The organism is Bifidobacterium sp. ESL0764 (assembly GCF_029395515.1).
In the GTDB taxonomy this organism is placed as follows: domain Bacteria; phylum Actinomycetota; class Actinomycetes; order Actinomycetales; family Bifidobacteriaceae; genus Bifidobacterium.
Genome location: NZ_CP113919.1, coordinates 115,343 through 230,685, shown reverse-complemented (window position 1 = coordinate 230,685; position 115,343 = coordinate 115,343). Strand labels below are relative to the sequence as shown.

The 115,343-nt window shown below is 57.5% G+C and carries 72 protein-coding genes, 1 tRNA gene, 6 rRNA genes and 3 pseudogenes (2 of these 82 running past the window's edge); 33 read left to right on the top strand and 49 right to left on the bottom strand.

Going from position 1 to position 115,343, the window contains the following annotated elements; genetic code table 11:
* The 8 genes from xylA to OZX71_RS00730 all read right to left on the bottom strand — a co-directional run.
* On the bottom strand, nt 1-859 hold the 5' portion of the coding sequence (gene xylA / locus OZX71_RS00765) for a xylose isomerase (protein ID WP_277160144.1). The gene continues 485 nt to the left of window position 1, outside the view; 859 of the gene's 1,344 nt are visible here — the first part of the coding sequence; it begins with the start codon at nt 857-859; its stop codon lies off the left edge, out of view.
* Between the two features lie 385 nt (nt 860-1,244).
* A complete protein-coding gene (locus OZX71_RS00760) occupies nt 1,245-1,772 on the bottom strand; it encodes a hypothetical protein (protein WP_277145843.1) in 528 nt (175 codons plus the stop codon).
* A gap of 98 nt (nt 1,773-1,870) precedes the next feature.
* Nucleotides 1,871-4,237, bottom strand: coding sequence for a glycosyl hydrolase family 65 protein (locus OZX71_RS00755; protein ID WP_277160143.1), 2,367 nt, complete (start codon nt 4,235-4,237; stop codon nt 1,871-1,873).
* A 208-nt stretch (nt 4,238-4,445) separates the two neighbouring features.
* Nucleotides 4,446-5,615, bottom strand: a complete 1,170-nt coding sequence (locus OZX71_RS00750; RefSeq protein WP_277160142.1) for a glycoside hydrolase family 172 protein — start codon at nt 5,613-5,615, stop codon at nt 4,446-4,448.
* A 212-nt stretch (nt 5,616-5,827) separates the two neighbouring features.
* The gene (locus OZX71_RS00745; RefSeq protein ID WP_277160141.1) at nt 5,828-6,727 is read right to left on the bottom strand and encodes a carbohydrate ABC transporter permease; all 900 of its coding nucleotides are present in this window, start codon (nt 6,725-6,727) and stop codon (nt 5,828-5,830) included.
* A gap of 15 nt (nt 6,728-6,742) precedes the next feature.
* Nucleotides 6,743-7,681, bottom strand: coding sequence for a sugar ABC transporter permease (locus tag OZX71_RS00740; protein WP_277160139.1), 939 nt, complete (start codon nt 7,679-7,681; stop codon nt 6,743-6,745).
* Nucleotides 7,682-7,814: 133 nt separating this feature from the next.
* The gene (locus OZX71_RS00735; protein WP_277160138.1) at nt 7,815-9,113 is read right to left on the bottom strand and encodes an ABC transporter substrate-binding protein; all 1,299 of its coding nucleotides are present in this window, start codon (nt 9,111-9,113) and stop codon (nt 7,815-7,817) included.
* A 158-nt stretch (nt 9,114-9,271) separates the two neighbouring features.
* Nucleotides 9,272-10,312, bottom strand: coding sequence for a LacI family DNA-binding transcriptional regulator (locus tag OZX71_RS00730; protein ID WP_277160137.1), 1,041 nt, complete (start codon nt 10,310-10,312; stop codon nt 9,272-9,274).
* Nucleotides 10,313-10,565: 253 nt separating this feature from the next.
* On the opposite strand from OZX71_RS00730, the gene OZX71_RS00725 reads away from it, so the two are divergent.
* From OZX71_RS00725 to OZX71_RS00705, 5 genes are all read left to right on the top strand, one after another.
* On the top strand, nt 10,566-11,309 hold the full coding sequence (locus OZX71_RS00725; protein WP_277160136.1) for a histidine phosphatase family protein: 744 nt from the start codon (nt 10,566-10,568) through the stop codon (nt 11,307-11,309).
* A 175-nt stretch (nt 11,310-11,484) separates the two neighbouring features.
* A complete protein-coding gene (locus tag OZX71_RS00720) occupies nt 11,485-12,219 on the top strand; it encodes a VTT domain-containing protein (protein WP_277160135.1) in 735 nt (244 codons plus the stop codon).
* A gap of 571 nt (nt 12,220-12,790) precedes the next feature.
* A complete protein-coding gene (locus OZX71_RS00715) occupies nt 12,791-13,615 on the top strand; it encodes a (Fe-S)-binding protein (RefSeq protein ID WP_277145852.1) in 825 nt (274 codons plus the stop codon).
* The gene (locus OZX71_RS00710; protein ID WP_277160134.1) at nt 13,612-15,471 is read left to right on the top strand and encodes a LutB/LldF family L-lactate oxidation iron-sulfur protein; all 1,860 of its coding nucleotides are present in this window, start codon (nt 13,612-13,614) and stop codon (nt 15,469-15,471) included. Before OZX71_RS00715 ends, OZX71_RS00710 begins: the two co-directional genes overlap by 4 nt.
* 5 nt (nt 15,472-15,476) lie before the next feature.
* Nucleotides 15,477-16,178, top strand: coding sequence for a lactate utilization protein C (locus tag OZX71_RS00705; RefSeq protein ID WP_277145854.1), 702 nt, complete (start codon nt 15,477-15,479; stop codon nt 16,176-16,178).
* A 414-nt stretch (nt 16,179-16,592) separates the two neighbouring features.
* Here OZX71_RS00705 and OZX71_RS00700 read toward each other — a convergent pair whose 3' ends face one another.
* A complete protein-coding gene (locus tag OZX71_RS00700) occupies nt 16,593-17,285 on the bottom strand; it encodes an L-ribulose-5-phosphate 4-epimerase (protein ID WP_277145856.1) in 693 nt (230 codons plus the stop codon).
* Nucleotides 17,286-17,544: 259 nt separating this feature from the next.
* Here OZX71_RS00700 and OZX71_RS00695 point away from each other — a divergent pair.
* A tRNA-Ala gene (locus OZX71_RS00695) sits at nt 17,545-17,617 on the top strand.
* Between the two features lie 88 nt (nt 17,618-17,705).
* On the opposite strand, the gene OZX71_RS00690 is transcribed toward OZX71_RS00695, so the two are convergent.
* The 9 genes and pseudogenes from OZX71_RS00690 to OZX71_RS00650 all read right to left on the bottom strand — a co-directional run bounded on the left by OZX71_RS00690 (nt 17,706) and on the right by OZX71_RS00650 (nt 30,735).
* The gene (locus OZX71_RS00690; protein ID WP_277160133.1) at nt 17,706-18,623 is read right to left on the bottom strand and encodes an HAD family phosphatase; all 918 of its coding nucleotides are present in this window, start codon (nt 18,621-18,623) and stop codon (nt 17,706-17,708) included.
* Nucleotides 18,624-19,098: 475 nt separating this feature from the next.
* Nucleotides 19,099-19,596, bottom strand: a pseudogene (locus tag OZX71_RS00685) (MerR family transcriptional regulator); the annotation flags it as partial.
* A 414-nt stretch (nt 19,597-20,010) separates the two neighbouring features.
* Nucleotides 20,011-21,048, bottom strand: a complete 1,038-nt coding sequence (locus OZX71_RS00680; protein ID WP_277160131.1) for a DnaJ C-terminal domain-containing protein — start codon at nt 21,046-21,048, stop codon at nt 20,011-20,013.
* Nucleotides 21,049-21,174: 126 nt separating this feature from the next.
* Nucleotides 21,175-21,831 (bottom strand): annotated as a pseudogene (grpE, locus tag OZX71_RS00675) (nucleotide exchange factor GrpE); the annotation flags it as partial.
* Nucleotides 21,832-22,085: 254 nt separating this feature from the next.
* A complete protein-coding gene (dnaK, locus tag OZX71_RS00670) occupies nt 22,086-23,990 on the bottom strand; it encodes a molecular chaperone DnaK (RefSeq protein ID WP_277160130.1) in 1,905 nt (634 codons plus the stop codon).
* A 448-nt stretch (nt 23,991-24,438) separates the two neighbouring features.
* A complete protein-coding gene (locus OZX71_RS00665) occupies nt 24,439-25,131 on the bottom strand; it encodes a helix-turn-helix transcriptional regulator (protein WP_277160129.1) in 693 nt (230 codons plus the stop codon).
* A gap of 264 nt (nt 25,132-25,395) precedes the next feature.
* Complete coding sequence (locus OZX71_RS00660; RefSeq protein WP_277145863.1) at nt 25,396-26,070, bottom strand: hypothetical protein; 675 nt, start codon at nt 26,068-26,070, stop codon at nt 25,396-25,398.
* Between the two features lie 496 nt (nt 26,071-26,566).
* Nucleotides 26,567-28,234, bottom strand: coding sequence for an MDR family MFS transporter (locus tag OZX71_RS00655; RefSeq protein ID WP_277160128.1), 1,668 nt, complete (start codon nt 28,232-28,234; stop codon nt 26,567-26,569).
* 776 nt (nt 28,235-29,010) lie between these two features.
* Nucleotides 29,011-30,735 carry an MFS transporter gene (locus OZX71_RS00650; protein ID WP_277160127.1) on the bottom strand — a complete coding sequence of 575 codons (1,725 nt, stop codon included), beginning with the start codon at nt 30,733-30,735 and terminating at the stop codon, nt 29,011-29,013.
* Between the two features lie 205 nt (nt 30,736-30,940).
* Here OZX71_RS00650 and OZX71_RS00645 point away from each other — a divergent pair, with 205 nt between their 5' ends.
* From OZX71_RS00645 to nrdE, 6 genes are all read left to right on the top strand, one after another.
* Nucleotides 30,941-31,828: a TetR/AcrR family transcriptional regulator gene (locus OZX71_RS00645; RefSeq protein ID WP_277160126.1), complete on the top strand. Its 888-nt coding sequence runs from the start codon at nt 30,941-30,943 to the stop codon at nt 31,826-31,828.
* Nucleotides 31,829-32,630: 802 nt separating this feature from the next.
* Nucleotides 32,631-33,263, top strand: coding sequence for a hypothetical protein (locus OZX71_RS00640; protein ID WP_277160125.1), 633 nt, complete (start codon nt 32,631-32,633; stop codon nt 33,261-33,263).
* A gap of 46 nt (nt 33,264-33,309) precedes the next feature.
* Nucleotides 33,310-33,846: a hypothetical protein gene (locus OZX71_RS00635; protein WP_277160124.1), complete on the top strand. Its 537-nt coding sequence runs from the start codon at nt 33,310-33,312 to the stop codon at nt 33,844-33,846.
* 308 nt (nt 33,847-34,154) lie between these two features.
* Entirely contained in the window at nt 34,155-34,430 is a 276-nt protein-coding gene (gene nrdH, locus OZX71_RS00630; protein ID WP_277160123.1) for a glutaredoxin-like protein NrdH, read from the top strand.
* Nucleotides 34,431-34,488: 58 nt separating this feature from the next.
* On the top strand, nt 34,489-35,076 hold the full coding sequence (gene nrdI, locus OZX71_RS00625; protein WP_277160122.1) for a class Ib ribonucleoside-diphosphate reductase assembly flavoprotein NrdI: 588 nt from the start codon (nt 34,489-34,491) through the stop codon (nt 35,074-35,076).
* A 177-nt stretch (nt 35,077-35,253) separates the two neighbouring features.
* Complete coding sequence (gene nrdE, locus OZX71_RS00620; RefSeq protein WP_277160608.1) at nt 35,254-37,413, top strand: class 1b ribonucleoside-diphosphate reductase subunit alpha; 2,160 nt, start codon at nt 35,254-35,256, stop codon at nt 37,411-37,413.
* Between the two features lie 165 nt (nt 37,414-37,578).
* Here the strand turns inward: nrdE and OZX71_RS00615 are convergent, their stop codons facing one another.
* Complete coding sequence (locus OZX71_RS00615; RefSeq protein ID WP_277160121.1) at nt 37,579-38,649, bottom strand: LacI family DNA-binding transcriptional regulator; 1,071 nt, start codon at nt 38,647-38,649, stop codon at nt 37,579-37,581.
* Nucleotides 38,650-38,926: 277 nt separating this feature from the next.
* Between OZX71_RS00615 and OZX71_RS00610 the strand changes: the two genes are divergently transcribed.
* The 3 genes from OZX71_RS00610 to OZX71_RS00600 all read left to right on the top strand — a co-directional run bounded on the left by OZX71_RS00610 (nt 38,927) and on the right by OZX71_RS00600 (nt 44,753).
* Nucleotides 38,927-41,638 (top strand): alpha-L-rhamnosidase, encoded by a 2,712-nt coding sequence (locus tag OZX71_RS00610; RefSeq protein WP_277160120.1) that lies wholly within the window; start codon nt 38,927-38,929, stop codon nt 41,636-41,638.
* Between the two features lie 167 nt (nt 41,639-41,805).
* The gene (locus tag OZX71_RS00605; protein ID WP_277160119.1) at nt 41,806-43,152 is read left to right on the top strand and encodes an MFS transporter; all 1,347 of its coding nucleotides are present in this window, start codon (nt 41,806-41,808) and stop codon (nt 43,150-43,152) included.
* 212 nt (nt 43,153-43,364) lie between these two features.
* Nucleotides 43,365-44,753 carry a GH1 family beta-glucosidase gene (locus tag OZX71_RS00600; protein WP_277160118.1) on the top strand — a complete coding sequence of 463 codons (1,389 nt, stop codon included), beginning with the start codon at nt 43,365-43,367 and terminating at the stop codon, nt 44,751-44,753.
* Between the two features lie 221 nt (nt 44,754-44,974).
* Here OZX71_RS00600 and OZX71_RS00595 read toward each other — a convergent pair whose 3' ends face one another.
* From OZX71_RS00595 to rhmD, 3 genes are all read right to left on the bottom strand, one after another.
* Entirely contained in the window at nt 44,975-45,757 is a 783-nt protein-coding gene (locus OZX71_RS00595) for an IclR family transcriptional regulator (protein WP_277160117.1), read from the bottom strand.
* Nucleotides 45,758-45,790: 33 nt separating this feature from the next.
* On the bottom strand, nt 45,791-46,564 hold the full coding sequence (locus tag OZX71_RS00590) for an aldolase/citrate lyase family protein (protein ID WP_277160116.1): 774 nt from the start codon (nt 46,562-46,564) through the stop codon (nt 45,791-45,793).
* Nucleotides 46,565-46,662: 98 nt separating this feature from the next.
* Nucleotides 46,663-47,889, bottom strand: a complete 1,227-nt coding sequence (gene rhmD / locus OZX71_RS00585; protein WP_277160115.1) for an L-rhamnonate dehydratase — start codon at nt 47,887-47,889, stop codon at nt 46,663-46,665.
* 193 nt (nt 47,890-48,082) lie between these two features.
* Between rhmD and OZX71_RS00580 the strand changes: the two genes are divergently transcribed.
* The 4 genes from OZX71_RS00580 (at nt 48,083) to OZX71_RS00565 (ending at nt 52,650) form a co-directional block, all read left to right on the top strand.
* Nucleotides 48,083-48,880 (top strand): SDR family oxidoreductase, encoded by a 798-nt coding sequence (locus tag OZX71_RS00580; RefSeq protein WP_277145878.1) that lies wholly within the window; start codon nt 48,083-48,085, stop codon nt 48,878-48,880.
* 185 nt (nt 48,881-49,065) lie between these two features.
* The gene (locus OZX71_RS00575; RefSeq protein WP_277160114.1) at nt 49,066-50,082 is read left to right on the top strand and encodes an amidohydrolase family protein; all 1,017 of its coding nucleotides are present in this window, start codon (nt 49,066-49,068) and stop codon (nt 50,080-50,082) included.
* A gap of 254 nt (nt 50,083-50,336) precedes the next feature.
* Nucleotides 50,337-51,572, top strand: coding sequence for a ribonucleotide-diphosphate reductase subunit beta (locus tag OZX71_RS00570; protein WP_277145880.1), 1,236 nt, complete (start codon nt 50,337-50,339; stop codon nt 51,570-51,572).
* A 112-nt stretch (nt 51,573-51,684) separates the two neighbouring features.
* Nucleotides 51,685-52,650, top strand: coding sequence for a LacI family DNA-binding transcriptional regulator (locus OZX71_RS00565; RefSeq protein WP_277145882.1), 966 nt, complete (start codon nt 51,685-51,687; stop codon nt 52,648-52,650).
* A gap of 114 nt (nt 52,651-52,764) precedes the next feature.
* Here the strand turns inward: OZX71_RS00565 and OZX71_RS00560 are convergent, their stop codons facing one another.
* The 3 genes from OZX71_RS00560 to OZX71_RS00550 form a co-directional block, all read right to left on the bottom strand.
* Entirely contained in the window at nt 52,765-55,164 is a 2,400-nt protein-coding gene (locus tag OZX71_RS00560; protein WP_277160113.1) for a glycoside hydrolase family 2 TIM barrel-domain containing protein, read from the bottom strand.
* 45 nt (nt 55,165-55,209) lie between these two features.
* On the bottom strand, nt 55,210-56,493 hold the full coding sequence (locus OZX71_RS00555) for an MFS transporter (RefSeq protein WP_277160112.1): 1,284 nt from the start codon (nt 56,491-56,493) through the stop codon (nt 55,210-55,212).
* Between the two features lie 297 nt (nt 56,494-56,790).
* A complete protein-coding gene (locus OZX71_RS00550; RefSeq protein WP_277160111.1) occupies nt 56,791-58,191 on the bottom strand; it encodes a putative ABC transporter permease in 1,401 nt (466 codons plus the stop codon).
* 389 nt (nt 58,192-58,580) lie between these two features.
* Between OZX71_RS00550 and OZX71_RS00545 the strand changes: the two genes are divergently transcribed.
* The 4 genes from OZX71_RS00545 to OZX71_RS00530 all read left to right on the top strand — a co-directional run bounded on the left by OZX71_RS00545 (nt 58,581) and on the right by OZX71_RS00530 (nt 64,607).
* Nucleotides 58,581-58,892: a toxin gene (locus OZX71_RS00545; protein WP_277145887.1), complete on the top strand. Its 312-nt coding sequence runs from the start codon at nt 58,581-58,583 to the stop codon at nt 58,890-58,892.
* The gene (locus OZX71_RS00540) at nt 58,889-59,257 is read left to right on the top strand and encodes a hypothetical protein (protein WP_277160110.1); all 369 of its coding nucleotides are present in this window, start codon (nt 58,889-58,891) and stop codon (nt 59,255-59,257) included. Before OZX71_RS00545 ends, OZX71_RS00540 begins: the two co-directional genes overlap by 4 nt.
* A 176-nt stretch (nt 59,258-59,433) precedes the next feature.
* On the top strand, nt 59,434-62,037 hold the full coding sequence (locus OZX71_RS00535) for a YhgE/Pip domain-containing protein (RefSeq protein WP_277160109.1): 2,604 nt from the start codon (nt 59,434-59,436) through the stop codon (nt 62,035-62,037).
* The gene (locus tag OZX71_RS00530; RefSeq protein ID WP_277160108.1) at nt 62,034-64,607 is read left to right on the top strand and encodes a YhgE/Pip domain-containing protein; all 2,574 of its coding nucleotides are present in this window, start codon (nt 62,034-62,036) and stop codon (nt 64,605-64,607) included. The genes OZX71_RS00535 and OZX71_RS00530 overlap by 4 nt, the downstream gene beginning before the upstream one ends.
* A 257-nt stretch (nt 64,608-64,864) precedes the next feature.
* On the opposite strand, the gene OZX71_RS00525 is transcribed toward OZX71_RS00530, so the two are convergent.
* The 15 genes from OZX71_RS00525 to OZX71_RS00455 all read right to left on the bottom strand — a co-directional run bounded on the left by OZX71_RS00525 (nt 64,865) and on the right by OZX71_RS00455 (nt 87,463).
* A complete protein-coding gene (locus OZX71_RS00525) occupies nt 64,865-65,656 on the bottom strand; it encodes an ABC transporter ATP-binding protein (protein WP_277145891.1) in 792 nt (263 codons plus the stop codon).
* Between the two features lie 56 nt (nt 65,657-65,712).
* Entirely contained in the window at nt 65,713-67,386 is a 1,674-nt protein-coding gene (locus tag OZX71_RS00520) for an FtsX-like permease family protein (protein ID WP_277160107.1), read from the bottom strand.
* 7 nt (nt 67,387-67,393) lie between these two features.
* A complete protein-coding gene (locus OZX71_RS00515) occupies nt 67,394-68,779 on the bottom strand; it encodes an FtsX-like permease family protein (protein WP_277160106.1) in 1,386 nt (461 codons plus the stop codon).
* Nucleotides 68,780-68,794: 15 nt separating this feature from the next.
* Nucleotides 68,795-70,069, bottom strand: a complete 1,275-nt coding sequence (locus tag OZX71_RS00510; protein WP_277160105.1) for a Fe-S-containing protein — start codon at nt 70,067-70,069, stop codon at nt 68,795-68,797.
* Between the two features lie 343 nt (nt 70,070-70,412).
* Nucleotides 70,413-71,060: an iron transporter gene (locus OZX71_RS00505; RefSeq protein ID WP_277145895.1), complete on the bottom strand. Its 648-nt coding sequence runs from the start codon at nt 71,058-71,060 to the stop codon at nt 70,413-70,415.
* 325 nt (nt 71,061-71,385) lie between these two features.
* A complete protein-coding gene (locus OZX71_RS00500) occupies nt 71,386-73,128 on the bottom strand; it encodes an FTR1 family protein (RefSeq protein WP_277160104.1) in 1,743 nt (580 codons plus the stop codon).
* 960 nt (nt 73,129-74,088) lie between these two features.
* A 5S ribosomal RNA gene (gene rrf, locus OZX71_RS00495) occupies nt 74,089-74,205 on the bottom strand.
* A gap of 161 nt (nt 74,206-74,366) precedes the next feature.
* Nucleotides 74,367-77,434: ribosomal RNA gene (locus tag OZX71_RS00490) — 23S ribosomal RNA — on the bottom strand.
* A 428-nt stretch (nt 77,435-77,862) separates the two neighbouring features.
* Nucleotides 77,863-79,385 (bottom strand): 16S ribosomal RNA (locus OZX71_RS00485).
* The 16S, 23S and 5S rRNA genes sit together here, the layout of an rRNA operon.
* A gap of 454 nt (nt 79,386-79,839) precedes the next feature.
* Entirely contained in the window at nt 79,840-80,136 is a 297-nt protein-coding gene (locus OZX71_RS00480; protein ID WP_277160103.1) for a type II toxin-antitoxin system YafQ family toxin, read from the bottom strand.
* Nucleotides 80,137-80,147: 11 nt separating this feature from the next.
* Nucleotides 80,148-80,420: a type II toxin-antitoxin system RelB/DinJ family antitoxin gene (locus OZX71_RS00475; protein WP_277160607.1), complete on the bottom strand. Its 273-nt coding sequence runs from the start codon at nt 80,418-80,420 to the stop codon at nt 80,148-80,150.
* A 567-nt stretch (nt 80,421-80,987) separates the two neighbouring features.
* Nucleotides 80,988-81,521 carry a GNAT family N-acetyltransferase gene (locus tag OZX71_RS00470; RefSeq protein ID WP_277160102.1) on the bottom strand — a complete coding sequence of 178 codons (534 nt, stop codon included), beginning with the start codon at nt 81,519-81,521 and terminating at the stop codon, nt 80,988-80,990.
* Between the two features lie 645 nt (nt 81,522-82,166).
* Nucleotides 82,167-82,283, bottom strand: a 5S ribosomal RNA gene (gene rrf / locus OZX71_RS00465).
* Nucleotides 82,284-82,444: 161 nt separating this feature from the next.
* A 23S ribosomal RNA gene (locus tag OZX71_RS00460) occupies nt 82,445-85,511 on the bottom strand.
* 428 nt (nt 85,512-85,939) lie between these two features.
* A 16S ribosomal RNA gene (locus tag OZX71_RS00455) occupies nt 85,940-87,463 on the bottom strand.
* Between the two features lie 738 nt (nt 87,464-88,201).
* Here OZX71_RS00455 and OZX71_RS00450 point away from each other — a divergent pair.
* Nucleotides 88,202-88,963 (top strand): Sir2 family NAD-dependent protein deacetylase, encoded by a 762-nt coding sequence (locus OZX71_RS00450; RefSeq protein WP_277145897.1) that lies wholly within the window; start codon nt 88,202-88,204, stop codon nt 88,961-88,963.
* A 95-nt stretch (nt 88,964-89,058) separates the two neighbouring features.
* Here the strand turns inward: OZX71_RS00450 and ilvA are convergent, their stop codons facing one another.
* Both ilvA and OZX71_RS00440 read right to left on the bottom strand, forming a co-directional pair.
* Nucleotides 89,059-90,324: a threonine ammonia-lyase gene (ilvA, locus tag OZX71_RS00445; RefSeq protein ID WP_277145898.1), complete on the bottom strand. Its 1,266-nt coding sequence runs from the start codon at nt 90,322-90,324 to the stop codon at nt 89,059-89,061.
* Between the two features lie 57 nt (nt 90,325-90,381).
* Nucleotides 90,382-93,096 (bottom strand): bifunctional alpha,alpha-trehalose-phosphate synthase (UDP-forming)/trehalose-phosphatase, encoded by a 2,715-nt coding sequence (locus tag OZX71_RS00440; protein WP_277145899.1) that lies wholly within the window; start codon nt 93,094-93,096, stop codon nt 90,382-90,384.
* Nucleotides 93,097-93,483: 387 nt separating this feature from the next.
* Here OZX71_RS00440 and OZX71_RS00435 point away from each other — a divergent pair, with 387 nt between their 5' ends.
* Nucleotides 93,484-94,344, top strand: a complete 861-nt coding sequence (locus OZX71_RS00435) for a sulfite exporter TauE/SafE family protein (protein ID WP_277160101.1) — start codon at nt 93,484-93,486, stop codon at nt 94,342-94,344.
* A gap of 302 nt (nt 94,345-94,646) precedes the next feature.
* Here OZX71_RS00435 and OZX71_RS00430 read toward each other — a convergent pair whose 3' ends face one another.
* On the bottom strand, nt 94,647-95,198 hold the full coding sequence (locus OZX71_RS00430; RefSeq protein ID WP_277160100.1) for a nucleoside deaminase: 552 nt from the start codon (nt 95,196-95,198) through the stop codon (nt 94,647-94,649).
* Between the two features lie 382 nt (nt 95,199-95,580).
* Here OZX71_RS00430 and OZX71_RS00425 point away from each other — a divergent pair, with 382 nt between their 5' ends.
* Complete coding sequence (locus tag OZX71_RS00425) at nt 95,581-97,659, top strand: Na+/H+ antiporter (protein WP_277145901.1); 2,079 nt, start codon at nt 95,581-95,583, stop codon at nt 97,657-97,659.
* A gap of 338 nt (nt 97,660-97,997) precedes the next feature.
* Here the strand turns inward: OZX71_RS00425 and OZX71_RS00420 are convergent, their stop codons facing one another.
* Both OZX71_RS00420 and OZX71_RS00415 read right to left on the bottom strand, forming a co-directional pair.
* Nucleotides 97,998-98,816, bottom strand: a complete 819-nt coding sequence (locus OZX71_RS00420) for an alpha/beta hydrolase-fold protein (RefSeq protein ID WP_277160099.1) — start codon at nt 98,814-98,816, stop codon at nt 97,998-98,000.
* 329 nt (nt 98,817-99,145) lie between these two features.
* Nucleotides 99,146-99,799: a hypothetical protein gene (locus OZX71_RS00415; RefSeq protein WP_277160098.1), complete on the bottom strand. Its 654-nt coding sequence runs from the start codon at nt 99,797-99,799 to the stop codon at nt 99,146-99,148.
* A gap of 628 nt (nt 99,800-100,427) precedes the next feature.
* On the opposite strand from OZX71_RS00415, the gene dcd reads away from it, so the two are divergent.
* Together dcd and rlmB are read left to right on the top strand one after the other, a co-directional pair.
* Entirely contained in the window at nt 100,428-101,009 is a 582-nt protein-coding gene (gene dcd, locus OZX71_RS00410; RefSeq protein WP_277160097.1) for a dCTP deaminase, read from the top strand.
* 449 nt (nt 101,010-101,458) lie between these two features.
* On the top strand, nt 101,459-102,463 hold the full coding sequence (rlmB, locus tag OZX71_RS00405; RefSeq protein ID WP_277160096.1) for a 23S rRNA (guanosine(2251)-2'-O)-methyltransferase RlmB: 1,005 nt from the start codon (nt 101,459-101,461) through the stop codon (nt 102,461-102,463).
* 799 nt (nt 102,464-103,262) lie between these two features.
* On the opposite strand, the pseudogene OZX71_RS00400 reads toward rlmB, so the two are convergent.
* Nucleotides 103,263-104,627 (bottom strand): annotated as a pseudogene (locus OZX71_RS00400) (DUF4032 domain-containing protein); the annotation flags it as partial.
* A gap of 207 nt (nt 104,628-104,834) precedes the next feature.
* Entirely contained in the window at nt 104,835-105,962 is a 1,128-nt protein-coding gene (gene ugpC / locus OZX71_RS00395) for a sn-glycerol-3-phosphate ABC transporter ATP-binding protein UgpC (protein ID WP_277145906.1), read from the bottom strand.
* 705 nt (nt 105,963-106,667) lie between these two features.
* Here ugpC and OZX71_RS00390 point away from each other — a divergent pair.
* From OZX71_RS00390 to OZX71_RS00370, 5 genes are all read left to right on the top strand, one after another.
* On the top strand, nt 106,668-107,054 hold the full coding sequence (locus OZX71_RS00390) for a hypothetical protein (protein WP_277145907.1): 387 nt from the start codon (nt 106,668-106,670) through the stop codon (nt 107,052-107,054).
* A 428-nt stretch (nt 107,055-107,482) separates the two neighbouring features.
* Nucleotides 107,483-107,863 carry a hypothetical protein gene (locus OZX71_RS00385; protein WP_277145908.1) on the top strand — a complete coding sequence of 127 codons (381 nt, stop codon included), beginning with the start codon at nt 107,483-107,485 and terminating at the stop codon, nt 107,861-107,863.
* A gap of 843 nt (nt 107,864-108,706) precedes the next feature.
* On the top strand, nt 108,707-110,419 hold the full coding sequence (locus tag OZX71_RS00380) for a dicarboxylate/amino acid:cation symporter (RefSeq protein WP_277160095.1): 1,713 nt from the start codon (nt 108,707-108,709) through the stop codon (nt 110,417-110,419).
* A gap of 439 nt (nt 110,420-110,858) precedes the next feature.
* Complete coding sequence (locus OZX71_RS00375; RefSeq protein ID WP_277160094.1) at nt 110,859-111,578, top strand: LytTR family DNA-binding domain-containing protein; 720 nt, start codon at nt 110,859-110,861, stop codon at nt 111,576-111,578.
* 199 nt (nt 111,579-111,777) lie between these two features.
* Nucleotides 111,778-113,103, top strand: coding sequence for a GHKL domain-containing protein (locus tag OZX71_RS00370; RefSeq protein ID WP_277160093.1), 1,326 nt, complete (start codon nt 111,778-111,780; stop codon nt 113,101-113,103).
* A gap of 357 nt (nt 113,104-113,460) precedes the next feature.
* Here OZX71_RS00370 and OZX71_RS00365 read toward each other — a convergent pair whose 3' ends face one another.
* A complete protein-coding gene (locus tag OZX71_RS00365; RefSeq protein ID WP_277160092.1) occupies nt 113,461-114,687 on the bottom strand; it encodes a hypothetical protein in 1,227 nt (408 codons plus the stop codon).
* Nucleotides 114,688-114,954: 267 nt separating this feature from the next.
* Nucleotides 114,955-115,343, bottom strand: the 3' portion of a protein-coding gene (locus tag OZX71_RS00360) for a GtrA family protein (RefSeq protein WP_277160091.1). It continues 208 nt past the right edge of the window; only the last 389 of its 597 coding nucleotides appear in the window; its start codon lies off the right edge, out of view — the gene reads right to left on this strand; its stop codon occupies nt 114,955-114,957.

Genomic DNA, 115,343 nt, shown 5'->3' with positions numbered 1-115,343 from the left:
GCGCCACACGGATCTCGTGCTGATAGGTGTGGGTGGCGAGGTTGGCGTGGTTGCCCTCGAGGTTCAGGCGGAACGTACCCATCAGGTCGTACTTCTGCAGGAAGGAGATGGCGGTGGAGGCATCGAAGTCATACTGCAGCATGCAGGGTTCCTTGGCCTTCGGCTCGATCAGGAACTGCGCGTTCATGCCGATTTCCTTGGCGTAGTCCACGCACATGTGGAAGAACTTGGCCATGTGGTCCTTTTCGCGGGCCATGTCGGTGTTCCAGAGGTTTTCGTAGCCTTCACGGCCGCCCCAGAAGACGTAGTTCTCGGCGCCGAGACGCTTGCCAATCTCGAGGCTGTGCTTGAGCTGAGCGCCGGAATAGGCGAAGATGTCGGCGAACGGCGAAGTCGAAGCGCCGTCGACGAAGCGCGGGTTGGTGAAGAGCGATGAGGTGTTCCACAGCAGCTTGATGCCGGTGGCCTTCATGTTCTCTTCGATCTTGTCGACGACACGATCGAGGTTAGCGTTGGTCTCGCGCAGGGTGTCGCCTTCCGGCGCCAGGTCGCGGTCATGGAAGGCGAAGTACTCGACGCCGAGCTTTTCGAAGAGCTCGAAGGCGTAATCGACCTTGGCGAGCGACTGGTCCATCGGGTCGCTGTACTTGTAATACGGACGATGCGCGGTGCCGTCGCCGAACGGGTCGACGAGCTTCTGGTCGAAGGTGTGCCACCAAGCCACGGCGAAGCGCAGCCAGTCCTTCATCTTCTTGCCGGCGACCACGCGATCGGCGTCATAATAATGGAAACCAAGCTCTTCCTTGACTCCCTTGTCGTGTCCGACGTACGGAATTTTGTCTACATCCCACAACCCCATAGGTTGCTCCTTTGCACACGTGCCGTCGTTGCAGACGACATTGGTTAATTCGTTTCACTTACATCGTAGGTCACGGAACCGCATTATGTCAAATCATTTAATTATATTCGCGACAAAAGTTTCAACTCTTTCAAAAGCATCGTTTCATGAGGGAGAACGTGCGCCGATAACCGCCCAGGCAGGGCCGTCAAGAACAACGTGTTCGCGCATTTAGACGAGTAAGGGCAGAACAAAACCACCGATACACCAATAACATACGATTTGCCGCCTGCGGATGCAACCACAGACGGCAAATCGTTACTTCACCATCTCTTCGCGTTTATCAGGATTTCGTGAATGAAGCTATATTCGTAAGTCTCCACTCCCGACCATTTCGTCTTCAAGGTCAATCGATGTGCTCCGTTACTGTTCCTTCCATCTTAGGAAGGAATGGCACGCCGCTTCCATCCGTTCCACCTTCAAAAGTAATCGTCGTACTTCCCTCCATCTTAGGAATGGATGGAAGCACATTACTTCCATCCGTTCCGTCTTCAAGAGCAATCGACACCCGTGGCGGATCAGATTTCCCGTTATTGTCAAACATCTGTACCGCGGTCCCGCCACCACAACCAAGTAGTCCCGTCTGGAATTCCGTCGTCTGAGGCTCACTATCCGGCTTCTGATCATCGTAAAGAGTCATTTTGCCCTTCATCGGATGGCTATCAGCACACGTCGGATTGGAGAACATGGCCGTAACCGAATGATCGGCATGACGCTGTACCTCAATATGGATATTGTCCACCTGTATGGTGACCGGCGCCTCGTCTTTCGCTTCCGCAGCGTAGGCGGTGGACGGTCCGGCCAATGCCAAGCACGCCATCATGGCCACGGACGCGGACATCGCACCCAAAATCTTTTTGTTGTTACGCATCATGCCACGCTCCTCACCATTGAATCGGACCACATACCACGTGTATGACACATTATAATCCATCTTCGCCTTGCACACAACATTCATTTCAGAGAATGGGCTCAGACCGTGCGCAACTCGCCTTTGACCTTGAGGGTCACCGGGTCGCCGGAAAGGCGGCGGACCGAGACCTCGCCGTGGGTGACATTGACGACCAGACGCGAGCCGTGGATGGTGAGCCTGTAGGTGAGGCTCTCCCAAGCCTTGGGTAGGTGCGGGTCGATCGAAAGCTCTTCGCCGCCCGAATCGCGCAGGCCGCCGAAACCGGCGACCGCCGACATCCACACGCCGCCGGCCGAAGCCAGATGGATGCCGTCGGACGTGTTGCTGTGAAGGTTGGCCACGTCGGCGTAGAGGGATTCCAGGAAGTACTGCATCGCAAGGTCGCCGTAACCGACCTCGGCGGCGAGGATGCACTGAGAAGCCGCGGAAAGCGAGGAATCGCCGGTGGTCAGCGGGTCGTAGAAGTCGAAATCGCGCCGTTTGACATCGAGCCCGAATTGCGAGGAAAGCAGGTAAAGCGCCAATACCGTGTCCGTCTGTTTCAAGACGCGACGGCGATAGATCACCATCGGATGATAGTGCAGGAGCAGCGGGCGCTCGGTGTCGTGCTCGAAATCCCAGGTCTCGCGGCGCATGATGTCGTCGTCCTGAAGATGGATGCCGAGCTTTTTGTCATACGGCAATTTCATCAGTTCGGCGATCTCGCGCCAGCGCATCGATTCGCCGGGCTTGATCGAAAGGCGCTGGACCACGGCGTTGAGTTCCTCGCCTTCCAGCGATTCCAAGGCGTCCGCGGCCTTGCGCAGGTTGAATTGCGCCATGACGTTGGTGTAATAGTTGTCGTCCACCAGGGCGGTGTATTCGTCCGGCCCGGTGACGTTGTTGATATGGAAGGTGCCGTCCCAGCCCATATAGCCCAGGCTCGCCCACATCCTCGCGGTCTCGACCAGAATGTCGATGCCTTCGCTCGCCAAAAACTCATGGTCGCCGGTCACCGCGACATACTGGCAGACGGCGTAGGCGATGTCCGCGTCGATATGGTACTGGGCGGTTCCGGCCTCGAAGAAGGCCGAGGCCTCCTCGCCGTTGATGCCGCGCCACGGGAAGAGCCCGCCTTCCATGCTCATGATCCGGGCGCGCTTGCGGGCCGCCGGCAACATGCGGAAACGGTAGGACAGAATGTCGCGGGCCCGCGCCGGGTTGGTATAAATCAGGAAGGGGGCGATATAGGTTTCAGTGTCCCAGAAATAATGGCCGGAATAGCCGGTACCGCTCAGCCCCTTCGCCGACACGCCGTTGGGGACGGTGGCCGTCGCTTGCGCGAGCTCGAAAAGCTCCCAGCGCAAGGTCTGCTGAAGCCGCCCATCTCCACCGTCATCGATTTCGACGTCCGACTCCTGCCAGAAATGGCTCAGCCATGCACGCTGTTGCTCCTGCAGCGCTTCGAAGCCTTGCGCGACGGCCCAGTTCAGGGTTTGCGCGCAGAGCCTGATGAGTTCGACGGAATTCTGGATTTCGATGGTGGAGACCTGCAGGCCCTCATCGATTCCGATAGGATTTATCCGATATGTATTGTAAGCGGCGTAACGCTGCACCCGCTTCTCGCCGCCGTCCGGCACAGCGACGTCGAAGACGGCAGGGACCATCTCGCCGTCAATCTGCTGGCAGAAGCCGACGCCCATCGTCAGCTCGGAATGCAGGCAATGGAAAGCGCCGAAACTCTCGTCGGCCACGCCTCGCGAAATGGCATCGACCTCGAGCTTACGCAGGCCACCGTCGGCAATCAGGTCGGCCTTGCGCGGATCGACGTCTCGCGAAACCACCGGCTGGTCAGTGTTCATCTTGCCTTCGACGTGGACGTTCAGGGCACGTCCGCGGGCCTTGAACGTCAGCGCCGTGGCCATAAGGTCGGCACGGAACAGGCAGACCATGGTGACGATATCGACTTCGAGGCTCACCCCGTCGTCGATGTCATATATATAGGAACGAGTCGCGGTGCCGTCCTTGAAATCGAGGCTCTGCGAGACCTGCTGCGCCTTGCCTAGCTCCTTGCCGTCGACACAGAACCTGAAATCGACCGTATCGGGCACACCTTGCACGACCTGACCCACGCGGGCGAAACCGTAAGCCTCTTCGGCGTGGCGGATGGCAAAGGTCTCATGGAAACCGCTCAGGAACGTGCCGGAGCCGAGATTTCGCGGCGCATTGGCCTCGCCGCGCACACCGATGGTGCCGTTGGAAAGCGAGAACAGCGTCGCGCTTTCGGCACTCGGCTCACCGTATTCGGTGAATCTCCACGGATCGATGGGGTAACGGTCGGCATCGAGCGGGTCATCTTGCAAATCCAGTTTCCGGATCTCGTTACTGTCCAACGCTTCCTCCAACATCATCTCGCCTGCCGGATGCCGCCTGACGACATCGCCCATGGCTGGCAGGCTCTTCGCACATCCGGCCGCCTAAATCTCACCATCGCATAGACAACCAATACACCTTTACTGTTGGAAAGCATACTCCAAACGCAGTAATGAAACAGCTCGCAAAACACCGTGAGAGCATTAATAAAAACTCTTTGAAGAATGAGAAGCTTGACGCTGTTAGTGACACCTATATATAGGTCGTGTCAATCTCACAAGCTCACCGCGGCTGGCGGAAATGGCGGTCGCCGATCGACGGGAATGGGGTGTGCGGTTCGCGCTGGTACCAATAAGCGACGCTGGCCACATCGTCCGAGCGCTCGAAAAGCCCGGCCTCGTCGGTGCCGATCTGCTGAAGGGTCACGCGCAGATCACGGTCGAAATAAATCGGATCGGGGATGTGCCAGCGGTAGAGGCCGCGGGTAACGGGCGTCGCCTGATCCCAATAGTCGCTTTCGCGGCCGACCAGACTCTGCGAGCGGAACGGGAAGCCGACGAACGGGGCACAATAGGTCTGCTCGCGGAATTCACCGCAACTTCCCGTGCCGGCGTTGTCGCTGCCGTCGCCGAACGCCCCGAAGCTCCAAGCCCCGCCGAAATAATCCTCGGTGCCGGTGGAGGTCACGGTCGGGTAATCGGTGTCGCCGTCAAGGTAGAACTTGACCTCGCCTTCGCCCCACCAACGGCTTTCCAGCGCCGTCAACGCGATGTAGGTGCCGATATAGGTGCCCTGGCCGCGTACGCCGTCGAGAATCGTATAGTCATGCTGTTCCTGCGTGACCCGCTCGCGATGCCATCGGGCGTGGAAACGCATCGCGTCGTCCGGCAGTGCGTCGTATTCGGTGTAATCGATCTGATAGAAGAAGGAAGGCACGTCCTCGTTATGGTCGCTGCGCAACACGATTTTCGCGTGCTCGAAAGGCATGGCGAAGTAGCAGTTGAAACCGCGGTTGGGCGCGACTATGACGGGCATGGAATTGACAAGGCAGCCCTGGGCATGGCCGCAGCAGAAGAAGTCGCCAATCGGGCAGAGAACGGACGGGCTTTCCTCACCGTCCCAATAGAACTCGAGAACGAGGTTGCGCAGCACGTTCGGGCCGGTGGGCGAGGTCTTGTCGGTTACGGTCATCCAGATATGGCGAATCACGCCCGGGCCGTCGACGTCCATCAGCGTCACCGATTCGCCGGCCGGCACAGTGCCGAGGCAGGGAGTCCCTTTGCGCGAGGGGCCGAGTTTGCTGGCGGTCTGCGCCGCGACCCCCTTGCCGCCGGTCGGATTCTCCGCATTGATGCACCGCGAGCGCCCGCGCGACGCCACAGAGAGCCCATCCATCATGCCGAGCCCATAGCCTCCTAATCCTCGGGCCGCTTCTGCCTGTACAACGTTCATTGAACTTGCCTTTCTGCTTTATCCAATTTATCCAATAATATTCCGGCTGTTCCAGCTTGCCACAACGCCAACATGAATCTTTCAATCCCGCCATAACCAAGCCACTAAACCAACTAAAGCGGCCTAAATATGGCAAAATCCACAAGTTCCTCCATATTTAGGCCACTCAGCCGATCTCGACAGCTCGAATGTTGGGTAATTCAGTCAACCGTCTATTTCACAGATCCAGCGACAATACCCTGGTTGAGTTTGCGTTGGAAAATCACGAAGAAGACGATAGTCGGAATGATGCTCAAGAGCGACGCCGCCGCCAATGTAGTTGCATCCATCGTGTGCTGGCCCTGCAAGGTAGCGAGCGCCAACGGCACAGTCTGCACACTGTCGTCCATCAGGAAGGCCATCGGAATCATGTACTCGTTCCAGGTCCACACGAAGAAAAACACAAACAGCACACTGATAGTCGACCAGGAAATCGGCAACACCACATGAATAAGCGTCTTCCAACGGGAAGCGCCGTCCAGCGTGGCAGCCTCAAGGATCGCCTGCGGAAATGTACCGTATACAGCGGAAAGCAAGTAAGTCCCATATGCACTTTGTATAACAGTGAAAATAATCATAATGGCAAGCTGGGAGTTATACAAGCCGATGCGTTTAAACATAATGAACAGAGGATAGAGCAAAGCTTCCTGCGGCATCATATTAGCCAACATAATAACCAATACAATCCAACGATTGCCCTTCACGCGTCCAATCCCCAACGCGAACGAATTGAGCACCGAAAGCACCACGCCAAGCACAGCGACAACCAACGAAATTGCAAGGCTGTTAAAAAACTTGACTGGAAAATGGCTTGTATTCCAGAAGGAGACGATCCCGCTCATGGTCGGATGTGTCGGCAGGGTGAGCGGACCGTTGGCGTTGTAATCACTGATGGTCTTGAACGCGTTCATCGCCAGAATGATAAGCGGGCTCAACATCACAATGGCACCGAGAATCAGCAAAACAAGCACGAGCCAATCACCCCACGAACGAATGTGCTTGGCCTTGATCGGCACTTTTTCAGTCTCAACGGTGCCCTTAGTTGTCCTTACTTGAACGGTTGTTTCTGACATTTTGAGCTCCTGCCTTCAGTCCATGTTCTTTTCGACATGGCCCTGGATAATCGTGAACACAATCGAGAACACGATGATGACCACCGTCAACGCAGTCGAAATCGCTGCACCATAACCGACCTGCTGAACCTGGAAGAATTGATTGTATGAATAGTACGAAGGCACAATGGTCGTGGTGCCGGGTCCGCCCTTGGTCAGCAGATAGACCGGGCCGAACGTCTTCAAGGCTCCGATAGTCGCGGTCAGAATAACAACCAGTAACTCAGGCATGATCGACGGCAAGGTAACCACATAGAATTTCTGCCACCAGTTCGCGCCGTCGAGTCCGGCCGCTTCATAAAGCTCCGGGTCGACGCGCTGCAAGCCCGACATAAATATCACAATCGGATAGCCGAGCTGAATCCATATCAAAATGAACATCAACACGGGCAATGCGGTTTTCGGACTGCCGAGCCAATTGCCCTGGAACATCCCCATCCCGATCTTCTCAAGCAAAGCGTTGAAAGCACCATCGTCAGGGCGGAAAATCCATCCCATGATGATTGAAGCGACAGCAACTGGTAGCAACTGCGGAAGATAGTACAATGCTCTGATAAAGGAGGCCGTCTTGGAGCCGAATTTCTTCTGAATTACATCAGTCAGTAGCGACGAAATGAACAAACCAAGAATAGTAGGAATCACAACGATGGCGACGATAATCCAAAATGAGTTAATGAACGATTTCCAGAACATGTCATCGCGGAAAAGCTTAGACCAATTACGCCCACCTATAAACCGCACCGGCCCTACTCCCCGCCAACGGGTAAAACTAAGGTACACATTCCACAACGCTGGAACAACGATGATAACTGCAAGACTCAAAATTCCAGGTAAAAGATAAGGGACAAATCTTGACGGTTTGTTGCCAGGCAACCGTGACATTTGCCGTTCTCTGGATTTATGTTGCTGAGACAATGAAGCCTCCTCTAAAAAGAATCATTTACGACTTTTGACGGCATTTTTAAAATGCTTAATTGACGGATCGACTGACCCTCAGCCTTTCGAATGAAGAGAAAGCCGATCCGTTATCAATCACGACACCAAAGCGTTAATCTTTAACACCCATGTCATCGACACCCGACGTATAAGCCTTCTTCATCTCCTGAAGAATCTGATTCGGGTTCTTGGTACCGTTTACCAACTCCTGGAACTCAGAAGACATGGCATCAGTCAAACTGGCCGCCGGATAGTCCGGATAGTATGACAGCTTGCCCTTTTTGGAGAAGCTCGTATATTCCTCAATCATCTTCTTGTTCTTAGCATTGGTGATTTTGCTCATGTTGGCACTCAACGGCACACTGCCAGCGTTGCCTATGCCCGTCTGTAGTTCTTCAGAAATCGCATAGTTGAGCAATTTGGCAGACCAATCCTTATGCTTCGACTTCTGCGGAAGGGTCAATAGATTGCCGGTGCACCCTTGCAACATCTTCGCGCCAGGAATTGCGGCTCCGTCCCAATCAAAGTCTTTGATCTGGTTATTGAACCGGTTCTCCGTCCACGTACCCGTCTGATAAATAGGATACTCACCCTTGATAAATGAAACGGTAGTGTCCTCACCTTTCAGGCCCGTAGCGTTACGAGAGATGTAACCCTTGTTGACCCAATCATTAATCTTGTTGGTCGCATAGGTCAAAGGCTCGGCATTCCAATTGACATCATGCTTATACATCTGCCAATCATCAACAAACTTTGAATCCGCCTTGGTCCCAACAAGTGACCACCACAACCACAACACACCATAGTCCTGGGCGTCAGCAGCGATTGGGGTAATTCCAGCTGCCTTGAATTTCGCACACGCAGCTTCAAATTCGTCCATAGCCGTCGGAATCTTAAGGCCTTGTTTGGCGAACATATCCTTGTTGTAATAAACACGCTGATATTCCGCATACGTGGGAAGACCAACCCATTTATCCCCATTCATCACGCCTTTATCGTTATATTTGGCTATTGAGGCATCAGCTTTGGTAATCTTCTTATCCCAACCATATTTCTTGACGTACGGCCCAAGATCACTAAGCAGACCAGTCGACGACAGCATACCAGCCGAACCATTGCCTCGATTGGATTCCATAATGTCAGGAGCCTGGTCAGAATTGAGGAATTGACTGGCGTTTTGCGCTATTTGAGTGAAGGACTTCATCTCAAGCTTGACCTTTATACCAGTATCCTTGGTAAACATTTTTGCAGCTTTTTTCCAAGCAGCTGCTTCGGCGGAAGTATCATCCTCGTAATACCAGAACGATATACTATCCGGTTTAGTGCTACTTTGCGCATCACTGCTACCGCAACCAGCCAAAGCGGTGACGGACATAGCAGCAGCCGCCAATACTGCGATACCTTTCTTCATACTTATCATATTCCCTAACTCCTTTGGTAGATAAATTCTTTTCGAAACGTTTCGATGGTGGGCAAAAACAATCATCGGGAAAATTTAATCCACTTATGCTTTACTCGATAAAAGAGAAAACCGTCATTGCCCTTCTCAACAAACGCAAACGTATAAGATTACGTCGCATCACCCCCTCTCGTAGATATCGGTGCCGGCCCCAACGAGCCACGGTCGATAAATTTCGGTCTGAACAGTTTTACAATCCCACGGATATCACGATGCCGTTCGATAGATTCCACAAGAATTCCAATCGCTTGACGACAGAGCTCTTTCGGAGTCATCGGCATCTCAGAAATAGATTCTTTCATCGGCTGCGAAGCCAACAACGTTCCACAGGAAAGCACCGATACATTATCCGGAATCGCAAACTTGGCAACACGCAGAACACCGAGCATCAAATTAAGTACAGCCGGATCTGCCTGGCTAACTACTGCAGTAGCCCCGGCATCACCGAATAAGCAATCGGATACAAACTGGTTTGGATCAAAACTACCATCCTCAGTTAACGCCGACTCCATAATCGTCATGCCAAATTTGTCAGCAGCCGCAATCAAAGAATCTCTGAAAAGTAAGAAATAACCAGAAACAGGCTCATTCAGATTTTCGACACTACGCAACAATGCCACACGTTTATGACCGAGATCATGCAATTTTTGAGCAGCAAGCCGACCCATGGCTTCAAAATTAATATCGACGCAAGCGCAATCGTCATGCTGATCAGGATATCCGATAGCCACACAGGGCTTTCCGTATTCAGCCGCCATCGCGGCGCGAGCATCATCTTGTTCGACATCAAGCAGCACAATTCCATCGGCCAAATTGCTATGCGTAACACGCTTTATATCTTCAACGGCATCTTCACCGGTCAGCAACAGAACATCATATCCTGCAGCTTTCGCCTGCAACGCCGTCTGCATAAAATAGGCACTCAGGCTCGAATGCTTCACCTCACGGCGACCCGGTGCGATGGCGATTACGTGATTAATCTTTCCCCGCATCTTCTGGGCGCTGGCGTCGGGAATGTAGCCAAGTTCATCGATAGCCCGTAAGACCTTATCGGAGGTTTTGGTGGAAATCGAGCGCTTCCCCGACAATACATATGAAACCGTGGACGCCGATACCCCAGCAGCCTTTGCCACGTCTTTAATGCCCGCCATCACGCACCTCCTCTTCATTGATGTAAACGCTCCATATTGTTGTCGAAACGTTTCAACACTTATTAAAATATCCCCCTCACAATAAAATGTCAAATCGTGGCTTGTTCTTGCACTCATCACTGAAGATAGTGTTGATCAGTGAAAGCATGGAACGCCAGGAACAAGAACGGCATATCCGGCAGTATGTTTCCGCACAAACGGAAAAGATGAGATATAAACGACTAAGCGACGAGAAGCGAAAGGCAAGGAAGTCATGAGCAATCAACAAACCGACGGAACGGAAACCGTGACCATTTATCTCGCCAGGCACACGCAGACGACCTCCAATGTCATGGACATCATGCAAGGCTGGTCCGATTTCCCGATCACCGAAGAAGGCTACGAGATCATCCGCAATTTCGGACGCGGGCTGAAGGGCATCACGTTCGACGCCGCATACGCCGGCAACCTATCGCGCCATTATGCCACGGCACGGGGCGCTCTGGACGAATCCGGAAACAAGGATGTCGAGATTCATGTCGATCCCGACCTGCGCGAGGCCAATTTCGGCAGCTTCGAGGGACGAAACGCCACAGACACGTTCAAGGCCGCTGCGGTCCACATGGGTTATAAGACGCAGGAAGAGGTTTTCGCCGATCGCGGGATGAAAGCCCACCTCGACCTGCAGGACGCAATCGCGCAGCTGGATCAGCTTGACCTATGCTCGTCTCCGATCGATCAGAGCGTACGGGCCGAATTCTCCACGCAAATACAGGATCGCATGACCAGAGCGCTCACCAAAATCGCCGATACCGCCGTCGAGAAGCACCAGCACAACGTCCTCGTCGTCAGCTCCGGCCACAGCATCCGTGAATTTTTATGGGCGATCGACCACGACGCGGATCTGACGAACCAGGAAAACACAGCCACCACCAAGCTCACCTATCGCAACGGTTCCTTTAGCATCGTCGGCCCTACCGGTTCCTTGGAATATCGCGAACGCGGAGCACGTCTTTAGCGGTATCAGCGAACCTGCGCAAACCCAACAACAGCGCGCGGTTGTGCAGGTTCGCTGGACAGTTCAGCCAATCGCGGGGCAGGCGGCACCACTGCTGGTAACGTTGTGTTCCGCAGGCAGCGCCAGTAATACATAGTGCTGCGCGGACGCATATCAAGACGACAGACGGGACACCATGGGTTTCATTCACTTCCTCATTGAGCTTCTGAAAGACCCTCGAACCATCATCGCCGGCTGGATCTCGATGGGCGTGGCTCCCACCCTGGGCTTCATCTTCCTTATTGTCTTCATCGAAACCGGCGTGGTCTTCTTCCCGTTCCTTCCAGGCGACTCCCTGCTGTTCGCGGCCGGTTTCTTCGCCGCCCCGGACGCCGTGACCGGCAAATCCGCGCTTCCCTTGTTCGCGCTGCTGCCGGTGATCTGGATCGCGCCGATTGTAGGCGACCAGTGCAACTACTTCATCGGCCATTTCTTCGGACGCAAGATCATCGAAAGCGGCAAGGTCAAGGCCATGACCCCCGAACGCCTCGCCAAAACCGAAGCAATGATCGACAAGTGGGGCCCGCTCGCGGTCTTCCTCGGCCGCTTCTTCCCCTTCATCCGCACGTTTATGCCGTTCATTTCCGGGCTTTCCGGCATGCGCTGGCGCAGGTTCACCCCGTTCTCGATGCTCGGCGGCTTCACTTGGTCGACGCTGTTCACCCTGCTCGGCTACTTCTTCGGCGGCATCCCCATCGTTCAGGACAATTTCGAGCTGGTCATCATCGCCATTCTCGTCATTTCACTTCTTCCCACGATCATCGGGCTTGCGAAGGCCAAATTCGGCAAGAAAAACAATGGAAGCGACTCCAACGACGGCATCAAGGAGAGCGCTGACGCAACGCTTGAAGAAAGCGAATCCGCCGACTGAAGTCAGCCAGGCTCGCGCGCACTCGTTTCTTTGGGCTCCGGTCGTCCATCATTCCCGCGTGAAATGAATCACGAGCAAAAGCATACTAGAGTCTCTATCTAAAGTTCAATTCCGATAATTTCTATTTCATAAAATAGATGTCAAACGTTATTACCGTCTGGGCAACACTCATTGATTTGCCAACAAAGATTGAAGAAATACCTTGGACCAACCTCAATAATGTGAGGCAAAGAACAATTCTATAGATAAATACAACCAATTAATCCTAGAAAAGCATCTCAGCAAACCATCCTTTCAGAGATTGATCAATCTTCTATTTTCAAGCATTATTACCTTCTTCGTTGCAACAAAAACTCAAGAAAAACGCCAGCCCAACCATAAAATGTGAGGAATATCACATTGACAAATTCTTTTTTATGCTCTTTTTCGGCTTTTCGTGATTTCAGACATATATCGTTATATATTGAAGGCTAATTTTGATGGAGAATGAAACGTTAGATGTTCACGCAAAGAAGCCATCGACAAAAGCCTGACAGCAATAACATCTCAAGGCCAACTTGAAGGAGTAAAGATGAAGGTAGTGATTTTCTCCACCTGCCTGGTCGATCTGATATTTCCCAATGTCGGGAAAGCCATGGTCGAAGTTCTTGAAAGGTTCGGCTGCGAAACTTACATGCCGATGCAGCAAATCTGCTGCGGGCAAATTACGTTCAACAGCGGATACGTCAAAGAATCCACGAAGGTGATGCACAACGAGATCGATGCCCTAATGAGCGTCGACGCCGATTACATCGTCGGCCCCGCCGGTTCCTGCGTCAATATGTTGAAGGAGCTGCAGTTCCACCTGCCCGCCGGCGACGACGAATACAAGGCCAAGGCCCACGAAATGGCCAACAAGACCTACGAGTTCTCGCAGTTCCTCTATCGCGTGCTCGGCGTGCTCGACGCCGGCGCGGAACTCGACGCCGTGGCCACCTACCACCGTTCCTGCCATATGACCCGTCTACTCGGCGAGCGCGAGAGCCCTTATATTCTTATGGACCACGTCAAGGGCCTCAAGGTCAAGGAACTTCCGCATATCGAGAACTGCTGCGGTTTCGGCGGCATGTTCTCCATGAAAGTGCCTTCGGTTTCCCAGGAAATGGTCAACGAGAAGGTCTCAGACGTCGAAAGCACCGGAGCCGAGGTCCTGATTTCCTGCGACCCAGGTTGTCTGATGAACATCGGCGGCCGTTTCAATAGGCTCGGCAAAAAGATCACCATCATGCATCTGGCGGAAGTGCTCAACAGCAATGTCGACATGAGCCGCGTGAAGTACGTCGACGCAGCCGAACGCAAGGCCATCGACGAACAGACTTTGCAGCATTCCAACGCACATGAGGAGGCTCTGGTATGAGCACCACACAAATGGATGACACCATGTTCAAGCGCACCGGAAAATCTACCGGCACGATGCTGCAATATGGCGACAAGAACTTCGTCAACCGCGTTCACCAGAGCACGACAGACAAATTCGCCCACCGCGCCATCTCCAACGCACAGGATGCGCAGTGGGTCAAGCGCGAGACCGCTCGTGCCGAACTCGGCAACTGGGAGGGATGGCGCGACCTGAGCGAGCAGATCCGCCAGCAGGTCATTCGATATCTGCCCGACTATCTTGAGGAATTTTCCGACAACGTCGAAAAGCGCGGCGGCCATGTCTTCTTCGCACAGACCGATGTCGAGGCACGTGACTTCATCACCGATCTGGTCAAGAAAAAGAAGGCGCACAACATCGTCAAGCCGAAGTCCATGGTCACCTCCGAGATCGGACTCGACAAGGCACTGCTGAAAATCGACGGCGTCAAGGTCACCGAAACCGATCTGGCCGAGTTCATTTTGGAACTCGACGATTGGGACGAACCTTCCCACCTCGTCTTCCCGGCGCTGCACAAGAACCGCGACCAGGTGCAGAAGCTCTTCCAAAAGCTTGGTTACAAGGGCGACAACGACCCACAGCATGAGGCGCGGTTCTCCCGCAAGGTGCTACGTGAACGCTTCCTTGAATCCGACATGTCCATCACCGGCTGCAACTTCGCCGTCGCCGACCAAGGCATGGTCAACATCGTCACCAACGAAGGCAACGCCGACCTCTCCATGGCCATCGCGCCCACCCAGGTCGTCGTCATGGGTATGGAACGGCTCGTACCGACCCTGAAAGAGGCCGAGACGATGGACAACATGCTCGTGCGCTCCGCAGTAGGTACGAAGCTCACCTCGTATTGCAGCTTCGTCTCCCCCAAGCTTCCCGACGAGGCCGACGGCCCCGAGGACTTCTACGTGGTCATCGTCGACAACGGACGTTCCAACGCACTCGGCACCGAGTTCGAGCCGATTCTGCAGTGCATCCGCTGCGCCTCCTGCCTGAACGTCTGCCCGATTTACCGCAACATCGGCGGCAAGGGTTATGGCTCCATCTATCCGGGACCGATCGGTGCCGTGCTCTCCCCGCTGCTGCAGGGCGACTACGCGGAATTCCACGATCTGCCGTATGCCTGCAGCCTCTGCTCGGCCTGCACCGCGACCTGCCCCGTCAAGATTCCGCTGCACGAGCTGCTCTTAAAGCATCGCGAAGTCATGATGAACGACAAGCATATGGGCGACCTGATCGCCGACACCGTGATGAAGGTCGTCGGCATTGGTACCGGCCATTCCTCGCTCTTCCGCACCGCGCTGACCTTCGACCACGTTGCGATGAACACCATCGCCAAGAAGGGCATCAAGGACCCGGCCACGGGTTCGCGCGTGCCGGACACCGCCAAGAACCTCGACGAGAACGGCAAGCATGAGGAATGGATGCCGTTCGTCTTCGGCGGGTGGACCAAGGTCCGCGACCTGCCGGAACCGCCGGCGCACTCCAAGAACTTCCGCACTTGGTATAACAAACGCAAGAAGTCGCAGATCGCCGAAGCCGGCGGTGAGGAAGCCTTCCGCAAGGCCCAGGCTGGCATCCTCGCCAAGAACCCGAACGCACCGAAGGACTTCGGCGCTTACGATAACAGCGTTTCTGCACGCAAGGTCGGCCATGAGCAGACCACGCCATTGAGCGACGCGACCGTTCCCGTGGCGCTCGGCTCCATCGAGGAGGCCGGAGTCGGCCATTACGCCGACCAAGACAGCCACACGAGCCATGAGAACGCCGTGCGGCATGGTATCGCTCCGGCAAAAACCGAAGCCGCTGCAAATTCAGCCGACAATGGGAAGAAGGACTGAACATCATGACCGATCGTGAGACATTCCTCAACTATCTCGCCGAGAAAAGCGGACGCCCGCGCCACCAGCTCAAAGATCATCCTCTTGAGCCGGTCAACGACCTTCCCGAAAGCACACTTTCGGGCCACAGCGTCGACGAGCTGCTCGAGATCGCCCGCAAAAACGCGCCTGCCGTCCACGTCGATTTCCAGACAACCGACAAGGCCGGACTGCCCGCCGCGCTCGACAAGTTCATCGCGGCCAAGGCCGACGGCAAGCTCATGCTGCCCACCTACGACGAGAACTACAAAGCCTTCGGACTCGAGGATTGGCGCGACGGGCTTGACCCGAAACCGTCGTTCTGGGTGCCGGGTGCCGGCCGCAAGGCCAACATCGACACGGCGAACCACTCGGAGGCGGCCATCGGTTTCGCCGATTTCCTGTGCGCCGAATCCTGCACCATCACCGCGCCGACCACTCCGGGCCAGGGCCGCGCCTTCCACTTCCTGCCGGTGCATTATCTGAGCATCATCCGCAAGTCGAGGATCGTGGCGAGAACCCGCCAGGCGATGGACTATTATGAGCCACGCATCAAGTCCGGCGAGATCAAGACCTCGAACCTCAACTTCATCACCGGCACTTCGTCGACCGGCGATATCGAGATGGTCCTGGTCGTCGGCGTCCACGGTCCGCTCGACATGACCTATCTGGTCGTCGAGGACATGTGATTTTTCGGCTGCCGTCGGCCGCCTGACCAATCACGGGCGATAGATGACAGCCGAAAAGCCGATTGGGCGCTCCCTGAATACTCGGGGAGCGCCCAATTGCTATTTCTTGTTACCAATGCTTACGACGTTTCACCAACAGCAACACCCGGAAAATATGCGTGAGGCAAGCCCCCCCCCAGAAGGCGAAGGTGTACAAAAGTACATCGAGTCTTCCGAGGGCCTTAAACATTTCACTCGGAAAATACGCGTACGACATCACATTACCGTCGACGAAGGCGTACTGCTGGTACGTCGAAACCCCACACAGTTCCCCGGGCCAGCACTGACGACACGCGTGAGGCAAAAGGCCCCCGGAAGGCGAAGGTGTACAAAAGTACATCGAGTCTTCTGGGGGCCTTTTGACGCTCCGTGTCGTCAGTGCTGGCCGTAGACGTTCTGGTAGCGGTCGTTCAGCTTATCGATGTCTTCCTGCGCAATCGGGATGATGTCGCCGAGCTGCTTGGCGGCCCACATGGTGTGCGCCACCTCTTCGGTCATCGCTGCAGCCTTGACGGCGGCCTCAGCGTCCTTGCCGATGGTGAACGGACCGTGGTTCTGCATCAGAACAGCCGGCGAATGCGGGTACTTCTTGAGCGTCTCGACCACGCCCTCGCCGATGGCCTCGCTGCCGATGAGCTTGAACGGGCCGACCGGAACCGGGCCGCCGAACTCGTCGCCCATCATCGTCAGGCCGCACGGAATGTTCTGGCCGGTGGCCGCCCAGGCGGTCGCATAGGTGGAGTGGGTGTGCACGACGCCGTAGACGTCAGGCATGTTGCGGTAGATATAGGCGTGGGACTTGGTGTCGGAACTCGGCGCAGCCAGGCCGTCGACCGGGTCGCCGTTCAGATCGCAGACCACCATCGATTCCGGCGTCAGGCTCTCATAGCGCATTCCGGAGGGCTTGATCACCATCAGATCGGCAGTGCGCAGGCGCTGGGAGACGTTGCCCGCAGTCCATACCACAAGGTTCCACTTCAAGAGCTGCTCATGCAGGGTGGCGACGACCTCGCGCACCTGCTTGACTTCGGCACGAACCTCGGGTCCGAAATCGTCTAATGTAGTCATTGCTATTCCTTTCAACCGCAATCACCTCAGACGCACCTATTCGCGTCACCGGTGACCGACCGTATTATTGTTACATTTCCAATTTACAGCACCTATGTTACCGCTCACATAAAGGTTATTGCAATTCGCATCCAAGAAATTACCATCATTTATCACTTTCGCCCCATCCGAAGTTTCGCTCACAACCCGCCGAATTGTACTTGGGACCGGGTTGTACTAGAATATGTAACGTTGTCTTGAGTGACGAACTCAAAGGCATGGGGCTGTAGCTCAGTTGGTAGAGCGCTTCGTTCGCATCGAAGAGGTCGTGGTTTCGATTACCATCAGCTCCACTCTCAGGGTTTTCGGGATTTCCCCAGAAGCCCTTTTTCTTGCCAGTTTGCCAGCGTCTACAAGGGTTTTCAAGGGGGCGCCGAAACTTTATTGCTTTATAGTTGCGAGGCGCTGCTCGACGTATTCTTCGAGGACTTCGGCGGTGAGACCGTCGTAACTGTTGAGGGAAGCGAATTGCGGGCCAGCGGACGTGTCGGTCTTAATGAAGCCCATTTGGGCGATGGTCGTCGCGCCCGAGGCGGCGGCCGCCTCGATACCGGTCATCGAATCCTCAATGGCGATGCACCTTGCCATTTCCTGACGGAAAGCGACCAGGCGCGCATCACCCGTAGATCCTGCTGAACGCTCAGCAGCGGAATCGTTCTGATTACCGAATTTGCCAATACTGTCGGAATCCGATACACGATTTGAAGCACCATTGTTACTATCGGTGTCGCTGCCAGACCGAGCCTCCATCCCGTTTGCCACAAGTACCTCTCCCGGAACCTCAATGCCTACAACCTCTGCGGCGGCAAGATACGGCGCGGGGTTAGGCTTTTTCGGCAGATCGTCGTCGCTGCATACATAGCCGACGAACGCGCCAGCGGGCGCCTGACGCACCAGATTCTCGGCCATGCGCCGCGGCGATGCCGTGACCAGAACCGACGGAATTCCGGCGGCAATCAGCGAGCGCAGCACATCTTCGACCCCTGCGATCCAAGGCATATGTTCCGCTTCCTTGCGCGCCACGCCTTCGATCATCAACCGCGCCACTTCACTGGCCGGCAATTGCGTGCCTTTGTCGACCATCAGTTGCGCGACCTGCGGAACCGGCTTGCCCGAGCAGGTCCAGCCGATATCCTCGCTCCAGTAGCCGCCGTGTTCTCGGGCGATATCCATCTCGACGGCATGCCAGTAAGGCTCCGAGTCGATCAACGTGCCGTCCATATCCCACAGCACGGCCTTCAGCATTCGGTCTGAACTCGCCCCATCATGTTGTTGCCGCAAAGCCAATGAAAATGCCACCTTGTTCTATCCGTTTATGCCGACTGATTTATACATACATAACTGTGATACATGCTATCAGCATCGTCTTATATTTTGTATATCTCTATCATGCCATAAGCACTCGCTTTAGCCATATCACCCATTACCCAGCTCATTACGCAACCTATTACACAATCACACAGGCCAAAATACGGCAGAAAAGACCAAACTGGCCGGTTTCGGTTACTATGCCGAAGCCTCGTCTACAACCGCTCAAAGAACCTCTTCACGGAATCCACGGAATCACTCAGTCGAAATAGTGGCCCCAGACGACCAGCGAACGAGGGTCGACAAACGGGTCGGCATACGGCTCGCCATCAGGCTTCGCGGCATGGCGAGGCTTGTGGGTCGGTTGCTCTTGCGACGCAACTGATTCGGATTCGTCTCCATCCGATTGCACGCCTGACGCATATGGATTGGCGGCTTCGTTGGTGGCATCGTTGGCATAATACGGACGCCCCGGAAGCTCGCGAGTACGGGCTTGAACGTCGTGACGCCAGCGACGCGCCTGACGCGAGCGCTGGATCTCGGTGATATCGCCGTCGGAATCAGCCGCGAAAATACTGGAACCGCGCGGACGCTCGAGACGCTTCACCTCGCGCCGCAATTGGCGGTTCTCCTCCTGCAGCTCAAGAATCCGCGAGATGCCGGCGAGGTTGATGCCGTCTTCCTGGCTCATCTGCTGGGCCTCGGCGAGCTTGTGCACATCGCGCAGGGAATAGCGGCGGGCGCCGCCTTCCGTACGCTGCGGGACGATGAGCCCCTGACGGTCGTATTGGCGCAGAGTTTGGGGGTGGATGTCCGCCAGCTGCGCGGCACGACCGACGCTGAAGACGGGCAGATCGATATCGAACCCGACGTCATCGGCACCGTCCAGATCGGCACGGTGCTCGACCAACGCAACGGCACACAACCCGTACAGCGCCCGCACTTCTTGAGTTATCCGGGCCATCGCATTCACCTCCGCTGGTCTTTGTCTACCACTTTATTCATCCCGTATGGCATTGACTTCAATATCCATCAATACCATACGCATTGCCTATCCAACTCAAAACTGCTTGATTGGCCTACCCGCAAACTTTCCAGACGGTCGCGAATAGACCAATCAGACAACCCAACGCCAGACTTCGGCGAGGCAACGATTATCGCCACCTGCCAAATCGATATGTCAAAACATATCGCAACCGGCATCCGTACCAAACCAACGACTCGTTCATATCCAACCGTTGACTCGGTTTTTTTATTATCAGGTTTGGCGGCCGACCCACAACGGGCCAACCGCCAAACCAATTACCACAACGTTCAAAGCCGAATATCGGTTATCCCCCCTACCGGCCTTTACGTTTTCGCGCCTAAGCCACGCGAATCACTCGCGTTCTTTGGCCACCTCGTCGACGAACTCGCTGGAATTCCTGTCGAATTCCTTGGCATCGTGCTTCTGCGCCATGCTGGGCCTGCTCGGCACGCGGATTTCCACGCGACCGACCAAGTCACCATCACGGCCAGGAACACCCTTGCCGCCGACACGCACCTCGGCACCGCTCGACGTGCCAGCCGGCACACGGAACGTGACCTCGTTGCCGTCGAAGTCCAGCGCCTTGACGCGGGCGCCGGCGACAGCCTCGCCAATGGTGACCGGCAGCGGCATCACGATGTCGTTGCCGGAAAGGCTGAATTTCGTGTCGTTCTTCACGTGAATCTGCAGGTACATATCGCCTGCGGACCCGCCGTTGGAACCGAGCTTGCCCTTGCCAGGGAGCCGAATCTTCTGCCCTTCCTTGACGCCGGCCGGAATGTGGGTCTTGAACTTGCGCCCGCCCGCCTTGAGCGAAACGGTCGCGCCCTTCACGGCCTGACGGAAGGTCAGCGTGATCTTCGAGTTGCGGTCCTCGCCGCGCACCGGACGCTGCGGTTCGCGGTAGGTGCTCGACCCGCCGCCCGCGCCGTAGGGCATGCCCGAGCCCGCGTAACCGCCGGCACCCTGGCCGGCAGCATTACCGAACATCGAGAAGATGTCGTTGAGGTTGGTCGGACCGCCACCGGAAGTCGAGAAGCGAACCCCGCCGGGGCCGCCCGCACCACCGCCGAACATCGAACCGAAGATGTCGGAGAAGTCGGAGGCGCCGCCGAATCCGCCCTGGCCGCTGCCGCCAGCGAACCGTGCGCCGCCGCCAGCGAACTGGCGAATCGCGTCGTACTTGCGCCGCTGGTCGGCGTTGTTGAGCACATCGTAGGCCTCCGAGATGTCCTTGAACTTCTCCTCGGCCTCTTTGGTTTTATTGAGATCGGGATGGTACTTGCGCGCAAGCTTGCGGTAAGCCTTGGTGATCTCTTGCTCGCTTGCGTCCTTGGAGACGCCGAGCACCTTGTAAAAATCTTTATCTAGCCATTCATTTTCAGCCATATCATTGCCCTCCTTTTCGGGCCCTGAGCCGGTACATTGCCTGCAACGACTTCACAAACGATAAGTGCGACCCTCCGGCCACGCGGGGAATCGCACTTGTCGCATCACATCGTTGCCTCAAACCCGCTAGGCCTTGGGGGAAGCCACCACCACACGGGCGGCCCGGATCACGCGGTCGCCGATGCGATAGCCCGCCTCTACGACGGTGTCCACAGTCTCTTCGGTCGCGTCGGCATCCGGTTTGTGAAGAATCGCCTCGTGCTTGGTCGGATCGAAGGTCTCGCCCTTCTTGCCGAACTTCTCCACGCCGAACTTCTCGAACGTCTTGTCAATCTTGTTGGCCACGGCGGCGAACGAATCGTCCATATCGCTGTGCTCACGGATGCGGTCGATGTCGTCGAGCGCCGGGAGCAACGCGGTCAGCACGTCGATGATGCCGTGCTGGCGGAAGATCTCCTGCTCTTTCTTGGAACGGTTACGGAAGTTGACGAACTCGGCACGCTCGCGTTGGAGCGCCTCGAGATAATCCGCGGCCTCCTTCTTCGCCTGTCCGAGCGGGGTCAGCGTGTTCTCGCTGTCCTTGTCGCTCTTGCCATCGGTTGCATCGTCAGCACTACCGGTCTTATCCGACTTATCTGCGTCACCGTTTGTGTCGTCTCCGTTAGCGCTACCGTTTTCGGAAGCACCGCTGGCAGCATCGGCTTGACCGCCGTTAGTAGACTGTCCGGCAGCCGCTTGCGCGGAACCGTCGTTCACGTTCGTATTGTCGTTCTTGGCAGCTGAGGCGGCAGTATCCTGTGGATTCTGCTTCGCTTCGTCGTCGGCCTTGCTATTCGACTGTTCGGAGCTCATTGTTTCACCCGCCTTTTCGCCGGTCGTTCCGGCGTGAGTACGCTCGGGTTCGCTCGGACCGGCATCATCCGGGGACCCACCGAATCCCGCACCTGACGCATCAAACCCAGCCAAACGGTCGAGCCATGCGTCGTCGGGATCCGGCAGATCCTTCAGATAGTCGTCCTTATCGAACCCGGACACGATTACTTGTTGTCCTTCTTGTCGTCATCGTCGTCCACGACTTCGGCGTCAACCACGTCGTCATCATCGGACGAGGACGAGCTGGAGCCAGCCGCACCGGCAGCACCTGCAGCAGCACCGGCACCCGCAGCGCCAGCGGCGCCTTCAGCACCCTGCTGCGCATAGAGCGCCTGACCGATCTTCTGCGAGGAAGTGGTCAGCTTCTCCTGGGCGGACTTGATCTTGTCGATGTCGTCGCCCTTCAGAGCATCCTTGAGCGCGTTGACATCGTCGGTGACTTCCTTGACCACATCATCGGAGAGCTTGGCCTTGTTGTCGTTGACCATCTTCTCCATCGAGTAGGCGAAGGACTCGGCGGTGTTGCGGGTCTCGGCGTCTTCCTTGCGCTTCTTGTCATCGGCCTCGTGAGCTTCGGCTTCCTTGACCATGCGATCAATCTCGTCCTTGGGCAGAGCGGATCCGCCGGTGATGGTCATGGACTGTTCCTTGCCGGTGCCCTTGTCCTTGGCGGAAACATGCACGATGCCGTTGGCGTCGATGTCGAAGGTGACCTCGATCTGCGGGACGCCACGAGGAGCCGGAGCGATGCCGGTCAGCTCGAAAGTGCCCAAAGGCTTGTTGTCGCGGGCGAACTCGCGCTCACCCTGATAGACCTGAATCAGCACGGAAGGCTGGTTGTCCTCAGCGGTCGAGAAGACTTCGCTGCGCTTGGTCGGGATGGCGGTGTTGCGGTCGATGAGCTTGGTCATGATGCCGCCCTTGGTCTCGATGCCGAGAGAAAGCGGGGTGACGTCGATCAGCAGGACATCCTTGCGATCGCCCTTGATGACGCCGGACTGCACCGCGGCGCCGACCGCCACGACCTCATCCGGGTTGACGGACTGGCTTGCGGCCTTGCCGCCGGTGAGTTCCTTCACCAGTTCCTTCACGGCAGGCATACGGGTCGAGCCGCCGACGAGGACCACGTGGTCGATGTCGGAGACCGAGATGTTCGCATCATGCAGCACGTTGTTGAACGGCGTGCGGCAACGGCCGAGCAGGTCCGAAGTCATTTCCTCGAAGTGTGCACGGGTCAGCGTCTCGTCCAGGTGGACAGGCGTGCCGTCGGGGGTCATGGCCAGATACTGCATCGAGATCGAGGTCTCGGTGGAGCTGGAGAGCTCCTTCTTGGCCTGCTCAGCGGCTTCCTTCAAGCGCTGCAGCGCGATCTTGTCCTTGGACAGATCGACGCCATACTTGTTCTTGACCTCGCCGACGAGCCAATCGATGATCTTCTGATCCCAATCGTCGCCGCCGAGCTTGTTGTCGCCGTTCGTGGCCTGCACCTGAATGGTGGCGAAGCCGTCGTCGTCCTTGCCAATCTCCAGCAGAGACACATCGAAGGTGCCGCCGCCGAGATCGAAGACCAGGATGCGCTCGTCTTCCTTGCCCTTTTCGAGGCCGTAAGCCAGAGCCGCAGCCGTCGGTTCGTTGATGATACGCAGCACGTTGAGGCCCGCGATCTTGCCTGCGTCCTTGGTGGCCTGGCGCTGTGCGTCGTTGAAGTATGCAGGGCAGGTGATGACCGCATCGGTCACCGGCTCGCCCAGATAAGCCTCGGCATCGCGCTTGAGCTTCATCAGCACCTGCGCGGAAATCTCCTGCGGGGTCCACTTCTTGCCGTCGATGTCCACCGACCAGTCGGTGCCCATGTGGCGCTTGACCGAGCTGATGGTGCGGTCGACGTTGGTCACCGCCTGACGCTTGGCAACCTCGCCGACGAGGATCTCGCCGGACTTGCTGAACGCGACCACCGACGGGGTGGTGCGAGCGCCCTCGGCGTTCACGATGACCGTGGGTTCGCCGCCCTCAAGCGTTGCGATGCAAGAGTTTGTGGTACCAAGATCAATACCTACTGCACGTCCCATATTCGTTTCTCCTTATATTCGTACGTTTCACATCTGTTCGCTCGGGTCCGGCCCCGCGGCGCGACGTTCGTTTCGTCGCTCGCGGCCCGCATCCAGGTTCGCACCTGTTACGCTTCCAAAACCTGAGCCTACTACACTCAACTTTTAATCTCAAATTATATTCCCGATTTTCCGAAAAAACTTGAGTCTTTTTGGCTCAACTTTTTGAAATCAGGGATTCTATAGCTGTAAAACGCTGAAATTCCAAGGATTTGATAACTTATAAGGAATAAAATGATTTCGAATAACAATCTTAGTCGACGTTGACTATTCTCGCGCAAGCCGTCAAATCACGAATTGTTTCTCCTTATTGGCAAAGGTTAACTTGCACTAACCCATGGTTACCAAAAGAGAGAGGCGAATACGTACATATTATCTTTGGCAGCCAAGAGTTAGTGCGAGTGCACAATCACAGAAACTTGTACGAGAACAGACCCATTACGGCGCCGACGAAAGCGCAAATAATCGCAATGACAACAATCTGCTTGGTACTTAGCGGCTTGCCCTTGCGCGACGAGCGATCGACCTCATCCCCCGCCAGATATTGGCGCAGCTCCTTATAGGTCAGCACATCGATATCGCGTTGCAACTTGTAGCACCAGCCGACCGCAATAAGGCCGCACAAATAGAGCACCATGCTAATGGGCGCGAACCATCGCCATGCCTGGGCAGGGCCTTGGCCCTTGACGACCATCAGCACCGTCATCACGAGCCCCGCCGCGATAAACACGCACCCCACAATGAACAGCGTCAGTATGCGTGTGCCGTTGCGCTTGATTTCTTCGTTCATGGTTCCCACATCTCCTTTGACCAGTTCGTCCAGTGTGACGCCGAAAAGATTGCCAAGCAACAGAAGATTCTGCACGTCCGGGTAGGTACGGCCGGTCTCCCAATTCGAGACCGTCTGGCGCGAGACGAAGATTTTGCCGGCCAGGTCATCCTGCGATAAGCCCATCGCCTCGCGATGGTCACGAATCTGACCACCCAACTGCATCTCGACCGCCATTACCCCGCCTTTCCCGTTTGAAGCAGAAACCATCACCGAACCGCCCCAAATCATTTGTTCACCAAGCGACTGCACAATCTGCGCGGAATTCTGCAAACTATCTATCTTCAGCTTACAGAATCCAAGCGCAACAGACGTGAGCAACCGCAGAATCACTCATGAACATTGAGTGAGTTCAGCCGATCCGCCGGCAATCATTCCGACGATTTCAAGGTAACCCGCCGTGGCCGGACACTCCAAGCCAGAACGCGAAAAATCCCTGCCAAAAGTCTTTGACATGGCGGAATTCCAACGATTTCAGAACCATACACGTCTTCCGTACTAAAAGCAGCAATTCTAAACTCATTTCATAAACGAGAGTCATGCACAACTTGGACGGCCACGGCGCAACTCGGCGACACGCGACTTCTGCTGAATCCAACGAGCCGCCTTCGGATCAATCACGTTCGCAAGCCATATGACATTTGTATATTGCTCGTCAAGATAGACGTTCTCAGTCTTGACATTGGCGCTGACTAGGGGCTCTTGATGACTACACCGATTACGCATAGCAAGTAAACGCATAACATGAATCTCAAATTCCTTGCGGCGCCGAGAACGATAATACGGCATCCCACCATTTGCTGGATCACGCAATGCTTTCCAAACTGTAGGCTCCAATTTGCGAACCAGTAGAAAACGCCACGAATCTAAAGACAAACCAGCAACCACTCTATTCGCAGTGACTTCATGCCCGTCATAACCAATACGTCGTTTGACTCGACCTACCGCTTTCTGAAACTCGTAGTCGAAACCAAAGTAGGCCGCAGCGTCATACCAATTTGATTGGCCACACGCTTTGGCCAACCTCCGAGAGATAAAGTTGCGCAGCAACACTTCAACATGAGCAATATCTTCAAGATAAGCCTTCGACAGACGCGTATTCCACACGTACAAGGCCACCGGATCCAACGCAGCGTCTTCGTAGCGTCGCATCCGCTCAGCAGAGAACCAGCGACGCAAATCCATGAGCGTAATTTGCGTTTCATCCGTCATACATTCTATACTAGCAAGTGCAAGGCCCCGTGAAAGTCACTCATGCGAAACATCATGAAACTCCGGGGTCAATTCATTCACAAGTATAGGATTTCTCCGAAAAACAAACAACAACAATGTTATTTTTAAAAACGTGGAAATCAAAATCCACTTGAATCCAGTAAATATCGCTAAACCGTTGCGATATATGCCATTCAGCTCTCAAATTTTACAATTGTCATCAACTCTATTGATCAATTTGCATAAGTTCTATTAGTCAATCTGCATCAGTTTTCCTGTTACCTGCAACAAAGTTAGAACCCACATTATGCAATGGCGATAGGCCAAGATACGAAAACCCTGCCGACAATCCTTAAGAAAAATCGGCAGAGCAGGTTAATTGACATTGCACGCTCGCACTTTAGCGTGGTTACAAAAGGCGAATCGGCGGAATACCGCGAAAACCGGTTTTGCAACCACGCCAAAGTGCGAGCGCCGCTGACCTATATCGTCCGGATCACCGCTCGATGGTGGTGGAGAGCTCCTTTTGGCGCACGAAGAAGAAGACAAGCACAGCGGCGACCATGAACGGGACCATCCACAGGAAGATGGGCAGCAGGGCGCTGTTGTAGGCGTCGACGATCGGGATGCGCAGCATGTCGGGCAGGGCGTTGACGCCGCTGGGGGTGAGGTTGCTGGCGCTCAGGTGCGAAGCGGCACCTTGCATGGCGGCCAGGCCCTTGGCCGAACCCGCACCAGCAGCATCGGCAGCACCTGCGCCGGCGGTCGCCGAGCCAGCGGCACCGGCACCAGCAGCGGCCATGTGAGCCATCGCAGCCGCGAGGTTGTCATGCACGAAACCGGTGAGTCTCGAAGTGAAGATGCCGCCGACGATGGCCGTGCCGATGGTGGCGCCGACCTGCTTGAAGTAGTTGAACGAGGCGGTCGCGGTGCCGACGATCGAGGCCGGGAAGGCGTCCTGCACGATGAGCATGAGAATCTGCTGGCCGAGGCCCAGGCCCAAGCCGAAGATCACCGTGTAGACGCAGAGCAACCAGACCGGCGAATCCGCCTTCAGCGTGGAGAGCAGCACCAAGCCAACCGCCATGATGGAGGTGCCGACGATCGGGAAGACCTTGTACTTGCCCGTCTTGGAAACGAGGGCGCCGGACGCGATCGAGGTGACGAGCACGGAGGCCATCATCGGCGACATCAGCAGGCCGGCTTGGGTGGCGGTGACGCCGGTGGTCATCTGGATATAGGTCGGCAGGTAGCTCAGGACGCCGAACATGGCCACGCCGATTAAGAGGGCGCCGAGCGTGGCGACGTCGAAGTTGGAGTTGCGGAAGAGGTTCATCGGCATGACCGGTTCCTTGACCTTGAGCTCCACGGCGATGAAAGCGGCGATCAGCACGGCGAGCGAGACGATGACCTCGGCCCAGTTCCAGGTGTGCGGCTTGCTGGCGTTGGTGCAGACCAGCACGACGATGACGGTGATCGCGGCAATCAGGGCCATGCCGAAGTAATCGATATGGGACTGATTTTCGCGGCTTGGCTTGGGCAGATGCAGGAAGACGGACACCGCCGCGAGCGCCAGCACACCCAGCGGAAGGTTGATCCAGAAGGCCCAGCGCCAGCCCGGGCCGCTGGTGAGCCAGCCGCCGATCAGCGGGCCGGCCACCGAGGAGACCGCGAAGACCGCGCCCATCACGCCCATGTACTTGCCGCGCTCACGGGCGGGCACCACGTCGGCAATGGCGGACTGGGAGAGGATCATGAGGCCGCCGCCGCCAAGACCCTGGATGACGCGGGCGGTGACCAACAGGTTCATGCTGCCGGCCAGACCGCCCACGGCGGAACCGCACATGAACAGCGCAATGGCGATCAGAAGCAGCGGTTTACGGCCGAAAAGATCGCTGATGCGGCCATAGACCGGCATCATGACGGTCAGTGCAAGCCCATAGCCCGTGATGACCCAGGTCATGCGGTCGACGCCGCCGAGGTCGCCGACGATGGTCGGCATAGCGGTGGAGAGCACGGTCTGGCTCAATGAAGACATGAGCATGGTGACCATCAGGCCGATGAAGACGAGCGTCACGTCGCGCTTCGACGGACGCCCCGGCCGCGTCTGCTCGCCGGCGTCGGCGGATTCAGCGCGATGCATTGCATAGACAACAGAAGACATGGCAATCCTTTGCGAGTTAGAGGGTGGAGCCGTCTTGTTGCGCTTGGAATCATGCGCCAGAATACGTGCTGGAACCGGCTTTGCGCCTTGCCGTTGCGAAGTGCGTCGGGTTCAAATCCGTTCGACGCCGACAGCGAGCCGGCAAATGCCATATGACACCGAGATGGAACCCAACGGGAATGCGTATTCTGGCCGCTTTAACCTCACAGGGAATGCAAAAGGCCGGTATCGCGCGAGCGAAAATCGCCCTTGACGCAATACCGGCCACAGACTTACGACGGCCTAAATTTCTTTTCATTGGCAGGTTATCGGTTGATGCCGCATCAGCGCAAGCCGATTCGCTGTGACGTTTGTCATACCTGAAAATCAGAGGTTTCGGCGAGCGTGTCTAATTGATACGACCATATCGATATTTTCGAACGGTATTTGGCGCAATAGCAGCCTTTTCGGCATACCGAGATTACTCGCCAGCCGTCATCACACCAGCCGCGCAACGATTTTCGACACCACGAAACAAGACCGCAGGAATCAGCCTGCAGCACAACTCTCTGCGCTACCAGCGTATTTACTTTGACTGACGAGTTACGCGACAGACCACCTTTGGTTTCATCGTGCGCCTGCTTTAATTGAAAAAACTCAGCTCAATATCATTTCCCGCGCCCACACCACAACATATGACGTCCAAGACCTAAAGCGGGGCATGAAAAACAGAACGGCCATGGCCGGCCACTTTGTGTTTCAATGCCCCGTTTTCAGACGATTTGTTCTGCTTGTCTCTACTTCACTTTGTCACGCTTAGCGGCACGGGCGACCCAGACCGAGGCGATCAGGCCGATGGCGAGCAGGACGATGGCGGCAACCAGCGTCCATTGGCCGGCGCGGGTGAAGGCGGAGGTCATCGCGTCGACCACCTGCGGGCCCAACGGGCCGAGCTTGCCATGGGAGCCTTGGGCGCGGATGCCGACGATGGCCGAACCAGCCGAGGCGTCGAGCGACTTGGTGAGGCCGGAAACCAACTGTGAAGGCAACCCGCGTACGCCGGAAAGCGCGGACGGCGCGATATTCGTAACCATCACCGAAAGCACCAGGCCGGCGAGCGCCGCACCGATGCCGGTGCCGAGCTGGCGGATGGTCGATTGCGTCGCGGACCCTTCTCCGGACTGGGCAACGGGCACTTCGGAAAGCACGAGACTGGTGAGCTGGGCGGCGGCGAAACCGAGACCAAGGCCGTAGAGCACGAACGGCACCAGCATCCAGGCCACCGACAGGCCAGGACGCATCATCGCCATCAGAATGACCACGCTCGCGATCTCGACGATCAGGCCGAGTTGCACGGTGTGTGGTGCGCCGATTTTTGCGGTGACCGGACGCGCGAGACCACCGGAGACGATGGCGCCGAGACCCATGACGGCCAGCAACGCGCCGGTGGGAATCATATCGAGGCCACGCACATTAATAAGGTAGAGCGGCAACACGAACATGATCACGAATTCGCCGGCCTGAATCGCGCCCGCGGCGATGTTGCCCATCGCGAAGGTCGGGATTTTAAAGAGCGACAGGTCAAGCATCACCGGCAGTGCACGGCGGGCGCGGCTGTTTTCGGTGTAGATGAAGAGCGCGAAGAAGACGACGCCGAGCACGATGCAGATCGGGATGACCGAAACCGGCCAGCTCGAGCCCCACTTGAAGCCGAACACGGCAAAGTCGCCCTTGGGGTGCCACCAGCCGTAGGTCTGACCTTCAATCAGGCCGAAAAGCAGGAAGGCGGAACCCAGAGCAGAAAGCACGACGCCCAGCGGGTCGAAGCCGTCGGGTTTGGCGGCAGACTTGGAGGAATCGGACGCGGCCAGTTTCTGTGCGGCGGCACCGAGCGCGGAGGCTCCGGCCTTGCCGCCGGTTTTCGGCACGAAGAAGATGGCCGAGATGAAGACGATGACACCCAGCGGCACGTTGACGAGGAAGATCCAGCGCCAGCCGATGGTCTGGGTAAAGAGGCCACCGAGGAACGGGCCGATGGCCGCGGCCGCGCTCATCACCGAACCCCACACGCCGAAGGCAATGGCGCGGTTCTTGCCACGGAACGAGGCCGAAACGATGGAAAGCGTCGAGGGCATCACCAGCGCGCCACCGACGGCCTGCACGGCGCGGGCGCTCAGCAGCAGCGTGGCGCCATTGGAGGAAGCGGCGAGAATCGAGCCGGCCACGAAGACGACCACACCGACCTGCAGCGTGAGCTTACGTCCCTTCATATCTCCGAGCTTGCCGAACGGCAGCAGCAGCGCAGCGAGAATGATGTTGTAGAGCGAAGTGACCCACTGCGCATCGGTCAGGTTCAGGCCGATCTCGCGGATCATCACCGGAATGGAGACGTTGACGATGGAGCCGTCGAGCACGATCATCGCCAGCGCGAGCGCCAGCACCCACAGCGCGTTCCACGGCGGCTTGGCGGCGGCGACCGCGTCCTTCGGACTGCGGACCTTCCCGTTATCTTGTTGAGTCATCAGTAATCTTCCCCTACTGCCAGTGCCGGTATGCGACATGACTATTATGACAAATCATCAGTAGATGCGTATTTTTGCGACACTATGTCGCAAACCTCGAGCGACTATACGCCTTGACCGCACGCCGCGCAAATCCGCAGCCTCGTTTTAGCCGGAAGCCCAGAAACCAAGGGGTAACGCAGTGCGGACAAGGTGCCCCGATAATATGGAATATAACGATGCCGCCAGCAGCAACGCTACAGAAAAACGAGAGGACGATATGCCACGCATCAATGAGGCCAATCTTGAGGAACATCGCCGTCACACCATGAACGCGCTGCTCGATTCGGCGGAAACAATCATGCGCGAGCAAGGCGGCGAAGCCCTCACACCAGCCAACGTCAGCCGCGGGGCCGGCATCGCCCGCAACTCGATCTATCGATACGTCAAAGACATGAAAGACCTGCGCCGTCAGCTCATGGCAAGGCATATGCCGCAGTGGGTCGCGGCGCTGGAAAAGGGCCTGGGCGGCGTCACCGATCCCGCGGAAATCATCGTGCAGTGGGTGAAGATCAATCTCGAGCAGTCGATACTGCAGGGGCACGATTGGATGACGCAGATACCGTTGAGCGACGCAGAGACCTATCGCGACGACAAAGATCTTTGGCAGGGACGTGACGACGACGGGCGCAAGGCCGAAAACAACGAAAACCCGGAAACAAAGCCGGGGCCGAGCACGAAATCCAAGAGCGCCGACAGCGACGACAATCCCGACACCTCGGACAACAACACGGAAAACAAAGCAGACGAAAAAGCGACTTCAGCGACCGACATCTTCTGCGGCCATTCAATCCAGACTTCCGGCACGCCCTCCCTTGAGCCCAACCAGCCCAGCCTCCACCAACGCGTCAATGCGCCCATGACCGCCGCGTGGAAGCAGCTGCGATCCACCAGGCCACAGGTTGGCATCGCCCTCACCGAGGGGTTGGTCACCAGCGGCATGCGACTGCTCAACGGCAAAGAGCACCAAGGCGAAAAGACCCAAACCGCCACCATCCGCGATATCATCCAATCCACACGCGCCATCGTCGAACAGCTGCGCGACGACAAATGACGCAGGAAGCACAGGTCGGAAGTCGCCAATAGTCCTCACCGACAGCGACCCACTTACGCGAAGGAGCCTTTGATGTCCTCGGCCAGCAGCCGCCTCATGGCCGTCTCAACACAAACGGAATAAACATTACGAACCACTCAATGGCGATACTAGACAACATTTTTTTATCACAGCTATCATATAATGATAACAAAAACCCGGTGTATTAACAAGGGAGTTGAATGCCTTACTCCGATACCATTCGCACAACAATCGCAAGGCTTGACCGTAAAACGGCCCAACTCAACGCCGACTGCGAACGAATGCGTCGACGCCTGTCGGGCTTACGCACGCTCAAAACCCACGTAACGAGCCAATTCAACGAATTCAACAACCAACAAGCAGCCCGACAATCCGCAGTTGAAGCAGCAGGGATACGGAGAGTGGAAAATGGCACCTCCCGTTTTCAATAAAGATGGAAGCATCACACGGAATGCCACTAGACAACATAATGGGAAAACACAGAAATACTCACGAACATTTGATCCTAGCCACAGATCAATCTCCATATCAGCCGGCGTTTCACAATCCGTAGAAGGCGGCACCGTCTCCACTGATTTAGGACTCAAAGCGACCAAAAATTCACATTGGCACCACTTCCGCAAACCGCAGCCGGTGCAAGCCCCTGTAGAAGTCCCAGTCCTGCACCTGCCCGATTGGAAACGACAGCCTGTGCGTGAACCAGTTCCCGGCCGAACACCCGCACCAGTCATTCCGCCGCTCCTTCCACTCCCCATCCCCGCACTCTAAAAGGAGCACACTCGTGATTCCACACCAGACACAACAGAAGACCCCTCTGCGAGCAGCCGCTTCGCTCCTGCTGGCCCTCCTCACCATGCTCTTCGCCACCGCATGCGGCACCACACCAAAAAACAACACAACACCCGCCCCAAAACCACAACCCAAGACCGAGAAAATCACCTACCCAGCGCAATCCATGCGTAGCTTCGGATACAGCAATGACGCGCGCGGATCCCGCAAAGCAGCCAAAGACCTCAAGGACTCAGGAGACTTCACCGACGCTTACGCCACCAAAAACGGCGACGTCATCATTATCACCACAGAAAAACAACGACAAACCAATATTAAAAAGAACAACGAATGGATCGCAAACGGGGAACGAACTTTCCGAAAAAGCAATCCCGACTACCACTACCAGATCAACCAAGACGGAACCCAAATGACCATATGGGTAGACAATAATCTCACCCCGGTTGCCGGAAGCAGTATCCTCACGGTAGTCCCACCAGGATACGGCTACAACTACTACCTGAAAGGCCACACCGGCCCGTGGGACATGACCATCACCGTACGCAACTGCCACACCGACCAGCTCATCCACCAATACCAGCTCTCACAAGGCTGGAAATTCGACGCAGCCACCTTCGGCGGCTAACGCAACCTGCTGTCGCCCGCACCCAAAACCACAATTTAGGAGAACCATGAGAAAAGAGACCATCTTCGATGGCGCTGCGACCATTGAGATCCCGGACAATTATGTGCGTTGGAACACCAGCGGCATTCCACGAGCCGATCAAACCAACGACAGCGACGACGGCAACAAGGAACCTGATCCGATCGTCTCGTGGATGGCGCACGGCGCGCTATTCAGATTCCGCGACACCGCCTATATCTCGGGCATCATATTCGACAGACCATGGCCCGGGAACGGTCTCGACAAACGATTGGACGAGTATTACCGCACCGCCATGCGCAGCCTTCCCATGGTCCGTAACGCCGAAATCGCAACACGTCCGATTCCTGACGGTGACGCAAATTTAGAAATCGGCATGCTTCAATACACATTCGCCACTCCAACCCAGGATTGGTTTGCCTGCGTCGCGCTATTACCCGCGAAAGCCCAGGAAGCCGCCATCATGATGATCTGCAAACTCGACCATGTCATCGTGGGCGCGACGGAATTCATGACCATCGCCGATTCCATCGCACCGGAATGGATTGAAACGGAACAAGAGTAAATCGACCAAACCCCCAGACGAAACAACAGGGTCAAATCCTAGCGCGTTGTTAATCCACCGAATTGTCCACTTTTATCCACATTTCAAAGGCGACATTGGGGACAAAATACCCAATTTTGTGACATATCGCACACCGCAAATTCGACACCCGTAAGATCACTATCGCACAACCCTTGCGTTTATTGTCAAAGCACTATATCTAGTGGTTCTTCTAACGACACGCTACTAGAAGTTGGGGTTCAGTTTGGAACTACATCCATGTAGTCTGGTCACTTGAAAGCTTACAAGACATCGATTCGGAGGTTACGATGACCGTTACCGTTTTCACCAAACCACGCTGCCCGCAGTGCGAGGCGACCAAGCGCCAGCTCAAGCGCCAGGGCATTGCGTTCGAGACCGTCGACCTGACCGAAAACCCCTCCACCCTTGAGCAAATCACCCAGGCCGGCTTCCGCCAGGCACCCGTCGTCATCACGCCCGACGCCTCCTGGAGCGGCTACCGCCCGGACCTCATCAAGCAGCTCGCAGCTGGCGCAGTCAAGATCTCCGCCGACGCTAATACCCAACAGACCGTTCTCGCCTAGTTCGACGATGGACCGGACCAACCAGACCAACCACACAGAACATAGAGAGAAGGCGACGATGGCGGACGCGAGTATCGATGACGCCACCACACACGCAGAACCCGGCACAGGAACCGCGAACACAGCAACCGAGCCGTACGACGACGAATGCGTCACGCCCAGCGAGCCGGAAGCCAAGGCCAAAGGCGAGCATATCGGCGCCGTGGTCTATTTCTCGTCGGTTTCGAACAACACCGCGCGCTTCATTGAAAGCTGCGGTTTCCCCGACGAGGGCATCAACGTCTATCGCATTCCGCTGCGTCCAAAAGAGGCACCGCTGCAGGTACGCGAACCGTACGTCCTGATCGTGCCGACCTACGGCGGCGGCAACATCGCCAAGGCCCTGCTCCCGCAGATTCGCAAGTTCCTGAACGGGCACAAGAACCGCAGTTTCATCCGCGGGGTCATTTCCTCGGGCAACAGAAACTTCGCCACGGCCTTCTGCGCCGCCGGCGACATCATCTCCAAGAAATGCCACGTGCCGTTCATGTATAATTTCGAGCTTTTGGGCACCCCGGACGACCAGCGTCAGGTGCGCGAGGGCATCCGCGACTTCTTCCTCGACGCGAAGAACAGGCAGAGCGGGCAAGGCCAACAGCAGCAATAAAGCGGCGATAACACCGCAGCCACAGCCTTAAGCAGTGATAAAAGTTTTGCGCCGCCATCCCTTCCGTTACTTGGAATGGCGGCCATAAAAATTGAATTTGATACCGAATACCATCGCCGTTTCACGACGATCCAAGAAGATAGGAACACTATGGGACTCAACGATTCCGCGCTGAGCATGGACAACACCGTCGAAGACACCGGTTTCGACCCGGAGCATGACTACCATTCGCTCAACGCCATGCTCAACCTTTACGATGAGGACGGCAAGATCCAGTTCGACAAGGACAAGGAAGCCGAGCGCGCCTACGTCAACTCCCACGTCGCGCAGAACACCAAGCAGTTCGGCTCCACCGCCGAGCGCCTCAAGTACCTCGAGGACAACCTCTACTACGAGAAGGCTGTTTTCGACCAGTACACCCCCGAGTTCCTCGACTCCTTCTACAAGCACGTCGAAGACTTCGGCTTCGAGTTCGAGACCTTCCTGGGCGCTTTCAAGTTCTATCGTTCCTACGCGCTGAAGACCTTCGACGGCAAGCAGTACCTCGAGGACTTCCCGCAGCGCTGCGCCGCCGTGGCGCTCGAGCTGGCCGATGGCGACGAGAAGGCCGCCGTCAAGTATGTCGACGAGATCCTCTCCGGCCGCTTCCAGCCCGCCACCCCGACCTTCCTCAACCTGGGCAAGGCCCAGCGCGGCGAGCCCGTCTCCTGCTTCCTCGTGCGCATCGAGGACAACATGGAGTCCATCTCCCGCGGCATCAACTCCGCCCTGCAGCTCTCGAAGCGCGGCGGCGGCGTGGCCCTGCTGCTGACGAACCTGCGTGAGCAGGGCGCTCCGATCAAGCACATCGAGCACCAGTCCAGCGGCGTCGTGCCGGTCATGAAGCTCTTGGAGGACTCCTTCTCTTACGCCAACCAGCTGGGCGCGCGCCAGGGCGCCGGCGCGGTGTACTTGAACGCACACCACCCCGACATCCTGCGCTTCCTCGACACCAAGCGCGAAAACGCCGACGAGAAGACCCGCATCAAGTCGCTCTCCCTGGGTGTCGTCATCCCCGACATCACCTTCGAGCTGGCCAAGCGCAAGGAGAAGATGGCCCTCTTCTCCCCCTATGACGTCGAGCGCGTCTACGGCAAGCCCTTCGCGGACATTTCGGTGACCGAGCACTACGACGAAATGCTGCACGACGAGCGCATCCACAAGACCTACATCGACGCCCGTGAGTTCTTCATGACCTTGGGCGAGGTGCAGTTCGAGTCCGGCTACCCCTACATCCTCTTCGAGGACACGGTCAACAAGGCCAACCCGATCGACGGCCGCGTCACGATGTCGAACCTCTGCTCCGAGATCCTGCAAGTGCAGGAACCGTCGACCTACAACGACGACCTGAGCTACGACCACGTCGGCAAGGACATCTCCTGCAACCTCGGTTCGCTCAACATCGCGAAGGCGATGGACGGCGGCCTGGCCGATCCGGTGCAGACCGCGATTCGCGCGCTCACCAGCGTCTCCGACCAAACCCACGTCGACTCCGTGCCGTCCATCAAGCGCGGCAACGAGGAGAGCCACGCCATTGGCTTGGGCCAGATGAACCTGCACGGCTTCCTCGCCCGCGAGCACATGTTCTACGGCTCCGAAGAAGCGCTGGACTTCACCGACATGTACTTCATGACCGTGGCCTACAACGCCTACAAGGCCAGCCACGCCATCGCCGTCGAGCGCAAGCACGCCTTCGTCGGCTTCGAGAAGTCCGACTACGCCAAGGCAGCGGGAGCGGGCAACTACTTCGACAAGTACACCGACGGCAGCCGGACGCTGGCACCCAAGACCCAGGCGGTCAAGGACCTCTTCGAGCGCTTCGGCATCCACATCCCGACCGTGGCCGACTGGGAGACCCTGCGCGACGAAATCCTGAAGGACGGCATCTACAACGCCTACCTGCAGGCCGTGCCGCCGACGGGTTCGATCTCCTACATCAACCACTCCACCTCCTCGATCCACCCGATCGCCTCGAAGATCGAGATCCGCAAGGAAGGCAAGGTCGGCCGCGTCTACTATCCGGCGCCGTACATGACCAACGACAACCTCGAGTACTTCGAGGACGCCTACGAAATCGGCTGGAAGAAGATCGTCGACACCTACGCCGAGGCCACCCAGCACGTCGACCAGGGCCTTTCGCTGACCCTGTTCTTCCCCGCCGGCGTGACCACCCGCGAGCTCAACAAGGCGCAGATCTACGCCTGGCGCAAGGGCATCAAGACCCTCTACTACATCCGCATCCGCCAGCAGGCGCTTGAGGGCACCGAGGTCGAGGGCTGCGTCAGCTGCATGCTCTAAGCCGCGTTCGCACTGATACATAGTCAGCGCGAATCTCAATGCAAGAAAACACAGAAACCCGTCGAGATCACAGAGGTCTCGGCGGGTTTCGTTTACCTTATAATCCTACAAATTTTCCTGGCTTCGGGCTTCATGCCTCGCCGGCAATAACCACGGCAAATCCCCTCACTTGCTCGCGTTCGGGTTCGGTCTGGTCGAGGCGCGGCGCACCAGCTTCGGATCCACCAACGTGGTCATATGAACGTGGGTCTCCGGATTTTCCAATTCGTCGATAAGATGCGTCATGGCCTGCTCGCCCATATCGTTGGCCGGGGCATTGACAACAGTCAAAGGCATTCTGGAACGCATCGGCAAGCGTATGCCTTCGCAACCGACGATACTGATGTCATCCGGAACTTGAATCCCACGTTCAGTGAAATTTTCAATAAGCCCGGCAGCCAACGCGTCACCGCCGGTCACAATCCCATCCGGCCGTTCGTCGGCAGGCATGTCGCTGATCTGCGAACCCAACTGATACCCATCTTCAAAAAGCAGTCCACCCGCATCAAACGTGGAAAACTGAACAGCCGACTTCGCCGCTTCAACCGCCCGCTGCACGCCGAGCTGACGATTCTGTATGGACTCATAGTCAAAAAGATGCGCCGCGAAGAGAATCTTTTTGCAGCCCGTCTCAATCAGCTCCTGAGCGGCCAATTGCCCTACCGACACGTTGTTTTCCATCACCGAGCAAACGGCGCACGCCCCCGTAGGCGAACTGTGGTCAAGCAGCACTATAGGTTTGTGCGCGCGCCGAACCTTGGCGATATCCTCAACGGGGTCGGTGACTGTGCTCAACAGAATGCCGCTGACGTCAAGCCTGATGAAGGTCTCGATCAGATCACTTTGCCGGTCTTTGTCGGAGAAAGCGTTGGCTCCGAGGACCTGCATATCCCGGTCTTCGCACACTTCCTGAATACCTTCGAAAATATGGGTGAACAGCGAGTGCTCGATATCCGTCATCACAAAGCCGACCAAGGATGAAGCGACATCGGAACGCTCGGCCTGTCCGTTTCCTTGCATATGCAATCTGGGAGGCTTGCGGGGCTCGTAACCCAGCTCTGCGATCACCGCGGAAACCCGCTTGCTCAACGCCGGCGACACCCGATCCGGATAATTCAAATAATTCGATACCGTGCCGATGGACACGTCGGCGATACGCGCGATATCCGAAATACTGACTCTTTTCGTAGTGACCACCAGGATTCCCTCTACCGTTGAACGAATGATATCTGTATCTTATTACCGCCGCCGTATCGACGTTGTCTACTTTTTTGAAATTTCAAATATAGGGACGATTGTTTGAAAATTTCAAAAACTGGTCTTACTATTTAAGTATTCGGTTCATTTCCGTCTATTGACAGCGCCGAAATAAACGGAAATCCGCCTCTGCCGTAGGGACAGCGACCATCGCCACGTCGCTTCAGCGGAGACACACGAAGGCTTTACGACCGTTGAACCCAAGGAAGGATCATCAATGGACAATCACAACGCAACATCATCAACAGACGGGACGACCCTGACGTTCGACCCCACGGCCGCAGCCGTTGGGTACGACGTCCGCGACCTCACCATCGAGCACTTTCCCGGCGACGTGATGGGCATCGGCATTCCCGCGCCGCGAATGAGCTGGGTTTACGACCACAAACCGCCACAGGGCGCACAGATTCTTCTGAAGATTCGCCGCCGCGTGCCGGGGGGCAAACCCGTCGACGAAAGCACGTACCTGCCGGCGAAGCAAAGCGTCTTGGTGCCTTGGCAATTCAACCAGCTGGTGTCGCGGGAGCGGGTGAGCGCCACCGTTCAGGTCGTCTCCTCGCAGCATGCACCGCTGGGTAAGCCGAGCGACGAGCTGCACTTCGAGATCGGCCTCCTACGCGAATCCGAGCATGTCGCCGATTACGTCGGACCTTCCTGGCCCGAAGCCGAAACCGACCACCGCCATCTGCCGCTGGTGCGCACCGATGTCACCCTGCGCGAAAAGCCCGCGAGCGCCCGTCTTTACCTCTCGGCCTTGGGACTCGTCGAAGCGGAAATCAACGGCCGCAAGGTCAGCGAGGACGCGCTGACCCCGGGCTGGACGCAGTACGAAAAGCGCATTCCCTGCTGGACCTACGACGTGACCGACAAGCTCAACGCCGGCGGCAACGCCATGGGCTTCTGGCTGGGCGACGGATGGTATCGCGGGCGCATCGGCTTCGACGGCGGCTATGCCAATTATTACGGGGACCGTATCGGGGTCCTGGCGCAGCTTGAAGTTGAATACGCCGACGGCACCACCGAAAAGATATGCTCCAACTCATGGGACAGGCAGTGGAAAGCCACGCTCGGCCCCATCGTCAGCTCCGACATGTACGAAGGCGAATGCTATGACGCCCGTCTCGAGCAGCCCGGATGGTCGACCTACGGTTTCGACGACAGCGCCTGGAAGCCGGTCGCCGAATCGTTCTGCGACCCGGCGAAGATCGAGAATCCCGAGATCCTCTCGATCCGTCCGCAGGAAAAGCACGAACCGGTGTCCATCAAGAAGATCGGCGAGCGCAGTTGGCTGGTCGACTTCGGCCAGAACTGCTCCGCCCGCGTCCGTCTGCACTTGCACGACCTCGCGTCCGGCGACACCGTCACACTGCACCATGTCGAAGTGCTGGAACCCGACGGCTCCATCGCCACCCGCACCCTGCGCCGCGGCCAGCAGCTGGACTCCTACACTTCCAACGGCCAGAACGCCTGGTGGGAACCCCGCTTCGTGATGCACGGCTTCCGCTACGTCCAGATCGACGGCTGGCCCGGCGAGCTGAGCGCGGACGATATGGATTGCCGCGTCTATCACTCCGAGCTCAAACGCACCGGCGAGCTGGAGACTTCCAACGAGATGCTCAACAAGCTGCACCACAACATCGTCTGGTCGATGCGCTCGAACTTCATGAGCATCCCCACCGACTGCCCGCAGCGCGACGAGCGGCTCGGCTGGACCGGCGACATCTGCCTCTTCTCCCCCACCGCGACGTATTTGTATGACGTTCAGGCGTTCCTGAACAACTGGCTGCACGACCTAAGAACCGAACAGGTCAAGTGGGGCACCGTCCCCTACTACGTGCCGTTCGTGCCGCTGGGAGGTTGGTCGCATCCGACGGCCATTTCCGAATGGGGAGATGCGGCGGTCGCGGTGCCGTGGGCACTTTACAGGGACAGCGGCGACGCCGAGATCCTGCGCGAGAACTACGACCTGAGCCATGACTGGGTCGACGAGGTCGCAGGCTATCTTTCCCCCGACGGCGTCTGGGACCGCAGGCCCGAATTCGTCTTGGGCCAGCTCGGCGATTGGCTCGACCCGAGCGCCCCGCCGGACCGCCCGTCCCTGGCCATGACGCAGAAGGAGCTGGTGGCCACCGCCTACTTCGCCCGCAGCTGCAGCCAGGTCACCCGGATGGCGCAGATCCTAGGCAAGGACGACGACGCCAAACGCTTCGGCGAGCTCTACCGACACGTGCGCCGCGGGTTCATCGACCGGTTCAGTAACATGGACGGCACCATGACCAGCGACACGCAATGCGCCTATGCGCTCTCCATCGCCTTCGGCCTGCTGGACGACGATGACGTGCGGCGGGTGAAGGCCGGCAACAGGCTGGCCGAGCTCGTGCGCGATTCGGGCGGCAAGGTGAGCACCGGTTTCGCCGGCACCCCGTTCGTCCTTCCTGCGCTGAGCATGACCGGACACGACGAGGAGGCCTTCTCCCTGCTGGAATCCACCGAGTGCCCGAGCTGGCTCTATCAGGTGAAGATCGGAGCCACCACGACGTGGGAACGTTGGGATTCGATGGAACCCGACGGCACGCTCAACCCGGGAGGCATGACCTCGTTCAACCATTACGCGCTGGGCTCGGTGGCCACATGGATGCACTCGCATATCGGCGGCCTCGAAGCCATCGACGCCGGCTGGAAGCGTTTCCGCATCGCCCCGCATATGGGTGGCGGCATCACCCACGCCTCCACCTCGCATATCACGCCGTTCGGCCGTGCCGCGGTTTCCTGGAAACTGGTCGACGCGCAAGGCGAGGAAAACGCTGCAGGAACCACGCTGGAAATGGACGTCACAGTTCCTGTCGGAGCCACCGGCACGGTGGAACTGGCCAACCATGAGCCTTGCGAGCTGAAGGCCGGCCACCATCGGCTGACCATCAATCTGTAAATCAATCCCGTGCAGACGTCGAGACCGTATCGTTTCAACGCCTGCACACGCTACAGGTCACGTCTGACGCAATCGAAGCGCAGACAGGACCCCGACCAAATTGTCAAGGTCTCACGAAAGCAACATATCTGGGCCTTACAGCGGTACAACAAAGAAAAGGAAGAACCATGGAACTCAATGACGAGCCTCGTCCGGATACGGATGAAGGCCAGATTACGACGGACGGCGCTGCAACCGCAACCGTTGCCGTAAAGAATCTCAGCAATCTCGCACCCGACACCGGCAAGCCTTTGGACATGAAAGCCAAGATTCGATTCGGCATCGGCTTCGTCCTGTTCGGCCTGCTGTGGATGACAGCAGGAACCGCCGGCTCCGCCGTGCTCCTTCCCCAGCGATTCAGCGAACTGAATATCGGCGTGCCCGAGGTGATTCTCGGCACCATGAATTCGGTGGGCTGCGTGTTCGCACTGGTCTCCAATATCGTTTTCGGCGCATTCAGCGACGTGACGCGTTCACGATTCGGCAAACGTACACCGTGGGTCATCGTCGGCGGGTTCATCGCCGGCGGCGGATATGCGATTACCGCCACCAGCACGACCCTGTTCGGCATCGTCGCCGGCTGGTCCATCGTCCAGATCGGCGTCAACTGCATGATCGCCCCGGCAATCGCCGTGCTCTCCGACCGTATTCCCGAAAACGTGCGAGGCACCTTCTCGGCATTCTACGGCGGCGCGGATCTCGTCGGCTCATCGCTCGGCACCTTCGTCGGAGCCAAATTCATCTCCAACATGGGCACCGGCTTCACGCTCGGCGTCGCGTTGTTCATCTTCGCCGGCGTGGCCGCAGTCCTCGCCTGGCCGCGTGAACTTTCCTCAAAGAGCACCGGAAACACAGAAAAGCTGCACTTCTCCGAAATCGCCAAAGCCTTCATCCCGCCCACCAAGAACTGCCGCGACTTCTATCTGGCCCTCTGCGGCAGGCTCATGTTCATTCTCGGTTGGCAGATGATCGGCGGCTACCAGCTCTATATCCTGCAGAAGTACTGCCATATGAGCAAAACCGTTTCCGCAAGCGTGCTTTCGCAGATGGCGGCGCTGGCCATGGTGGTCCAGATCATCATGTCGCTGGTCTCCGGCCCGCTTTCCGACAAGCTGCACAGGCGTAAGATCCTGGTGTTCATCGGCTCCGCAATCATCGCCGTCGGCCTTGCCATCCCCTGGTTCTTCCCGACCAAGGAAGGCATGCTCGCCTACGCGCTCGTCGGCAACTTCGGATACGGCATGTACAAGGCCGTCGACCAGGCGCTGAATGTCGACGTCCTGCCCAGCGGCGATGAGGCGGGCAAGGATCTGGGCATCCTCAACCTCGCCAATACCTTGGGCCAGGTCATCGCGCCTGTTATCGTCAGCGCCATCATCGTGGCGACCAACAGCTACGCAATCCTCTTCCCGATTGCGATCGCCGGTGTGATGATCGGAGCAATCATCATCATGTTCATCAAGAAAGTGAAGTAGCCATCAGGCGATTCATCATCAGATGACACGATACAACGAACGTCGGCCCCAGGAAGTGTGGTGGGACCGACGTTCACTATATTCATTCCGCTTCCCAAATGAATTCCGGTCTCGGTGATATCGGAACAAAACCGGACAGCAGCACAGTAGCTGTACAACAGCTGTACAACAGCAGCACAACAGCGCATCAGTACACAGCAGCAAGGAGCATCATGGCTTTCACATTCCCGAACAACTTTACCTGGGGCGTCGCAACGGCGTCCTACCAAGTCGAAGGAGCCTCAGAGGAAGACGGGCGCGTGCCCTCCATCTGGGACACGTTCTGCCAGCGACCAGGCACCATCGCCGACGGCTCTTCGGGGCGCAACGCCTGCGATGAATACCACCGATACCCCGAGGACATCGATCTGATGAAGCGACTCGGGGTCACAGCCTACCGTCTTTCAATCGCCTGGCCACGTATCGTCACCGAAGACGGAACGGTCAACCTTGCCGGCATCGACCATTACCGTCGTCTCCTCGAAACCTTGCGCAAGGCCGACATCAAGCCCGTGGTGACGCTTTATCACTGGGATCTTCCGCAATACCTGCAGGACAAGGGAGGCTGGGCGAGGCGCGATACCGCGTTGCGCTTCGCCGACTATGTCGGCTGTCTGGCCGATGCGTTCGGCACGCAAGTCGATACGTGGACGACGCTGAACGAGCCGTGGTGCTCCGCATATCTCGGTTACGGCAGCGGTGCGCACGCCCCGGGAATCCAAGATTACGAACAGGCTTTGAAAGCCGTTCATCACCTCAATCTTGCCCATGGGCTGGCCGCCAAAACCATACACGAGCAATTGGGGGACGATACGCGGGTGTCGGTGACACTCAATCTTTCCGTCGATATCGCACAAAGCCAAGCACCGGAGGATATCGCTGCGAAAAAACGGATGGACCTCATCGCCAACGAGGTGTTCCTCGAGCCGATGCTGGAGGGACGCTACAATCCGGAAATCGCCGAAGCGACCAAAGACATCACCGATTGGGGCTTCGTCGAGGACGGCGATCTGGAGACGATCCATCAGCCGATTGCGGCCTTGGGACTGAACTATTATTCGACCAAGCACGTCAGGCGCCGCCAAAATCCCGAAACCGAAACCGCAAGGAACGCCATGCCCGCACAGGAGGACGTCGAGGTCCTGCCCCCCGAAGGCGAATTGACCGCGATGGGCTGGAATCAGGAGCCGGCGGCGCTCAAGCGAACGCTTATCGATTTGGGCCAACGCTTCCCCGGCATCGAGCTGATGATTACCGAAAACGGTTCCGCCTGGGACGATGCGGTTACGGCCGACCCCTCGGCCCCACACGGCAAGATCGTGCACGACCCGCAGCGCGTGGCTTATATGCGGGCGCATCTGAAGGCCGTCGCCGAAGCCATCGACGCCGGCGCCAACGTCACCGGATATTTCACATGGTCGCTGCTCGACAACTTTGAATGGGCGCTGGGTTATACCAAGCGTTTCGGCATCATCCGTGTCGATTACGACACCCAGGAACGTATCTGGAAGGATTCGGCGCTGGAATACCGGCGCATCATCAAAGCCAACGCCATAGAGTAGGCACGCCGATCCCCATCCACGCGGGTCGAACCGATAAACCGAGCCGCGCCAAATAAACCGGGTCGCGCCAAATCACCACACAACGTTTGGCACGACCCGGTTCGGCTTGGTTCGCTTTGGCATGGCCCGGTCCGACTGGTCCGATTCGGCTTGGCTGAGCCTTAATCGAGCCCCAATCCAGGCGCAACCACATCAACCTGCAAAGCAAGTCGGATGCCTCTCTAGCCCTTCTTGCCCGCCCAACCAAGCTCGGCGGAAATCGAGGCGGCGGCATCGGCCACCAGCGGGCCGACCTCGCGCATGCGCTCGAAAGGCATGAAGGTCTTGAAACTCGAGACGGAAATCGCACATACGATTGTGCCGGATTCGTCGCGCACCGGCGCGGCCACGCAGCGCACGCCCGGCTCGTTTTCCTCGAGATCGTAGGCCACCCCGCGTTTGGCATAGCGTGCCATCGCGTTGGCGAAGGCCTTCGCCCCGGAATAATTGTGCTCCGGCTGGCGTTCCATGCGCTTGCGATCGTCGATATACTGCTGCTCCCAACGGTCTCTCTGGTCGAGCAGAAGCGCTTTGCCGATGCCCGTGTAGGTCAGCGGCATCCGGCAGCCCGGCCACGAACGAATCTCAACCGAACGCGTGCCGTTGACCTTGTCGAGATACAGCGTCTCGCCATCGTCCTCGACGGCGAGGTGGATGGTGTCGCGGGTGGCGTCGGAAAGGTCGAGCAAATACGGACGGGCGACGGCGCTGATCGACGTGTCTTCCCTCGCCTGGAAACCGAGCTCGATCAGGGCGGGGCCGAGCGCCAGGCTGCCGTCGACGTTGTCGCGCAGCATGCGCTCTCCGCGCAGCGCCTGAATCAAGCGATGCGTGGTGCTCCGGCTCAGCCCGGTGGCCTCGGTCAGCTCACGCAGTGTGCGCGACCCCGCGGCGACGGCTTTGAGCACCGCGATGCCGTTGACCAGCGTCTGGGCACCACGCACGTTCGTGGTTCCTTCGTTCATAGAGTCCACGATAGCCGCCCGTCCGTAGTTGCATTACTTGTATTGCGCGAGCGCAGCGTCAAGGCCGTGCACATAGACGTCGGTATCGCCGGCGACCGCGATGAAATCGGCACCCCACGCGAAATACTGCTTGGCGGTGGGCGCGTCGAAGGCGAGCGAGCCGATGGCCTTGCCATGCGCCTTGATGACGTCGAAGGCGTGATGGACCTCGTCGCTGATGGCGGCGGCATCGTCGGGATGGCCGAGCGAGGCCGAAAGGTCGGCAGGTCCGATGAAGACGCCGTCGATGCCCTCGACGCTGGCGATCTCTTCGATATTGCCGAGCGCCTCGCGCGATTCGACCTGTACGATCAGGCAGATCTCGCTGGCCGCGTCACGCATGTAGTTCGGGATCATGCCCCAACGCCCGGAACGTGCGATGGAACCGCCGACGCCGCGGATGCCCTTGGGCGCGTAGTTGACGGCCTTGACCATCAGCTCGGCCTGCTCACGGTTGTTGACCATCGGGATCAACAGCGACTGAGCGCCGATGTCGAGCACCTGCTTGATGCGCACCGGGTCGGCCGCCGCCGGACGCACGATACACGGGGTGTCGTAGCCCTGGCAAGCGCGAAGCTGCGCCTCGATCGTGGTCAGGTCGTTCGGGCCGTGCTCGCCGTCGATGAGCATCCAGTCGTAACCGATGCCCGCGGCGATCTCCGCCGACGTGGCGGATCCCATCGCGACCCACAGACCTTTGAGCTGCTTGGGGCCGGGCTGGCGGATCGCCGCCTTGAACGGATTATGTTTCAATTGCTGTGTAGCCATGATGTTCCTTCTCTCCATTCACACAAACCCATGGCCGCCGAAAGAAACCACGGCGATACGCGCGGTACCTTTGGCAGCCATGGGCTGGCACGATTCGATTAATGCTTGAACGGACGCTCGAGCGGGCAGTCGCGGTTGAGTTCGACACCAAAACCGGGCTTGTCCAATTCCTCGGCGGTGATGATGCCATCATGAGGCACCGGCTCGCCGATCAAAATCGGGTCGAACTGCGGACGGATATGGTCGGCCTTCGGAGCCGTCATCAGCATCTCGCTGAACGGGGTGTTGGTGAAAGTGATCACGGCGTGGTGCGAATAGACGGACGAGCCGTGAGGCACGACCAGCTGGCCGTGGGCCTTGGCGACCGCCGCGATTTCGCACAGCGACGTGACGCCGCCGCACCAACCGACATCGGGCTGCAGGATGTCGACACCCGCGTCGGAGAGCTCCTTGAAGCCTTCGAGCGTGCCGGTGTGCTCGCCGGTGGTCATCAGCATGCCCGCCGGCATCACGCGCTTCAACTCGCGGTAGGAATCGATCTGGCTGGCGGGGAAGCATTCCTCCATCCACTTGAGCTTGTACGGCGCGGCCGCGTGGGCGAACTTGGTGGCGTAATTGACGTCCATGCTCATCCAGCAGTCATACATCAGCCAGAAATTGTCGCCGACCTTCTCGCGCATATCGGCGAGCGTCGCAATGTCTTTTTCAATACCCTCGTCACCGAACGCCGAGCTCCAGTGGGTCGGCATCTTGCCGCCGATGAAGCCCATTTTCTGGGCCAAATCGGGCCGTGCACCCGTGGCATAGAAGTGGATCTCGTCGCGTACCGCGCCGCCGAGCAGCTTGTAGACCGGCATCTTCAGGACCTTGCCGTAGAGGTCCCACAGCGCTAGATCGACGCAGGAGACGGTGTTGATCACCACGCCGCCGCCACCGGAATAGAAGAGCGTGGCGTTGAGCATCTGGTCGTGGATCAGCTTGATCTGGTCGACGCGCTTGCCTTCCACGAAGCGCGAAAGGTGATGCTCGACGATGAAGCAGCCGATGGCCCCGGCCGTGGAAATCGCGAAGCCCGTGGTGCCGTCGCTGGCCTCGACCTCGACCACCAGCGTGCCCAGCACGTTGAGGCCGAAGCTCTGGCGGGACTGCTCGTATTCGGGGTATTTGCTCATCGGCGTGGCGATGTGGTCGTCGATCCAATGGCCGGGCCCTTGGTCGTGATAGTCTCCGCCGCCCTGCCCGTGGACCTTGGCCGCAGCCCCACCCATGGAATAGGCGTGGATCGCGGTAATCGTGGGCATCTTCAATGATGGTGCCAATGTCATAGCGATTCCTCTCCGTTAAAGAAAAAACAGTGCCGATATCCAGATTATCGCGCGCATATATTTGTCCCTATATATGAAACATCGTTCCAAATATGGTGAAATAGGATATATACAGGATTTTTGCGCACCTCGATTGCGCTCGGCAGCCGTCGCCCGCGAAAGTCCGGCATCGTCAAGCAACGAAGGAGTGTTCATGACCAGCAATTCTTACGATTTCAATGGCAAAGTCGTCATCGTCACCGGCGGCGGCACCGGCATCGGCAAGGCCGTCACGCAAGGGTTCCTCGACAACGGCGCCACCGTAGTGGCCGTGGGCCTGCGCAAAGATCCGCTCGAAGACACCGTAAAAGGCTACAAAAACGGACATATCCACATCACCGACGTTTCCGACCACGCGCAGGTCAAGGAACTCGTGCAATCCGTCGTCGACGAATTCGGCCACCTCGACGTGGTCGTCTCCAACGCGGGCATCTTCGAGGGCGGCGAGGTGGAGCACGTCTCCGACGAAGTCTGGCACAAGCTCTTCTCCGTCAACCTCGACGGCCTCTTCTACCTGACCAAGGAAGCCTTGCCGCACCTGATCAAATCGCACGGCAACATCGTGGTCGACACCTCCGTTTCCGGCCTGTACGGCGACTGGGGGCAGACCGCCTACAACTCCACCAAGCACGCCATGAACGGCTTCGTGCGCTGCGTGGCCCTCGACTACGGAGCCAAAGGCGTGCGCATCAACGCTTTCGCGCCCGGCTTCATCGAAACCGACATCAACAAAGAAGTGTGGAGCGACCCCGAGCGCGTGGCGCCCTACACGCAGCGCGTGGCGCTTGGGCGCACCGGACGGCCCGAGGATTGCGCCGGAATCGCGCTGTTCCTCGCCTCCGACGACGCCGCGTACCTGACCGGCCTGGTCGTGCCCGTCGACGGCGGAACTACGGCCGCTACCGGGCAGGGCCGCAATTCCTACGAGAACGACACCCGTTCCGTATTGTGAGATACTCGGCTGTCAGCTTGTCCTGATTCCGGCAAAGTCCAATCAGGACAAGCTGACACCCACTTGGTCACCAGAGAAACGGCAGCCACGTTCCCAACGATATCGGCACGTTGGCCGTATTCGGCAAACAGCAATACGATGGCCCTTATTATTTAATACAATTTTCATGTCAAGGGTGACGTCAAATGAACACTTCATATGAACGCGACAACTCAAAAAATCCGGAGCCAGCGGGTGAACCTGCGGTTTTCAGCGAAACCGTGACGGACCGTCTGACGACGATCATTCCGGAGACGCGAGCGCAGGCCACCAAGCCCCGGCCCTTTATCGACACACACGTCCACTTGATGAAAGCCTCGCTCTACTCGTGGTTCAATCCCTCGAAACCCGCGACATTCGAGGGGCCGTGGGACCCGCTGTTTACCATGGGCGACTTCACTGCCGACAAGCTGGCCCAGGAAGCCGAAGGCACGCCGATAGAGCTGAAAGGCGCGGTCCACATCCAGGCGAACGCCGACGACTCCATCGCCGAGATCGAGGCGGTGGAGGCCATGGCCGCACGCTCGGCCTGGCCAATCAGAATCATCGGCGGCGGCGACCTGAGCGACCCCGATATCGAAAGCCTGCTGGAACGCGAGGCCGCATTCGCCGACGTGCGCGGTGTGCGGCAAAACCTCAACATCCACCCACATCCGCTCTATGCCTATGTCGACAAATCCTATATGGACGACCCGCAATGGCTCAAGGGGCTGGCGCTGCTGAACAAGTACGGCATGAGCTTCGACATGCAGCTTTACCCCACCCAATTCGCACGCGCCTGCGAGGTCATCGACGCCAACCCGGAGACCGCATTCATCATCAACCACGCGGGCATGTGGGCCGACCGGGATCTCGCCGGATGGCAGCTTTGGAGCAAAGGATTGCGAAATCTGGCACAGCGCGATAATTGCGCCATCAAGATCTCGGGGCTGGCCTCGCTCGACCACCGCTGGACCTTGGAAAGCATCAAACCCATCGTCTATACGATTCTCGACGCTTTCGGCACCGATCACGTCATGTTCGGCTCGAATTTCCCCGTCGACAAGCTGCACGGCACCTACGGTGACATCGTGCACGGCTTCGCACGCTGCGTCGAAACGCTTTCCGAACCCGAACAAGACGCGCTGTTCGTTGACAATGCGAAGCGTTGGTATCGTTTCTGAAACATTCTGAAACAGTTTCGCAAGTCCGTAGAAGGATTTTGAGGCATTTCCAGAACAATTCCGAAAGAGACTTTCATAAATGATCGGAACAGTTTCGGGAGTACTTGACGCATTTCCGAAAAGGATTTTCGAAAAGGATTTCTGCACTATTCTACGGACATCATCTCTTGCATCTTTCGCTCAGCGAATACGGGAGCGGGCCTCGGTAATCTAGAAGGCAGAACCCCTTTTGTTGATCTATGTAAGGAACATCCATGCCCTTCACCGCTATGAACTGGAATCTCGCCGGCGCCAACGCCGACGCGGACCGCGACGCCTTCAACGCCATGACCGCGAACCTGTGGACGCCGGAACAGGTTTCGCTGGCTGACGACACCAAGGATATTCGCGGGCTGGGCGATGCTCAGCGGGTTGCGCTGAGCCGCATTTTCGCGGGCCTTGCCGCAGTCGAATCGCTACAGGCCAGCGGCGCGACGAGCGTTCTGAGCACCGACGCCGGCAAAGGCAGCGACCACACCGGTATCGGGCAGGCCGTTTTGACCGCCATCGCATTCGGCGAATCCATCCATACGAAAGCTTATTCGGCGCTGATCGCGGCGCTCGGCAATAACGACGGCAATAGCAGCGACAACAACGACACGCAATCCCCATTTGCCTGGACCGAGCAGAATGAATCGATGCAGGCAAAGCTGCAACTGCTCAATGATGTATATGCAACTGATTTGAATATTCCAAACGTCACTGTTTCCGGCGCAGCGGAGCAATCAAACCAAAACGCGGGCACTCCCGCCAATTCGCTGGGCATCTCGTCACCGGACGAGATTGCGACACCAAACTCTTCGGCTTCAGATTCTTCAAGTGTTAACAACGACAATTCCGGCGCTGGGAGTACCCCCGACCTCGGCGCGCTCAAACGGCTCGCGGCGGCCGTGTTGGCAGAGGCTCTGCTGGTGGAATCCAGCTTCTACCTGCCGATGTGGCTTTCCAGCCGAGGGGCAATGACGAAATCCGCCGATATCATCCGCCTGATCAACCGCGATATCGTCACTTCCAGCTCGTACCTCGGCTCCGTTTACCAGCGTAAGCTCGAGCAACTCGACGACAGCACCCGCGAGAATATGCGCCAATACGTTTACGACCTGGCCAACAACCTCTATTTCGCCGAAGAGGACTACAGCTACACCTTGCCATACGCCGACCTCGGCCTCGACGACGACATCGAGAAGTTCCTGAGCTACAACGCCAACAAGGCACTCTCCTACTTGGGATATCCCGCCCTGTTCCCCGCCGAGATCAGCCAGCCGAACCCGGCCGTCACCGACGAGCTCAACGATATGGAATCCGTGATGTCTGCGCTCAAATCCGGCAGTCTGTTCGCCGGCACCGGCATCAACTCCACGGGCACCGCCGCCACTTCGCCTTCGTCTTCGACCGGCGCCACCGCGGCCAACACCGCCGAAGAAACGAACGACGACGACTGGGACTTCTGAGTGACTACAGCGGGGATTGCGCACGACCGGGCCACTGCCGTCTTATGCGTCGTCCTCTTTGCTGTGAAGTAATATAAACTTGAGAAAAACACCGATTCGCGAAAAGGACAGCATGACAGTAACCAGTACCGACGTTGCGCGTGCTGCAGGAGTCTCGCGAACGACCGTAAGCTACATCCTGAACGGGAAAGGCGAGCAGTTCACCGAAAAAACCCGCAAATTGGTGAAGAAGACGGCCAAGGATCTCGGATATCGCCCGGTCGCTGCGGCACAGACCCTGGCCCGCGGATCCAGCAACGTCATTCTGACGCTCATCCCTCTTTCCCCGAACGTGGAATTCATGGCGATGATGTCGCAATTGGCCCAGCGGCTTTCCAAGGAATCACAGACATTGCTGATGATGCCTCCCGCGGTGTCGGCCAAAGATTTGGAATACACCGTCCAGACCGTGCGTCCCCGCCTTTTCCTCGCGGAGACCCACCTGACGCCGGCGCAGCGAAAAGTACTGAAGAAAGCCAAGACACCGTTCGTGGACGTCGCCGCCGAAACCTCACGCAAAGGCGGCATGAACTGGCGCATCGGGCAGCTGCAAGCCGAGCATCTCAGCGCTTGCGGTATCACGCAATTGGTGTATGCACGCCTCTCCACCGCAGAAAACGACGTCATACAAAAGGCTCGCCAGGCCGGCTTCTTCGCGAAATGCGACGAGCTGGGGTTGCCAAAACCGGTTACCGTCACCGTCAACCCGCAATCAGACCTGAACATCGACATCATGCGGTCGCTGAAAAAACATGCCGGCATCGCTTGCTATAACGACGATACCGCCGCGGCGATGCTGGGCGCCGGGCATCTGATCGGGCTCAGCGCACCGGACGATTTCGCCATCATCGGCGTCGACAACACCACGATCGCGCTGCAGACCGATCCCCAATTGAGCACGATTGCCACCAAAGGCGAGATATTGCCTCTGATCGACACACTTCTTTCGATTCCCGAGAATTCCGGCGATTACACGACCTGCAAGAATCCGAATCTCACGGTCATCACCCGCGGCACGACGAAAAGCGGACTCGCGTAAACCAAAAGGCGCTTCCAAGCCGATACCTTGCATATCAGCTCGAAAGCACCTTTCAAGTTGCCTTGAAAACCGGGGCTTCGATTGGGTTTCGATTGAACTCCGATTAACGCCGCATCACGATAGATCCAGCGTCGCCTCAGGCACACCCGGCGCGGACACCGCAATCCGGCAATCGCCCTCGCCCGGCCTTACAGCCGCCAAAGCCCTGCCTTCATAGGTGGTGCAGCTATCGGCGAGGAAGGATTCCTCGGTCACGCTCCGGCCGGCGCCCAAGCCTTGCAGTGTCCCGTCGAACACGGATACCGAAATGTGAAGGTCAGCGTCTTGGCAGACCTGCCCATCGGCATCGAGCACGGAGATTTCGACCAGCTTGATGTCGTCGGCAAGTTCCCGATGCTCCGGCGCGAAGGCGGAAAGCCGCACTTCAGCCGGCTTGCCCGTGGTCTTCAGCTGCGTCTCACCGACTTTTTCGCCGTTACGGTAAGAAATCGCGCTCAGCGTTCCCGGCAGGTAGGGAATCACGGCTTTCGCCATATAGTTCCTCTCCTCACCCACGCTGGCCCGCGCCTTTTCCTCGCCGTTGAGGACGAGCGCCACCTCGTCCGCATCGGCGTACACCTCGACGGTCACCGGGGTGTTCTCCGCGATATCCCAATTCCAAGAGGCTTTCGCGTCCGACCACGACCAACCTTGCGGCACGGCCGGATTTTCGGCGTGAGCGGGGTCTTCGACGGCGATATAAGGAGCTTTGCGCAGCCCGAAAACAATCTCGCGATAATACGAAATCGGCTGCCGGACACCGATGATGTCGATGTCGCCGCAATTGCCCGTCAAGGCCGGATACGGTGCCGCGAACGGCGCCTCTTCGCCGGGATACTTGGGATTGCCGAGTCCCGTCTCACCCAAGTAATCCCAGCCGGTCCACGTGAAATCGCCCAAGACATACGGCAACTCGCTGACCAAGGCCCACAGCCTGTCGATTTTCGACGGGAAGGTTTCCGAGCCGACAAAAATACGGTTCGGATGCGTCTTGTGGTCCTTCTGATAGCGGAGCTCCCCATAGTTGAGGCCGACCACATCCAACGCGCCGGCGGTCTCCTCTATCACCGCACCGACCTCGGGACGGCCCATCAGCTCGTTGGTGGCGTCGTCGGTGGAAAGAATCGCGTTGAATCCCTGCTTCTCGCTGCCGGATTGTGCGACAATCCTCATCAGCTCGTCACGGGCGGCCATGGCACCGTTGATGGCGGAGGTCACGAAACGCGTGGAGTCAAGGCTGCGAACCTCGTCCGCCAGCAATCTTGCCTGACGTGCGCCGAAACGATCGCCGCTCTCCAGGATCTCGTTGCCGACCGAATAGAGGATGACGCTCGGATGGTTATAGTCGCGAACGACCATGGCATCCGTGTCTTGCCGCCAATTCGCCTCGAAACGACCGGAGTAGTCATCGGCGTTTTTGCTGTAATGCCACATGTCGAACGTCTCGTCCATCACCAGCATGCCGACCCGATCGGCCGCTTCGAGCATGGCACGGGACAGCGGGTTATGCGAGGAACGAATGGCATTGAAACCGGCGGCTTTGAGCAGACGTACACGCCGCTCCTCCGCGGCGTCGAACGTCGCGGCGCCCAGAATCCCGCTATCGGGGTGCACGCAGGCACCGCGCAGCTTCACCGGCTGCGCGTTGATGCGCAGGCCGTGGCGCGGGTCGAGTTCGAGGGTGCGGAACCCGAACTCGGCCGACGCCTCGTCGAGCGCGGCATCCTCTTCAAGGACCTTGGCTTCCAGCCGATACAGGTTCGGATGCTCCACATCCCACAGCGCAGGATCAGCCACATAAAGGCGCTGGTGCACACCCGCCGTTTCGCCGGCGAGAATGGTCGCCTTGGTGCGTTCCGTGTTGCACACCTTGCCGTCCGCGGACAGTATGGAGGTCTCCAACGTCACGGTCCGGGTCGTCACCGAATCGTTGACCACATCGGTATCGACTTCGACGGTGCCGTCGCCGCCGCAAACAGACGGCGTGACGCGCGGGCCGACAGCGGTGATATGAACGAGGTCGCCGACGAGAAGGTTGACCGGACGAATCATTCCGGCGCCCGAATACCAGCGCGAGTCCCGATGGGCACGGCACTCGACGGTGATGGTATTCGTCTGTCCATAGTCGAGATAGGGGTTTGCGGGAATGTAGAAACGCGAATACCCGTAGGAATGCTGCCCGGCATATGCGCCGTTGATATATACCATCGCATCTCGATAAACGCCTTCGAATTCGAAAACGACGCGTTTGTCGGCCCACTGCTCAGGCACTTCGAACGACTTCTTATACTGCCAGGCCCCCGACGAGAAATAGCCGACGGACGAGCCGTCCGAGCCGTCCTTCGAACGGCCACCGGCAAGCATGGCGTCATGCGGCAATGTCACCCGCTGCTTATTCTGGTCTCCGGCGGATTCAAAAATCGAGCCGAGCGGCGCGAACAGCCAATCGTCATTGTAGGGTATACGTTTCATCATGTTCCTTCCTCATGAAATCGTCTGGTGAAAGCGAACGAAAGTCCGTCACTTAAGGCCCTTGACGAAACAAATGGTGATAGCGGCCAAAATGCAGAAGACAATCATCAGGACAAACGGCCAGGTGTAGCTGCCGGTCGCACCTACGATCGCACCCGTCACGGCCGGAGCCATGACCTGCGGACCGGCATTGGCGATATTCATGATGCCCAAATCACGTCCGGCGTTGGCGACGTTGGGGAGCACGCGGCTGGTCAGCGCTTGGTCGACGGCCATATACGAGCCATATCCCAAACCGATGAAGGCGGTCGCAATCCATGCGCCGGTCTTGCTGGGGACGAGCCAATACACAAAGCCGCCAGGCACCATGATCAACGTCGAAGCGCCGACGAACAGCGCAAGATGGCCCACTTTATCAGCGATGAACCCGCCAAGCGCGGACGCTATTACTCCCAGGACCGTCGAGAATCCGGTCAAAGAGACCATGAAGGCCGAAGCCTTGTTGATGTCGCCGATGCCGATGTGGTCACGAAGAATATAAAGCTGGAACGACATGATCACGAAATAGCCGAAAACCATGAAGAAACGAGCGATGAAGGTCCACCAATAGTTGCGAGCCTCCTTGAATCCGGGGAGCAGTTTGCCGCCCTTGACGGCTTTCTTGTCGGTTTTCACGCTCGCCGTCGGCACCGAGATATCCTTGGTGGTCCATGCGAAAATCTGCGTGATCGCCAGGAAGATGGCGCAGATGAACACATAACCGTTGAAGACCTTCGGCGACAATCCAGCCAAGGCGACACCGATAAAGGAACCGACCATGTTGGTGCTGCCGAGCAGGCCGGACATGAATCCGCGGTTCTTCACCGGAACACGCTCGGGAAGCACGGTGGTCAACGCGGCCTGCACCGAGTTCAGAGGCCACATCATCGCCGCCCAGGAAATCGTGAGCAGCAGCGTCGAATGAATCTGCGATTGGAGCATCAGGCCGATCACGCCCACGATGCCGGCGCCGAAAATCCATACATTACGACGCCCGAGGAACTTCACCTTCGTATGGTCCGAAAGCCAACCGACCACCGGCTGGGATATCACGCTCGAAATCGAGGCGATCGAGGTCACCGTTCCAAGTGCCGCGGCGGAAGCGGCCGCCCCCGGCACGATGGCCGCCACCTGTTTGCCGAGCAGCACCTGCATCACGCCGCCCCACACCATGAACATCGCACCGTTGGCGATGGGGTAGATGAGCCACAGCCAAGGGCTCATCGTCGCAGGCCCGTCGTCTCCGCTGCGGACCGCTGTCGAGCTTGTTGAACTTCCATGTTCGTCCGTCATTGAATCTCCTTCCAACTTCATTGTCGCGAAAGTATTGCGTCACGCGATTTCTATTGACGCGCGTCACTGACGCGTGTCAAAACAGCATCATATGGCTTTCTTTTGTCTGTGTCAACTTATTACCGGTTCAACGCCGTAAGTAAGGTTCCGCATGTTGAAGCTGCCAACGTCGTCTTAAACCAATTTGAACATACAAATACTGAAAAAATACCGTATTTAGGCCGCTGCAATCGCATCAGCGAATCAAATATGGCAACACCAGGGAATCAGCGCACCAAGGGCGGCAAGCGGAAAAGCTTATGCGCGGCCGGACCACTTCGGGTTGATGCTCATGGTCTGGAAACGCTGCTGCATCACCGAGTCGCCGAAATGTTCGCCGAAGAAGCGGGCGACCGGCGAGGTCTGCGGCAGGCCGGCGATACGGCCATACCAGCTGTCCAGCGCCATCAGCGTGACCGCAATGTCGATAAGCATGAATACCAGCGCAACGGCCGTCAGCGCGTAACGCCACTTCCACGGGATGAGATTGATGAATTTCAAGATCCTCGGCAGCAGTTCGCGCAACCAGATCAGGCCCGCCAACCCCCAGAAAACCATGTACTTGCCGCTGGTCTTCCCGCCAAAAAGCGGCAGCCAGTCGTTCGAATAGTTCCACGCGATGATGCCGAACGCAATCTGCATGAACCACGCCACGAACGCCTCGAACAGTCCGCCGATAATCGCGCTGGAGAAGAAAATCAGGACGGCGTTGGCGTGCCAGAGGCGGTTCAGGCACATCGTCAGCACCACAACCCCGAAACCGTAAATCGGCGAGAACGGCCCCCAAATCAATCCAGCGCGATCCTGCCACTCGTTGAAGAAGATGAGATGGTAGATTTCCTCGACAATCAGCCCGCCGACGCAACCGACCACGAAAAGCCAGAACACGTTGAAAACATTGAGTTCGACGTAGCCTTTGCCGCTCGGGTCACGGCCGAGCATGCCGGAGCCTTTGGCTTCAAAGTACTCGTCACGCTCGTCCATCCGCTTGAGTTTGCGCTGCACCGCACGTTCGCCGATCAGCGCCGGGTCGAGCGCGATGGCGAGCGCCACCAGAATCGCAATCTGAACCAGCGAAAGCCCGACACCGATTCCAAGCCCTTGCAATGCCAACGAAAGCATGCCCTGAGCCACGGTCAGCCCCATCAACACGTAGGCCCATTGCGCCGCATGTTTGCGCATATTGCGCAGCAGCATGACGCCGAACACGATGAGGGCGGCGGCGTTGACCAGCGAGACGACAGCCTGCGTGCAGGTAAGCAGGAACGTCAGGTCCAGCGCATCGACCTGAAGTCTGCCGGCAAGAAGCTCACGGACACTATCGAAAATCGCAAAGCCGACGTAGGGCACACCCACCAATCCGGTAAATAGCACGAGCACGCCGTAAATCCGACCGATAAGCGTCAGGTGCTGACTCGCCTGATTTGCCAGATTATGCGAGGCGCCACGCACCCCTTCGGCAGCTCTGGTGGCCGAATGCACCACAGCACCCGCGGCGGAACCGGCGACCTTGCCAAGTGCTTTCGGCGACTTGCCCCGAGCATCTCGCGAAACGGGCATTGTGGTCGATCGGTTCACACGTTCGGTATCGGAGTTGCCAGAATTACCGGAATTACCGACATTGCCAGAATTATCGAAACTATCGGAAGCAGCTTTCATCGCCCCGCTCCCCTCATCTCGTTCAACAAACAGCCATCGCCTATTCTCTACAAGGCTACTCGCCGCAGCGCCCGCAACCAAACGAAGCGCCGCATTATTCCAAGACCGAACACGACATCATAACGGCAGTTTGCCTCACCAAGTTTCCCGCAATCTCCAAGACAAAGCGAGCATCGATATATTGTCGGTGCCCGCTTTTGACGTTCCAATGCCATGCGCCAATACACCATGTTGTCCACAATTCCGTCGATAAGCCAGCCACTTATCCCCTTATCCACATTTCTCTCTTTTCCATTTGCTTTCAAGAACTGTTCTTGGTTTGCTTGACGCACCAGCGGCCCGCGACGAATGCAGGCAAGAACCAAAACCCGTCTACAGAAAGGAGCGACGTGTCTTTTGAAAACGATGAAAATAGTCCAGAAGCATCCGATGGATTTATGTGGTACAATATTCAAGTATTTCCGCTTCGCTCAGCTTTTAAGCACGGCGTGAGCGAAGAAGACATGCGTCATGTTTTTGAACACCCGAATATGGTAATAGATCCAAAAGAAAGTCCAGCCAGAAAATTGTACTTAGGATTTGACACCATCGGCCGACCATTGGAAGTGATAACAATGATGGTAAAAGGCGGAGAAGCCATCATACATGCTATGCCAATGCGGAAGAAGTACATCTCTGGACTTGAGAAAGGACAATTATGAAAGACGGAATACTTGATTTTGACGACTTTCCACCAGACGTGGCAGCAGACTTGCGGGCTGCTGCCGAGGAGGCAGAACGCGGCTACACCGACGAGCAGCTACGTCACGCCAAAGTCCGCTATCCGGGCCATCCGCTGCTGACCGCACGAGTGAATCTGAGCAACCGTATCATCAACACCGTCACCGACCACCGTCGCCCAGGGCGGCCGCTGGCCGTGGGGAAAACGCGCGCCGACAGCGTGATCCGCGTGCGGCTCGACAGCGCACGCAAGAACGCGCTCAAAACCTATATGAAGAAGCACCACATCACCAATCTGAGCACCGCCGTCCGGCAACTGCTCGACATCGCCCTGTCCGCCGAATGATTCTGCCCGCATTTACACACATTGCGCTCATGACAGAAGATTCCGGGGACCGAATAGGGTGATACATCGGATGCGGTAACTCATCCTGTTCAAAACCGGCAGATATAACAACAACCGTCGGCAGTAGAAAAAAGAAACCTGCATCCGAATCGTCATCAACTTTCAAGGAGCCTGCTATGAGCAATGTGCTGGCCATCGTGCGACGCGACATCGTGCGCCTGTTGCGCGTGCCGGCCGCGTGGGTGGTCCTCTTCGGGCTCATCTTCATTCCCCCGCTCTACGCATGGTTCAATATCGCCGGGTTCTGGAACCCTTACGGCAACACGAACGGCATCGAGGTGGTCGTGGTCAACAACGACCGCGGCACCGACTCCAAAGCCATCGGAAAGATGAATATGGGCGACCAGATCGTCCGCCAGCTCAAAGGCAACAAGCAACTTGGCTGGGAATTCGCCGACCAACACGAGGCCATGCAACGCGTTCAATCCGGGGAAAGCTACGCCTCCATCGTCATCCCGAAAGACTTTAGCGACCGTGTCGCCGGCGTCATCGAGGGACGCAACGCACGTCCGACACTGGAATATTATGTCAACGAAAAGGCCAACGCGCTGGCCAGCCGCATGACAGACACCGGCGCCTCGACGGTCGACAGCCAAGTCAACGAAACCTTCGTTTCCACCGTGAGCTCGGTAGTCTCCGGCATTGTCAACAAAACCGATACCGACATCGATGCCAAAGCCGATACAGCCACCGCCAGCACCCTCGCCGACCTCAACAAGGCACAGCAATCCGTCACCGAGATACGCGGCAATATCGCCGATTTGACGACGACTCTCAACGGCGTTCCCGACAAGACGAAGACCGCCCGGAGCACGCTTGACAAAACGCAGAAGACCGGCGCACAGACCTCCAAACACCTCAAAGATGTCTCAGCGGCAATCGGCAATACGCAAAACACCCTCAATGATTTCAACAACAACGCCGGCGGCACCCTCGACCAAAGCTCGAGCCTGCTTTCACAAGCCAGCGCGAACGCCAACATCGCCATCAATTCGTTGGCGGCAGAGCTTACGAAAGCCAATGGAGACGTGGGTTCGGCACTGTCTACGGCCCAACAGATCAACAACGACACCGGTAGCCTTATCAACCGCCTGGAGGCGGCAGGCGCGCCAGGCAGCTCAAGCGTGGTCACCGACCTCAAGGCGCAGAACCAGCGCCTCGGCGATTCCATCAACGCCTTGAACGACCTCAATTCCAGCAAACATCTCGGCGCGACGGTTTCCAACACCGTCTCCGCGGCCAACGGCATCAACGCCTCCACGCAATCGGTGTTGAACCATGCCGCGAGCGCCAGAAAAACCATCGCAACCGGGGCATTGCCTCAGCTGAACAACGGCCTCAACGGCCTTTCGACGGTGGCCGCCACATCTTCGGCCAACCTCGCTTCGCAAGGCTCGTTGATTACGCAATCCACGCTCGTGCTGGACCAGCTTGACCAAGCCGCTGCCACGGCGGCCAAAGCCCTTGCCGGCACCGACAAAGGTCTGTCGAATCTGCAAAGCCATCTCTCCACACTCACCACCGACATCACGGCTCTTTCCAGCTCCTCCGCGCTTTCCAGCTCCGGAATCCTGGCGAAATCCGTGGGCGGCAACGGCAAGCTCGATGCGGCGAAAATCGCGGATTTCATGCTCTCGCCCACCGTTCTCGACACGAAAGTGGTCTATCCGGTCACCACGTACGGTTCCGGCATGGCACCGCTGTTCACGAACCTGACGCTGTGGGTCGGCGCGTTCATGCTGGTGGTGCTGATGAAGCTGGAGGTGGACGACGAAGGACTGGCAAACGAACCCACACCCGGCCAGCGCTATTGGGGGCGCTGGATTCTTTTCGCACTGATCGCCTCAGTGCAAGCCATCGTCACCGTGCTCGGAGAGTTGGTCATCGGCGTGCAATGTCACAACGTGCCGATTTTCATCATCACCGCAATGCTCGCCTCAATGGTATACGTCAGTATCACCTACGCGCTCTCGACTTCGTTCATGCATGTCGGCAAGGCGCTGTGCGTGGCGCTGGTCATCGTTCAGATTCCGGGCTCGTCGGGCATGTACCCCATCGAAATGATGCCGAAATTCTTCCGCGACATGTACCCCTACTTCCCGTTCACCTACTCCATCAACGCGCTGCGCGAGACCATCGCGGGCTTCTACCATGCCGACTGGTTCATCAACATGGGCAGGCTCATGATTTTCGCCGTCCTGTTCTTTATCCTCGGGCTCGCGGTCAAGCCGCATATGGGCAATCTGCAGAGCCTGGTCGACCGTCAGCTCAAAGCCAGCGGTATCATCACCAACGAACCCGCGCTACACAAAACCCACGAATACCGGATTTCGCAAGCCCTGAGCATGTTGGCAGACAAAGAGGAATACCGCGCCGGCATCGAGGAACGCGCACGGAAATTCGCTCTGCTCTACCCCAAGCTCATGCGCGGGGCGCTGGCTTTCGGCATCGCCATTCCGGCGGCCATGGCCATCACCTTCTCGCTGACCACCGGCACCAAGGTGATTGCGCTGGCCGCGTGGGTCATCTGGTTCCTTGCCACCATCATTTTCCTGGTTGTCGTCGAATCTATCCGTGACAGCCTCGCCCGTCAGGTACGCCTTGGCAATCTTGAGGACGACGCCGTACGTTCGTTGCTCTACGAACGCCAGCGACCACGCGGCAAGAAGGCACAGGCAAAGGTCCTTCGAAGCAACACGATCGGAGGCGACCAGCGATGAGAACGATCTGGAGCCTCTTCCGCGGCGACTTGCGGCGCATGACCAGCAATATCATCTCGATCATCATCCTGATGGGGCTGGTCGTCATCCCCGCGCTGTTCACGTGGTTCAATGTCACCGCAAGCTGGGATCCGTTCGGCAACACGAAAAACCTCAAATTCGCGGTCGCGAGCGTCGATGATGGCTATTCCAGCGATCTGATGCCAGTGAAAATGAAACTTGGCGACCAGGTCATCGGCCAGCTTCGTGCCAACAGCCAGCTCGACTGGACGTTCACCACTAAAGACAAGGCTATTGAAGGCACCAAGGCGGGCACTTACTACGCGGCGGTCATCATTCCCAAGGATTTCAGCCGCAACATGATGACCTTCTTCTCCTCAAACGCCAAACATGCGACGCTTGAGTATTACACCAATGAGAAGAAGAACGCCGTCGCCCCGAAGGTCACCGGCCAAGGCGCCGACCAGATCTCCAAAGAGGTCAACGAGATGTTCGCGAAGACCATCACCAGCACCGCGCTGAGCGTGGCGAACGGACTTTCGAAGCAGCTCGATTCCTCGGACGCCCGCGGTCGCCTGACCACATTCAACGGCAATATCAACGATCTGGCCAGCCAGCTCAACGATTCCGCAACAAGCGTGGACGCCTACGCCAGCCTTATCGACGTCTCCCAGACCCTGCTTTCCAGCTCTTCGGCCCTGCTTTCCAACGCTTCGAACGATGCCGGCAAATCATTGCGACAGCTCAACAAGGCAGCCGGCAGCGTCAAAGACGTTTCGGGTGCGCTCAACACCGCAACTTCCACGCTTTCTCAGGCTTTGAACGCCAGCAGTTCAGGAAACGCGACCATCGGCACAAGCATCGGCAACGCCTTCGACAGCGTCGGCAAATCTTCCGCCGACGTTTCGGCGACGCTGCGCAAACAGGCTGGGCTCATCGGCGAGCAGGCGGCGCAATATCAGAAAATCCGGGATACGTTGGCCGGGTTGCCGGCGGCCCCGACCGACACACTTGCCACTCTTGATAGCATCATCGCAAAGCAAAAGGCTCTGCAAACCGCTCTGGACGCTTCGGCCAACGACCTTGAAGCGAAAACCGACGACGCGGCACGGCAACGCGAGCAAATCATCGACCTCGCCAAGCAATCAAAGTCCGCCATCGACGGGCTCAACGCCGACCTTTCCGCAACCTTGAAACCCCAAATCGCAAACATTACCGCGTCGCTTGCCTCGGTTTCCGGCACACTGAGCGGCACCGGCACGGACCTCAACAACGCCGTGACCGCGCTGAACGACACCACCAACCAGGCCAGCGGCAAACTCAAGCAGGCGCAGGCAACGCTCAGCGGCACCTCCGCCACGCTTTCGGCGGCCAGTGGCAAGCTGACCACATTCAGCAGGCAATTTACCGATGCGCTGGACAGCGGCGACATGGCCAAAGTCAGGAAGCTGCTTTCCGATGACCCCGACAAGCTCGCGGCCACGCTTGCCGCACCTGTCGCGCTCAAACGCAACGCCGTGTTCCCGGTCGAGAATTTCGGCACATCGCTGACGCCGTTCTATACGTTCATTCCGCTCTGGGTCGGCTCGCTGCTGATCGCGCTGACCATCAAAACCGACGTTTCACGTGAAACAAGACGCAGGCTAGGCGAGATCGGCTCTGGCTGGAGCTGGTTGCGCAAACGACAGCGCAGGTATCAGCGTCAGAAGCGACGCAGCTCCGAAAGCAGGGCCGGCATCGGGGCCGAAACGTCGCCTGCCGTTCTTTCCTCTGCGACTGCTGCCAGCATGGCGCAAAACCATGCCACAGACGTTGCTGCACTTGCCGGAGACGGCAATGACAGCGGCAGCAACAGCACGCTTGAAGACGTACTGTCGGCGAATCCGGGAACCCCAGACGAGGCCAATACGCTCGTTCTCAATCATCCAATCGACGCCGATAACGAAACCACACAACGGATGGGCGTAACCAGAACTAACGTCGATACCGCGCCCCAGACTGTTGCAGAGCCTGTCTCGCCAGATGACGAATCCGTCCCCATCGACGACGCCGGACGCCTTTTCACCGAACCGAAACCCTACCAGCTTTTCCTCGGTCGTTTCGGCATCTTCGCTTTCATCTCGTTGCTGCAGAGCACCTTCTCCTGCGCCGGCACGTTGCTCTTCCTGCGCGTCCACGCCGTCCATCCGATGCTGTTCATGCTTTCCGGATGGGTTTCAGGGCTGGTCTACGCCTTCGTCATCTATACGCTCGTCGCCTGCTTCGGCACCATCGGCAAGGCGATGTCGGTAATCGTGCTTGTCATGCAGATTTCCGGTTCTTCCGGTACCTACCCGTTGCAGGTGCTGCCGAAATTCGTGGCGGTCATCAATCCGTTCCTGCCGGCCACCCACTCGATCCAGGCCGCTCGCGCCGCCATCGCCGGCATCTATCAGAACGATTTCTGGATCCAGCTAGGTATCGTTCTGATCTACGCCGCCGTGATGCTTGTCATCGGCCTGCTCATGCCGAAGCCCTCGAAATTCAACACCTGGTTCTCCAGCCAAATGGAGCGCACCAAGCTAATCTAAAGCCCCGAGACCAAACCATCAGTACCAATCCCAAGCCTCCGAAATCTCGGCCATCGATATCAGCAGCTCATCGAATCTTCTGAATTGGCAAGGCACCCGATACCGTCCGGCTTCTTATTCCAATATGATCCTGGCACCATTGTCGGGAAAAAAGGTGGCCGGACCGGTCAACGCGTCAATACCTCGTATCGGCTCTGACAGACAAATACCCGAATACTATGTATTGCCATAGACAGCGCAATTCCAGCCGATAGCCGTCAGCCCTGCACCTTGGCGGCCTTGGTCGGGTTGACGAACGAAATCGGCGCGTCACCTTGCTGCGCGCCCTCGACCTGCGCACCCGTGGAAGCCGGCTTGCCTCCCGCAGCCTCGTATGCCTCGCGCGCCCTGTCATCGTTCCACTGCTCGCCGACCAGAATGCCGTGGTTCAGCATGATCTCACGCTGCGCACACGAGGCGACCAGCGCATCGTGCGTCACGACGATGATGGTCGTGCCCTGCTCGTGCAGCTCACGGAAGAGGTCGAGCACGATCTTCTCGTTCTTCTCGTCCAAATTGCCGGTCGGCTCGTCGGCCAAAATGAGCTTCGGATGGTTGATCAGGGCGCGGGCGATGCACACACGCTGCTGTTCGCCGCCGGAAAGCTCGCTCGGCAGGTGCTTCGCGCGGTCCTTCAGCCCGACGTGGTCAAGGGCTTCAAGTGCTTCCTGCTCGTCGACCACCGAATGGTAATACTGTGCCACCATGACGTTCTCGACGGCGGTGAGATGCGGCACGAGGTAGAACTTCTGGAAGACCAAGCCGATGACGTTCTTGCGCACGTCGGCCAGCTGGGTGGCGTTCAGATCGTTGAGTTCGCGGCCCTCGAGCGTCACTGAGCCCAACGAGGGCGAGTCCATGCAGCCGATGATGTTCATCAGCGTGGTCTTGCCAGACCCGGACGAGCCGACGACCGCGAGCCACTGCCCTGCCGGCACGGTGAGGCTGAGGTCATCCACCGCGTGAAGGTCACCATAGATCTTCGAAATATGATCAAGTTCGAGCAGCATAGCCACTCCTTTCAATAGTTTCTTACACTGTTACGTTTATTTCCGCAGGACTTTCGTCATTCTTCCTGCAGCACGACGGCCGGATCGATCCGCACCGCGTTGCGCACCGGCGGCAGCGACGCAAGCACCGCGACCAACATCGCCACTACCACGGATGCGAGCGCCAACGGCCAGTTGAGAGAAAGCTTCTGCCCGAAAACGGAAGCGCTCAACGCGCGCGCGAGCACATAGCCGATAGCTGTGCCGAACAATCCGCCAATCAGCCCATAAAGTGCCGCTTCAACGGTGAATTCCACCGCTATGTTCCGTGATGAAGCTCCAAGCGCCTTGCGCAGACCGATTTCGTTGCGACGCTGAGAGACGATGGACGAAATCGTGGTCCCGACGCCAACGAGCGTCAGCACGAGCACAACAACCGTCACAATCCAGAACAAGGTCTGCAGCATCGTGATGATGTGGACGTTGGACGAGGTGATTTTCGTGACCTTCTGCGCCTTGGCATTGAGCGAGGCCTTCTTGTTGATACTGCTTACGAGACTGCTCAGACCAGCATCCGACGTATCGACCGAAAATTCGACCACATCCGCCCCACGCTCAAAGCCGGTGAGCTTATCGACGTCGAGGTTGTTGGCATAGACCATGTCATCCTCGCTGCCGCCGGTGTCGACGATGCCGTCCACGCGGAATTCCGCCCCGCCCGCGTTGGGAGCCGTCGGCTTCCATTCGGCGAGTTGGACGAAACCGGAATGATTATCGGCATTGTTGACGGCTGAATCTGTCGAATTCCATTTCACGAGGTTGACGGAACCGGGGCTTACGACAGACATCTTCACACCTAGCATGCTTTGCGTGTTCGTAACCGCCATATCCATATCCGACATATCGGGGGCCTTGGCCTCCGCCGATATGTCGCCCAGCGCCTTGCCCAGCTTGTCCTTCACCGTCGCGTCAGCCATACCCTGCCGTACATCACCGGCATGCGACGAATCGGACATCTTCATGCCCTTCATGTTTTGCATGTCATGACCTGACGAATTGCCGTTTGCCGACGCGGTTGAGCCGGTGCCGGAATCGCCGGTATCGCTGCTACCGCTAGTCGAGCCGTTCGAACCCGAGCTTCCATTGCCCGAACCAGCGCTACCGGAACCATTAGAACCATTGGAACCATCAGTTCCGCCAGTCGCGGCGGCCACACTTTTACCGGGGCTGTATTTGATGGTGATAACCGAGCCGATCTTGGCGTCAAGCTTCGTCGCCGCGTCGCGTCCGAGCATCACCCCGCCGTTCGACGGCCACTTGCCCTCTACGCTCCAGTGATGATTGAGCGCCTTCACATCGTGCGGGTCAATGCCCGCCACCACGAACGGCAACGAGTTGATACGCGTGTTCTCGTACCGATACGAAGCCGAGCGCTCGGAACCGGCGTCTTTGACCGCAGTATTCAGCGATGTAACACTTTCCCGGTCGAATCCGGAAGTTGCGGCATTGGCGCCGTCGGAACCTTCAACAGCCTTTCCACCGACGGTCCTTTGCGTCGGCGTGACGATCAGATTGGCACCATAAGCCCGCATTTCCTCGTTCATCTGCTGCGGCACCGCCACACAGATGGCGGCGAGACAGAAGAGCGTCGCCGCACCCACCAGGGACGCGACCACGGCCATCAAAGCCCGCGAGCGCCGCCGAAACACCGCGCTGAACAGCATACGGAAGAACATCTGTCGATTTGTCATTGAATGTTTACCTTCCATGCAGCACCTCCGCAGGACGCAGGTGCAGAATCGAACGGATCGAGGAGAACGAGGCAATCAGAATGGTCACGGCCAAAAGCACGAATACCAGCACGAATACCATGGGCCGCATCGCCACTCCCGAGCCGAAAACGACATGCCAGATCACTTGTGCGAGCACCGAGCCGAGCCCTGCACCGACCAATCCGCCAATCAGTGAAATGACCGCCGTTTCGGTGAGCATCAGCCTTGAAACCGCACCGTCCGTCGCGCCGATAGCCTTCAAAAGCGCCAGTTCCGAACCGCGCTCACCGATTGAAGATGCCATGAGATTGGCCACGGCGATGGCCGCTGCGATGAGGCTCAACGCGGTCATCAAAATCATCACGGCCTGTGTCTTATGCAGCACGTCGCCCTGCAACGCCGCCACCTGCCGTACCTGCTTGGCAACGGCCCCGGGCATGACCTCCTCGATCTGATAGGCGATTGAAGACGGATAGGCGATTGAAGACGGATAGGCCGTGCAATACCAGGTCTCCCACTCCTCCTGGCTCAGAGCCGCCGGATCTTTCTCGGCCTTGCGAGCCAACGCGTTCTCGGGAGTGGTGAGCGCCTTGACCTCGATTTTGTCGATGGAATCCGGCAAATCGGAGAGCCTCTGAGCCGACCACGAAGGAATGTACAGACCGCTCGAATCATTGTCGCCCGAATCGAAAATCCCGACGATCCGCACGCGCTGGCTGCGATGCTGTCCGTCCGCCGCCGCCTTGGAAATCGTAACGGTCTGCCCGACTTTGGTATGGGTGGCACCGGCCAGTTCCTTGCCCATCATCCCCTGAACAACGCCGGCTTTGTCGGTATCGACCGAGGCCGCTACGACCTTGCCGGTTCCCGCAGCCCCCGTTCCATCCTTGGCCCAAGTCCCGTCGATCTTCCACCACGAACGCATGCCCCTGACCCCGGCGACCACGCTTTCACCGGTTGCCAGCGGCACTTTCTTGGAAAACCACGTCCCCGTCACCGGCACATTTCGCCCGTCGATCGTGGCGTTCACGTTGAGTTCCGGCGCAAAATCGGTGATGTTGAACGCCCAGAACGTCGTCTTGATGCTGGGCACGTCCGATTCCTTTAGGAACGAGGTCGGGTCCGCGGTTTCGGCACCATTACCCGCGTCGGCGGTATTGTACAGATCCGACACCACCGCGTCGGCCTTGGGACGCACCACGATATTCGAGCCGTACGTCGACAGTTCGGCATTGAGCTTGTCGCCCACATCGAAGACGACACCGAGCATCGCCACGCAGATTGTGGCCGACAGGCATACGGTCACCGCAATCAGCAACCGCCGCTTGAGCTGCCGTGAAAACGAGCGAAACACCATTCGTAACAGGAACATCGTTACCTCGATTCCTTATTCCTTGAAATGCGACGACAGCGCGTCGAGGTCGGAGGTGTGGATGGTGATCTTGCCGTGCGACGCCTCGAACGGGAACGGTATCGGGTTGCATCCGCCCTTGAAGCCGATGGTCGCCACGTTCATCTCCACTTCGCAACGCTTGCAGATGATCTTGCCGTCTTTTTCGTAATAGCCCGCGTCGCCGCAGGTCAGGCAGGCGTCAAGGCCGACGCCGTAGGAGCCGCCGTTCTTCTTGATGATGATGAAGCGCATCACCGTGCCGTCCTTGGCCTTGTACTGGAAGCGGTGCAGATGGCCATCGTCCACCTTGCTGAAGGCGATGGTGGCGATGCCGTTATGCTGTGAATACCCTTCCGGCGGCGAAAGCGAAGGCTGTTCGTGGACTTTGGCGACACCGGCCGTCAGCGCGATGGTAACCACAATCATGGCGATGAGGCTCCAGACACCTGCGGCCTTGGCACGGCGACGGAACGCCTTGTGCTCGCGGACCACGGCATCGTTCGGTCCGGTGAGCGGCTTGCGGAAGCCAGCCACAATCGAGGCGATGACGGGGATGATGAAGACCAGCACCGAAGCGATGACCAGTTTCATATCATTATTCGCCGCTAGAATCAGCACATTAAATGCAGTTCTATCGAATTCGACGAACATCATCGACATCAGCAGCGAGCAGAGCTGTGTCAGGTGGCGAATCAGCAAAACCAGCAGCATCAGCATCGAAGCCACCAGGAAACTGCCGCGCACGGCGGTCGTGCGCATGGTGCGGAAAATGGCCGCCACCACAACGGCCGTGCCGATACCCAAGGCGAAGCCGAGCGCGCGCAGCAGCATCTTGGAAGTGAACGGAGATTCACCAGTCTCCACAAAGCTGGTCAGCTGCATGAAGACGTCCTGCGAGGCGAAGAACGTGGCCAAGGCAATGCCGATCGCAGCTATCGCATTGGCCGCATGCAACCGAACCGGATGCTTGTGCCAGTCGTGCACAAGCCGTTTCGAGCGGGCCATAATCGCCAGAATGAGCACATCACACACCACACAGCCAATGAGTACCGGCAGATTGACCCCGGAGCGCCGATCGACGATGACCAGCACGCGCAACACCGTAAAGATCAATGCCGCCACAATCCCGACGAGCAGCCCATAAAGCCGCCAACGCCGGCTCACCGGCCTATCGCGCCCCTCGCCCACGCCAAGCAGCACGCTCAACGTCATCACGAGCAGCGCCGGCGCCACCATCCCCGGCAGCGCCCCCACAAATTCCTCGAGCATTTCTCGAATCCTTATCCTTGCCAATCATCACAACTCGGCAGTTTGCAACTCATCATTAAGAGATCAATGATGCGGTTCATACCAGTTGCTTTACAATATGGCGAACATTTACCTCGGAATAAGTTGAATTCCCTAAGTGGTGGAGGAAGGGGACATGCTTGCTGAGGAGTAAAGCTTGGCCTAAGCAAAATCAGAGATTTTGCCTTCGCGCTCGATACATCGCGCTCACCTCGCCTACGAGAAGCCCACAGGGCTTCCCGCTTAACGGCTCAGCCGGTAAGGGTTCCGAAGCAAACATATCCCCCTCCTCCACCACGTCAGTTATCATTCCGTTACAGCAGTCTCACCATTGATGCACGACGTAGTTCCAGTCGAAGCTCGCCACGATCGGCTTGGTCCAGAAGCGCCCCTTGACGCCGGTATCCGGGTCGACGTGCAGCGTCCAGCCGTTGGTTTCGGGGCTGTAGATGGTGTAGGTGAGCTTGTACTGCCCGGCCTTGTCGAGCTTGATGTTCGCGCCGTAGTGCGGCCCGTCATCCGCGTTCATCTCCATGAACGTGCCGTCCTGCTTGTTGTTCGGGTCGTTCTTGTCCTGGATCTGGTACTTGACGGTGAGCTTCGGGATGAAGTCGCCGGTGCCATAACCCAGGTTGTTGTCCTTCAACGCGTGGATGTCGGCCTCGAGGTGCAGGTTCGACTCGGCCGCGGAAAGTCCCATCCCCTGCGGGTACATATCGACCGGCTGGAAATAGACGGTCGCGATGTTGAGCGGGAAGATCTGCTGATCATGTCCGATCGGAATCTCCTCGAACTTCGCACCGTTGCTGTTGGCCTTCTTCTGGGCGCTCTGCGAGGATGACGAGCCAGCCTTGCCCTTGTCACCCGAGCCGGAAGCGGAGCCCGAGCCGTTCGACCCGCACGCGGCCAACGAGAACGCGAGCGCCCCGGCGACCACAGCGGTCAGCAGGCCGGTCAGTTTGCTTTTCTTCATTGTTTTCTCCTGTTTATTTTGTAATGGTTATTACTCTGTTTTGTTTCTGTCCGCAGTTGTATAAGACGAATCCGGCAACCGCTCAATCAATACGTGCCAAGCCATATCGCAGCTTTCCCTGTAAGGGGAATATCCGTCATCTGTCGAACGTCTATGTGTGCCGAACGATTTTGTTCACCGCTTGCTCCCGGAACCGTTGGAGCCGGCATCATGATCAAGCCACTAACCGCTGTCATTGTGATCGCCTGACCGCAATAGTGCCGAATATCCGCAATCGCAGACCACACGATACAGGCCGCACCTGCAGCGAATCCCGTTTTCTCATCTATGCCAACGCCTCCTTGCAATCAGAAGATCCGGCACTTTTCGCCACCTTTTCGCGGTGCTTGCGAATACCGAAAACGACGAACAACCCGATAATCACCACGGCGGCAATAATCTGCGCGACGATGGTTTCGGTATACGGATAGAACCCGAGCCATTCATTGGTCGGCATACTTGCCAGATACGTTCCGTTGACGGCGTCTCCTTCGATAAGCGAATGCACACCGCCACCTGCGAACGTAACGGCCAATACGGCCAGCAACGCCGACGTGACCAAGAAGAACGGATGCAGAGGGATATGTACGGAAGTGAAACGAATCAGCACAAAGACGATAATCAGCACGACCGCAGCAGCCAAGCCGCCGATCCACATGCCGCGTGAATCCTTCGTCATCGAATAGACGCTCTGATAGAACATCACCGTCTCGGCGCCCTCGCGGAAGACCGCCAGGAAGCTCAACATGGCCAGTGATACCACCCCGGCGAACGTCAGTGAATCAGCCGCCGCGACATTCGAAATCGCCTTCTTCGTTTTGCTGCCGATATAAGACTTCCACGCCTCGGTATCGGACTTCGAAAGCATCCAGTTGCTGGTGTAGATAAGCATGAGCATCGCGATCAGCGCGACCACACCCTCCATGATCTCCTGCTGCGGCCCGTTGCCGTTGAAGAACACCGCGAAGAGCACCGCCATCAGCCCCGAACCGATGAGCCCGACAACGACGCCGAGATAGATCCAACGCACCAGTTTCTTGTTGCCGCTTTTAAGCATGTAGGCGATAATGGCCGCGACCACGAGCAGCGCTTCAAGCCCTTCGCGTACCAGAATCAGGAACGACTGGCCGATGGAGCTGGTGGCGAATTTCGTGGCGCCGTTTACCTGATCCCCGGCCCCGCCGTCGAGTTTTTTCGCATCGACGTTGAGATTGGCCTTGAGTTCGTCAGCCTGCTTCTTGATACCTGCGGGCGCGTCCCCTCGTATCATGGCCTTACGCAGTTCCTTGAAACAGCTTTCCATGTAGGAGACGCGCGAGCCAGAAATCGCGTTCATCACGTTCTTCTCGAACCCGAGCTTTTCGTAATACTGGTAGTAGGCGACGTTCACCTTGTCGGAACCTTTTTCGCCGTCGCCGGCTTTGGCTGCGGCAACGCCCTGATCGATGACCTTGCCCATCTGCCCGGCCACCTGGAGCCAGGTGCGGTTCCCCTTACCGTAGAACTTGGTCTTCTTGTTCTTCTGCAGCACTTTGCGCTGCGCCTTGACCGTCTGCTCAATCCGAGCCGCATACGCCTTGGGCTTGGCCAGATTAGGACTGGCGTCGAGTTGCGCTGCAGCCGTTTCCAGTTCGTTGGAAAGCGCGGCAATCTGCGAGCCGAGATCGGCTCCATGTCCGTCGCCATACGTCAGTTGCTGTACGGACTGGAACTGGCTCATCTCGCCTTGCTGACGATCGGCACCAAGCGTTTCCTGCACAGCCCTGCCGAAATTGGATGCCGTGTATCGTGTCGCAACCGCGCTCATCTGTGAGGCGGCCGTGGTCCTGTCTCCGGAAGCATACGTGCCATTGACCTGTTCAAGCCCTTTATTAAGCTCTTTGGCCACCCCGCCCCAAGTGTCATCTTCTGCTGTAACCGTATCTGCCGCCGGCCGTACCGAATGGCCCTGATTCTCAAGGCTTGCATGCGATAGGAAAACACCGTTTACTAACGCTGAACCGCTAGACTGCGCCTGTTCCTTAGCCATCGCTGTTTCATCGGAGTACGGGTATTCTGAAGCTGTTTGATTACTTTGTACCAGTTGATCTGCTTCAGCTTGACGATTTGAATGTTGCGAAGCATTCGAGCTTATCGAACTTGCAGATCCACCGTCTGCTGCGATTGCAGGACTCTGCGCTACCAACAGCGACGCGAGCATCGCCATTACCGCCAGCAATGGCATCAGCACCACAACCTTGGCCAGTCCTGTCCTCACACGCATTGCCGCTCCGCTTCACTCTGTTCCGCGACAGTGTTGTGCCGCAGTGTCTACAGAGTAAAGGAAAAACCGACAGAAAAAAAGACTTGTTTTTTAAATTTTTTTATGGTACAAACGTCGTTATTTCAACCTTTTCTGACATTCTATCTAATTGACGCATGGTGACCTGCATATTTGCATGGATTAAAACCAAAAAGAAAGATATGTTATCCGCCCACTTGGCAGCCATCAATTGACAGACGTACCGCCCGCCAGATATGGGGTTTCCAGATGAGCAAGCCTGGAAACACGACAAAAATACAGATTGGTACAATTCAACCGAGTCGCCGAGTGGCACGACTATGCGCGTCGAATTTCCAACGGTAATATGCCTTCGCACCGTATCGGACCGTGCCGGCATAACCGTTTCCGGATGCGTGCGGATGTCGGACTCCGCTCTATAACCGGCGTCCCCATACGCCTTGGCTGCGGCCTCGTTCCTGCCGATCCTGTCAGGGTCGTGGCCGAAAGCCGGCGATGGCCCGGACCCTTCCGAACGGTTCGAAGTGTTTCCTGCGCGACGCCGACCAATCGCCCCTCGCGTGTCCGGTTGTGCCGGTGGTGCGTGTTTCCTGTTACGTGTGCGGCGCGGGTGTGTGGGGGGTATGCGGAAGGCCCCGCGGGGGGCCGTGCGGGTGTGCGCGGGCATGAAAAAAGGGAGGCCCTACAGGGCCTCCCTTGTGAAGTGTGGTGCGGCGGCGGGCTACTCTCCCACACCCTGTCGGGTGCAGTACCATCGCCGTGCCAGGCCTTAGCTTCCGGGTTCGGAATGGGACCGGGCGTCTCCCCTGGGCTATGGCCGCCGCAAATCTTTAATTGTACGCAACCCTCGGGCTGCGGGGATGTGGCGGCTCGGGAACCGGAAAGCGGACGCGATGTCGGATGCATATCGAGTTGTGCCATTCCAGCGCTAGTGTCGCCCGAATGTCATTCGCAGAGGAATCCTCACGCCCAACCGCGATGGTCGGGGTGTGATTGCCTTTCGGCCGTTAGTACCGGTCGGCTCCACCCCTCGCGGGGCTTCCACGTCCGGCCTATCAACCAGGTGTTCTCGCCTGGGGCCTACAAGGACTCGAAGGTCCTAAGGAATACTGATCTCGGAGCAGGCTTCCCGCTTAGATGCTTTCAGCGGTTATCCCTTCCGAACGTAGCCAACCGGCCGTGCCGCTGGCGCGACAACCGGCATACCAGAGGTTCGTCCACCCAGGTCCTCTCGTACTATGGGCAGGTCTCCTCAATATTCCAACGAGCGCAGAGGATAGAGACCAAACTGTCTCACGACGTTCTGAACCCAGCTCGCGTGCCGCTTTAATCGGCGAACGGCCGAACCCTTGGGACCTGCTACAGCCCCAGGATGCGACGAGCCGACATCGAGGTGCCAAACCATCCCGTCGATATGGACTCTTGGGAATGATCAGCCTGTTATCCCCGGGGTACCTTTTATCCGTTGAGCGATGCCGCGCCCGTGCGCCGGCACCGGATCACTATCTCCGACTTTCGTCCCTGCTCGACCCGTCAGTCTCACAGTCAAGCCCGCTTGTGCGATTGCACTCGACACCCGATTGCCAACCGGGCTGAGCGGACCTTTGAGCGCCTCCGTTATCCTTTGGGAGGCAACCGCCCCAGTTAAACTACCCGCCAGGCACTGTCCCTGACACGGATGACGTGTCGAGGTTAGACATCAAATGGAGACAGAGCGGTATTTCACCTTGCGGCTCCACGATGGCTGGCGCCACCGCTTCGAAGCCTCCCGCCTATGCTACACAGTTTCCACCTAATGACAATACCAAGGTATAGTAAAGGTCCCGGGGTCTTTTCGTCCTTCTGCGCTTAACGAGCATCTTTACTCGTACTGCAATTTCGCCGAGCTCCTGGTCGAGACAGTGGGGAAGTCGTTACGCCATTCGTGCAGGTCGGAACTTACCCGACAAGGAATTTCGCTACCTTAGGATGGTTATAGTTACCACCGCCGTTTACCGGGGCTTGAATTCACCGCTGCCCCCGAACGAGTCGGGATGACGGATCCTCTTAACCTTCCGGCACCGGGCAGGCGTCAGTGCATATACAGCGGCTTGCGCCTTCGCATGCACCTGTGTTTTTGGTAAACAGTCGCTACCCCCTGGTCTGTGCCACCCCCCCGAGGCTCCCCGCGCAAGGCGGTTCACCCCAAGGGGTCTCCCTTATACCGAAGGCACGGGAGTGATTTGCCGAGTTCCTTGACCAGGATTCGCTCGATCGCTTTGGTATTCTCTACCTGACCACCTGTGTCGGTTTGCGGTACGGGCGCCGCAGCACCTCGCGCCGAAGCTTTTCTCGGCAACGGAAACCACCGGATTCGGCCCCAACGGGCCCCACCATCGCGCCTCGCCCTGTCGCACCGCGGATTTGCCTACGGTACGGGCTGCACGCTTGGCCACGGACTACCACCGCCGCGGCCGGCTCTTCCATTGCGTCACTCCTGCGCTGGCCTACCGGAAGGTCTGTCCCAACCACACCGCCTCAGCCACCCCGAAGGGAGGCATCCGCGATGCGGGAGGTTAGTACCCGACTTTCGGTCTTGACGGTCCTGCGCCGGTACGGGAATATCGACCCGTTCGTCCATTCGACTACGCCTGTCGGCCTCGCCTTAGGACCCGACTCACCCGGGGACGATGAACGTGGCCCCGGAACCCTTGGTCATCCAGCGGACGGGATCCTCACCCGTCTCTCGCTACTCATGTCTGCATTCTCGCTCCCGCACGGTCCACGGCGAGCTTACGCTGCCGCTTCACCCCGTACGGGACGCTCTCCTACCCAGTATCAAAGATACTGCCGCGTCTTCGGTGGCGTGCTTGAGCCCCGCTACATTGTCGGCGCGGAACCACTAGACCAGTGAGCTGTTACGCACTCTTTCAAGGATGGCTGCTTCTGAGCCAACCTCCTGGCTGTCTATGCGACTCCACATCCTTTCCCACTTAGCACGCGCTTCGGGACCTTAGACGACGATCTGGGCTGTTTCCCTTTCGACGACGGAGCTTATCCCCCGCCGACTCACTGCCGCGCTCTACCACACGGGTATTCGGAGTTTGGTTGCCGTCGGTACGCGATACGCGCCCTCAGGCATCCAGTAGCTCTACCCCCCGGTGGAACCACGCGACGCTGCACCTAAATGCATTTCGGAGAGAACCAGCTATCACGGAATTTGATTGGCCTTTCACCCCTAGCCCCAAGTCATCCCCCCAGTTTTCAACCTAGGTGGGTCCGGTCCTCCACGCGGTCTTACCCGCGCTTCAACCTGCTCAGGGCTAGATCATCCCGCTTCGGGTCCAGGACAAGCGACTCAAACGCCTTTTGAGACTCGCCTTCGCTACGGCTCCCCCACGACGGGTTAGCCTCGCCACCTGCCACTGACTCGCAGACTCATTTTTCGATAGGCACGCCGTCACCCCGCAAGGAGGCTCCGACGGTTCGTAGGCGCACGGTTTCAGAAACTATTTCATTCCCCTCCCGGGGTGCTTTTCACCTTTCCCTCACGGTACTCGTTCGCTATCGGTCAGACAGTCATATCTAGGCTTACCCCACGGTCGGGGCGGATTCACACGGGATTCCACGAGTCCCGTGCTACTTGGGAACCTGGATCGGAAGGCAGCGCGCGACCGGCTACGGGGCCATCACCCTCTACGGCCGGGAATTCAATCCCGTTCGCCTAGCACGCCGCTTTATGACTTCCGCCGGACGCTCCAGCATCCGGGCACCAGGCCCCACAACACCCGCCGCGCAACGCCTGGAGGCTATCACACGCGGCCGGTTTGGCCTGATCCGCTTTCGCTCGCCACTACTCACGGAATATCCTTTCCTGCAGGTACTGAGATGTTTCACTTCCCTGCGTACCCCCGCACGAATGCGGTGCCGGCCCATACGGCCGGCGGGTCCCCCCATTCGGAAATCCTCGGATCAAAGCCCTGTCGGCGGCTCCCCGAGGCCTATCGCGGCCCCACACGTCCTTCATCGGTACTGTCTGCCAAGGCATCCACCATACGCCCTTACCAGCAACACACACCCACACAAGGAATGCATGCCGCAAGGACCACTGCGAAAAACTCTGGACAACACATCATCACACTAAAATGATCACAAAACGATCGACCAAATCCCCAATCCTTAACGGAATCGGAGACCGGTCTTAAAAATTGCATCTAACAAAACAAGAGTAAAAACTCTTGCTCGCGTCCACTATCCAGTTCTCAAGCCACCACGCACCGACGCGTCCGGAATCCCCGTCCGGGAAGACCGTCAGCGAAGGGCATCGAATCGCACCGTCCCAAAGGACGGGGTGGCGATCCGGGAGCCCAAAAGCATGCCCGCACCACTCTATAAGAGCAAAACTGTCATCCTTGATCTTTTCCACACCAGCAGGACACGGACGGGGAACATCCCCGGCGCGTCCGACACCGGCCACCAGACAGTGGCCTGAATTCTCCGTAGAAAGGAGGTGATCCAGCCGCACCTTCCGGTACGGCTACCTTGTTACGACTTAGTCCCAATCACGAGCCTCACCTTAGACGGCTCCGCCCACAAGGGTTCGGACACCGGCTTCGGGTGCTGCCCACTTTCATGACTTGACGGGCGGTGTGTACAAGGCCCGGGAACGCATTCACCGCGGCGTTGCTGATCCGCGATTACTAGCGACTCCGCCTTCATGGAGTCGGGTTGCAGACTCCAATCCGAACTGAGACCGGTTTTGAGGGATCCGCTCCATGTCGCCATGTCGCATCCCGTTGTACCGGCCATTGTAGCATGCGTGAAGCCCTGGACGTAAGGGGCATGATGATCTGACGTCATCCCCACCTTCCTCCGAGTTGACCCCGGCGGTCCCTTGTGAGTTCCCGGCATAACCCGCTGGCAACACAAGGCGAGGGTTGCGCTCGTTGCGGGACTTAACCCAACATCTCACGACACGAGCTGACGACGACCATGCACCACCTGTGAACCGGCCCCGAAGGGAAACCCCATCTCTGAGGCGATCCGGAACATGTCAAGCCCAGGTAAGGTTCTTCGCGTTGCATCGAATTAATCCGCATGCTCCGCCGCTTGTGCGGGCCCCCGTCAATTTCTTTGAGTTTTAGCCTTGCGGCCGTACTCCCCAGGCGGGATGCTTAACGCGTTAGCTCCGACGCGGAACCCGTGGAATGGGCCCCACATCCAGCATCCACCGTTTACGGCGTGGACTACCAGGGTATCTAATCCTGTTCGCTCCCCACGCTTTCGCTCCTCAGCGTCAGTAACAGCCCAGAGACCTGCCTTCGCCATTGGTGTTCTTCCCGATATCTACACATTCCACCGTTACACCGGGAATTCCAGTCTCCCCTACTGCACTCAAGCCCGCCCGTATCCGGCGCAGACCCATCGTTAAGCGATGGGCTTTCACACCAGACGCGACGAACCGCCTACGAGCTCTTTACGCCCAATAAATCCGGATAACGCTTGCGCCCTACGTATTACCGCGGCTGCTGGCACGTAGTTAGCCGGCGCTTATTCGAAGGGTACACTCACTCTCGCTTGCTCCCCAACAAAAGCGGTTTACAACCCGAAGGCCTTCATCCCGCACGCGGCGTCGCTGCATCAGGGTTCCCCCCATTGTGCAATATTCCCCACTGCTGCCTCCCGTAGGAGTCTGGGCCGTATCTCAGTCCCAATGAGGCCGGTCGCCCTCTCAGGCCGGCTACCCGTCAAAGCCTTGGTGGGCCGTTGCCCCGCCAACAAGCTGATAGGACGCGACCCCATCCCATGTCGGTAACCCTTTCCCGCGATCACATGCGATCACGCGGAACACCCGGCATTACCACCCGTTTCCAGGAGCTATTCCGGAACATGGGGCAGGTTGGTCACGCATTACTCTCCCGTTCGCCACTCTCACCCAAGTGCAAGCACCTGGGATCCCGTTCGACTTGCATGTGTTAAGCACGCCGCCAGCGTTCATCCTGAGCCAGAATCGAACCCTCCACAAAAAATGCGAAGAGAACCAAACAAATGACTCTCATAAAATAATCGACGGAACCATTCCATAAGGGGGAATGGTCCACACTAAAAACCTCGGCAATCTTTAAGGCCCCTCGGCCACCCCGCGAAACACGAGGCGATCACCAAACTGGCAATCAAAAAAAGCTTTACAATAAAAGTAGTACAGACACACTCTTGAGTTCTCAAACCACCACCACACCAACAACTTCAATCAATCTCGAAGATTTGTTGTCGCCGTCAGGCAGCAAGTAGATAACTTACACGAGGTTGCCCCCATGCGCAAGTCCTATTCGAACAAAAGGTCAATTTTCGGTGAAATTTCAACGTTTCATCGGCGTGTCGAAATCTTGCTCGCTATACGAAAATAAGGCAGATACCCAGACATCCAGACCTCAAAATTTTTTTAGATTCCCGTTTCTCTGCGTGTCGCGACTCGACGAATCAACTAAACAGCTCATCATGACTGCCTACACGCACGAAGATCGCCGAACCGTCTTCCGTTTGCCATATCAATAGACGATCACCGCTGTTGCCGATATGGCATTCAAGCACTCCCGACCACTGACCGGTCAAGCGATGAGCCCGGTGGCGTCTGCGCAATTCCGCTTTTGCTTCAGCGGTATCAGCCAGGACCAGACGAACCACAGTCTTCAAATCTTCGATATGCTTATCCTCATGCTTGCGCTTCATCTTCTTGACATCACGCGAGAAGGCCGAGGTGTAATAGGCATTCAGCATCGTAACTACCCTCAGATGCCGAGTGAGCTGAACATCTCGTCGGCGCTGGAGAATCCAGGATCCTGCGACTTATGTATCTGCGAGGCCTCACGCAACGCCGCCTTCGTCGCTTCGTTCGGGACAGCGGTATGCGTCAGGTTCAGCGGAATGGACTGCTCACGAATCATCTGCTTATAGAAAGCCCTGGTGACGCTCGAAAGATCGAAACCGAACTCCTCGGCAAGCGCCGACGCCATCTTCTTGGTCTGTTCATCGACCCGTACCGTTACCGTCGCCATCCTGATCTCCTCGTTGTGCTGCTTTTTATCAACTTGCACGACAATCATATCATTATGTACAGCATTGTTCATACATTGTTGATTATCCGCTTGAAGCCAAAGCAAAACTTAATCCGTTAAAGCCGATAATGGACATTATGTTCGCTTGATTTGTAGATATATGCTTTTTATGACTTTAAACGCTCAATGCTGATTATTGTGCCTCAAACGATTCATTCTTCGTACTGGGCCAAGGTAACGAACAACGGAATAAGAAAATCTAAACTTGGACAGAAACTACAACACAAGCGTGAACAAATCACTGCACAACTGCTTATTGTTCGTTAGGGCTCCAGACAGGATAGATAGTTACATTTGAGTATCGGCATCGATATCGTAAGCCACGCGATACAGGCTGTTCAGCCGCGGGAATGCAATCTTTTACTCGCCTACTGAAGCCTTTGAAAAAGATCGGAACGGCCGGTACGATTGTAATTCCGAATCTGTAACAATTTGCATGAATGATTGCTGGAATTGTGGGCGCTTAAAGTTTTGAAATTTCTCTGTGACAAGTTTTCGGTAATAACGTATTCGTCACAGTGTATCCCAGTCGATATCATCGATATCCGTCGTACCACTCTCGTCGCCAAGCCGCTTTTCAATCTGTGCAAAAGTATCTGGATTCTCGACTAGAGATCGTTCCAAGACGATCTCTCCATCGTCGATTTCATCGGTCGCAACGAAACCGGCCTTGGCATATACGTGTTCGGCCATGGCATTGCCAGGCACGTAGCTTAAACGCAAGCGAACCATACCGGCAGCTTTCGCTTTTTGAGCCAAAAGTTCCAGCGTATGTGAACCATACCCATGGTTCGCATATTCTTCGGGTATCAGTATTCGCCAGATATCGCAAATTCTGTGATCCCAATCGTCATGAGTCATGGCAAACCCAACCAAGACGTCATCATCGTAGATTGCAAAAGGATGGACAGTGTGCTCATCCCTATAGAGCCACGCCTCGGCGAGCGAGACACTGTTGGGAGCCACATAGTCCTCGCCTTGAGGACGACGCAGCTCGAGGACCTGGTAGAAATTCGATTTGTCGATCTTTCGCAGCAACACTGTCATAGTGCCATATTAGCTTCAGCGGGTTCCAGAAGGCATCCATGAGCAGTAATAATCACTAATAATCACCCAATGGTGTTGGTGTGCTTGGGCGGTGTAGGACCGGGAAGTTCTTGCGAACACGGCTTGGCCGGGCGAGAGCCTCCCGGGATCCCGGGAAGGGACTCCGGACCGTGGTTGATGCCGAAGACCGCGGGTCGGGGGGTACCGGGGGCCATCCGGCGCGTTCCGCCGTATCCCGCTCCCGCTCCAGCCCGTCGGGCGGAACCGGGTGACGCGCCTGCCGGATGGTGCCGACCGCACAGACTTGCATGATGGACAGCGGCGTCTCCGCGGACCGGACGGCGCCGATCCCCGTATCCGTGTCCGCCGGCCGGAAACAGGGAGCGCGGGCAAAACAGCCGATCCTGTCAGGGTCGTGGCCGAAAGCCGGCGATGGCCCGGACCCTTCCGAACGGTTCGAAGTGTTTCCTGCGCGACGCCGACCAATCGCCCCTCGCGTGTCCGGTTGTGCCGGTGGTGCGTGTTTCCTGTTACGTGTGCGGCGCGGGTGTGTGGGGGGTATGCGGAAGGCCCCGCGGGGGGCCGTGCGGGTGTGCGCGGGCATGAAAAAAGGGAGGCCCTACAGGGCCTCCCTTGTGAAGTGTGGTGCGGCGGCGGGCTACTCTCCCACACCCTGTCGGGTGCAGTACCATCGCCGTGCCAGGCCTTAGCTTCCGGGTTCGGAATGGGACCGGGCGTCTCCCCTGGGCTATGGCCGCCGCAAATCTTTAATTGTACGCAACCCTCGGGCTGCGGGGATGTGGCGGCTCGGGAACCGGAAAGCGGACGCGATGTCGGATGCATATCGAGTTGTGCCATTCCAGCGCTAGTGTCGCCCGAATGTCATTCGCAGAGGAATCCTCACGCCCAACCGCGATGGTCGGGGTGTGATTGCCTTTCGGCCGTTAGTACCGGTCGGCTCCACCCCTCGCGGGGCTTCCACGTCCGGCCTATCAACCAGGTGTTCTCGCCTGGGGCCTACAAGGACTCGAAGGTCCTAAGGAATACTGATCTCGGAGCAGGCTTCCCGCTTAGATGCTTTCAGCGGTTATCCCTTCCGAACGTAGCCAACCGGCCGTGCCGCTGGCGCGACAACCGGCATACCAGAGGTTCGTCCACCCAGGTCCTCTCGTACTATGGGCAGGTCTCCTCAATATTCCAACGAGCGCAGAGGATAGAGACCAAACTGTCTCACGACGTTCTGAACCCAGCTCGCGTGCCGCTTTAATCGGCGAACGGCCGAACCCTTGGGACCTGCTACAGCCCCAGGATGCGACGAGCCGACATCGAGGTGCCAAACCATCCCGTCGATATGGACTCTTGGGAATGATCAGCCTGTTATCCCCGGGGTACCTTTTATCCGTTGAGCGATGCCGCGCCCGTGCGCCGGCACCGGATCACTATCTCCGACTTTCGTCCCTGCTCGACCCGTCAGTCTCACAGTCAAGCCCGCTTGTGCGATTGCACTCGACACCCGATTGCCAACCGGGCTGAGCGGACCTTTGAGCGCCTCCGTTATCCTTTGGGAGGCAACCGCCCCAGTTAAACTACCCGCCAGGCACTGTCCCTGACACGGATGACGTGTCGAGGTTAGACATCAAATGGAGACAGAGCGGTATTTCACCTTGCGGCTCCACGATGGCTGGCGCCACCGCTTCGAAGCCTCCCGCCTATGCTACACAGTTTCCACCTAATGACAATACCAAGGTATAGTAAAGGTCCCGGGGTCTTTTCGTCCTTCTGCGCTTAACGAGCATCTTTACTCGTACTGCAATTTCGCCGAGCTCCTGGTCGAGACAGTGGGGAAGTCGTTACGCCATTCGTGCAGGTCGGAACTTACCCGACAAGGAATTTCGCTACCTTAGGATGGTTATAGTTACCACCGCCGTTTACCGGGGCTTGAATTCACCGCTGCCCCCGAACGAGTCGGGATGACGGATCCTCTTAACCTTCCGGCACCGGGCAGGCGTCAGTGCATATACAGCGGCTTGCGCCTTCGCATGCACCTGTGTTTTTGGTAAACAGTCGCTACCCCCTGGTCTGTGCCACCCCCCGAGGCTCCCCGCGCAAGGCGGTTCACCCCAAGGGGTCTCCCTTATACCGAAGGCACGGGAGTGATTTGCCGAGTTCCTTGACCAGGATTCGCTCGATCGCTTTGGTATTCTCTACCTGACCACCTGTGTCGGTTTGCGGTACGGGCGCCGCAGCACCTCGCGCCGAAGCTTTTCTCGGCAACGGAAACCACCGGATTCGGCCCCAACGGGCCCCACCATCGCGCCTCGCCCTGTCGCACCGCGGATTTGCCTACGGTACGGGCTGCACGCTTGGCCACGGACTACCACCGCCGCGGCCGGCTCTTCCATTGCGTCACTCCTGCGCTGGCCTACCGGAAGGTCTGTCCCAACCACACCGCCTCAGCCACCCCGAAGGGAGGCATCCGCGATGCGGGAGGTTAGTACCCGACTTTCGGTCTTGACGGTCCTGCGCCGGTACGGGAATATCGACCCGTTCGTCCATTCGACTACGCCTGTCGGCCTCGCCTTAGGACCCGACTCACCCGGGGACGATGAACGTGGCCCCGGAACCCTTGGTCATCCAGCGGACGGGATCCTCACCCGTCTCTCGCTACTCATGTCTGCATTCTCGCTCCCGCACGGTCCACGGCGAGCTTACGCTGCCGCTTCACCCCGTACGGGACGCTCTCCTACCCAGTATCAAAGATACTGCCGCGTCTTCGGTGGCGTGCTTGAGCCCCGCTACATTGTCGGCGCGGAACCACTAGACCAGTGAGCTGTTACGCACTCTTTCAAGGATGGCTGCTTCTGAGCCAACCTCCTGGCTGTCTATGCGACTCCACATCCTTTCCCACTTAGCACGCGCTTCGGGACCTTAGACGACGATCTGGGCTGTTTCCCTTTCGACGACGGAGCTTATCCCCCGCCGACTCACTGCCGCGCTCTACCACACGGGTATTCGGAGTTTGGTTGCCGTCGGTACGCGATACGCGCCCTCAGGCATCCAGTAGCTCTACCCCCGGTGGAACCACGCGACGCTGCACCTAAATGCATTTCGGAGAGAACCAGCTATCACGGAATTTGATTGGCCTTTCACCCCTAGCCCCAAGTCATCCCCCCAGTTTTCAACCTAGGTGGGTCCGGTCCTCCACGCGGTCTTACCCGCGCTTCAACCTGCTCAGGGCTAGATCATCCCGCTTCGGGTCCAGGACAAGCGACTCAAACGCCTTTTGAGACTCGCCTTCGCTACGGCTCCCCCACGACGGGTTAGCCTCGCCACCTGCCACTGACTCGCAGACTCATTTTTCGATAGGCACGCCGTCACCCCGCAAGGAGGCTCCGACGGTTCGTAGGCGCACGGTTTCAGAAACTATTTCATTCCCCTCCCGGGGTGCTTTTCACCTTTCCCTCACGGTACTCGTTCGCTATCGGTCAGACAGTCATATCTAGGCTTACCCCACGGTCGGGGCGGATTCACACGGGATTCCACGAGTCCCGTGCTACTTGGGAACCTGGATCGGAAGGCAGCGCGCGACCGGCTACGGGGCCATCACCCTCTACGGCCGGGAATTCAATCCCGTTCGCCTAGCACGCCGCTTTATGACTTCCGCCGGACGCTCCAGCATCCGGGCACCAGGCCCCACAACACCCGCCGCGCAACGCCTGGAGGCTATCACACGCGGCCGGTTTGGCCTGATCCGCTTTCGCTCGCCACTACTCACGGAATATCCTTTCCTGCAGGTACTGAGATGTTTCACTTCCCTGCGTACCCCCCGCACGAATGCGGTGCCGGCCCATACGGCCGGCGGGTCCCCCCATTCGGAAATCCTCGGATCAAAGCCCTGTCGGCGGCTCCCCGAGGCCTATCGCGGCCCCACACGTCCTTCATCGGTACTGTCTGCCAAGGCATCCACCATACGCCCTTACCAGCAACACACACCCACACAAGGAATGCATGCCGCAAGGACCACTGCGAAAAACTCTGGACAACACATCATCACACTAAAATGATCACAAAACGATCGACCAAATCCCCAATCCTTAACGGAATCGGAGACCGGTCTTAAAAATTGCATCTAACAAAACAAGAGTAAAAACTCTTGCTCGCGTCCACTATCCAGTTCTCAAGCCACCACGCACCGACGCGTCCGGAATCCCCGTCCGGGAAGACCGTCAGCGAAGGGCATCGAATCGCACCGTCCCAAAGGACGGGGTGGCGATCCGGGAGCCCAAAAGCATGCCCGCACCACTCTATAAGAGCAAAACTGTCATCCTTGATCTTTTCCACACCAGCAGGACACGGACGGGGAACATCCCCGGCGCGTCCGACACCGGCCACCAGACAGTGGCCTGAATTCTCCGTAGAAAGGAGGTGATCCAGCCGCACCTTCCGGTACGGCTACCTTGTTACGACTTAGTCCCAATCACGAGCCTCACCTTAGACGGCTCCGCCCACAAGGGTTCGGACACCGGCTTCGGGTGCTGCCCACTTTCATGACTTGACGGGCGGTGTGTACAAGGCCCGGGAACGCATTCACCGCGGCGTTGCTGATCCGCGATTACTAGCGACTCCGCCTTCATGGAGTCGGGTTGCAGACTCCAATCCGAACTGAGACCGGTTTTGAGGGATCCGCTCCATGTCGCCATGTCGCATCCCGTTGTACCGGCCATTGTAGCATGCGTGAAGCCCTGGACGTAAGGGGCATGATGATCTGACGTCATCCCCACCTTCCTCCGAGTTGACCCCGGCGGTCCCTTGTGAGTTCCCGGCATAACCCGCTGGCAACACAAGGCGAGGGTTGCGCTCGTTGCGGGACTTAACCCAACATCTCACGACACGAGCTGACGACGACCATGCACCACCTGTGAACCGGCCCCGAAGGGAAACCCCATCTCTGAGGCGATCCGGAACATGTCAAGCCCAGGTAAGGTTCTTCGCGTTGCATCGAATTAATCCGCATGCTCCGCCGCTTGTGCGGGCCCCCGTCAATTTCTTTGAGTTTTAGCCTTGCGGCCGTACTCCCCAGGCGGGATGCTAACGCGTTAAGCTCCGACGCGGAACCCGTGGAATGGGCCCCACATCCAGCATCCACCGTTTACGGCGTGGACTACCAGGGTATCTAATCCTGTTCGCTCCCCACGCTTTCGCTCCTCAGCGTCAGTAACAGCCCAGAGACCTGCCTTCGCCATTGGTGTTCTTCCCGATATCTACACATTCCACCGTTACACCGGGAATTCCAGTCTCCCCTACTGCACTCAAGCCCGCCCGTATCCGGCGCAGACCCATCGTTAAGCGATGGGCTTTCACACCAGACGCGACGAACCGCCTACGAGCTCTTTACGCCCAATAAATCCGGATAACGCTTGCGCCCTACGTATTACCGCGGCTGCTGGCACGTAGTTAGCCGGCGCTTATTCGAAGGGTACACTCACTCTCGCTTGCTCCCCAACAAAAGCGGTTTACAACCCGAAGGCCTTCATCCCGCACGCGGCGTCGCTGCATCAGGGTTCCCCCCCATTGTGCAATATTCCCCACTGCTGCCTCCCGTAGGAGTCTGGGCCGTATCTCAGTCCCAATGAGGCCGGTCGCCCTCTCAGGCCGGCTACCCGTCAAAGCCTTGGTGGGCCGTTGCCCCGCCAACAAGCTGATAGGACGCGACCCCATCCCATGTCGGTAACCCTTTCCCGCGATCACATGCGATCACGCGGAACACCCGGCATTACCACCCGTTTCCAGGAGCTATTCCGGAACATGGGGCAGGTTGGTCACGCATTACTCTCCCGTTCGCCACTCTCACCCAAGTGCAAGCACCTGGGATCCCGTTCGACTTGCATGTGTTAAGCACGCCGCCAGCGTTCATCCTGAGCCAGAATCGAACCCTCCACAAAAAATGCGAAGAGAACCAAACAAATGACTCTCATAAAATAATCGACGGAACCATTCCATAAGGGGGAATGGTCCACACTAAAAACCTCGGCAATCTTTAAGGCCCCTCGGCCACCCCGCGAAACACGAGGCGATCACCAAACTGGCAATCAAAAAAAGCTTTACAATAAAAGTAGTACAGACACACTCTTGAGTTCTCAAACCACCACCACACCAACAAACAATCTCAACTCTTGGAGGAGAAGTTGCCGTGTTGAGCAGCAAGAAATAAATATACGCGGTAAATCGATATCGCGCAAGTGCAGGGACGCAAAAACCTTAAGAACCGTTGCAATGATGCGGTTCTTCCGGCGTGTCATCAAAGGCGTTACTGCACCTTTACGCGTTATTTTAGCCCGTAAATATCAAGAATCAAATCGATGTAATTCTTTATTTACGGCGTGTCAGCGTCCTTATGCCAAAAAATGCGTCGCCACAAGCCTTTTAAAAGCCGGGCGCTTCCTTCAACGCTGCTCAGATACTGAGATAAACGAATAATCCTTCAGCCTCTTCGCCGCTAAGTTCGAACATCCTGCCTCTTCGAGAGGGGAATACCCCAATATATTTCAATATATAAAGATCCGGCATGTAAAGAGGCACATATAAAGAATCGATATATAAAGGAAGCGGATATATATATAGGAGGCGGCGCTTCTTGGTTGTTCCGTAGCCGCGCTTTACGATTTGGCTACAATATACATATGACTAAAAAAATTGCGGTATTGACCGGTGCAGGTATTTCGACCTCCGCAGGAATCCCCGACTTTCGCGGACCGGACGGGGTGTGGACCAAGCACCCCGACCAGATGAGCGTCTATGACATCGACGCGTTTATGAGCGACAAGAAGGCGCGTGAATATTCGTGGGCCTGGCAGAAAGCATCGCCGGTGTGGAACGCGGAGCCGGGCGAGGCGCACAAGGCGCTGGTGAAGCTGGAAAAGGCGGGGCTGCTGACGCTATTGGCCACGCAGAACTTCGACGCGCTGCACGAGAAGGCCGGCAATTCCAGCGACCTGATCGTCAACCTGCACGGCACCATCGGCACCTCGCACTGCATGAAATGCCATGCCAAGTACAACACCGCCGACATCATGGACAACCTCGACGCCGAGCCGGACCCACACTGCCACCGCAAGCTGCCGTATAGCGGCAATATGCCCTGCGACGGACTGATCAAAACCGACGTGGTCTATTTCGGCGAGATGCTGCCGGACGGGGCGATGGAGAAGTCGATGGCGCGCGTGGCCAAGGCGGACGAGTTCTGGGTGATCGGCTCGACGCTCGAGGTCTTCCCGGCCGCGTCGCTGGCACCGACCGCCGTGCAGGCCGGAGTGCCGATGACGATCATGAATATGGGACGCACGCAGTACGACAACATCGCCACCACGCTCATCCACGACGACATCGCCAAGGCGCTGCCGGAACTGGTGGACCGGACCATCGCCGAAGCGGAGAAAGCCTAAGTCCAAGACATATATATCCATCTAACAGTGAAAGTCCCGCCGAACCGAACCCGACGGGACTTTTCCATATACAAGTGCTTTATACGGACGATCGGTCAGTAGATGCGCTTCGGGTCGAAACCGGCGTCTTTAAGGGCTTTCAGGACCTGGGCGATGTGGTCGGGGCCGTTCGTCTCGACGGTGACGCCGAGCGAAACCGAATCCGTGTAGTGGCCGGAAGCCTTGAACTGGTCGTGGTTGAGCTCGATGACGTTGGCGCGGGCGTCGGCGAGCACCTGCGCGACCTTGACCAGCTGGCCGGGAGTATCGGGCAGCTCGACCTCGAAGTTCATGATGCGGCCGCGGGCGATCATGCCCTTTTGTATTACAGCGCCGATGGTGACCGTGTCGATGTTGCCGCCGGAGATGATAGGCACGATGACATGCTTGCCCTTCGCTGCCGCGAAAACCCGCGAGCGCAGGCTCAGGTGCTCCAATGCGGCCAACGACACCGCTCCGGCAGCCTCAACCACCAGCTTGTGCTTTTCCATCATTAAGAGGATCATCTCGTTGATGTCACGTTCGGTGACGGTGATCAGGTCGTCGAGGTACTCGTTCAAAATCGCGAACGTGAGGTCGCCGGGACGCCCGACCGCGACGCCTTCGGCCGAGGTGACCACCTTGTCGGCGGCAACGACCGAGCCAGCGGCAAACGAATTCTTGAACGCGGGCGAACCCTCGGGAATCGCGCCGATGACACGGACTTCCGGCTTGAAGGTCTTGATGGCGAGCGCCACACCCGCGCCCAGGCCGCCACCGCCCAGCGGGACCACGACGTCCGTGACGTTCGGGACGTCTTCGAGGATTTCGAGACCGATGGTACCCTGCCCGCAGAGTACTTCGTAATCATCGAAAGGATGGACGTAAACCAGACCGTCACGCTGTGAAAGTTCGGAGGCGTATTCGGCGGCATCGTCGAACAGATTGCCGTGCAGCACGACGTTGGCACCGTAGGATTTCGTCGCGTCGACCTTAAGCGGCGGGGTGCTTTCAGGCATCACGATAGTAGCTTTCGCGCCGCGCTCGCGTGCCGCATAAGCGACACCCTGCGCATGGTTGCCAGCGGAGGCGGTGACGATGCCGCGGGCCAGATCCTCGTCACTCAGGGACGCGATCTTGTTGTATGCACCGCGAATCTTGAAGGAACCGGTGACCTGAAGGTTCTCCGGCTTCAGAAGAATCTCATGGCCGGTCGCCTCGGAAAGGGCGGGCGAAGGCATGATGCGCGTGTGGCGCGCAGTGCCTTTCAACCTTTGGGCCGCCTTCTTCAACTCGGCCGCGTGATCATGCTGCAGTGCCTTGACAACTTTTTCTTGTTTCATACCGGAATTGTACGGCGGCATGACATCGCGGCCGGTTCGATGTCCAAAAATCGAATATTACTTGCCCGACTTTGCCGTGGCCTTGGCCCTGCTCTTTCCAGACGCTTTCGCCTTCGTCGCGGCTTTTGCCTTTGAGACTCTTTCGTTCTTGGACTTGAGCTTGGACTTGGGCTTATCGTCAGGAGCCGTACCGGCGGCGACGGCCTCGGACTCGGCCACCAGGTAGCCCAGCAACCGCGCGGTATCGGTCGGGGTGGCGATGCGCGAACGGGCGCTAGTCTCTCCGGCGCCGACCTTGATGGTCCATGCGACATCAGGTTTTGCGGACTTTACAGCAGGTTTCGCGCTATCGGCTTCGGCTCTCGATGAGCCAGCAGCAGGTGCCTTGTTGGAAACGACCTTGACCGCACCGGTGTCGGCGACGTCGAAGGCCTCGAGCATATCGTCCTCGTCGCTGGCATCGGCACAACTGGAAACCGAGGCGAACATCGTCTCGTCGGTGGTGTCGTCGCCGAAAGCGAGGGCGAAATCGTACCGGCCACTTTCCAGGAGTGGCTTCACCGCCTCGCCCTTGCTGACGTTGGCCGGGCAGACCTCGATGACCTTGGCGTTGCGCATGACCATCAGACCGTACTGCGGGCATACCTTCTGCAGCTCGTCGACCAGCCGTTCGCGCTGCTCCAGGGCCAGCTTCTGGTCGCTCATGCGATAGTGCCATGCCAGATCCGTGGACTTGTATTCGATGAACGACTTCGGCACGCGGGCGACGGACTTGTTCATAATCGTCTCGATGATCGGACGCCATTCATCCGGGTCGGGAAGCCCCTCGGCACGTCGCCAGTAACGTTTGGGAGTAATCGTCCTGCCTTGAGCGTTCTTGGCGGTTTCGCCGGCGATCGGCTTGGTGTGCCAGGCACCGTGTTCGGCGATCAGGCCGATCGGCAGGCAGCCGAACCACTCGTTCATCGTCTCGCGGGTGCGGCCGGAGACCAGATACAGGTCCACATCGGGGATGGAACCGACCTCACGCAGCAAATCGATCAGACGGTGCGTCGGCTTGGCGCGACCCGGGGTGCGCACGATCTGCGTCAACGTACCGTCATAATCGCATAGCACCAGCTTGTGCTTCGATTCTCCCCACTCGCGGACCAAGCGATCGCGCTGGGCGCTTTGCAGACGGTGGTCGGCCATACGCGGATCACTGACCTGACGCAATGTGCTCAGGAATTCCGCACTCCACAGCCCTGCGGTGCGATACTTCAGACGGGCCTGCATAGCGGCATTGCGGCGCTTGGCCTCACTAGAACTGATCTCCAAGGCCGAATGCAGGGCCTCGCACACCGCTTCGGTGTCATAAGGATTGACGATGAACGCGTCCGTCAGCTCGCGAGCGGCGCCGCATTCATCGGAAAGCACCAGCGCGCCGTCACGACCATCGCGGGCGGCCAGATATTCCTTGGCGACCAGATTCATGCCGTCTCGAAGCGGAGTGACCAGCGCCACGTCGCCTGCCGTATAGATACCGCAAACCGGCTTGATGGGCAGGGAACGGGTGATGTAATGGATCGGCTCCCAGGAAAGAAGTGAATACTTGCCGTTAATCTCACCGACGAGCTGATCGACCTGATCTTTCAGCTTGCGGTACGTCTCCACGTCCTCGCGCGTGGGCGTCGCCAAAAGGTAATACGTAACGTGGCCGACCCACTCGGGATAGCGGCTCAGCATCAGATCAAAGGCACGCAGGCGTTCCGGCAAGCCCTTCGTATAATCGAGGCGATCGACGGAAACGACCACTTTGTTGTCTTGGGTGCCACGTTTGGCCGCGGCGGACTGCGCCAGCTCGACCTCAGGAAGTTCGTCACCTGTATGGGCGCTCCACCAGTTTTCTTCCTGATCGCTCGCCTCCGCTGCGGCCTGGGATTCTGCGGTCAACGAGGTGCTGACTCGCCTTGTGCGCTTGCCGCTGACGGCCTCGATGCCGTGGCGCATGGCCTGCGCGAGGCTGGAATGGGCGTTGCGGCGGTAGAGGCCGTAATCGATGCCTATGGGGAAGGCGTCGACCGTCACGAACCGTTGCGACGCGCCGGACCCAACGGGAATGCGGCCGTCCCTGTCGACCTCCATGCCCAGCAGCGCACGAACGGAGGCGAGGAAATTCACACAGAAGTCTTCGGTGTGGAAGCCCAGCAGGTCCGCGCCCATCAGGCCTTCGAGCAGGTCCTTGCCGTTGGGCAGCTGGCGGAAGATCTCGGGGCTGGGGAACGGAATATGAAGGAACCAGCCGATTTTGAGTTTGGGGAAGCCGGCTCGCAGCATAGCCGGAACCAGCAAAAGATGATAATCCTGAATCCACACGGTATCGTCGGGGTTAACCAGTTGGGAGATGGTGTCGGCGAACTTCTTGTTGACCTCCTGATAGACCTTCCATGTGGACGAATCGAACTTCGCCTCATGTGCAAAATCATGGAACAGGGGCCACAACGTATCGTTGGAATAACCGGCGTAATACCCGTCGATTTCCTTTTGGGTCAGGAAAATCGGGACGCAGCGGCGACGCGCGAATTCGTCACGAATCTTCTCGATTTCGTCCTTGGTGCGCGTTTCAGGGTCGATGCTGCTCCAGCCAACCCACAGACAGTCGTTGTGGGACTTGTGGTAAGGCCCGATTGCCGTGGCCAAGCCGCCGATGCTCTGCTTCATCGCGAACGTACCGTCGGGTTTGGCATGCAGGGACATTGGAAGCCTATTGGAAACGATAATCAAACGAGCCATAATTACCCCTCACTTCGCCGTGGATACTGCTGCATGCGAGAGACAAATCCAGATCTGCCTTCACGCAGACATATACCTATATATGTATTCTAGCTCACAAAACTCAATGGTGAGAACCCTTTGAGCGAAGGCATAACCCGCAAACCGTTTCATTGAGCGTTTCCGGATTGATTTCCGGATCGGTGTCTAGTTGAGAATGATCGGAACAGTATGTGAGCGAATTACGCTGGAATCATCCCGAATTTGACCACATCCTGACTTTTCCGCGCGAATCGGGGCAGAAATTTTGCCGTTCTCCATACAATGTGGTGTAACGGCATGGCGAACGGTCGACGACGATGAACATACGTACGGCAGCGCGCAACAAACGAGAAGAAGAGGAATGTGATGGACGAGCAGAAACCTAAGGGGAACGCAGCCGAGGCGGAAGTCGAGGAGGAAACGCCCGTCACGCGTGGGCCGGTGCAGGAAATCGTCGTGATGATCGTCGTCGGGCTGATCGCCGGCTTCTTCTCCGGGCTCTTCGGCATCGGCGGCGGGTCGATCATCGTGCCGGCGCTGGTGTGGCTCGGCATGACCCAGCGCCACGCGGCGGCGACCTCGCTTGCGGCGATCATCCCGCTTTCGATTTCCGGCGTCATTTCCTATGCCATGAGCGGGCACGTCGATTGGATCGCAGCGCTTTTGATGGTGGTCGGCACCATTATCGGCTCGCAAATCGGCAGCTGGCTGCTTTCGCGGCTTTCCGAAGTGTTCTTGCGCTGGTTCTTCGTGGCGTTCCTGGCATTCGTCGTGGTCAGTCAGCTTGTGCTGACGCCTTCGCGCAACTCCAGCATCCACTTGACCGTGGTCAAAGGCATTCTGCTCGTGCTGCTCGGCGTGCTCATCGGCATGCTTTCGGCGCTACTGGGCATCGGCGGCGGCGCCGTGACCGTTCCCGCGCTTTCGCTGCTCTTCGGCGCGAGCGATCTGATTGCCCGCGGCACCTCGTTGCTGGCCATGTTCCCCAGCGCCATCACCGGCACCTTCGCCAATTGGAAGCGTGGGCTGGTACATCTCAAGAACGGCTTGATTATTGGCATCGCCGCCGCTTGCGGCACACCGCTGGGAGCCTGGGTCGCCGCGTTCGTCTCGGCCAAAGTAGGCTCGTACCTGCTCGCGGCCTACCTTTTCATCATTCTGCTGCGCTCCGCCTGGACCGCCCTGAAGATCACGCCCGGCATCGCGCCGTTGCCGTCACGCAAATAACTCACTGCACGTACAGCCACTACCCCGCGTATGCCATCCTCTTGCAAACAGCATTTCCAACATTTCAGCATGTTGGTGCCACCAAGCAGGCCGTTTTTGAAAGAATAAGTGTGAATTTCGTCGTTTTTTGGGGGTCTTGGTGCACCAAGACCCCCAAAAAACGCACATTATGAAGGCAATTCCCTCAAAAAAGAGCAACTTGGTGGCACCAACATCTCTTATATTGAGGCAATTTCACACGATGATGAACCATTTCTATGATTTGTTTGCCAGAACGGCTGTCAACGGGTTCGATAATTGAATCATTTACGACGATAGACAAAAAAATCGGCGAGCATTTGCGCGCACTCAGCCTCGCGCACCCCGCCAATCACCTCGGGGCGAGCACCGACATGCGGATCACGCGGGATATCCCAGATCGAACCGCACGCGCCCAGCTTGGCATCCCATGCACCGAACACGATGCGGCCGACGTGGGTCTGCAGAGCGGCTCCTGCGCACATAGGGCATGGCTCAAGCGTGACCACCAGCGTGCAATCGGCCAGATTCCAAGCATTTTGCCTAGCAGACTTGTTCACGGTCTGGCCATCGCGGCTATCGTCGGCATTGCCGCGACTATAACCAGCATCATCGTTCATATGCCTTTTCCGTGAGTCCGCCGCCTCACGCATCGCCATCACCTCGGCGTGGGCGAGCGGGTCGCCGTCGGCTTCACGCCGGTTACGGCCGCGACCGATAATCGTGCCATCTCCGTCAAGCACGACCGCGCCCACCGGCACTTCACCGGCCTTTGCCGCCTCACGCGCCAGACCGAGCGCGGCATCCATCGCGCAACGCAAACTCGCAGTGTCCATAATCCTTAAGTGTAAAAGCAATCGACAACCGTATACGGGAAACGGCCGGGTTCAAGGTAACCGCGACCGGCAATCTGATTCAATCCAACCAGTGATCTAGATGAAAAGTGAAAAGATTGTACAGAATAATGCATTACGTTTCGATGCCCGCAAATACCTGTAAACGCCGTTTACCAAATAAAACCCACCTCATTGTCCAGAAAAATACCGAACGCCCAACTCGAAACCTAGCGATTCCTCAAATCCGCAAAGCTTGAGGCATAATGCCGAAATATCCATTCGATATAGTGAATAGTGAAGTGTCCGAAACCGTCCGAACCGTTAAATCGCCGAACCGACCAGAACCGCAATGAAGCCAACCCAAGAAAGGAACCGATAATCCGTGGCAATTTTCGAGCTGATCCTCTGCATCCTGGGGGCCGTCGTGCTCTCATCGTTCGTCAGCCGGTTTATTCCACGAATATCGACCCCTCTCGTTCAAATCGCGCTCGGCATCGCCCTCGCCTTTCTGCCGGTATTCCCGCATGTCAAGCTCGACCCGGAACTGTTCATGGTGCTGTTCATCGCGCCGCTGCTTTACGTCGAGGCGCATGAAATCGACAAACGGATGCTCTTCAAAACGTTGAAATTCTCGCTGCCGATGGCCATCGGACTGGCGTTGGGCACCATGGCCGTCGTCGGGTTCATGCTGCACGCGGTGTGGCCAGTGATTCCACTGGCGGCGGCGTTTGCGTTGGGTGCGGCGCTCGGCCCGACCGACGCGGTGGCGGTGTCCTCGCTTTCCAGCGAAGCGACACTCACCCGCGAACAAGCCGGCATCCTGACCGGCGAATCGCTCTTCAACGACGCTTCCGGCGTCATCGGCTTCCAGTTCTCGATCCTGGCGGCCGTGACCGGCTCGTTTTCGATGGCCACCGCCACCAAAGATTTTCTGCTCTCGTTCTTCGGCGGTATCATTGTCGGTTTTCTCGCAGGCTTCCTTGCCAACTGGATCTTCACCCTGGCCCGGCATCTGGGCTGGGAGACGATGACCACACGCATTCTGATGGAACTGTTCCTGCCGTTCCTGGTATTTTTGGGCGCCGAAGCGTTACACATTTCCGGTATCCTCGCGGTAGTCGCGTTCGGGCTGACCGTCCATTTCGACCGCAACGGCATCGGCGGACCGAACGTCGCCCGCACCAATATCGTCTCGAACAGCGTGTGGGCCGTGCTCTCGTTCGTGCTGAACGGCACCGTATTCATCCTGCTCGGCATGCAATTGCCAAGCGCCATGCGAGCCAGCTGGCTCAGCCACACTGTCAGCAACACCGCGTTGGTCAGCATCATTCTGCTCGTCACCGTGGTGGCCATCGCCATCCGCTTCCTGTGGGTCTGGCTGATCGCGGCGCCGTCTCGCGACCCTGAAACCGGCAAGCGCGTGCCGCTGAAACCGCGCTCTCTGCGTGACGCGGCGGTGATGACGTTCGGCGGACCGAAAGGCACCATCACCCTCGCGCTGATGTTCACCATCCCCTACTCCGTCCTCTCCGGCGACGCGTTCCCGATGCGCAACGAGCTTATTTTCATCGCTTCCGGCGTCATCGTGCTGACGCTGCTGCTGGCCAATTTCATGCTGCCGCTGCTTGCGCCGGCCAAAGACGACGCCGACGAATCCGAAAAGCTTGTCGAAATCACCATCGAGGAGCTGAAGCGCACCGTTCAGGAGCTTTCGGGCCGCGTCACCGACGACAACCGCCGCGTGATTCTGCCCGTCATCGATTCCTACAACAACCGAATCACCCGGCTGCATCAACGCATCGGCGGATTCAATGTCGAGGAATTCGAGACTTTGCAGATCGACGCGCTGCATTGGGAAAAAGAGTACGTGCGAGGCCGGCTGGCGAACGCCCAAGCCGATACGCAGATGAACGAGCACAATCGTCAGCTGCAGATCGAGGCGTGCGAACGCATGATGGACCAAATCATGAACACGTTGCGACATACGGCCGACAAGAAAACCCACTATCGTGCGGTCTCGCAGATTCGCGGGCGTGCGCATGCGCTACGGCGTCAGATCACTACATTGGCAAGGCGAGCCAACAACAAGTTCCGCCGAACCGCTCCGATGCTCAATGAGAATGAAATTTACTATTATTTGAGAGCCACCCAAATCGACGCCATCGATCACGTCATCAACCGGCTTTACAAGGAAATGCGCAGCGATACCTATAAATCCGAATATTGCACACTGCTGCTGCGCGACTACCAGCGCGCGCGGGCCGAACTGCGCAGCCGCAAGGACGTCGCGGCCGCCGCGAAGGCCGCGCCGCAAATCGACGAGGTCAAACACGAAAGCTACTCCATCGAGCTCGGCGTCATTCAGGACATGCTCGATTCCGGCGAAATCTCGCGCAATCAGGCGAAGCATTTGAGGCGGAATGTATATGTGATGCAGGTCGACGCAGAAGCGGAACTCTAGAGGTTATCCAATTCTTCAACCAAACTAATTTCGACCTGCATCCTTCGCGCTCGATACATCGCGCTCACTTCGGCTACAAGAAGCCCACAGGGCTTCTTGCTTAACGCCTCAGCAGGTCGACGCAAAGGGATAAGTGAAAAAGGTATACAACTCTGCCTTCTAAGCCAACAACTCCGCATTTCGCGCTCGACACATCGCGCTCAGCTCACCTACGAGAAGCCCACAGGACTCGTGACGTTGAAAAACATACTCTACTTGGGCTCTTATCGCTCTTTCGCGCTCGAGCATCGCGCTCTCATCGCCTACGGAAAGCCCACTGGGCTTTCCGCTTAACGGCTTTAGACAACGCCAGAGGAGATGTTGTTGAGGAGAAGCCATTGGGTGAGGTCGGTGAATTCGGCTGGGCTCACGGCGTGGTCGAGCTGGTGATAGTTTTTCACCGTCAGCCACGTATGTTCCTCAAGCCAGGCCGTCGCACCGTAAATCTCATACTTCGGCAGGACGTTGTCACGGTCTCCGTAACCGTAAAAAACGGGCTTTTCCATGTCTGCAAGCCGGTCGTCGGCCGGTGCCGTGCCTTTAACCTGCCCAGGCGCCACGAAACCGGAAAGCGCAGCAACCGCGCGGTAACGCTCGGGATGGATGCGCAACAAGTGAATCGCGAGCGCCGCACCTTGCGAGAATCCGATAGGCACCAGCTCACGGTCGGCGCCGACATGCTCGTTGACCCAGTTGTCGACGGCGGTGGCCGCAGCGAAAATGTCCCTGTCCAAATCCTCGCCGGTGGGCACGCCGTCATGGAACCAGCTGTAGGCCCCGGAACCGCTGCCGAACTCCCCCGGCCCCTCGGCCTGCAGCACCAGCGGCGCACGCAGCGAAACGTAATCATTGCCGGGGGCGACGTAACGCATCATCCCGGCCAAATCCTGTTCGTTGGACCCCCAGCCATGCAGGCACAGGAACATCGGCCGCGTCGGTCGTGCCTTGCCGCCGCCTTGGGAATAGACGACATGGGAAATCTCCATCGGGTCGCCGAAACGCCCGGGAATAGCATCGGATTGACGGCCAACTAAGCCGCTTCCAACGTTTTCCGCTTCCCCCCCGTTCGCGTCCTCCGGTTTGCCGAAATGTTCGCTGTTTACTGCTTCATCGCTCATAGTCACCATGATAAGCGGCCAGCCCAACAGCGGCCAAAAATGTTCACTGGCGTTTCGAGGCAAACGGATGGTATCGAGCGGGATGGCATTGCACCGGTCGCTATCGAACACGCGCTTTGCGCTACATCATTTTCAGATTGGAAGAACGCCAATCTGAATCACACACGTTTTGAGGCAGCGCACCGTATGCCAATGAGACGAAAATGAACGATCTTGCCCTCGGAAACGACCAATCACTTCTTGCCAATACTCAATAAACCAGGCAACCATCTTTCAAATCAAGTGACTACTGTAGCGACCCCATAAGCGGCTGGGATATCCCCTTACTCTCAATCGCCGGAACCTATCTTCTCAAGCTTGCCGCCCCACTGCTGCTGCAACCCCTTCATCGCCTTCGTTTTGCCGACGGCCATCCACTGATCGTTGCTCAACACGCGCAAATCATCCGCCTCGACTTTGCTTCCCGTATATTGATTGATCAGGTTGGGTGCCTGCGAACGCACCATGTCACCGTCCATCGAAGCCGCGGCCTTCGTCTGGAACGTGACGAACGCGACCTGTGTGGTCTTGCAGAATGACGCGGCACCCGCACCCGGCAGCTGGCTGGACACATCGACGTCCATCCAGCCGCCCGTGCAGGTTCCGGTGAATTGCTCGATATCCTGCTTCATTTGATCGGCATCGTTTTGCGGCGCCTTGGTCTTGCCCTGAATCGTCGTGGACGTATCGTTTCCAAGCAATGAATCCGTATTACGTTTAAGGGTTTTGAGCGATACCTGCAACGCCACCACAATCAAAACGAGAACGGCGATAACGACTATCGCGCTGATAATAAAGGACTTGCGATGACGGGCTTTACGTTGCGACGCAGGACTGTAACGACGCAACTCGCTGACGTTATATACGCGAGCGTTGTCGGGCTCGGAACCGTTGCGTATCCGCGCACCGGCCTGATCGCCATGATGGTCGGAATCCTCTTTCATATCGCCATCTGTCCCGTCTATTCAAATCCATATTCAATAATGCGGTCGAAAATCAGAACACGAATTATGGCCGATCCGTCTCTGGAATGAACCGATGATTTTAGTCTACCCCGCGTGAGGCCAACATAGCGTACTTTGAACGGGAATTGTCACACTGCTTGCGTCACTGCCGACTTTGCCATACTTAACGCTGCACATTGCCGCCATAGGGTACGCGACACCACACTGCCGGACCGGCTGATAGCTGCTGAGCAAGCAGAAAAGAGAAACCCCGGTGCTAGAACACACCGGGGAAGAGAAGAGAGAAGAAGAAAGGGTTCAATTATCGGCAAATCCAAAACTCAAAATCACCGGTCAGCTCTTGCTGACAGTTATTATGTAACTACACAATTCTTGAGGCAAGAATCGGATTACCTGAAAATTACCTGAAAATTTGTATTTGTTTTCCTGTTTCCGAGTTTTTCTTCCGCATTTTAGGCAATATGCCGGGCTCCGCATGCCTCGGCGGCCGTAACGTCTACACTTAGAGCAGAAAGTAAAGTAATCGAACGCCGACCAGGCATCACCCTCGATTTTCGTAGCCATGCCCGGCCAAGCGTTCGACGCGCAACCCACTTTGGAGGAACGTATGCTGCTATCAGACCGCGACATCCTCGCCGCCCAAGCCGACGGCCATATCTCGCTCGACCCGTGGACGCCCGAGATGGTGCAGCCCGCCTCCATCGACGTGCGGCTCGACCGGTATTTCAGGCTGTTCAACAATCACGCGTATACCTACGTCGACCCGGCCGAAAACCAAGGCGACCTCACCGAGCAGTTCGAAGTCGGGCCGGACGAACCGTGGATCATGCACCCCGGCGAATTCGCGCTGGCCTCGACCTGGGAATACGTCAAGCTCGACGGCACCACCGCCGCGCGTCTCGAGGGCAAGAGTTCGCTGGGACGCCTCGGCATTCTGACGCACTCCACCGCCGGGTTCATCGACCCGGGCTTCGAGGGGCACATCACGCTGGAGCTTTCCAACGTGAGCACGCTGCCGGTCAAGCTCTGGCCGGGCATGAAGATCGGGCAGATGTGCTTCTTTGAGCTCAGCTCCCCCGCCGAGCACCCGTACGGTTCGACCGGCGTCGGCTCGCACTATCAGGGTCAGCGCGGCCCGACCCCCTCGCGCTCCTACGTCAACTTCTACAAGGCCGAGATCAAGGACTGATTGAGAAGTTCGGCCCATTGGCATCAGCCGCCCCACCCGGCATCTTGTCGGGCGCAAAGATTGCCGCCGCTTGGGGCTCTCTCACACACCTTCGGCTGAGCCGACTGCCCGTACATGCAGAGATAATCACGGTTTTGGCCCCATTTCTGTGATTATCTCTGCATAACCGGTACTTTTACAGAGAAAATCACACTTTTCAGCCTACTTCTGTGATTATCTCTGCATCAACAGGGTCAACACAGAGATAATCACAATCCGCGCGACCGATAAACCCTGAACGTACCGCCCATGCGATGAAAATCAAGATTTGAGACCGTTCTCCCTGATTTTCATCGCATCTCACTTTGGAGTAGCGATGAAAATCAAGACTTCGTCCCTCTAATCCTGATTTTGCTCGCAGCTTGCGTCTGCTGGCGGCATTGGCGCGGGGTGCTGGGACAATTGAGGGTATGACTAACAAGAAGGGCCCGGTCAAAGGTTCGGGCGGAAAACATCGCAACGCATTGAAGGGCCGCGGGCCGACGCCCAAAGCCGAGGACCGCGTGTATCACAAGGCGTACCGCGCCAAGAAGCAGAATGAAAAGCGCCGGTTCGCCGATCCGCGACTGGCGGCTCGCCGTCGCGCGGCACACTACACTTCGGATTCCGACGATCTGGTGGTCGGTCGCAACGCGGTGCTTGAGGCACTGCGCGTGGGTGTGCCGAGCACGCAGCTGTACATCGCCAATCGCATCGAGCACGACGATCGCACCCGCGAAATCGTGAAGCTCGCCGGTATGCAGGGGCTCAATCTGCTCGAGGCCGACCGGCTGGAGATGGATCGCATCGCGCACTCGCGCAACCATCAGGGCATCGTCCTGAAAGTGCAGCCCTACCAGTACCACACGCTTGCAGAGCTTGCCGATCGCGCGGACAAGAAGTCGCACGCCATGGAAGAGGCCGATTCGCGCAGCGCCCGCATCAACGCTCGCCCGTTGTTCATCGCGCTTGACGGTGTCACCGACCCGCAGAATCTGGGCGCGGTCATCCGCTCGGCGGCCGCTTTCGGCGCCAACGGCGTCATTCTGCCGGAACGTCGTTCGGCTTCCGTCAACGCTGCGGCCTGGAAGGTCTCGGCCGGCGCCGCCGCACATCTGCCCGTGGCCCGCGTGGTCAATCTGACCAAGGCCATTGAAGCGCTGAAGGAACGCGGTTACTACGTGGTCGGGCTTGACGGCGGCGGCGACGCCATCGTCGGCGAATCCGGCTTCGAAACCGACCCGCTCGTGGTCGTGCTGGGCTCGGAAGGCAAGGGCCTGAGCCGTTTGGTGCGCGAGGCTTGCGATTCCATCGCCGGCATCCCGATTTCCAGTGAAGTCGAGTCGCTCAACGCTTCGGTAGCGGCGGGTATCAGCCTTTACGCCGTCTCCCGCGCACGCAGCAAGGCCGGCGAACAGGCCGACAACGCCGAATAGCATAGAGCCCGCAGCGCGCTTATCACTTATGCCCGAACCCATCCCCATTCACGAGATGTGGTTCGGGTTTCCTTTTGAGCGGTGGCCGGATCGGAAGATTAAGCCTTACGTATGGTAAGCCTTCCGTATAGAGGCCGAACGCAGCCTAGTGAAGAATAAAGCACAAAACACAAGCCCGGTCTCGGGTTCAGTTCGAATCCACGTTTTATACCCGGCCCGCTTCATATTTGTGTCTTTTTACTTAGTAGCCTCTTTACCACAAGTAAAAAGACACAATTGACGCCGAACCGCCGTTTGGAATCGCTCAATGGCTCCAGACAGCAGCATCCTGATCGTATTCGGCCGGATCATAGTCATCATCGTCATATGCGTTGTCAGCGGACGTGGTAGTGTCGCCGCTCTCGCTATCACCGACAGCTGCAAGACCGGAACCAGAATCATCAGCACCAGTACCAGAGCCGGATTCCGCAGCAATGCCAGAATCAGAATCACCAGCATCGGCCGCTGAACCGGCACCTGCGGATTTCCCGCCATCAGCATCAGGCTGACTCGAGCCATGCGTTCTTCTCGCCGCGGGCATCGGATCAGGCGTGGTCGGCCACAAGTCCTCGGATACTTGGGTATCGCGGTCAATCCCGTCATCGGCGCCAACGCTCAGAGTCGCCCCAAGGTTGCCCAGACCGTCCCCGAGATCGGCGTAATCACCGCGATTGATGCTGTCAACGTCGTCATTGTCGCGCCCTACGGTGTCCGCAACGTCGCTATCTCCGCTATCGCCATTTTCGCCATCCACAGTACCATCCACGGGCTCGTCATAGGTCGAGCTGTCGTCGACCACACCCGAATCGGCGTCCTCGTTGATTTCGGCGAGCGCCTTCGAATCGATGTTGTACTTGGGCAGATTGTGTTTGATATAGTCGCTCGCAGCCACGGCGGTAGAGACGTCGTGCCCGGCCTTTTCGGCCATGAACCAACGATTCTGCAAGACCTCGTGGAAAAACTGCGCCGGCTCGATCTTCGAGCGGTATTCACGCGGAATCATGCGAACGACGGGTTCGAAGACCTCGCGCATCCAGTCGGTCGCCACGATTTCCAGCTCTTCACCGTCACGCCAGGTGGAAGCACGGTAGGCGTCCAAATCATTCAACAGTCGCCGCGCCTGGTTCTCCTGCACGTCGAGGCCCGTAAGCCGCAGCAACTTGCGCGAAGCATAGCCAGCGTCGACCACGCGCGGACGCACGAGCACGCGTTTGCCGTCGTCGGCGGTCTTGACCTCAAGCTCATCGACGTCGAAGCCCAAGTCGTTGAGCTTATTGACGCGCTTCTCGATCTTCCACATCTCGTCGGGCCCGAAGTCGTCCTGATCGGTCAGCGCGCCCCACAGCGAGTCGTAGCGCTCGAGAAGTCTGTCGCCGACCCCTACCTCATCCACCTCGTCGGGCAGCAATTTGCCGGAAGCCAGATCCATCAGCTCGCCAATGATGTTGGTGCGGGCCAGGTCCATGTCATAGTTGCGCTGGCCTTCGGTAAGCGTGGTGTAGAGCGCGCCGGTTTCCGCATCGACCAGGAATGCCGAAAACGCGTCGGCGTCGCGCAGGAAGAGGACGTTGGAAAGCGAGACGTCGCCCCAATAGAAACCGGAAAGGTGCAGGCGCACCATCAGCACGGCGAGCGCGTCAATCAAGCGGTCGGCAGTGTCGGGCCGAAGGTTCCCGGCGAACAGGGCTCGGTAAGGCAGCGAGAACTTGAGCTGCTTGGTGACCAGGATCGATTCAAGCGGCTCGCCTTCGCGGGTATGCCGTCCGGTGACCACGGCGATCGGCGTGACGGTAGGCAGCTCGAGCTTCTGCAGGCGCCGCAGCAGCTCGTATTCGTGCGCGGCCACGCGGCTGGTGATCTCCTTCATCGCATAGATCTCGTCACCGACATGCACGAAACGCACGACGTGCCGGGAGATGCCTCGCGGCAGGTTGGCCAGCAGCTCCTTGGGCCAGGTCGCCAGCGGTTTCTCCCAAGGCAGGGTGAACATCTTCGGGTTTGAGCTGGCGGCAGTAATCTGCAGCGCGTGCGGCTCGGGGACATCGGCGTTCCCCGTCTCGTCGGCCGTCACGGACGTCGCCTTTAGCGCCCTGGGGTCCATTTGCATTCCACCGGTCAATTCCATACTTCCAAATCTAGCGCCCGCATAGGATAGTTTCCCGTCATTATGAACAGCTGATACGCCCGTATCCCCTTTCCCTTTTCATTGCATACGTGACGCCAACAAGACCACCAGCGTCACATGCACAACCAAACACCGCCTATCAAGCAAACGAAAAGGCCCGCACACGAATGTACGGGCCCTTTCAGCTAAACGACGCGAAGACGCGAATCAGTTCAGGCGCAGCTCGGTGGCCGGGGAGAACAGGTGCATCTTGGACGGATCGATCTTGATCTTGACGGTGTCGCCGACCTTCGGCAGCTGGCGCGGGTTCACGCGAATCGTGGTCAGCTTGTTTTGGTCGGACATCATCGCAGAGGACTCGGCTGCGGAACCATCGGTGATGATGTTGCCGTAGATGTATCCGTCGCTGCCCAGATCCTCGACGTTCTCAACCTTCAGCGAGAAGGCGTTGGCCTCGTCGGGAGCGGCGAGCGAAGCATCCTCGGGACGGAAGCCGACGACGATGCGGCCCTTATCCTCGGGAGTGAGCTTGGCGACGGCGTCCTTGTCGAGTTCGACGGTATCGCTGCCGATCTTCGCCTTGCCGTCGACGACCGGGTGGGTGTTGATGTTCATGGACGGCGAGCCGATGAAGCCGGCGACGAAGACGTTCTGCGGCTTGTCATAGAGCTCGGTCGGAGCGCCGACCTGCTGGAGAATGCCCAGCTTGATGACGGCGATGCGATCGCCCATCGTCAGAGCCTCGGTCTGATCGTGGGTGACGTACAGGGTGGTGACGCCGAGCTGACGCTGCAGGGCGGCGATCTGCGTACGGGTCTGCACACGCAGCTTCGCATCCAAGTTGGAAAGCGGCTCATCCATCAGGAAGACCTTAGGCTTACGAACGATTGCGCGGCCCATGGCGACACGCTGACGCTGACCACCAGAGAGAGCCTTCGGCTTGCGGTCAAGGAACTCGGTCAGGTCGAGGACCTTGGCGGCCTCTTCGACGCGCTGGCGAATCTGATCCTTCGGAACGCCGGCGATCTTCAGGGCGAAGCCCATGTTGTCGGCGACGGTCATGTGCGGATACAGTGCGTAGTTCTGGAAGACCATGGCGATGTCGCGGTCTTTCGGCTGCATCGTGGTGACGTCCTTATCGCCGATGAAAATCTTGCCCTTGTTGACTTCCTCGAGGCCCGCGAGCATACGCAGGGTCGTTGACTTGCCGCAGCCGGAAGGGCCGACGAGCACGAGGAATTCACCGTCTTTGATATCAAGTGAGAGATCGGATACCGAGGGCTCCGTATTGCCCGGGTAGATACGAGTGACATGGTCAAATACGACTTTTGCCATAATTAATATTCCTTTCATCGGCAGGTACGTGCCGAACGATCCGTTGTGAAGGGGTTTGCATCCACCCGCAAGCCAACTTCGGCAAGCGAATTTCCGCACTTTCATTCCATTATGAGTGGAGCCTTTTGGGGTTCCTTCCCCGTTGAGCTCAAAAACCACTATACACGGTTAGCACCAAAATATCGCACAACACGCCACATAACGTACAAGTCCGGCGCAAAACAACGTTTCTGGCATATCGGTTCTCGCATTCTCGCACACGCCGGCGCACGCTCACACTCTTTTCAACGCGAAAACGTTGAGAAATTTTCAAGGATATCGACTTAAGGCAAACGTTTGATATTTTGAATTTATGCGGAAACAAAAACTCTGTTACGCTTTTGAGGAACCTTTGGTTCTGCTATAGATGAAATAGGTTGAATATCACATACCCTTTAGCTTCGTAGTTTCGAGAACATTGACGAATCTTTCCACAAATCATAAAATCAAGCAGCAGAAGCATTCAGCGAAGTAGAAAGCGCATGATATCGAGGATATCGAACGGAGAAAAACCGAAAGAAAGTGCGTTCCACATTCCACGGAGCGATTACGTTTGCACTCGTTCCCATTATCCATTCCATCGATTTATGACCTATATCTCTTTTAAACATCAAACGTTTCAGTTTATGTGATTATTTTTTCGAGCGGCCCCCGCATAATAAGCACATGAACGAAAACAATAGCAATAACCCGATTGAATGGCTGAAGCGCATCACGCACGACGACTCCATCAATAAAATTTCGCGTTTGAGCGGAATCCCGTATACGACCCTGTATAAGCGTTACAAATCAAACGCTTTGAGCACCGACGAGATCATCGCAATCGCCCGCGGCTACCAGATCAATCCTGTTGAGGCATTGGTCCAAAACCACGTCATCGACAAGGAAGAGGCCACCGACGTTCGCGGAGACAATGCTCTGCGACTTACCAGCATCAACGACATCGCAGATGAAATCGTCCGGCGCAGCACCGCGACGAGCGGCCCGGCAGGAAACGACAATCCAAAAAAATCGGGAAAAGCCGAAGAGAACGCAGTCGATACGATAAACTGATACGATAAAGGAGACAAACCAAGGCATATTCCTCGCGCTGGCGCTTTTTGGCCCAGCCCAGCCGCCAGTGCGAGAAGTCTGGATTCTTAAGCGGTACGCAGTTATTATGCTGATAACTGAATTTATACACTTAGAAACGTTTTATATAATTTTTTTTGAAATTTTTTATTAAACGGTTGCTGCATCATTCCAATATTATATAAACGATTTTTGTTTGCTTATTTTGCTATATAAAAATTCTATTCTGATTCAATTATTGTTTTGCTTTCCTATTATTTTCAACGGTTTACTAGTATATTAGACAATATAACTTTCTGTCTAGGCGTTTTTTTATGGATACAAATGAGATAAAATTGTCTTAAAAGAATCAAACGTTTAACATAATATTTTTCCTCACATTTTCAGTCGAATTATCAGAAAATAAACATATGGAAAAAATTCGACATAATCACATTGAATGGCTACGAGAAATCACCCACGACGATTCCATCAACAGAATCTCGCAACAAGCCGGAATTCCCTATGCCACGCTATACAAGCGCTTTAAGTCAAGCGAGCTGGCGACTGATGAGATTATCTCCATCGCGCGCAGCTACGGCATCAACCCTGTTGACGCATTGGTGAAAACCGGCGTGATCAGCAGCGAAGAGGCCACGGGCGTGCGCGGAGACAACGCTCTGCGTCTGTGCGACATCGAGTCGATCGCGAAGGAAATCGTCCGTCGTGACAACGAAAAAAGTCAGCTGAAGAGCGACGACAAGTACAGCAACAGCGTCGCGGCCCAGGACGCCACCACGAAGGCCGCCTGAGAGCGATTCCTGCTCTGATGCAACGGTTCGCATCGTCCTTCAGCTTAGGATATCGGCGTTTCTTACCGGTTGCGCCGGCACCTTCAGGACCATCAACGGCCGACCGTCATATCGAAAGCGCACAATCTACTTTCAACGGGTTGACGATATCAATCGTCAGCCCGTTTTTATGTACCTGTTTACGTTTGCCGCGAGCCAGCCGTGAGACGCCCGCCCTTCAGGAGACGAAAAAGACGTGCACGAAACGTTGCTCTCGCAAGGAAAAATCAAGGTTCTTGAAGCACATATTTTTGCCCATCATTCGAATCGGGAGTAGGCCGCGCCTGCTTTTGCGCAAAAATAAAAATTCTCATTATATGCAATTTGTTCTTGCGAATATCGCCGCTATCCGTTATGGTGGCTCTCATGACATCACAAATCTCTTCTGCAGACAGCAGCAATGGCTACGGACTCTATCACTCCGCCGCCAGCTGTAACTCTGGTCTGCATACGATGATGTCTTGTATGACAATATCTTGTTGTCGCTGAATGCATCGATCATTCCTCGCGGCTTTTCCTGTTTTCTGTATTCGGTTTGTCGATTGACATATTGGTTTGAATCGATATTCATTCGCTTGAATAATCATGCTGATTTATACGGCATGACGGATACGCGGCCAAAAGTTTCACAACGAAATCAGCAGGCTCTTCACCTCATTTTTTAAAACTGTATATTTTCGATTTTTTATATAAAAAATACGGATTCAGCCATTCGAATCCATCAAAAAACACAGTTTTAGTCAACCAAAAAGTTATATTCCAGACACATATACATAATTTATGCAAAATCATTGAGAGGAAATCATGAACGACATTACCTGGAACTGGCTGGCGCTCGGCGTCAGCGTCCTGCTGTTCGCAGGCCTCGCGGTGCTGAGCCGCACCAAAAAGGCCGGGTTCAGCGCACGCGTCATCATCGCCACCGCGCTCGGCATCGCCATGGGCTTGATTTTCAAAGGGCACACCACCTACGTCGCCGCATTCGGCACCGTCTGGTCGAACGCGATCGGGGCCATCGTCGTGCCGTTGCTGCTCTTCAGCGTCATCGCCAGCATCACCAATCTCGGCTCGTCGCTGCGACTGAAGAACATCGGAGTCAAAACCGTGGTATTCCTGCTGTTGAACACGCTGACAGCCTCGCTCGTCACGCTCGGACTCGCGCTGGCGTTCGGGGTGGGCAAAGGCTTCAACGTCGCCATGCCGCAGCACTACCAGGCCAAGCACGTGCCGCAGGTGCTCGACACCGTCGTCGGGCTCTTCCCTTCGAATCTCGTCGCTAACTGGGCCGCCAACCAGGTCGTGCCGGTCGTCATCTTCGCCATCCTCGTAGCTCTCGCCTACAACGCGGCCGCCTCAACGCCCAAGGGCGAGGCCGCCGTGAAGCCGTTCAAGACCTTCGTTGACGCCGGTAACGTCGTGCTTTCCAAGGCCACGCAGATCGTCGTCGGATTCACACCTTACGCCGTGCTCGCACTGATCGCCGCCGCGATATCCAACAGCAACCTCGTCGCGCTGCTCCCCCTGCTGCTCGTGCTCGTCGTGGCCTACATCGCCATTGCGCTGCAGATGTTCGTCGTTCAGCCCGCCATCCTCGGCGTGACCACGCGCACCAACCCGCTGCGCTTCTTCAAGTTCTTCTGGCCCGCCGGCGTCGTCGCCTTCACTTCCGAGTCCAGCATCGGCACCATTCCGGTGACCGTCCGCCAGCTGCGCCGCGGCGGGGTGCCCGATGACATCGCTTCGTTCGTCTCGTCTCTCGGCGCCAATCTGGGCATGCCCGGATGCGCCGGCGTCTGGCCCACGCTGCTCGCGGTGTTCGCCGTCAACTCGCTCAATATGCATTACACTCCGTTGCAGTATCTGATGCTCGTCGCCCTGACCCTGCTGGTTTCGATCGGCACCGTCGGTGTGCCCGGCACCGCCACCATCACCGCGACCTCGCTCTTCGCCGCCACCGGCCTGCCGATCGCCTTCATCGCCATCTCCCAGCCGATCTCGCAGATCGTGGACATGGGCCGCACCGCGCTCAACGTGGCCGGCGCTACAAATACCGCCTTCATCGTCGCCGCCACCGAGCACCAGCTCGACCGCGACCTCTACGACGGACGCAAGGAGTTCACAGACTCGGATCTGGACACGGACGCTTTGGACACGGACACCGAAGAGGATTCCGCAAAGGTACTGGCCGGCGTCAGCGCAACCGCCACGAACGGAGACGCGAAAGCAGCTGCAAGAGGCAGCGCAAACGGAACGGATACGGATACCAACGCCTCTGCCCGACTCAACGCAACGCAGAACAATTCCAACGCACGATCCGCTGCCAATAAGAACGCAAGCGCAAATGCGAGCGCCGCACCGACTTCGGCTCCGGCATCGACTACAACAGACAGCCCGTTGCATCTTTCCGCCGCCAGCAACCTGCTGAGCTTCTCCCCGTCCGCCGCCTTGGACGGCCAGGGCGACGACATGTGCGGTCTGCGTTCGTCTGAGAACAAGAACAAAGGCAAAACCGAATAATCCATAGACCGATTCCACCCAATCAAAAAGCCGTATCTCGACACTTATTAGAGCGTCATCGATACGGCTTTCATTTCGTCACTGCTCGTTTAAAACAATGGCAGCCAAGCAATCCTACTCACCCATAAGGCTGGGTTCGGACGGAATCACCGACTTGCAGGGCTTGCCCTGAACTCAAACTCGACCATACGACCATAACCGACAAACAATACGATTGCAGCAAAAACATCAATGTTAAAGCGCGATTGCTCACCAAGGCCCTGGACAGCTCTCGCAAAGCTTAATAATACATACATGATATATTTATCTATTTATACGAAATTCAAGACAACTGGGGAAGCGACAACTACAATATAGCGGAGCTTCACCTTCAAGGCCACAAAACTATGCTATATCAAGATATTATGGGGCTTGCGTACCCAAACGAAAGGCGGCGACGATGCGCAACATACGAATCGGAGTAGTTGAAGACGAACCCGCCGCATGCCAGAAGGTGCTCGACTACCTTAACCGGTATCAAAGCGAAAACGGGGAGCACTTCACCGTTTCCGTTTTCGACGACGGCTCGAAAATCGTCGAGGGGTACCGGCCGATTTACGACATTCTGCTGCTCGACATCGAAATGACGCAGATGGACGGCATGGAAGCGGCGAGGCAAATCCGCAAAATCGACAGCAGCGTCGTGATCGTCTTCATCACCAATGCCTCGCAATACGCCATCAATGGCTACGAGGTTCAGGCACTCTCCTATCTCTTGAAGCCAGTGCCGTACTTTGCGTTCAGCCAGGAAATCAAACGCTCGATCGAGACGGTGCAACGCGAAGCCGACGACTCGATGCTGTTCGAGGCCGGATCGCAGCGCACGCGCGTTGAGCTCAAGGCCATCGTCTACATCGAATCAATTCGTCATACAATAATCATTCATACGCTCGACGGGAAACTTTCCATCACTTCGACCTTGAAGGAGCTGGAAGCGCAACTCTCCGAACACGACTTCTTCCGCTCCAATTCCTGCTATCTGGTCAATCTGCGGCACGTCACCGGCATCGAGGATCAGGACTGCATCATGAGCAACGGCGAGCGCCTGCGCGTCAGCCGGCCGCGCAAGAAAGCGTTCGTCACGGCGCTGGCGGGCTATATCAACGGCGGGCTGCAATGATGCATGTGCGAAAAGTGCGTTTTAGCCGCCACGAATCGCACATTTCGACCACACAAGTGAAAAATGTGCGAAATAGGGTCGGTAAAACGCACTTTTTGCACTGGAGTATGCAAAATGCGCAGACTGAGCATGGGTCTGAACTCGATGAGTTGGAAGCTGGATATAGCAACATGATTAACGTGATTCGGAGAGACTGCCAATGAACACCATCACCAACGCGCTGCCCAATATTCCGCGGCTTTACACCGGCATCTGCGAATGGATGGCCTGCGTGGTCTATCTGCTGGTCATCTATCGCCGCGCGCCGAAATGGCGCAGCGTGCTCGTGGCCGCGATCGGGCTGCCGGCGATTATCGGAATCCAATATCTCGACGGAGCGATGAGCCTCGACTTCTGGATTTTCGGCATGCTGCTGGCGGTGGCAGGCATGTATCTGGTCATTTTCCTCGGCTCACAGACCACGCCGCGCGAGGCGCTCTACGTCACCGCCCGCGCTTTCGTGCTCGCGGAACTCGTGGCCTCACTGCACTGGCAAATCGCCACGTTCATCGGCTTCAATATGCGGGTTCGCACCTCTGGAACGGGTCTGCCGACGGCCGCGCTCGCCACGGTGATCTACCTGGTCGGCTTCGGCCTGGCCTGGGCCATCGAACGCCACAACTTCGAACAGGACAGACCAACGAACCCGAGCCGTACGGCCGTGGCCGGCTCCATCATCATCACCATCGTCACCTTTGCGATGAGCAACCTGAGTTTCGTCTCCACCAACACGCCCTTCTCCGGTTCCGTGGGCCAAGAAATCTTCTATATCCGCACGCTCGTCGATCTATGCGGTTACGCCATTCTCGGCGCGCAACAGGAGCAGGCGAGGGTGACGCGGGCGAACGTCGAGCTCAATTCCATCGACGCCAAACTGCAGAGCGAGCACCAGGAATACCTGCAATCCAAGGAAAACATCGAATCGCTCGGACGCATTTCGCACGATCTGAAACACCAGATCACCGCCCTGCGCGCCGAGGTCGACCCCGAGCATGCGGCCGCCGGCTTCGAGCAGCTCGAGGCGTCGGTGCGGGAATACAGCGCGCAGGAGCACACCGGCAATTCCGTGCTCGACGTCATCCTCACTTCGAAAGTGAAGGCTTGCACTCAGCATGGTATTACACTTACGACGGTGGCCGACGGCAAGCTGCTGGGCGACATGAGCTCGATGGACATCGCCACGCTTTTCGGCAACGCGCTCGACAACGCCATCGAGGCGGCCGCGCAGGTCCCACAGCCGGAACGTCGGCTCATCAAGCTCGCGCTTTACCAACACGGCCAGTTCACGGTCATCCGCGTCGAGAACTACTACGAATCGACCTTGCGCACCGACGACCAGGGCGACCTCAAGACCACCAAATCCGACCAGCGCGCCCACGGCTACGGCGTGAAATCCATCAAGCACATCGCCGGCCTCTACCACGGCAACGTCACCATCAAGGCCCGCGACCACTGGTTCACCCTGACCGTGCTGTTGCCGCGCTAGCAGATGAGAACCCGGAACAAACCAACTGAGAACACAGCTGTAACCATGCAGGCGTTAACTGTGCCTTTTTACTTGGCACCTATCAGCAAGCAAGTATTTTGGCACAAATACGCCGACAGACATCGGCATAATCCTACCGATTCGCCCCCATCAACCGACTTCAGATTTACACGGTCATTGTGCTGTGTTAAAAATGATCGTCATCCACACAGCCAATGACTAAGCCGTGGAATCGCCGACATTTACATACACGAGACCGCCTCAAGGAATTGCTTCTTTGAGGCGGTCTTGTAAAGTCCCATTGAGTTTTTACATCAATGTGAACCAGCTCGTATGAGCATAGGCATCAATCCGAGCTCAGTCACGCTTGCGCAGCGCGGTGAACGCACCGGCGGCGCCAAGAGCCATGAACATAAGAATCACGGCAGCCGAGATGCTGGCGCCGGTGGTCGCGAGCTTCTTGTCGGACTTCTTGTCGGACTTCTTGGCAGCACCGTCCTTCTTCTCAGTGTCAGACGCGGGCTTGACCTTCTTAAGGTTGAACTCGGCGGTCATCAACGCGTTGTCCAGAGCCTTGTAATCAGGCTCGGCGCGGGTGACGGAATCGAGGGCGGCCTTGCCGGCGGCACGGGCCGCATCGAACGGCTTCCAGGTCTCGGCGGTGTAATCGCTCTGCTTGAAGTTGTCACTGTAGGCATAGTCGACGTCGCTCTGCAGGAACTTCTTCCACTGCGCAGAGGTGAACTCCAACTTGCTGCCGGCGGTCTCGATAGCGACAACGTCCTTGTCGATGGCCGCCTGATCGAGGGAGTTGCCCTCGCTGTTGGCCTCTTCAAGATCGGCCTTGCCGTTGGCGTTGGCCTCGGCAAACGGAGCCCAGGTCTCCGGAGTGTACATCGACTCCGTATAATACTTGAAGTCATTCACAAGCACGGTCAGCATGCTCACATCCGGCTTCGGCGCAAACGGATTGACCGGATTCTCGTGCGTTGGGGTCGTGGACTTCTTCTGCAACCCGTTCGTTGCTTTGACAAGTTCATCGGATTTCGTAGCAAGCGTGTCCGCCGTGGCGGAAGGATTGGCATCTTCCTGCTCGGCGGCCTGCAGCGCGGCAGCGAACGTAGCCCAAGTGGCAGGCGTGTAATCGGCTTCCTTCTTGGTCTGGGCTGTCTTGATAATGACTTCCAGAGCGGCCTTTGCATCAGCGAGTTTCTCAGCGTCGGTCGGCTCAGGAACCGGGTTAGTGGCATCTTCAGCGGCATCGGCGACAGCATCCTTCAGATTCTGCAGTGCGGTATCCACGTCCTCCTGAGTTGCATTCGCGTCGGCGAGCTTAGCCTTTGCGTCAGCAAGTGCACCCTGCCAATCGTCAAAACCGGCGGGAACGCTGTTAACCTCATTCTGCAACGCTGTCTTGTCGACATTGGTCTGAGCCGTCGTCGCAGGAGCCGTCTGAGTCGCTGTCACAGGTGCAGCTTGGGCTGGCGCGGGGTCAGCAGCGTTGGCCGTGCTGGCACCGGCAAGCAGCATACACACGGTAGCCGTCAGCGCTACTCCGCCCTTGATTAATTTTGAATGAGCCATCGTGGCATCCTTCTTCCCTTTATTGAAATCAGAGCCCTTGTGAACTCCAATCAACAAACTTCCTTGTTTTGCCTAGCATAATTGTAGGGAACAACAATATTTGTAATATACCTCACATACTGAACAAGCTTTGCACATTCTGAAACGAAAGCCGTTTCATTTCGGATTCGCCACCATGCTATTACCTCGGAGGCTTCGCTCGGACGCTTCCATTCCGCCACGCACACGACCCTGTATAACGTGACGGAGGCATATGAACCGCGGATTTTATTCTTTCTTCGCCGGGGCGATCCACCACTTCAGGAGCGGGTAGCTGATGACGACGGCCAGAACCGTGTTGACCACGGAGGCGAGGGTCGAGGAAACGGCATCGTTCCAGCCAAAGCCCTTGCACAGCGTGGTGACATAGCCCGGCAGCAGCAGGCCGACGACCACGATGATGATGGCCAGAATCGCGTACTTCCACGCGGTGGACTTGAAGCTCGCGTCGGACTTGAAGACCCACTTCATCTGCACCACGAAATTGACAGCCTGTGCGCAGATCTCCGCGATCAAGAAGGTGAGAAAACCGCCAAGGCCGTTGGTGCTGGGCGCCGAGTAGTTGAAGATGAGGAAACTGAACGGCTGGGTCAGGCCCATGGCGTGCACGAACAGCG

What these genes read in the sequence shown, in the direction of transcription:
- OZX71_RS00680 (WP_277160131.1), bottom strand. Translation starts at nt 21,048, where the DNA reads ATGGCTGAAAATGAATGGCTAGATAAAGATTTTTACAAGGTGCTCGGC.
- OZX71_RS00600 (WP_277160118.1), top strand. Translation starts at nt 43,365, where the DNA reads ATGGCTTTCACATTCCCGAACAACTTTACCTGGGGCGTCGCAACGGCG.
- OZX71_RS00555 (WP_277160112.1), bottom strand. Translation starts at nt 56,493, where the DNA reads ATGACGGACGAACATGGAAGTTCAACAAGCTCGACAGCGGTCCGCAGC.
- OZX71_RS00430 (WP_277160100.1), bottom strand. Translation starts at nt 95,198, where the DNA reads ATGGACACTGCGAGTTTGCGTTGCGCGATGGATGCCGCGCTCGGTCTG.
- OZX71_RS00540 (WP_277160110.1), top strand. Translation starts at nt 58,889, where the DNA reads ATGAAAGACGGAATACTTGATTTTGACGACTTTCCACCAGACGTGGCA.
- OZX71_RS00380 (WP_277160095.1), top strand. Translation starts at nt 108,707, where the DNA reads ATGAACGACATTACCTGGAACTGGCTGGCGCTCGGCGTCAGCGTCCTG.
- OZX71_RS00730 (WP_277160137.1), bottom strand. Translation starts at nt 10,312, where the DNA reads ATGGCGGGCATTAAAGACGTGGCAAAGGCTGCTGGGGTATCGGCGTCC.
- dnaK (WP_277160130.1), bottom strand. Translation starts at nt 23,990, where the DNA reads ATGGGACGTGCAGTAGGTATTGATCTTGGTACCACAAACTCTTGCATC.
- OZX71_RS00715 (WP_277145852.1), top strand. Translation starts at nt 12,791, where the DNA reads ATGAAGGTAGTGATTTTCTCCACCTGCCTGGTCGATCTGATATTTCCC.
- OZX71_RS00450 (WP_277145897.1), top strand. Translation starts at nt 88,202, where the DNA reads ATGACTAAAAAAATTGCGGTATTGACCGGTGCAGGTATTTCGACCTCC.
- OZX71_RS00550 (WP_277160111.1), bottom strand. Translation starts at nt 58,191, where the DNA reads ATGAAAGCTGCTTCCGATAGTTTCGATAATTCTGGCAATGTCGGTAAT.
- OZX71_RS00415 (WP_277160098.1), bottom strand. Translation starts at nt 99,799, where the DNA reads ATGAAAGAGGATTCCGACCATCATGGCGATCAGGCCGGTGCGCGGATA.
- OZX71_RS00605 (WP_277160119.1), top strand. Translation starts at nt 41,806, where the DNA reads ATGGAACTCAATGACGAGCCTCGTCCGGATACGGATGAAGGCCAGATT.
- OZX71_RS00565 (WP_277145882.1), top strand. Translation starts at nt 51,685, where the DNA reads ATGACAGTAACCAGTACCGACGTTGCGCGTGCTGCAGGAGTCTCGCGA.
- OZX71_RS00520 (WP_277160107.1), bottom strand. Translation starts at nt 67,386, where the DNA reads ATGACAAATCGACAGATGTTCTTCCGTATGCTGTTCAGCGCGGTGTTT.
- OZX71_RS00390 (WP_277145907.1), top strand. Translation starts at nt 106,668, where the DNA reads ATGAACGAAAACAATAGCAATAACCCGATTGAATGGCTGAAGCGCATC.
- nrdE (WP_277160608.1), top strand. Translation starts at nt 35,254, where the DNA reads ATGGACAACACCGTCGAAGACACCGGTTTCGACCCGGAGCATGACTAC.
- OZX71_RS00375 (WP_277160094.1), top strand. Translation starts at nt 110,859, where the DNA reads ATGCGCAACATACGAATCGGAGTAGTTGAAGACGAACCCGCCGCATGC.
- OZX71_RS00720 (WP_277160135.1), top strand. Translation starts at nt 11,485, where the DNA reads ATGGGTTTCATTCACTTCCTCATTGAGCTTCTGAAAGACCCTCGAACC.
- OZX71_RS00505 (WP_277145895.1), bottom strand. Translation starts at nt 71,060, where the DNA reads ATGAAGAAAAGCAAACTGACCGGCCTGCTGACCGCTGTGGTCGCCGGG.
- OZX71_RS00705 (WP_277145854.1), top strand. Translation starts at nt 15,477, where the DNA reads ATGACCGATCGTGAGACATTCCTCAACTATCTCGCCGAGAAAAGCGGA.
- rlmB (WP_277160096.1), top strand. Translation starts at nt 101,459, where the DNA reads ATGACTAACAAGAAGGGCCCGGTCAAAGGTTCGGGCGGAAAACATCGC.
- OZX71_RS00515 (WP_277160106.1), bottom strand. Translation starts at nt 68,779, where the DNA reads ATGTTCCTGTTACGAATGGTGTTTCGCTCGTTTTCACGGCAGCTCAAG.
- OZX71_RS00635 (WP_277160124.1), top strand. Translation starts at nt 33,310, where the DNA reads ATGAGAAAAGAGACCATCTTCGATGGCGCTGCGACCATTGAGATCCCG.
- OZX71_RS00385 (WP_277145908.1), top strand. Translation starts at nt 107,483, where the DNA reads ATGGAAAAAATTCGACATAATCACATTGAATGGCTACGAGAAATCACC.
- rhmD (WP_277160115.1), bottom strand. Translation starts at nt 47,889, where the DNA reads ATGACATTGGCACCATCATTGAAGATGCCCACGATTACCGCGATCCAC.
- OZX71_RS00645 (WP_277160126.1), top strand. Translation starts at nt 30,941, where the DNA reads ATGGAATATAACGATGCCGCCAGCAGCAACGCTACAGAAAAACGAGAG.
- ugpC (WP_277145906.1), bottom strand. Translation starts at nt 105,962, where the DNA reads ATGGCAAAAGTCGTATTTGACCATGTCACTCGTATCTACCCGGGCAAT.
- OZX71_RS00650 (WP_277160127.1), bottom strand. Translation starts at nt 30,735, where the DNA reads ATGACTCAACAAGATAACGGGAAGGTCCGCAGTCCGAAGGACGCGGTC.
- OZX71_RS00760 (WP_277145843.1), bottom strand. Translation starts at nt 1,772, where the DNA reads ATGATGCGTAACAACAAAAAGATTTTGGGTGCGATGTCCGCGTCCGTG.
- OZX71_RS00735 (WP_277160138.1), bottom strand. Translation starts at nt 9,113, where the DNA reads ATGAAGAAAGGTATCGCAGTATTGGCGGCTGCTGCTATGTCCGTCACC.
- OZX71_RS00365 (WP_277160092.1), bottom strand. Translation starts at nt 114,687, where the DNA reads ATGGCTCATTCAAAATTAATCAAGGGCGGAGTAGCGCTGACGGCTACC.
- OZX71_RS00700 (WP_277145856.1), bottom strand. Translation starts at nt 17,285, where the DNA reads ATGACTACATTAGACGATTTCGGACCCGAGGTTCGTGCCGAAGTCAAG.
- OZX71_RS00420 (WP_277160099.1), bottom strand. Translation starts at nt 98,816, where the DNA reads ATGAGCGATGAAGCAGTAAACAGCGAACATTTCGGCAAACCGGAGGAC.
- OZX71_RS00510 (WP_277160105.1), bottom strand. Translation starts at nt 70,069, where the DNA reads ATGCTCGAGGAATTTGTGGGGGCGCTGCCGGGGATGGTGGCGCCGGCG.
- OZX71_RS00435 (WP_277160101.1), top strand. Translation starts at nt 93,484, where the DNA reads ATGGACGAGCAGAAACCTAAGGGGAACGCAGCCGAGGCGGAAGTCGAG.
- dcd (WP_277160097.1), top strand. Translation starts at nt 100,428, where the DNA reads ATGCTGCTATCAGACCGCGACATCCTCGCCGCCCAAGCCGACGGCCAT.
- OZX71_RS00590 (WP_277160116.1), bottom strand. Translation starts at nt 46,564, where the DNA reads ATGGCTACACAGCAATTGAAACATAATCCGTTCAAGGCGGCGATCCGC.
- OZX71_RS00370 (WP_277160093.1), top strand. Translation starts at nt 111,778, where the DNA reads ATGAACACCATCACCAACGCGCTGCCCAATATTCCGCGGCTTTACACC.
- OZX71_RS00595 (WP_277160117.1), bottom strand. Translation starts at nt 45,757, where the DNA reads ATGAACGAAGGAACCACGAACGTGCGTGGTGCCCAGACGCTGGTCAAC.
- OZX71_RS00480 (WP_277160103.1), bottom strand. Translation starts at nt 80,136, where the DNA reads ATGCTGAATGCCTATTACACCTCGGCCTTCTCGCGTGATGTCAAGAAG.
- OZX71_RS00745 (WP_277160141.1), bottom strand. Translation starts at nt 6,727, where the DNA reads ATGTCAGAAACAACCGTTCAAGTAAGGACAACTAAGGGCACCGTTGAG.
- OZX71_RS00535 (WP_277160109.1), top strand. Translation starts at nt 59,434, where the DNA reads ATGAGCAATGTGCTGGCCATCGTGCGACGCGACATCGTGCGCCTGTTG.
- OZX71_RS00610 (WP_277160120.1), top strand. Translation starts at nt 38,927, where the DNA reads ATGGACAATCACAACGCAACATCATCAACAGACGGGACGACCCTGACG.
- OZX71_RS00440 (WP_277145899.1), bottom strand. Translation starts at nt 93,096, where the DNA reads ATGGCTCGTTTGATTATCGTTTCCAATAGGCTTCCAATGTCCCTGCAT.
- OZX71_RS00570 (WP_277145880.1), top strand. Translation starts at nt 50,337, where the DNA reads ATGCCCTTCACCGCTATGAACTGGAATCTCGCCGGCGCCAACGCCGAC.
- OZX71_RS00655 (WP_277160128.1), bottom strand. Translation starts at nt 28,234, where the DNA reads ATGTCTTCTGTTGTCTATGCAATGCATCGCGCTGAATCCGCCGACGCC.
- OZX71_RS00580 (WP_277145878.1), top strand. Translation starts at nt 48,083, where the DNA reads ATGACCAGCAATTCTTACGATTTCAATGGCAAAGTCGTCATCGTCACC.
- OZX71_RS00500 (WP_277160104.1), bottom strand. Translation starts at nt 73,128, where the DNA reads ATGGCTAAGGAACAGGCGCAGTCTAGCGGTTCAGCGTTAGTAAACGGT.
- nrdH (WP_277160123.1), top strand. Translation starts at nt 34,155, where the DNA reads ATGACCGTTACCGTTTTCACCAAACCACGCTGCCCGCAGTGCGAGGCG.
- OZX71_RS00470 (WP_277160102.1), bottom strand. Translation starts at nt 81,521, where the DNA reads ATGACAGTGTTGCTGCGAAAGATCGACAAATCGAATTTCTACCAGGTC.
- OZX71_RS00530 (WP_277160108.1), top strand. Translation starts at nt 62,034, where the DNA reads ATGAGAACGATCTGGAGCCTCTTCCGCGGCGACTTGCGGCGCATGACC.
- OZX71_RS00525 (WP_277145891.1), bottom strand. Translation starts at nt 65,656, where the DNA reads ATGCTGCTCGAACTTGATCATATTTCGAAGATCTATGGTGACCTTCAC.
- OZX71_RS00725 (WP_277160136.1), top strand. Translation starts at nt 10,566, where the DNA reads ATGAGCAATCAACAAACCGACGGAACGGAAACCGTGACCATTTATCTC.
- OZX71_RS00710 (WP_277160134.1), top strand. Translation starts at nt 13,612, where the DNA reads ATGAGCACCACACAAATGGATGACACCATGTTCAAGCGCACCGGAAAA.
- OZX71_RS00755 (WP_277160143.1), bottom strand. Translation starts at nt 4,237, where the DNA reads ATGGGCGATGTCGTCAGGCGGCATCCGGCAGGCGAGATGATGTTGGAG.
- OZX71_RS00560 (WP_277160113.1), bottom strand. Translation starts at nt 55,164, where the DNA reads ATGATGAAACGTATACCCTACAATGACGATTGGCTGTTCGCGCCGCTC.
- OZX71_RS00750 (WP_277160142.1), bottom strand. Translation starts at nt 5,615, where the DNA reads ATGAACGTTGTACAGGCAGAAGCGGCCCGAGGATTAGGAGGCTATGGG.
- ilvA (WP_277145898.1), bottom strand. Translation starts at nt 90,324, where the DNA reads ATGAAACAAGAAAAAGTTGTCAAGGCACTGCAGCATGATCACGCGGCC.
- OZX71_RS00660 (WP_277145863.1), bottom strand. Translation starts at nt 26,070, where the DNA reads ATGACGGATGAAACGCAAATTACGCTCATGGATTTGCGTCGCTGGTTC.
- OZX71_RS00575 (WP_277160114.1), top strand. Translation starts at nt 49,066, where the DNA reads ATGAACACTTCATATGAACGCGACAACTCAAAAAATCCGGAGCCAGCG.
- nrdI (WP_277160122.1), top strand. Translation starts at nt 34,489, where the DNA reads ATGGCGGACGCGAGTATCGATGACGCCACCACACACGCAGAACCCGGC.